This is a genomic window from Limibacter armeniacum, from assembly GCF_036880985.1.
Classification (GTDB): domain Bacteria; phylum Bacteroidota; class Bacteroidia; order Cytophagales; family Flammeovirgaceae; genus Limibacter; species Limibacter armeniacum.
Map to the genome: position 1 here is coordinate 115,344 of NZ_JBAJNO010000004.1, position 115,343 is coordinate 230,686.

The 115,343-nt window shown below is 40.7% G+C and carries 60 protein-coding genes, 2 tRNA genes and 1 pseudogene (2 of these 63 cut by a window edge); 24 read left to right on the forward strand and 39 right to left on the reverse strand.

Annotation, left to right across the window (positions count from 1 at the left end):
• Positions 1-2,731, reverse strand: partial view of a helix-turn-helix and ligand-binding sensor domain-containing protein gene (locus tag V6R21_RS04220; protein WP_334241183.1) — the 5' portion only. It extends 95 nt beyond the left edge of the window; only the first 2,731 of its 2,826 coding nucleotides appear in the window; its start codon is at positions 2,729-2,731; its stop codon lies beyond the left edge, outside the window.
• Between the two features lie 355 nt (positions 2,732-3,086).
• On the opposite strand from V6R21_RS04220, the gene V6R21_RS04225 reads away from it, so the two are divergent.
• The 6 genes from V6R21_RS04225 (at position 3,087) to V6R21_RS04250 (ending at position 13,152) form a co-directional block, all read left to right on the forward strand.
• The gene (locus tag V6R21_RS04225; protein WP_334241185.1) at positions 3,087-6,038 is read left to right on the forward strand and encodes a SusC/RagA family TonB-linked outer membrane protein; all 2,952 of its coding nucleotides are present in this window, start codon (positions 3,087-3,089) and stop codon (positions 6,036-6,038) included.
• Positions 6,039-6,053: 15 nt separating this feature from the next.
• On the forward strand, positions 6,054-7,532 hold the full coding sequence (locus tag V6R21_RS04230) for a RagB/SusD family nutrient uptake outer membrane protein (RefSeq protein ID WP_334241186.1): 1,479 nt from the start codon (positions 6,054-6,056) through the stop codon (positions 7,530-7,532).
• 12 nt (positions 7,533-7,544) lie between these two features.
• Positions 7,545-9,002: a glycoside hydrolase family 30 protein gene (locus tag V6R21_RS04235; RefSeq protein WP_334241188.1), complete on the forward strand. Its 1,458-nt coding sequence runs from the start codon at positions 7,545-7,547 to the stop codon at positions 9,000-9,002.
• A gap of 27 nt (positions 9,003-9,029) precedes the next feature.
• Positions 9,030-10,106, forward strand: a complete 1,077-nt coding sequence (locus V6R21_RS04240) for a SusE domain-containing protein (RefSeq protein ID WP_334241190.1) — start codon at positions 9,030-9,032, stop codon at positions 10,104-10,106.
• Positions 10,107-10,183: 77 nt separating this feature from the next.
• Positions 10,184-11,674 carry a glycoside hydrolase family 30 protein gene (locus tag V6R21_RS04245; RefSeq protein ID WP_334241192.1) on the forward strand — a complete coding sequence of 497 codons (1,491 nt, stop codon included), beginning with the start codon at positions 10,184-10,186 and terminating at the stop codon, positions 11,672-11,674.
• A 53-nt stretch (positions 11,675-11,727) separates the two neighbouring features.
• Positions 11,728-13,152 (forward strand): glycoside hydrolase family 30 protein, encoded by a 1,425-nt coding sequence (locus tag V6R21_RS04250; protein ID WP_334241194.1) that lies wholly within the window; start codon positions 11,728-11,730, stop codon positions 13,150-13,152.
• Between the two features lie 142 nt (positions 13,153-13,294).
• Here the strand turns inward: V6R21_RS04250 and V6R21_RS04255 are convergent, their stop codons facing one another.
• A complete protein-coding gene (locus V6R21_RS04255; protein WP_334241196.1) occupies positions 13,295-14,182 on the reverse strand; it encodes an SDR family oxidoreductase in 888 nt (295 codons plus the stop codon).
• A 93-nt stretch (positions 14,183-14,275) separates the two neighbouring features.
• Here V6R21_RS04255 and V6R21_RS04260 point away from each other — a divergent pair, with 93 nt between their 5' ends.
• The 10 genes from V6R21_RS04260 (at position 14,276) to V6R21_RS04305 (ending at position 29,981) form a co-directional block, all read left to right on the forward strand.
• Positions 14,276-14,716 carry a winged helix-turn-helix transcriptional regulator gene (locus tag V6R21_RS04260; protein ID WP_334241198.1) on the forward strand — a complete coding sequence of 147 codons (441 nt, stop codon included), beginning with the start codon at positions 14,276-14,278 and terminating at the stop codon, positions 14,714-14,716.
• Positions 14,717-15,014: 298 nt separating this feature from the next.
• Positions 15,015-15,611: an RNA polymerase sigma-70 factor gene (locus tag V6R21_RS04265; protein ID WP_334241200.1), complete on the forward strand. Its 597-nt coding sequence runs from the start codon at positions 15,015-15,017 to the stop codon at positions 15,609-15,611.
• Between the two features lie 75 nt (positions 15,612-15,686).
• Positions 15,687-16,709, forward strand: coding sequence for a FecR family protein (locus tag V6R21_RS04270; protein ID WP_334241202.1), 1,023 nt, complete (start codon positions 15,687-15,689; stop codon positions 16,707-16,709).
• A gap of 264 nt (positions 16,710-16,973) precedes the next feature.
• Positions 16,974-20,513, forward strand: coding sequence for a SusC/RagA family TonB-linked outer membrane protein (locus V6R21_RS04275; RefSeq protein ID WP_334241204.1), 3,540 nt, complete (start codon positions 16,974-16,976; stop codon positions 20,511-20,513).
• 14 nt (positions 20,514-20,527) lie between these two features.
• Positions 20,528-21,898, forward strand: coding sequence for a RagB/SusD family nutrient uptake outer membrane protein (locus V6R21_RS04280; protein ID WP_334241207.1), 1,371 nt, complete (start codon positions 20,528-20,530; stop codon positions 21,896-21,898).
• A gap of 107 nt (positions 21,899-22,005) precedes the next feature.
• Entirely contained in the window at positions 22,006-23,370 is a 1,365-nt protein-coding gene (locus V6R21_RS04285) for a TlpA disulfide reductase family protein (RefSeq protein WP_334241209.1), read from the forward strand.
• A 24-nt stretch (positions 23,371-23,394) separates the two neighbouring features.
• Entirely contained in the window at positions 23,395-24,810 is a 1,416-nt protein-coding gene (locus V6R21_RS04290) for a TlpA family protein disulfide reductase (protein WP_334241211.1), read from the forward strand.
• A 307-nt stretch (positions 24,811-25,117) separates the two neighbouring features.
• Complete coding sequence (locus V6R21_RS04295) at positions 25,118-27,460, forward strand: TonB-dependent receptor (protein ID WP_334241213.1); 2,343 nt, start codon at positions 25,118-25,120, stop codon at positions 27,458-27,460.
• A gap of 37 nt (positions 27,461-27,497) precedes the next feature.
• Positions 27,498-28,718 (forward strand): DUF4374 domain-containing protein, encoded by a 1,221-nt coding sequence (locus V6R21_RS04300; RefSeq protein ID WP_334241214.1) that lies wholly within the window; start codon positions 27,498-27,500, stop codon positions 28,716-28,718.
• Between the two features lie 72 nt (positions 28,719-28,790).
• Entirely contained in the window at positions 28,791-29,981 is a 1,191-nt protein-coding gene (locus V6R21_RS04305; protein ID WP_334241216.1) for a PepSY-associated TM helix domain-containing protein, read from the forward strand.
• A 486-nt stretch (positions 29,982-30,467) separates the two neighbouring features.
• On the opposite strand, the gene V6R21_RS04310 is transcribed toward V6R21_RS04305, so the two are convergent.
• From V6R21_RS04310 to V6R21_RS04320, 3 genes are all read right to left on the reverse strand, one after another.
• A complete protein-coding gene (locus tag V6R21_RS04310) occupies positions 30,468-31,151 on the reverse strand; it encodes a 2'-5' RNA ligase family protein (RefSeq protein WP_334241218.1) in 684 nt (227 codons plus the stop codon).
• A 47-nt stretch (positions 31,152-31,198) separates the two neighbouring features.
• On the reverse strand, positions 31,199-32,389 hold the full coding sequence (locus V6R21_RS04315) for an MFS transporter (protein WP_408612971.1): 1,191 nt from the start codon (positions 32,387-32,389) through the stop codon (positions 31,199-31,201).
• A gap of 456 nt (positions 32,390-32,845) precedes the next feature.
• Complete coding sequence (locus V6R21_RS04320) at positions 32,846-34,636, reverse strand: cytochrome P450 (protein WP_334241220.1); 1,791 nt, start codon at positions 34,634-34,636, stop codon at positions 32,846-32,848.
• 338 nt (positions 34,637-34,974) lie between these two features.
• Between V6R21_RS04320 and V6R21_RS04325 the strand changes: the two genes are divergently transcribed.
• Positions 34,975-35,316, forward strand: a complete 342-nt coding sequence (locus tag V6R21_RS04325; protein ID WP_334241222.1) for a hypothetical protein — start codon at positions 34,975-34,977, stop codon at positions 35,314-35,316.
• 150 nt (positions 35,317-35,466) lie between these two features.
• Here the strand turns inward: V6R21_RS04325 and bglX are convergent, their stop codons facing one another.
• The 25 genes and pseudogenes from bglX to V6R21_RS04450 form a co-directional block, all read right to left on the reverse strand.
• Positions 35,467-37,770 carry a beta-glucosidase BglX gene (gene bglX / locus V6R21_RS04330; RefSeq protein ID WP_334241224.1) on the reverse strand — a complete coding sequence of 768 codons (2,304 nt, stop codon included), beginning with the start codon at positions 37,768-37,770 and terminating at the stop codon, positions 35,467-35,469.
• Positions 37,771-38,072: 302 nt separating this feature from the next.
• Positions 38,073-40,094, reverse strand: coding sequence for a glycosyl hydrolase 53 family protein (locus V6R21_RS04335; RefSeq protein WP_334241225.1), 2,022 nt, complete (start codon positions 40,092-40,094; stop codon positions 38,073-38,075).
• Between the two features lie 241 nt (positions 40,095-40,335).
• A complete protein-coding gene (locus V6R21_RS04340) occupies positions 40,336-41,517 on the reverse strand; it encodes a cytochrome-c peroxidase (RefSeq protein ID WP_334241228.1) in 1,182 nt (393 codons plus the stop codon).
• Between the two features lie 75 nt (positions 41,518-41,592).
• Positions 41,593-43,128, reverse strand: a complete 1,536-nt coding sequence (locus tag V6R21_RS04345) for a DUF6850 family outer membrane beta-barrel protein (protein ID WP_334241230.1) — start codon at positions 43,126-43,128, stop codon at positions 41,593-41,595.
• Positions 43,129-43,214: 86 nt separating this feature from the next.
• Positions 43,215-44,525 carry a DUF4876 domain-containing protein gene (locus V6R21_RS04350; protein WP_334241233.1) on the reverse strand — a complete coding sequence of 437 codons (1,311 nt, stop codon included), beginning with the start codon at positions 44,523-44,525 and terminating at the stop codon, positions 43,215-43,217.
• Positions 44,526-44,559: 34 nt separating this feature from the next.
• Positions 44,560-47,319 carry a TonB-dependent receptor gene (locus tag V6R21_RS04355; protein ID WP_334241235.1) on the reverse strand — a complete coding sequence of 920 codons (2,760 nt, stop codon included), beginning with the start codon at positions 47,317-47,319 and terminating at the stop codon, positions 44,560-44,562.
• A 278-nt stretch (positions 47,320-47,597) separates the two neighbouring features.
• Positions 47,598-48,188, reverse strand: a complete 591-nt coding sequence (locus tag V6R21_RS04360; protein ID WP_334241237.1) for a hypothetical protein — start codon at positions 48,186-48,188, stop codon at positions 47,598-47,600.
• Positions 48,189-49,308: 1,120 nt separating this feature from the next.
• Positions 49,309-49,485: pseudogene (locus V6R21_RS04365) on the reverse strand (hypothetical protein); the annotation flags it as partial.
• Positions 49,486-49,830: 345 nt separating this feature from the next.
• Complete coding sequence (locus V6R21_RS04370; protein ID WP_334241239.1) at positions 49,831-50,532, reverse strand: hypothetical protein; 702 nt, start codon at positions 50,530-50,532, stop codon at positions 49,831-49,833.
• Between the two features lies 1 nt (position 50,533).
• Positions 50,534-55,516 (reverse strand): hypothetical protein, encoded by a 4,983-nt coding sequence (locus tag V6R21_RS04375; protein WP_334241241.1) that lies wholly within the window; start codon positions 55,514-55,516, stop codon positions 50,534-50,536.
• On the reverse strand, positions 55,471-56,796 hold the full coding sequence (locus V6R21_RS04380) for a fibronectin type III domain-containing protein (RefSeq protein WP_334241243.1): 1,326 nt from the start codon (positions 56,794-56,796) through the stop codon (positions 55,471-55,473). The genes V6R21_RS04375 and V6R21_RS04380 overlap by 46 nt, the downstream gene beginning before the upstream one ends.
• 54 nt (positions 56,797-56,850) lie before the next feature.
• Positions 56,851-57,309, reverse strand: coding sequence for a hypothetical protein (locus tag V6R21_RS04385; protein WP_334241245.1), 459 nt, complete (start codon positions 57,307-57,309; stop codon positions 56,851-56,853).
• Positions 57,310-58,206: 897 nt separating this feature from the next.
• Positions 58,207-60,327 (reverse strand): fibronectin type III domain-containing protein, encoded by a 2,121-nt coding sequence (locus V6R21_RS04390; protein WP_334241248.1) that lies wholly within the window; start codon positions 60,325-60,327, stop codon positions 58,207-58,209.
• Position 60,328: 1 nt separating this feature from the next.
• Positions 60,329-64,993, reverse strand: coding sequence for a hypothetical protein (locus tag V6R21_RS04395; RefSeq protein WP_334241251.1), 4,665 nt, complete (start codon positions 64,991-64,993; stop codon positions 60,329-60,331).
• 11 nt (positions 64,994-65,004) lie between these two features.
• Positions 65,005-66,771, reverse strand: a complete 1,767-nt coding sequence (locus V6R21_RS04400) for a TonB-dependent receptor (RefSeq protein WP_334241253.1) — start codon at positions 66,769-66,771, stop codon at positions 65,005-65,007.
• Positions 66,772-66,806: 35 nt separating this feature from the next.
• Positions 66,807-68,297: a type IX secretion system membrane protein PorP/SprF gene (locus V6R21_RS04405; protein ID WP_334241255.1), complete on the reverse strand. Its 1,491-nt coding sequence runs from the start codon at positions 68,295-68,297 to the stop codon at positions 66,807-66,809.
• Positions 68,282-69,049: a hypothetical protein gene (locus tag V6R21_RS04410; protein WP_334241257.1), complete on the reverse strand. Its 768-nt coding sequence runs from the start codon at positions 69,047-69,049 to the stop codon at positions 68,282-68,284. Before V6R21_RS04410 ends, V6R21_RS04405 begins: the two co-directional genes overlap by 16 nt.
• A gap of 149 nt (positions 69,050-69,198) precedes the next feature.
• On the reverse strand, positions 69,199-70,038 hold the full coding sequence (locus V6R21_RS04415) for a DUF6705 family protein (protein ID WP_334241259.1): 840 nt from the start codon (positions 70,036-70,038) through the stop codon (positions 69,199-69,201).
• An 11-nt stretch (positions 70,039-70,049) separates the two neighbouring features.
• Positions 70,050-75,788 carry an FG-GAP-like repeat-containing protein gene (locus V6R21_RS04420; RefSeq protein WP_334241260.1) on the reverse strand — a complete coding sequence of 1,913 codons (5,739 nt, stop codon included), beginning with the start codon at positions 75,786-75,788 and terminating at the stop codon, positions 70,050-70,052.
• A 9-nt stretch (positions 75,789-75,797) separates the two neighbouring features.
• Complete coding sequence (locus V6R21_RS04425; RefSeq protein WP_334241262.1) at positions 75,798-81,815, reverse strand: SprB repeat-containing protein; 6,018 nt, start codon at positions 81,813-81,815, stop codon at positions 75,798-75,800.
• Between the two features lie 197 nt (positions 81,816-82,012).
• Entirely contained in the window at positions 82,013-85,477 is a 3,465-nt protein-coding gene (locus V6R21_RS04430) for a hypothetical protein (protein WP_334241264.1), read from the reverse strand.
• Positions 85,478-86,163: 686 nt separating this feature from the next.
• A complete protein-coding gene (locus tag V6R21_RS04435) occupies positions 86,164-86,781 on the reverse strand; it encodes a hypothetical protein (RefSeq protein WP_334241266.1) in 618 nt (205 codons plus the stop codon).
• A gap of 197 nt (positions 86,782-86,978) precedes the next feature.
• Entirely contained in the window at positions 86,979-89,330 is a 2,352-nt protein-coding gene (locus V6R21_RS04440; protein WP_334241268.1) for a glycoside hydrolase family 2 TIM barrel-domain containing protein, read from the reverse strand.
• Positions 89,331-89,448: 118 nt separating this feature from the next.
• Positions 89,449-90,966, reverse strand: a complete 1,518-nt coding sequence (locus tag V6R21_RS04445; protein ID WP_334241270.1) for a RagB/SusD family nutrient uptake outer membrane protein — start codon at positions 90,964-90,966, stop codon at positions 89,449-89,451.
• Positions 90,967-90,972: 6 nt separating this feature from the next.
• Positions 90,973-94,068, reverse strand: coding sequence for a SusC/RagA family TonB-linked outer membrane protein (locus V6R21_RS04450; RefSeq protein ID WP_334241271.1), 3,096 nt, complete (start codon positions 94,066-94,068; stop codon positions 90,973-90,975).
• A gap of 389 nt (positions 94,069-94,457) precedes the next feature.
• On the opposite strand from V6R21_RS04450, the gene V6R21_RS04455 reads away from it, so the two are divergent.
• The 4 genes from V6R21_RS04455 to V6R21_RS32380 are packed head-to-tail and all read left to right on the forward strand — an operon-like array spanning position 94,458 to position 99,883.
• Positions 94,458-98,477: a hybrid sensor histidine kinase/response regulator transcription factor gene (locus V6R21_RS04455; protein ID WP_334241273.1), complete on the forward strand. Its 4,020-nt coding sequence runs from the start codon at positions 94,458-94,460 to the stop codon at positions 98,475-98,477.
• 15 nt (positions 98,478-98,492) lie between these two features.
• Positions 98,493-99,242, forward strand: coding sequence for a metallophosphoesterase (locus V6R21_RS04460; protein ID WP_334241274.1), 750 nt, complete (start codon positions 98,493-98,495; stop codon positions 99,240-99,242).
• Positions 99,243-99,272: 30 nt separating this feature from the next.
• Positions 99,273-99,662, forward strand: coding sequence for an alpha-amylase family glycosyl hydrolase (locus V6R21_RS04465; protein WP_334241276.1), 390 nt, complete (start codon positions 99,273-99,275; stop codon positions 99,660-99,662).
• An 8-nt stretch (positions 99,663-99,670) separates the two neighbouring features.
• On the forward strand, positions 99,671-99,883 hold the full coding sequence (locus V6R21_RS32380; RefSeq protein WP_408612972.1) for an integrase core domain-containing protein: 213 nt from the start codon (positions 99,671-99,673) through the stop codon (positions 99,881-99,883).
• 199 nt (positions 99,884-100,082) lie between these two features.
• Here V6R21_RS32380 and V6R21_RS04470 read toward each other — a convergent pair whose 3' ends face one another.
• The 3 genes from V6R21_RS04470 to V6R21_RS04480 form a co-directional block, all read right to left on the reverse strand.
• Positions 100,083-102,326: a hypothetical protein gene (locus tag V6R21_RS04470; protein WP_334241278.1), complete on the reverse strand. Its 2,244-nt coding sequence runs from the start codon at positions 102,324-102,326 to the stop codon at positions 100,083-100,085.
• 195 nt (positions 102,327-102,521) lie between these two features.
• Positions 102,522-102,648, reverse strand: a tRNA-OTHER gene (locus V6R21_RS04475).
• A 127-nt stretch (positions 102,649-102,775) separates the two neighbouring features.
• Positions 102,776-102,889 (reverse strand) — tRNA-OTHER (locus tag V6R21_RS04480).
• Between the two features lie 357 nt (positions 102,890-103,246).
• Between V6R21_RS04480 and V6R21_RS04485 the strand changes: the two genes are divergently transcribed.
• The 3 genes from V6R21_RS04485 to V6R21_RS04495 are packed head-to-tail and all read left to right on the forward strand — an operon-like array spanning position 103,247 to position 106,086.
• Positions 103,247-104,230: a glycoside hydrolase family 43 protein gene (locus V6R21_RS04485; protein WP_334241280.1), complete on the forward strand. Its 984-nt coding sequence runs from the start codon at positions 103,247-103,249 to the stop codon at positions 104,228-104,230.
• A gap of 53 nt (positions 104,231-104,283) precedes the next feature.
• Positions 104,284-105,075, forward strand: a complete 792-nt coding sequence (locus V6R21_RS04490; RefSeq protein WP_334241282.1) for a hypothetical protein — start codon at positions 104,284-104,286, stop codon at positions 105,073-105,075.
• Positions 105,076-106,086 (forward strand): S41 family peptidase, encoded by a 1,011-nt coding sequence (locus tag V6R21_RS04495; RefSeq protein ID WP_334241284.1) that lies wholly within the window; start codon positions 105,076-105,078, stop codon positions 106,084-106,086.
• Positions 106,087-106,103: 17 nt separating this feature from the next.
• Here V6R21_RS04495 and V6R21_RS04500 read toward each other — a convergent pair whose 3' ends face one another.
• The 6 genes in view from V6R21_RS04500 to V6R21_RS04525 are tightly spaced (at most 48 nt apart) and all read right to left on the reverse strand, a layout consistent with a single transcriptional unit that may run on beyond the window.
• On the reverse strand, positions 106,104-107,879 hold the full coding sequence (locus V6R21_RS04500) for a glycoside hydrolase family 9 protein (RefSeq protein ID WP_334241286.1): 1,776 nt from the start codon (positions 107,877-107,879) through the stop codon (positions 106,104-106,106).
• Positions 107,880-107,927: 48 nt separating this feature from the next.
• Entirely contained in the window at positions 107,928-109,148 is a 1,221-nt protein-coding gene (gene uxuA, locus V6R21_RS04505; protein ID WP_334241288.1) for a mannonate dehydratase, read from the reverse strand.
• Between the two features lie 16 nt (positions 109,149-109,164).
• Entirely contained in the window at positions 109,165-110,799 is a 1,635-nt protein-coding gene (locus V6R21_RS04510; RefSeq protein WP_334241289.1) for a GH35 family beta-galactosidase, read from the reverse strand.
• A 19-nt stretch (positions 110,800-110,818) separates the two neighbouring features.
• A complete protein-coding gene (locus V6R21_RS04515; protein ID WP_334241291.1) occupies positions 110,819-112,756 on the reverse strand; it encodes a sialate O-acetylesterase in 1,938 nt (645 codons plus the stop codon).
• Entirely contained in the window at positions 112,753-114,960 is a 2,208-nt protein-coding gene (locus V6R21_RS04520; RefSeq protein ID WP_334241293.1) for a glycoside hydrolase family 3 N-terminal domain-containing protein, read from the reverse strand. The genes V6R21_RS04515 and V6R21_RS04520 overlap by 4 nt, the downstream gene beginning before the upstream one ends.
• 7 nt (positions 114,961-114,967) lie before the next feature.
• Positions 114,968-115,343: the final stretch of a glycoside hydrolase family 43 protein gene (locus tag V6R21_RS04525; protein ID WP_334241294.1), read on the reverse strand. The gene runs 1,361 nt beyond the window's last position; 376 of the gene's 1,737 nt are visible here — the last part of the coding sequence; its start codon lies beyond the right edge, outside the window; the stop codon is at positions 114,968-114,970.

Sequence of the window (115,343 nt, forward strand, 5' to 3'; positions counted from 1 at the left end):
ACCTTGCAGATTCAACACCTCTGGTAGAGATGTTCAGTAGTGGTGCTATTTCTTTGTTGGTGAGGTCCATTTTGATAAATGCACATAACCTAAGCTCACGTTGGTTCAGTTCAGGGAACTGTTCTCTGAGTGTGTGGAAGAAATCATTGTGTATCCGTTCAAATTCAGCATCAAACACCTGAATGTGCTTTTCTTCAGCAAGGTGAATGTTAAGCGTACGGATCATTTGCTTGATTACTTTCCTGTTCCTTTCATTGTTGATCTGCTTTTCAAATTCCTGTAGCTGTTCACGTTGTTCCAGAAAAACCTGATTTTTACGGGCAAGCAAAGTCGTAAAGTTGACAAGCTCCTTACTTTGATCTATAACATCCTGTTCCAACGCTTCCTTGGCTTGGCTGATCTGAAGTTTTTCTTGCGTAAGCTTGAGCTGTTCCAGTTCGAGTTGAAGTAGTTTTTGGGCCTTTGTTGATTCTGCCCTGATTTTCTGTTCCTTGACCCTGTAATTCTTTCGCAGTTGCCTGAAGCCTAGGTAAGCAATCAATAGGGAAAGGCATATAAAGGCAACAATAGCCCAAGTTGTCTCATACCATTTTGGTAAAATCTGGAAACGGATAGAAGTTGCATGCGCAATTTCACCAGTTGGACTTTTTCCCCTTACATTAAATGTATAGGTGCCAGCCCTGAGGTAATTGTATGCGGCAAACGAAGTTTCATCCCACTCTTTCCAGTTTTGGTCAATATCATCGAGTTTATAGCTGTAGCGGATATTTCCTTTGTCCAGCAGTTGAGGACAGCTGAATTCTATCCTAAGTTGACGAGTCTGGTTCGGCAGTTTATATAGCTGTTCCCCTGACGTGGGTAGCACTCGTGTGGTGGTGTCGAATTCATACCGAATATTGGTGATCACAGTAGGGATATTGCCCAAATTCTCTTGTGCTCGAATACTTGCGAGGTATAGTCCGGACCTTGTTCCCACCAGTACTTGATTGTCCGAAAGGGGAACCACTTTTTCCATACTTCTATTGAAGCTACCTTTAAAGGCGGCAAACAAATCCGTATGCAACTCTTTTTCTCCTTCCCTGAAATACCCAAGCTCATCGTCTTTGATAAACCAGTTGAGGCTTTTGTAGGCAATCAGCTGTCTGATGTTTTTATCTGTACCCAGTATTTCATTCAAAGAATTAAAGGGTTCAAAAGTCAGTTTTTGGGTGTTGAAACTATAGGTACCGCTGTTGGTTGTAAACACTTCGTTTCCCTTCCAAATGTGCACATTGATATTATAAATGGAAGGAAGTCCGTCTTTTTCTGTGAAATGCTCCAACGAAGTGACCCTCGAAAGCTCCTCATCCATATGGATACGGTAGACCCCTTTGTAACCGTGACAAACCCAATACGTATTTGGCTCAGAAGCAGGTTGAATATCACGCGTAGATTCCTCAAACCCTTCAATTTTGTGTTCAACCTGTAGCTGTCCTGAATCATTGAGTGTTGCTGTGTAGATACCGCTATAGGTACATATCAAGTATTTTCCACCTTGTTGGGATGGAATTGTTTTCCAGACGCCTTCTACTTGACCAATTCTTTTGGTTTGATTATTCTCAATCAGGAACAGCCCATTGTCGTGGTTGACGTAGAGTTTTCCGCCAATACTGGCCAATGACCAAACCTGCCCACCAATGTTGTGAGCCTTTTCAAAAGCAGGAAGATAGGTATTGCCTTTTTGGGAATGTGAACTGTAATATAAGCCCTTGTTGGTAGCCAGATAGATTTTGCCGTACTGCTCTTTAAGGTCATACACGGAAGCCTTGTCAAATACGGTTTTGATAGGGGCATCCATTTCCACAAAATTGAGCCCATTATTGAGCATGACCCAAAGGTTATCTTGCTGATTGAGGTACAACGAGTGAACCGCTTCTGCCTTCAGTTCCTGAAAAGGATTGACAGAAGATAGGGTATCATTTAGGTCTATATGATAGGAAATTACTTTAGAATTAAGTGTCCCGATCAATATCTGGTTTTCTTTGTATAGCAAGGAGTAGCTTGCACGGTCATCAGTACCCAACAGTTTTTTGATCAGCTCAAATTCTTTTGTTTTGGGATCAAACCGATAGATATATCCTTTTTCTGAAACCAAATAATGGTAGCGACTACCAGCAGGAGCGTGGCATCCAACCATCAACTGGTTTTGAAAAGGCTGATCATCAATCAGCTTCTCAAAGTTTTTGTGTTCCTCATCATACCTGAAGATGCCTTCACCTTCTTCTTGTACATAATAATGCCCATTGAGGAAGTACGAAAACTTGAATTTCTGGATTGCCGGTAAGACCGTTGTGCTCTTGCCATTTATAATGATCAATTGCTTAAAAGTCCTTACAAATACCTTTTCCTTATAAGTGTGTATTTTCCATACATTTTCAAGCTTTTCCTTCCCTAGCTGTAAGCTGTCTACCAAAGATTCATATTGGTAGTTGCCTAAATTATCTTTTACAATAATCCCCAGTTGGTTGTATCCTCCAGTATATACAGTCCCGTTATCTGAAATGCTTAAACATCGGCTTGAAGAGTGATTGGGAAGAGGAACCTTATGCCACCTTTCTCCATCATATACAATTACACCATCATTATTCGAGAAGTACATCACCCCATCTTGCCCTTGGCAGGCATCCCAAAACTGGTGATCGGCTTCGAAGTCCCCCTTTGAAAAGTAACGAACGGATGGAATCCCCTTCACTGTGTATTCATCTGAAAGAGAGGAAGCACACACAAAATTACAAAGGCAAAAAAAGGTACTTAAAAGGAGTAGAGATAATCTCATAATCTATCAATACAAAGTCATTATGACTGTAAAAAACACTTAATCAATATTTAGATGTTCAATGTACATTTTTTCCCAATCACATTAAAGTTTAATTCAAAATAAAATTTATTATATACCTGTTTATCAGAATGATATGATTTTATGATGTAATAGAAGTGTAGTTCTTTTTCATGCAAAAGAAACAGAAGTGTAGTCGAAACTTTGTCGGGTGGTTCGACTAAGTGTAATCTTTACAACGAATTTTTTATGCACTTAAAAATTTGGATGTATGAAGCATATAATTACCAAAAGCACTTTGATGAAATACACTTTCATCATCTGCCTAGCTGGCTTGTTCAGTGTAGTTGCTCCTTCCTTACTGTATGCGCAAGCATCAATAACAGGGACGGTGAATGATACTGATACGGGAGAGCCGTTGATCGGTGTAAATGTCTTGGTGAAAGGCACTTCAACCGGTACCATTACAGATATGGATGGTAGGTACAAGTTATTGGATGTTCCTGAAGGAGGAACATTGGTTTTCTCTTACATAGGCTACAAGAAGAAAGAATTGATGGTTGGTAACCAAAAGGTTATTAACGTAAAACTGGAAGCAGACCTTGAGCAACTGACGGAAGTCGTGGTTGTAGGTTATGGTGTACAGGAAAAGAAAGACATTACTGGGGCTGTGGGCTTAGTCGATGGTGAAGCCATGGACGACCGTGTGAAAGCTAATATGGGTTCCCTGCTTCAAGGGCAGGCAGCTGGTGTTCAGGTGGTGTCTACATCAGGTAAGCCTTCAGCTGGTTTGAGTGTTCGAATCCGTGGTACAAACTCATTATCTGCAAGCAGTGAGCCATTATATGTAGTGGATGGTGTTCCGGTTTCGGATACACGTTCTATTAACCCTTCTGATATTGAAAGCATCTCGATCCTGAAAGATGCATCTTCGGCAGCGATCTATGGTACACAAGGTGCCAACGGTGTCGTGCTGATCACTACTAAAAGAGGACAGACTGGTAAACCACAGTTTAAGTTCAATGCATATACAGGTTTCTCATCTCCTTGGAAAAAACTGAAAGTATTGAATGCTGAACAATACCGTGACCTGATGGAGGAAATGGGCAAGTCTACGGATTGGTCAAAATATCAAGCTAACACAGACTGGCAAGATGAGGTATTCCAAAACGGAACATCGCAGAATTACCAGTTGTCAGTAGCAGGTAAAAGTGAAGGTACTACTTATTATATCTCAGGTGGCTATACACAACAGGTTGGTTCAATCAGAAGCTCAGAGATGGAGCGCCTTAACTTCAAGTTGAACTTGGATCAGGAAATTAATAACTGGATAAAGGTAGGAACAAGCTTGAGCTATACGGATTATTCAGATGTTGATGTAAGCGATAACCAAGCTGTGAATCAAGGTGGTGTAATTCTAGGTATGCTTACTACACCTCCGAATATTGGGATTTACAACGAAAATGGCTCATTTACCAGCAATCCATTCCAGAACTGGGAAAACCCTATCTCAGCGACAGATGGTTCTGACAGAGGCTACAAAAACCGTAACCTGATTGGTAATGTGTATGCTGAGTTATCATTACTTCAAGACCTGAAGTTTAAGTCAAATATGGGCGTTGATTTGAGCTCATCAATGTATGATTACTTCCTTGATCCATATACTACTAGTTATGGACGTGCCATGAAGGGTATTTCACGAAACAATACTAACTTCAACACTTACTCGATTTTTGACAATACACTAACTTACTCAAAGAGTATCGGTGACCATAAGGTAACGGCATTGGTTGGTTCTATTTATCAGAAGTACAGATGGGAAAACAACTCAATTGAGCGTAGAAACTTCTCAAGTGACAATATCACAACTCCTGGTGCTGGTTCTGAAATCATTACTGCAACAGCTGGTAAAAGTGAAAAGTCGAATGCTTCCTTTATTGGTCGTTTGAACTATGATTACAATGATAAGTACCTGATGACTGTCAACTTCAGAGCGGATGGTTCAAGTGCATTTGGTCCTGGTAAAAGATGGGGATACTTCCCTTCGTTATCCGTAGGTTGGAGATTGTCTGAAGAAAACTTTCTGAAAAACAATGACCTTGTTTCTGACTTGAAGCTAAGAGCTGGTTGGGGTATTGTAGGTAAGGACATCGACCCGTATGCATATTTGGGTAAAATCGGTGGAGGAGCTAACTACCCAATCGGAGGACAGGCTATGCCTGGTAACTACCCTTCTTCTATCGAAAACCGCAACCTGAAGTGGGAAGAGACAGAGCAAACCAACATTGGTGTTGACTTGGCAATCTTCGAAGGAAGAGTGAATATCACTGCTGATGCTTATTACAAAAAGACATCTGACCTTCTACTGAATGCGCCAATCCCGACTTCTACAGGTTTCTCATCTGCCATTCAAAATGTTGGTGGCTTGACCAACAAAGGTCTTGAATTCCAAGTATCTTCTATCAATATGGATAATGAAATCCGTTGGGAAACAAGCTTCAATATCTCCTTTAACAGAAACGTAGTGGACTATACACAAGGAGGAGAGTTCTTTAAAGCAGAAGTACCAAGCAGGGGATATGTAACCTTGACTCGTGAAGGGTTACCAATTGATGTATTCTATGGTTATGTAGCAGGTGGTGTGGATCCAGAAACTGGTATGGTCTACTATATCAACAAAGATGGTGAAAGCACATTTACGCCAGATGCTGATGACCGTCAAATTATCGGAAACCCGAACCCTGACTTTATTTACAGCATGACCAACAACCTTTCATACAAAGGAATTAGTCTGTCAATTATGCTGCAAGGCTCGCAAGGTAATGACATCTTCAATGCTACACGTATTGAGACAGAAGGAATGACTGATGCGAAAAACCAGACACATGGTGTTGTTAACCGTTGGAGACAACCGGGAGATGTAACAGATGTACCTAAAGCTGTTTGGGGAAGTACTGACAACTCAAGAATCTCTACTCGCTTTGTGGAAGATGGTTCATACCTGAGAGTTAAGGCTATTACACTTGGCTATGACTTGCCAGCTACAGTGGCTAGCCAGCTTCACCTATCTGGTTTGAGATTCTATGCAACTGGTGAAAACCTATTCACTTGGACGAATTACTCGGGTTATGACCCAGAAGTAAATGGTATTGCTTCAGGTGTAGACTTTGGTACTTATCCTCAGTCTCGTAACCTCATCTTAGGTGTTAATGTGTCATTCTAATAGAAACCACTCATTATGAATATCAAGAATTTTATATACGGTGTCTCAATACTGGCATGTGCAGGATTGAGCTCATGTGAAGAACAATTGGACCTGATGCCAATCTCACAAGAGACACAGGACAATGCTTATACAAGAGGGTCACAAGTGGAAGCTGCCCTTGTAGGGGTATATGAGTCTTTTCAGTCTTCAGACTATTATACATGGGACAATGTATTGCTTCAGGATGTGCGTTCAGATAACTACTATGCAGGAGGTGATAATGCGGAGATTTTTGCCTTTGATTATCTGAATATTACACCAACCAACTCACGTATCCAAAATATGTGGGGTAACATATACAATGCTATAGCGAAAGCAAATGTAGTGTTGGAGAGAGCTCCACAGGTAGAAGACCCGCTTTTCTCAGGTGAACGTAAAGCACAAGTGATAGGCGAGGCTTACTTCTTGAGAGCTTACCATTACTACAATTTGGTGAAGATGTTTGGCGGTGTACCACTGATGCTGGAGACAGTTAAGTCTGTTGAGCCAGAAGATATCCATGTGGCTAGAAGCACAGAAGCAGAGGTATATGCACAAATCATTAAAGATTTGGAAGAAGCACTTACCAGACTGCCTGATACATATGGTGCCGATGCTTCAGTGAATAAGGCAAGAGCAACTAAAGGAGCTGCCAATGCCTTGTTATGCAAAGTTTATGCACAGAAGTCATCTCCAGACTATGACAAAGTAAAGCAGTATGCAGATGCAGTCATCAACAGCAGCGCAGGTTACCAACTGCTTGGCAACTATGCAGACTTGTTTGATGGAAACCATTATAACAATGCAGAGTCTATTATGGAAGTGCAGTTTTTGGGAAGCAATGAGGGTAACTGGGCTCCTCAGATGCACCTGCCACCATCTGTCTCTGGCGATACTTGGCGTAAGTTTACAACGCCTTCTCATGACCTGATCAATGCATATGATGCATTGGGAGACGATGTAAGGAAAGATGCAACAGTACTTTTTGAATCTGCTCCATGGGTGGATGAATTCTGGAACAACGAGATCAATTCAGAGATTCCTTTTGCTTACAAATGGAAAAATGCAAGTGGTTGGGCAAGTGCTGACCGTCAGTATATTTTCAGATTGGGAGATATTATCCTGATGAAGGCGGAAGCACTGAATGAGTTAGGGAATCCTGCTGGGGCTGCTGATTTGGTAGACCAAATTCGTGACCGTGTTGGTTTGGCGCTGGTAGATGCCGCTGATCGTAATGATCAGGCAGCTATGAAAAAAGTTATCCTGAATGAGAGAAGATTGGAGTTAGCACAGGAAGCCCAGCGTTGGGATGACCTTATTCGAAACGGAGTAGTGTTGGATGTGATGAACAATCTGAATGAGGTTGATTTGAGAACAGGAGAGAAGGTGAACTACAATGCAACAGAAGATGATCTATTGTTGCCGATTCCTCAACAGGAACTGGATAGAAACCCAGCTTTAGTGCAAAACTAACAGACAAACATAATGAACAGAATCAAATCATATATAGCAGTAGCAGCATTGGCGAGTATGGTGGCTTGTTCTTCTGAGAAGTCATGGGAAGTTGCGCCACCACCTTCTGAAGATAAAGGTGAGGTGGTAGGAAATGCTTCTGTTTGGGTGACCAGTGGAAGTAAAGGCAGGCTTTTCCAAAAGCTGGATGACGTGGATATATACAGTGCTTCAACCTCTTCAGGAACATCTATAACAGTAGATTTCTCTGAAAAATACCAATCAATTGATGGGTATGGGGCTGCACTGACTGGTTCATCTGCTTATATGATCAAAAATGGACTCAGCACGGCTAAACGTGCTGAGTTACTTACCCAACTATTTGATCCCAATTCAGGTATTGGCATTAGCTATTTGCGATTGACCATAGGTGCCTCAGACTTTTCACTTTCAGACTTCACATACAATGACCTTTCGGCAGGACAGACAGACCCCGAAATGTCTCAGTTTTCAATAGCAAAGGACAAAGAAGAGGTTGTTCCTGTATTGAAAGAAATATTGGAGGTAAACCCTGATATCAAGATCATGGCAAGCCCTTGGAGTGCTCCTGCATGGATGAAGAGCAATAACAGCTTAGGTGGAGGCTCTTTGGAGTCTGAGTGGTATGGTGCCTATGCACTTTACCTTGCTAAATACATTGAGGCATATGCTAGTGAAGGCATTCATATCGATGCTATTACAGTTCAGAATGAGCCACTACATGAGACATCAGGGTATCCAACCATGAAGATGGAAGCTGAAGAGCAACTGGTGTTTATCAGGGATTACCTTGGTCCTCTTTTCGAAGAGCACTCTTTGACGACAAAAGTAATCCTGTATGATCACAATTTTGACAGGGCTGACTACCCAATCACTATTCTGGAAGACGCTGATGTGAGAAAGTACGTGGCAGGGTCTGCTTTCCATGCATATGCAGGAAGCGTTGGCAGCATGTCGCAAGTGCACTTTGCTCAGCCTGACATGGGACTGTACTTCACGGAAGTGTCTGGAGGTGAATGGGCGACTGATTTCGGCAGCAACCTACAATGGATGATGACCAACATCTTTATTGGAACAGGGAAAAACTGGTCCAAGAATGCACTCCTTTGGAACTTGGCTTTGAATGAAAACCACGGACCAACAAACGGAGGTTGTCAGGATTGTAGAGGAGTAGTCACAATCAAGTCAGATCAGTCAGTGGCCTACAATGAGGAGTATTACGCATTGGCACATATGAGCAAGTTTGTCCGTCCGGGAGCAGAGCGGGTGAAATCCACGCTGCAAGGAGGACAAGGCATTGAGCATATCGCTTTTATCAATGAAGATGGCAGTAAGGTACTGGTACTGTTTAACAGCAATGCGACTACTGTCAATGCAGATGTGCTGGTAGGCGAGAATCAGTTCAGTGTTGCTTTGGAAGGTGCATCAGCGGTTACACTGCTTTGGGAATAATTAATCACTGTAAACATAGAATTTCAGATGAAAAAGATAACAACCTTTTTGGCATATGCAGCCCTGTTGATTCTAGGGTTTTCATGCCAGGACAACGATACAATGGACCCTATTGGAGGTTGGACACTTAGTGCACCAACTTTGGATGCAACTTTGGCTGGAAGCACCATTACACTTTCAGAAGAGGCGCTTGATCCTATCACCGTAAAATGGAATGCAGCCCAGTCAACAGCTGGCTATCTGGTGACTTACAAAGTGTTGGTTTCCCCTGAGAATGATACTGAAACAATTTGGTTTGAGAAAGCATCAGATAATGCAGGCAAGGGTACCTCTATCAGTATTTCGCATGCCGAATTGGATGATGCTCTTTCAACAGCAGGACTGGAAGTGGGAACCACTACAAAAGTAGCCCTGACAGTTGTAGCAAACAGCATGGAAACCTTAACGACAGACTCTCAAGCATTCTCTGTAACGAGATTTGAGACAGAAGCAATGCCTTCATCACTGTACTTGTTTGAAGACGGAGAAATGGTCAAAGCATTGACAAAAGATGGTCGCTCATTCATCTCAGAAGGATACCTGTCATTGTCAGCAGGTAAATCATATACCCTGAATACAGCAGAAGACCAAAGTGGTAAGAACTACTCATTGTCTGAAGCAATTGGAACTACTGCATCTCCTGATGGCGACAAGGTAGAAGGGAGTATCAGCTTTGAAGAAGGTGGAACTGATGCATTTACTGTCGCAAAGGATCAGCTATATCAGATTAGCCTTGACTTTGATAATACAATTGTGTCATGGAAGTACTACAACATCAAGTTATTCCATTGGGAAAATTGGGATGGCAGAGATGAGTTACTGATGACCTATGAAACACCAAATACATTCACTCTGACTGCTACACTAAAAGCAGGTTATGAGATGAAGTTTAACTCTCCTTGGGACATACAGCTTGGAACAGAAACACCAGACGCACTTTCAGGAAACCTGATTAACGGTGGTGGCGAAAACTTCACCTGTATCACCGAAGATGGAGAATATACAGTGACCATCACTGTGTCAGAAGACTACAGTGTAGGGACTTACCAGTTTGTGAAGAATTAGTAGTTGGATAAATAAGAGTTGGGTGGCTGCCTTTTTGTGCAGTCGCCCTAACCCCCAAAAAATTGATGTCAGAAGAAATGAAAAGATATATATCAATTGGACTTTTAGCATTGACAACAGCCGCTTGTCAACCTGCTGAAGCCCCTCAAGAAGCAAAGAGCGAGGCAAAAAAGAATGTACCTGTAAACTCAAAAACAGTATCGGTTTATACAACGGCTAAAGATACCGACCTGAAGATTTCAAAAGGGGAGGAGCTTGTCTTCGGAGCTTACAAGCAACCTGTAGAGACGGAGCATTTTATTTACCTGGATACGGCACACCATTTTCAGAAGTTTGTCGGGATTGGTGGGGCAGTAACAGATGCATCAGCAGAGGTTTTTGCCACATTGTCTGAAGAAAAGCAGCAGGATTTCTTAAAGGCTTATTACGATCAGGAAAATGGTATTGGCTACTCCTTGATGCGTACCACGATTCATAGTGCAGACTTTGGACCTGGCAGCTATACTTACGTAGCAGATAATGATGATGAGCTTAAGACATTCAACATCGAGCATGATGAGAAGTACCGTATCCCACTGATCAAAAAGGCGATGGAGACAGCTGGGCAGATGTTGCCTCTTTATGCCAGCCCTTGGAGCCCTCCAGCTTGGATGAAAGACAACAACAATATGCTGAAAGGCGGTAAACTGCTTCCTGAGTTCAGACAGACTTGGGCAGACTACTATGTGAAGTTTATTCAGGCATATGAAGCCAAAGGATTACCAATCTGGGGATTGACAGTGCAGAATGAGCCAATGGCCGTTCAACGTTGGGAGTCATGTGTTTATACTGCTGAAGATGAGAGAGACTTTGTGAAAAATTACTTGGGCCCGACACTGCACAAAAATGGTATGGCGGACAAGAAACTGATTGTTTGGGATCATAACAGGGACCTGATTTACCAAAGAGCCAGTACGATTCTGAATGATAAAGAAGCTGCCAAATATGTATGGGGTGTTGGTTTCCACTGGTACGAGACTTGGACTGGAAGCGGAATGAATTTCGAAAACCTGAAGAATGTACATGAGGCATATCCTGACAAGAACTTGGTATTTACAGAGGGTTGTGTTGAGAAGTTCAAGTGGGATGAAATGGATAATTGGGCATTGGGTGAGCGATACGGTTATAGCATGATCAATGATTTCAATAACGGAACGGTAGCGTGGACAGACTGGAACATTCTGTTAAATGAAAATGGTGGACCAAACCATGTTCAGAACTTCTGCTTTGCTCCAATTCATGCTGATACACGTACTGGAGAGCTGCATTATACTAACTCCTATTACTACATCGGACATTTCTCAAAATTCGTTCGTCCAGGTGCTGAGCGTATTATGTCTTCGTCAAGCCGTGATAACCTGCTGACAACAGCCTTCAAAAATACAGATGGTAGCATTGCGATGGTCGTAATGAACAAGACTGACAAGGAAGTTACTTACAAGCTGGTGTATGGTGAGAAGGTGTTGGAAGCAAAAGCATTGCCTCACTCGATTTCAACACTGATGCTGGATCAGCCTCAGAATCTGTAATCAAAATCTTTTAACGAATAACCTTATTGGTTGTAATGACTAAAAATTTGGCTATGAATTCTATAAATAAAAAAACATTACTGGCGTTAGGCTTGGCTGCATCCATATGGGCAGGTTGTGATAAGCAGACAGTTTCGCATAATGGACCATCTGAAGTAGTGGTAACCACTCCTGACAAGACCAAACTTTTTGAAAAGCAGCAAACCTTGGAAGCAAGCCTTTCAGAGAACGAGGAGCAAGTTCAGCACATTACCATTGATACGTCAAAAGTATATCAGGAGATCGATGGATTTGGTTTTACGTTGACAGGTGGCAGTGCTTACCATATCAACAGGATGTCTCCTGAAGCAAGACAGCAGCTGTTGGAGGAACTGTTTGGAACCAAGGATGGGCAAGTAGGTTTCAGCTATTTGCGTATCAGTGTTGCAGCATCTGATCTTGATTTTGAAACTTATTCATATGATGATCTTCCAGAGGGAGTAGAGACTGACCCTGAGCTGAAGTACTTTACCTTGGCTAAGGCAAGAGAGGACCTGATTCCTGTTCTGAAGGACATTTTGAAAATATTTCCTGAGTTAAAAATCATGGGATCTCCTTGGTCGCCACCAACGTGGATGAAGACCAATGGTGATACTAGGGGTGGTGAGCTGAAGCCAGAGTTTTATGGTGCATATGCAGATTATCTGGTAAAGTACCTTGAGAAGATGGAAGAGGAAGGGATCCATATTGATGCCCTGACTATTCAGAATGAGCCGCTTCACCCAGGGAACAACCCAAGCTTGCTGATGCACCCTGAGGATCAGGCTGAGTTTATCAAGAACCATTTGGGACCAAAAATCAGAGAGGCTGCACTGTCTACCAAGCTGATTGCCTATGACCATAATGCTGATAGACCTGACTATCCGATTACAATCCTGAATGATGAAGAAGCCAACCAATATGTAGACGGTTCTGCATTCCATTTATATGGAGGAACCATTGATGCTTTGTCTGAAGTACACGAAGCACATCCGGATAAGAATATCTACTTCACGGAGCAGTGGATTGGCGCACCAGGTAACTTCAGTAAAGATATCCGTTGGCATACACGTGAGCTGATTATCGGTGGTACACGTAACTGGAGCCGTACAGTGCTTGAGTGGAATCTGGCAGCTGACTCAAAGTTAGAGCCATATACAGACAGGGGAGGATGTAACCAGTGTTTGGGTGCCATCACTATAGATGGTGATACAGTAACAAGAAACCCAGCTTACTATATTATTGCCCATGCTTCGAGATATGTTCGTCCGGGAGCTGTAAGAGTAGAAAGCAATATACCTGATCATTTACCAAATGTAGCCTTCAAAACTACTGACAACAAAGTAGTGCAAATTGTGCTGAATGATAGTGATGTAGATAAACAATTTGATGTGAATTACGGTGAAACCAAAAGACAGTTCAAGCTTGAAGCTGGAAGTGTTATGACAATTGTTTGGTAAAAACTGAACCGTTTTATTTTTTGTTAGCCAACACAAGACCTTCGTTTTTGCGAAGGTCTTTTTTTTGATAAAAAAAGCAGTTACCCATCTAATGCCAAATGAGTAACTGCCGCTTATCTAAAGGTCTGTTCGTATGCTTATATTAAGCGTAAACAGCTGTAAGGAAGTCTTTCATGGATTGAGTTTCTCTGCCCAATATCTTTTCAAAGTCATTAACCTGTTGGTCAAATTCACCGTCTGCAATACCCAGACTAAACATGGTCAACATACCAATAATGCCTTCAGGTAATCCGTATGAAGCCATGGTACTTTCAAAATCCTCTTTGGTTGGTGATACATAGTTAATCTGTTCACCAGTAACCTCTGAAATGATTTGAGCAATCTGTTCAAAAGTAACAGTTTGGCTACCGTTAAACTCATAGATTTTGTTTTCATGAGCTTTGGCATCCGCTAGGATATTGGCAGCAGCTTCAGCAAGGTCTCTTCTGGATACAAATGCAGTGCTTCCTTTACCGGTAGGAAGGTAAATGGTTTTGCTTTCCAGTAGCTTGGCTTTGTCACCAATAAACATTGGGATCACCTCCCCATAAAGGTTGTGTCTCAGAAGCGTGTAGTTAATGCCAGACTCCTTGATCAATTCTTCTGTTTGAGCGTGCAAGCCAACAACCAGATGTAGTGGAGCATCTTCACTTTCATTCTTTCTTACGGAGCTTGTATAGAGGATATGCTTGATGTCAGCTTTTTTGGCAGCATTGACAACATTCTTGTGTTGTTCAAATCTAGCAACCAAGTCATTTCCTGAAACAAAATAAAGTACCTCAATTCCTGTAAAAGCTTCATTGAGGCTCTCAGGTTGGTCATAGTCCCCTTCTCTTACCTCAATTCCTTTTTGACGAAACTGTACAGCTTTTTCACTGTTGCTGTCTCTTACCATTACAGCAATGTCTTCTGTAGGGAGTTTTTCACCCAAAAATGCTGTTACGGTACTTCCTAGTCCTCCTGTCGCTCCTGTAATTAATATTTTAGCCATTTTTGATGGATTTAATAGTTACTGAATTTATCTTTACTTACTTATTGTATGATTACTTACTTTTAGTAAGTCAAAGGTAGATTGATCCTGACTGTGAATCAAGAACTTACGTTGTTGGGAGTTACTTACTTGAAAGTAATTATTATTGACAATCAGCAGTTTATAGCAATGAAAGAAATGAAAAAATATAATGATGCTGATAGGTGTCCTATCCGTAATATCTTAGACAGGTTTGGAGACAAATGGTCAACGCTAATACTTTTGGTTTTAGACGAAGGTCAGACGCTTCGTTTCAATGAGATTTATAAATGCATTGAATCTATCTCCCAAAAAATGTTGACCGTGACGCTTAAAAATTTGGAAGCAGATGGCTTGATCAAAAGAACGGTCTACCCACAAGTGCCACCAAAGGTAGAGTATGAACTTACAGAAAGAGGGCGAAGTCTTCTGCCGATCATCCATGAATTAGTAGAGTGGGCTAAAGGAAATATGGATAATATTATGAAAGATAGAGAGCTGAGTACAAGGGTATAAATAAAGGATCTTTTATGGTAAAATGGACATCTTGAAAGCTTAAGGAAACAGGCTAAATAAGGTGGGCGAGTATCTTTTGATTTATCCATTTAGAAAAGATATGCCTGACCGTTTATTCTCAAAATATATGCTGTTGATTTAGGGTCTTTTTAGGTGATTTATTTTGTATTATACATAGTTATAATTGAACAATGTAATTGCTTATATCTTTCCTTTACAAAATATTCTATTTACCTTGCATTAACATTTTTTCACCTATGCAATGTATCTATTGAAATAATTGTAATCAATCTGGACCATGTTTGCACAGTCGAAAGAACTGTCAGAGCAGCTCTGTCAAGCTTTGGCAAAAGGTGATATCAAGGCTTTTGACTGGATCTATCAGTCTTATGCTCCTAGGTTAGCGGCTTTTCTGAAATCCTTTGCTCCTGATCCTTCTGCAATGGAGGACATTCTTCAGGACACTTTTATGAAGGTTTGGACTAACCGTGAACAGTTGGGGTCTGTCCGCTCTGTAGATGCATACCTTTTCACAATCGCTCGTAATACCGCACTTACCCACCTAGACCGTATAGGTAAACAAGCCCGTTATGCGCAAGAAGCAAGTGTATTCAAAGACTCCGTAACTACCCGAACAGATCGGGAAGTGGAAGACAAAAGTACTTGGGAATTGATACAAGGGATCATTGATTCTATGCCTGACAAAAGAAAGGAAGTGTTTCTGATGAACCGAATCCAAGGAAAATCTTATGCAGAAATAGCAGAAGAGTTAGAAATTTCTGTCAAAACTGTAGAGAAGCATATTTCATTGGCTATGAGTTTTTTAAAGGATAAGACAGGAGGCAAATTGGACATGTTTAGCATCATGCTATTCCTTTTTATTAAATTTTTTTAAAAACGGGGTAGGGTAAAACCGCTTAGGTTGAGTCTACCTAGTAGAATCGCTCGAAAAACAGGCAGAAAATAGAAGATGGATCAACAACTCTTTCAGAAATATTGGCAAGGCGAATGTACTCAGCATGAAAAAGAAGAAGTAGAGCGTTGGATTCAAGAGCACCGAAGTCTGGATGCTTTGAACAGGAATATATATGCAGCTTGGGAAGCAAGTAATAGTTGGGAGATTCCTGATGGTGTTGACCTCTTGAGAGTGCAAAAGAAGTTACATGAAAGCCTAAAAGCTGATGCCATGGTATCTGAAGAAGGACATTTTTCAGCTAAGAAAAAGCCTAGGCGATTTGTGCCGCTTCAACTGCCTGTAGCAGCTTCTTGGCTAATAGGGTTGTTGCTCGGTCTTCTGACTTATTGGGGAGCGGATCATTGGGAAGGTTTTCCTAAAGAGAAATGGATTGCTGAGTACATGCCTTCTGAGATGCAAACGGAACATGTATTACCCGATGGAACCAAGTTTTGGTTGAATGCGAATTCTACTTTGGAGTATCCCGAAAGTTACTCGTCTGAAAAACGGTTGGTACACTTAAATGGAGAAGCTTATTTTCAAGTACAAAAAGATCCGACTCATCCTTTCCGTATTGAGATGGAAGGTATGGAAATCGAAGTGCTGGGCACTGAATTCAATGTGCGTGCATATAACACAGAGAATTTAGCGCAAGTGGACCTTTTGGAAGGTAAAGTCAGGCTAAAGACAAGAGGGAAAATCATCCAGATGAAACCAGGTCAGTCGCTGCTTTACAACAAGACGAATGAGCGTTTTGAGGCGAAAAGGTTGGAGGAGGATATTTTAGGTGTTTGGAGGAATGGCGAGATCGCTTTCCGACGGATGAACCTTGAGGCGATTGCTATGCGACTATCCAAGTACTATGGGTATGAGTTCACTTTCTCAGATTCATTTCTAAAGAAAGGGCTTTACACGGCTCGTTTTCAGGATAAAAAATTAGCTGAAATACTTTTGACCCTTAGCCAGACAGGTGGTTTTGAGTTTAAGATTGATGATGAAAAGCAAAAGGTTTTACTGAAACCTTCAAGTAAGCACTAGTAATTTACCTGTTCGTTAGCTGCTTTTTAGAAATCATTTACGCTCCAAGCTAAGCAAGAATCAACCAGCTATGTCTATTGAATGTAGGCGTATTTAATATGAATTTGTTGGGACAACTGCGTCCTGATGACCAATTCAAATACTATTTCTTATTGTTTGTTTTTGAACAGGTGCAATCATTTTTGAGCCCTGTTGACTGTACCTTATTGCTATGTATAGCAAACCCAAATTGTTACATTATTTATTCTATCTTACTTTTTATTTATGAAACAGTTATGTGATACCTGTAGCTTTCCTATCATAAGCACGATGGGGAGAAAGGTGATTTTTATTCTACTGGGTCTGTTTCTACTGAATGGTATGGGAGGAAACTCTGTCCATGCCGCAACAGACCCCAAGCCCACTTTTTCTTTTGAGCTGAACAATGTTTCAGTAGAGGAAGTACTTCAATATCTCGAAAAGCATTCTTCTTATCGTTTTGTATTCAAGAATGGAAAGGCACTGAATGTGGAAATAGCACATGTTCAGGCTTCTGATTGGACGGTTGAGAATGTACTGAACTTTGTCTTGAAAGGAACAGGACTCTCTTACGAGGTGAAGGATGATAACCTGGTAGTTATTATGCCAGTTTCCCAAAAAACAAAGGAAAAAGTAACTGTACGAGGAGTTGTTTCAGATGATCAGGGACTTCCATTGCCTGGCGTAAATGTTTGGGTAATGGGTACCAATGTGGGCACAATTACCAATTTCAATGGGGAGTTTGCCCTGCAAGTTGAAAACAGTAATGATGTTGTGTTTCAGTTTACTTATATCGGATTTGAAGTAAAGCAACTAAACTGGAAAGGTGAAACTACCCTAAATGTTCAACTGAACAAGGATGCAACGGAGCTGGACGAGATTGTAGTGACAGGTTTTCAGGAGATTTCAGCTGAACGTGTCACTGGCTCATTCGTGAAAGTTGACAATGAGCAACTGGAAAAATTCTATGTGCAGGATATCACCTCTGCCATTGAAGGGCGTGTGGCAGGTTTGTCAACCTACAATGGGGATTTATCGATTCGTGGTGTCGGTACATTTTTGACTGGAAAAGGCACACAGCCTTTAGTTGTAATTGATGGTTTACCTGTTGAGGGAGATATGGATCCAGATAGTGATGACACTACTACCCCTCTTTCATACATTAACCCTAATGATATTGAAAGCATTACTGTATTGAAAGATGCTGCAGCGTTATCAATCTATGGCTCAAGAGCAGCTAACGGGGTAATTGTTGTGACTACTAAAAAAGCAGAAGATGGGCAGACACAGATTGACTTCAGTGCAGACTATACGATTACACCAAGACCTGATCTTGGGTATATGGACTATGCCTCAACCTCTGACATTATTGATTATGAAATTAACTATCTGGAAGGGCTTGAAGCATATCAGGCAGATCCGTTGGCATATTTTGAAGGGCTGAACAACAATGTATCTAGTTACTCTAAGGTCTATGACTACTTCTATCAGGTAGCAAAAGGTGAACTGACTAGGGGCGAGGCTATGTCACAGATTGACAAGCTGCGCAATAACGATTACCGTCAGCAATATATTGACAATGCATTGCAGACTCAATTGACACAACAGTATAACATGTCTTTCAGAAAAGGAGTAGGTAAAAACAACTTGAACTTTAGTGTTAACTGGAGAGACAATAAGCAGCAGGTAATCAATAACAAAAACCAAAGGCTGAACCTTTATTTCAAGAACCAAATGAAGGTGACGGATTGGTTTACATTTAGCTACGGCGCTAATGCGCTTTTCGACAAACAAAAGAATACCACTTCAGAATATGGGTATACCAGTAATATGCCCTACGAGCAAATTGTAGACAATGAAGGTAATAGAGCTTATCAGTACCTGATCAACAAGGAAAAAGCGCTTTGGCTGGATGAGCAGGAAGGTTTGTACAATATGGAGTTCAATATTCTGGATGAGTTGGAGCAAAACTTCAAAACAGATAATAAACAAAATTTGAGAGCCTTTATGGAGGCTAAGGTTCAGCCACTTAACTGGATGACTGTCAATACGAAGTTTCAGTATGAGAAGAATATAAGGGATGTGTCAACTTATACAGAAAAGGACTCTTACCAGATGCGCTATATGTATAATCAATATGCTCATATAGATGATAATGGTAATGTAGAGGCATATATTCCGGATAATGGCATCCTTCAAACTTATAAAAACGACCAGCAGCACTATACCTTCCGTACTCAGCTGGATATGGCTCATACTTTTGCCAACATGCATGCTGTAAGCGGATTATTGGGTTTTGAAGCAAGAGAAACTACAACACTGTATGAGAACCATATTCTCTATGGTTATGATGACCAAATCATGAGTTCATCAACACCGGATTGGGAGTCGCTTGGGGATGGTGTTCCAAGTTCATTATACAATGTGAATTATAGACTGTCAAACATCAATTCTGTTTTTGAATCGACAAACAGATATGTATCCTATTATGCCAATGCTGCTTACACTTATGATGACAGGATTAACTTGTCAGGAAGTTTCCGCGTTGACCAGACTAATTTCTTTGGTACAGATCCGAAGTACCGATATCGTCCATTATGGTCAGTAGGAGCTGCGTGGAATATATCCAATGAAGATTTTATGCAAAATATACCATGGGTAAACTCATTGAAACTGAGAACATCATATGGTATAAATGGTAATTCAGATACCAATACATATCCTATTTTGGTGGCCAGCATGAGGTATTCAAAAGATGATGGCTATGTAGCATCCATCTCCAATCCTCCAAACCCATTACTACGTTGGGAGAAAAACGAAACGACAAACGTTGCAGCAGACTTTGCTCTGTTTGATAGCCGTTTGACCGGTACGTTGGAGTTTTATAACCGATACAGCAGTGACTTGTTGGCAACCAAGATTCTAGATCCTTCAACAGGTTTTGCAAGTCAACGCGTCAATAATGGTGCTATGAGTAACAGAGGGGTTGAAATTACCTTGGGTTATGACTGGGTTCGTAACCGTGACTGGAGAGTAAACACGACTGTTATTGCAGCGCGTAACCGAAACAGGGTCGAGAGAGCAGATCTAGATATATCAAAGGCATCTGACTTGATACTTTATCCAGATAGCTACTATTATGAAGGTGTACCGTACAATGCTATCTATGCTTATCAGTATGCAGGTCTGTCAGAAGATGGTTTTCCTTCTGTGTATGATGAGGAAGGCAATATAGTTTCGAAAACAACAATCTCAGATCCTGAAGCATTGATTTATGCAGGTCAACTGACACCAAAATGGAATGGCTCTTTCCAACTGCAACTGGGTTATAAAGGATTCGATATCAGTACGATGATAGTCGTCTATACAGGCCATGTTATGAGAAATGATGTGCTGAATTTATACTCATATGGTTTGTCATCTGGTAATGTTCACGAAGATATCGTGAACAGTTGGACTCCAGAGAATACAGATACAGATATTCCTGTAATTGGGGATGCAAGTATCAGTGAGGAAGTAAGAAGACAATGGAAATATGCTGATGCGCATATCTTGGATGCTTCTTTTGCAAAAGTGCGTAACATAGCCTTGAGCTATCAGTTGCCGCAACACTTGGCTGAAAAGATCAAAGCACGTGGTGTTCGTCTCAGAGCGCAAGTCAACAACCCTTTGTCTTGGGTAGCAAACGATGAAGGGATTGACCCAGAATCATTTGATGCACAAAGAGGGGTACGTTCACTTCCTCAGATGCCTACTTACTCATTTGGTCTAAACTTGAACTTCTAAAGATGTACACTACTATGATACGCAATAAATGGATCACAGGCTTGCTCGGGTTAAGCTTATGGTTAAGCGCCTGTGATGATTATCTGGATATAGAGCCAAAAGGTAAAACTACATTAGAGACGGCGGACGATTATGGATATCTGTTAGCAAACTCAAGCAGTACTGACCTCGCTTATAACATCGGAAATCTAGGGTACCTGACAAGTGAGCAATGGCCTCGTACAGTCTCAATGGTAACGGATTTGACTTATCCATTAATACAAGCCAATTTCCTTTGTGATGAAACTATAGATCGCGCTTACTTTCAGGAATCAGATGCCTTGTATACAAGTTGCTATAAAAGAATAGCCCTCTATAATGTCATTTTAGATAATGTGAGTGAATCTGATGGGACTGATGCTAAAAAGAAAGCTGTAATTGCGGAAGCCAAAATCTTAAGGGCATTTGAGCATTTTGTTTTGGTGAATAATTATGCCAAGCACTATGATGCATCAACAGCCTCATCGGACTTGGGTATTATTATCAGGGATGAATTTAACCTTGAAACTACACCTCCACAGCGAACAGTGCAGGAAGTGTATGATTTTATACTGAAGGATATAGAGGAGGCACTTCCTGAACTGACGGATGAACCCATGACTACCTTTAGAGGAAGTATCGCAATGGGTTATGCCCTGAAAGCAAAGGTTATGCTCTTTATGAAACGCTGGGATGAGGCATTGGCAGCGGCAGAAGAATCATTGGTACATAATGATTACCTGTTTGATATGGTGAATTATTACCTAAACAAGGTTCCTGCAAAGGTGGATGTTGACATGGAAGAAAACCTGCTCTTCAGGTATGGAGGAACTAGTTTTGGACCTTACCTTTCCATTATTTCTCCAGAAGTGATAGAACGTTTTGGAGAGGGAGACACAAGGCTGTTAGCTTTCTTCCGTACCAGTCCGGCTATACCAGAAGGTTTGTATGCTTACTTTACTTTCTATTCCCAGTTTCAGTTCAATGTGGCAGGAATGCGAACACCAGAAGTCTACCTGATGAAAGCAGAGTGTTTGGCAAGGAAAGGGCAAGTTGCAGAAGCGATGGATATTGTCAATGAGATCCGAATGAAACGTATTGTACCGGAAAGCTATGTTGCAAAAACAGCTACATCTGTTCAGGAAGCCATGCAGATCATTATTGACGAGCGTGCAAGTGAATTGCTTTTCACATTCAATCGCTTCTGGGATTTGCGTCGCTTGAATACTGAATCAGAATATGCCCAAACTTTGGTTAGGGAGTATGAAGGAGCGACATACACATTGAAGCCGAACTCTCCTTTATATATTCAGCCATTTGCACAGAGTGCGGTTGATCGTCATCCTGACTTAAAGCAAAACTACTAGTTTACTCATTTTTTGAATAGTTGAATTGCCTTTAGCGATAAGCTAATTAGATGCCACCCACTGTGGTGGCATCTTCTTTTTTGACTTTCAATACCACTCTTTTTAATATGAAAAATATACTCAGTTTGTTCGGATGCCTTTTGGTGATTTCTGTTGCAGGATGTAATGCCGATTTTTCTGACTGGACTGTAAAAGGTCATGTAGCCATTGAAGGAGTAGATAAAGTATATCTACAAAGTGTAGAGAATGGATCTTACAGGAATATTGATAGTACCCGATTAGATAAAGGAAATTTTAAGATAAGTCTTAATCAACAGCAGCAAGGTTTCTATAGCCTGAAAGTAGGTTACAAATCAGTGCCTATTTACTTGGATAAAGGAATACGTTTAGTGCTTAATTTTGAGCCGGATACTAACCAAAAAAAAAAGATTGTTGTTCAGGTAGCTGACAGTAATTCTGAAGAAAACAAGGTGCTCCAAAAATGGGCAGACTATGTGCAAAACCTGCATGTTGGACTACAGAAAGACAAAGCTATTCCGCTATTTTTTCAGGGTTTTGAAACCGCAAACAAACAGTTAAACCAATGGTTGGCACATGCACCAACCCAAAATGCTGTATTCAACCAGCAATTTTTAGATAGAGCAAAGAATGACCTAGTTTATGAACTCATTTCCTTTACCCGCTCCCCTCAAGGTTACCAAGCTGACCTGACTGCTGTTACAGCATTTGTGGAGGAGATTAAAACTGACAATACATTATTCTCAAATGCTGCATTGGCAAATGGAATGCCTTACCTCTACAGGTATATATCCCTTTACATTGATTTTATGGTTAGAGGTGGAGCTAACCAATTTGTTGACTCCACTTTGGAGCAGCAAATCGCCCTAATACCAAATGACACCTTGAAAGGATATTATCTGGTCAATAACATACTGCCTTATTACAAAGGGCATGATAAGATTCAGAATACACTCAGGGATTATGGGAAATACCTTGTGACAGCAAAGCAACAACAATTGGCATCAGAAATGGAGCAAAAGCTTAAGCCTTTTGCCTTGGGTAGGCCTGCCATTAATTTCTCATTTCCTGATATCAATGGAAAAGAAGTATCACTAGCTGACCTGAAGGGGAAATTGGTGTATGTCGATATGTGGGCAACATGGTGTGCCCCTTGCCGATACCAGATTCCGCACTTGGAAGCCCTTGAAAAGGAGATGGAAGGAAAAGATATCGTCTTTGTAAGTATTTCAGTGGATAAGGAAAAAGCGAAATGGGAAAAGTTTCTTCAGCAGAAGAAACTGCATGGCATTCAGTTGCATACGGCAGGTTTTGATAACGAGCTAGCGAAAGGATATAACATCTCAAGCATTCCACGCTTTATGCTGTTTGATCAGGAAGGAAAGGTTGTGACCGTAGATGCACCAAGACCTTCAAGCACTGAGCTTAAGGAAATGATAGAGCGTTTATTATGATTTTTATTTAATAACCAGTGAGATATGAAATTTATTAAAATGATAAAATGGGGAATGGTCCCAACATTGGCAGCAACCATGTTTGCTTGTCAGCAACAAACCTCTGAAGTAGCTTATGCTTCTTTGAAAGGAAATGTGAAAGGGGAGGAGGTATTGTATCTCAAAGGTAGTGGGACTTCCAGAGTGGTAAAGGTGACAGAGCAAGGCACTTTCAACTTTGATTCTCTGACAGTCGATTCACCGACAATGTTGACACTTTCTAATAAAAAAGGTATGCCAGCCATCCAAGTTTACCTGTCACCTGGCAAGGAACTGAACTTACAGCTAGCAGGAGATAAGGATTGGAGAGCAGCAAGCTTTATAGGTGAAGAAGCATATTTGAACACACTGAACCATGAGGTGACAGTTGAATTGCAGAAGGAGTTTCGCAATGCATATTTTGCATTTGGGAAGTATTATAACAACTACGAGGCATTTCTACCTAAAATAGACTCTGTTAAAAAGGAGGTATATAATTGGTTAGCCGCAAAGGAAATAGAAGATCAGCAACTTAGGGAAATGTTTAGGGAACGTGCTGAATACCACTTTGCCGCAATTCATTTAGGCTATCCGAACAATTATTATACATGGTATAAAAAGGAAATTGTTCCTACAGAAGATCTCAATAAATATATAGAAGGATTGAAAAAGGATGATGCTCAGTTGTATGAGTTATTGCCTGAATACAAGTCTTTTATCTCTGAGTACTGGAAGTATTTGAAACAAAAAGAAGAAAACAGAAAAGGTGAAGAACTGATTTTGGGAGAGCTGTACGACTTGGCTGTAGCAAACTTTAAATCGGCTAACATTCTTGAGAGCCTTTTGATTGAGGAAACACGCTTTTCATTGAGGTATCAGGATATTAACCTTTTTATAGAAGACTTACCCCGATTCTTTACACTTATTGATAACGAAAAAGTGGAGGGAGAAATAAAAGCGGATTTCGAAGATTATAAAAGACTCCAAAAAGGAAAGCCAGCACCAATTTGGGAAGCTGTAGATCAGGATGGGAAAAAATATACATTGAGTGATTTCAAAGGAAAGTACCTGTATGTAGACTTTTGGGCAACATGGTGTGCTCCTTGCGTAAAAGAGATTCCTCATATGGCAGCACTAGAAAAGGCATATGAGCACAATGACAAGATTGTTTTTGTCAGCTACTCACAGGATGAAGATGAAAATGCATGGAAGAAAAAACTGGAAAGTAAAAACATGCATGGTATTCAGCTTCGTAATCCAAATGGTGGTATCCGAGATTCCATTATCAGAAATAAATACCGCATTTCAGGAATCCCGAGGTTTATGCTGATAGACCCAGAAGGTAATATAGTCAGTGTGGATGTGCCAAGACCTTCAGAGGTAGAAAAGGTACATGCATTCTTAGATAGTGTCTTAGATTAATTAAACCTCTCGTAACAACAGTAATAGATAGATCCGAATCCCTTATATGTTTCATGTAAGGGATTTTTTTATCCGCTAGATAGAGGGAATAATGCTATATCCGAATTGTATATTCTGAGATAACAAGAGTTTAAGTATTCACATTTATATACAAAATAACCTTAGAATTGGTCTAAATAGCTTTTGCTTTTTCGGTTTATTCTATACATTTGCCACTCTTTAGAATGAGTCTAAAAAAGATTAAGCCTTGAAATCATATATAAAACCAATTATATATCTAATAACACTTCTGACCTTTATTGGCAATTTGAAAGGCCAAGACTTGGTTAAGACACGTGTTCATGGAAGTGTTCAAACTTCAAATGGTGAAAAACTTATTGGTGTTACCGTGGTATTAAAGGGTACAACCAAAGGTACTACCACCAATATGGATGGTGATTTTGATATCAAAAATATCCCATTAGGTGATTATGTATTACAAGCTAGTTTTATTGGCTTCAACACAAAAGAGGTAACCCTGAAGCTTGATACTAAAAAAGCACAGAAGCTAAACATTGTGCTCGATGAGAACATTACAGAGATGGATGTAGTGGAAGTGAAAGGAGAGTCATTAGCACAAGAGGTCAAAAAACAACCATTTGCTGTAACAGCGGTATCCACCAAAGAATTTTACAATAGTGCTGCTGATGCCAAAATGGTACTCAATAGGGTAGCAGGTGTAAGGGTTATGGAAGAAGGAGGGGTTGGTTCTAATCTGAACTTTACCCTTAATGGCTTTTCAGGGGATCAGGTTAAGTTCTTTCTGGATGGTATTCCGATGGACAATTATGGTTCTTCATTAAGCCTTAGCAATATCCCTGTAAACTCTATTGAAAGGATTGATGTGTACAAAGGTGTTGTACCTGTATGGTTAGGAACAGATGCGCTTGGTGGTGCTGTTAACATTGTGACTAATTCTGTCGGTAATTTTTTGGATGCTTCTTATACAGTAGGATCCTTCAATACACATAGGGTATCTGTGAACGGTGCCTATACTAATCCTAAAAGTGGCTTTACTTTCCGTACCAACTTGAACGGAAACTATTCTGATAATAATTACAAGGTATTGGTGCCAATTAAAGAGGGTAACAATATTGTGGATACAGCTGAGGTCAAGAGATTCCATGACCGTTACTATTCAGGAACGCTTAAGCTGGAAACAGGTTTGGTCAACAAACCATATGCAGACCAGCTGCTTTTTGGCGTAATCCTTACAGGGGATGACAATCAGGTACAAACTGGTGCAACCATGAATACAGTGTACGGAGGTATTGTGAGCAATGGCAATTCTATTATCCCTACATTGAAATACAGCAAGGAAGACCTGTTTGTTGAAGGATTGGATGTAACGCTTTACAATGCTTATAATATCAGCACACATAACGTGATTGATACATTGAGTGGCGTCAAGTATAATTGGCTGGGTGAACCTACTTATACCCCTGGGTCAAGTGACGGGGAATTGTCTCGTACTTACAGTATTCTGGATGATAAAGAGTTCAATTCACAACTGAATGCTTCGTATGGTTTGGACAACCATAATTCTTTACAGTTTAATTACTCCTTCTCGTCACTTAACAGAGAGGTCACTGATACAGAAAACCCTGATAAAATCGAGAACAAGTTTCCAAAATCCATCAGCAAGCATGTCTTGGGTTTGGCTTATGTATATGAGCCAAGTGAGAAATGGAACACGACAGTGTTTGGTAAATATTACTTCCTGAAAGCAAAAACGTCCAAGGAATTTGATTTTGGGCTGGAAACAAACAGGATTGAAGGAGTTGAGAATTCAAAGCAAAATTTTGGTTATGGTTTGGCCACAACTTACCTGCCAGTAAATGGACTTCAGCTGAAGGCATCTTATGAACATACCTACAGGTTGCCTTGGGCTTATGAGATGTTTGGTGATGGTCTTTTCACGCAGGCAAACCCTGACCTGGGGCCTGAGCAAAGTGACAACTTTAACTTAGGGGCACAGTACCAGTTCGACATCAACAGCGACCACACATTTGTGGTGGAAAGTAATTTGATATACAGGGAAGCTAAGGACCTGATTTATCAGGTAGTAAAAGTGGCAAGCCCTGTGACACAATATGACAACCTGAGCCAAACACGTGCAAAAGGAGTAGAAGCAAGTATCAACTATACTTGGAAAGACTTTCTCCGAATTGGTGGAAATATCACATATCAGGACATCACTGATCAGGCAGATTCAGTGTATAATGAGTCCTACACCAACTCGGGTTATCAGAAGAATTTCCAGAAAGGCTTTAGGGTGCCTAACATTCCTTACTTGTTTGGCAATGCCAATGTTGGAGTCACATTCAAAGAGGTCTTCCAGAAAGAGTCTGTGTTGAATGTAAATATGTACTACAACTTTGTGGAGCAGTATTTCCTAAGCTGGGCAGAGTTGGGGTCAAAAGACAATAAAAAAGTAATCCCCGGACAATCATCTGTGGACATGGAGGTGTCATACAGCATGAATAAGGGCAAGTATAATATTGCTTTGGAGTGTCGCAACCTGACAGGTGCACTCCTTTATGATAAGTATTATCTACAAAAGCCTGGACGTGCCTTTTATATCAAATTAAGGTATGTACTTGGTCGTTAGCAGAAATTAGTTTAAACAATCAAACTTCGATATAAATATGTTTTCTTTCAGAAGAGTAAGTAAAGTAGCGTTGCCTGTTTTAGGTATTTGGTCTGCACTGATGTTTACAGGATGTGACAATGATGACTCAAAAGATCCGGTTACAACTGAGGACAAACAATTTGTTGTATCATTGGCTATTCAAGGTAGTGACAATAACTTCACCTATTATTCAGTTCCGTTTGCGGATGTGATGAACGGTTCACTGTCTGCAGTAGGAGAAGGTATTGAGCAGCCGGGTTACTATGACTTCACACAAATTGGCAACACAATCTACAGTATTGGTGGCTTGGATGACGTAAACGTAGTCGGTATTACAAAAAATGAAAGTGGAGCACTTACTCAAATTGGAGATGTATCTTTTACAAATAGCCTTTCTGATATAGTAAAAGCAGATGAGAATACATTGGTTGCATTGGAGTTGAATTCTAGTTCGGATCAAGTTACTTTCCACAAGATTGATATTAACACAATTACTGTAAAAGAAACTATACAGCACCCTGTATCTGATATCACTGGCCTTGAGTCACCGTCTTATTCAGGTATGCGTGTAAGTGGTGATTACCTGTATTTGGGCTACTATATCATGGATCCAAATTCTTGGGAAACCAATTTTACAGATAAGGCTTGGGTAGCTGTTTATTCTTACCCTGAGTTGGAGTTCATCAAGGTAATTGAGGATGACCGTACAGGAAATATCGGTGGTTTCAATGTGAAGTCAGGTTTGATCAAGGATGAAAAAGGTGATGTATATGCCCTGTCTCATTCTAATCCAGCGAATGGATTCAGCCAGTCAACAAAAGGTGGTGCAATCCTTCGTATCAAGAGTGGCGAGACGGAGTTCGATCAGGATTACTTCTTGGATGTTGAAGCGCTTACAGAAGGTACAAATACAGCTCACCTTGTATATTTGGGAGACGGTAAAGTTTTCGCTGAAATCAATACAGAGGCTAATGAGAATCAAGCTAGATGGTCAGACAGCCCGTTGCGTTCTGCTGTAATTGACTTGTATAACAATACAATCAACTACATTGACGGCATTCCAACACATAATGGTGATGGTAGAAGATTGGCTGCCTTGCACGATGGGAATAACATTTATATATGTATTCCAGAAGATTCAGGCATCTATGTTTATAAGATTGATTTGGTGAACTATACTGCAACTAAAGGAGCTGAAGTAGAAGCTAACTTTGTAGCAGGGTTCTTCAAGCTATAATACCACTTTTTAATTCAAATAAGACCAGCCCCCACAAAGGCTGGTCTTATTTTTTCTATACCACTCATCTCTATGAAAAACAAATCGAAAAATCAGAAAAGTACCCTAAGAAGACTCAATGATTGGTTACACCTATGGTTAGGACTGATTTCAGGAATTGTAGTATTTATCGTCAGCATAACAGGTTGTTTTTATGCTTTTCAGCAGGAGATTAAAGATGCTTTGGAACCGTGGCGTTTTGTAGCGATACAAGACAAACCATTTGTACCACCAAGTCAACTGTTGGATACTGCAAGCGTCTATATGCCTGACAAGGTGCCTACAGGTCTTACTTACAGCAATGCAGAAGGAGCTGCAGCTATAGGTTACAGTTCATTCAAGGATGGCAAAAGGAGTTTTTCAGTTGTATTTCTGAATCCTTATTCAGGGGAGTTCATTCGGAAAGAACAGACTTTAGGAGATGGCTCTTTCGATTTTTTCCGCTTCATCATCAATGGCCATAGGGCACTTTGGCTTCCATATAAAATAGGCAGGCCAATTGTTGGGGTATGTACCATTATATTTGTAGTACTGCTTGTTACTGGGATTGTGATGTGGTGGCCCAAAAAATGGAACAAAGCCAACTTTAATAAGAGTTTCAGCATCAAGTGGAATGGCAGTTTTAAAAGGGTCAACTATGATTTGCATAACGTCTTGGGTTTCTATAGCCTGATTTTGGCATTTGTAATTGCCGTAACAGGATTGGTGTGGAGCTTTGATTGGTTTAGTAACTCTCTGTACTATGTTACTTCTGGGGGAGAAACAAAACCGGAACACCATCATCCTCATTCTGATCCCTCAAAGGTACAGCTTAATGCAGGTGACAGTATCTCTCTTCTTGATCTGGCATGGTATAAGACACTTGAGCAGGAACCGGACGTACAGGGAATGTATATGAATCCTAAACCAAAGGATGAGGATGATGCGATAGAAATTATTGCCTATCAGGCGCACGGAACTTGGTATAACAGGAATGTCTATTATTATGATCAGTACACGCTGGAACAGTTCAATGTAGAAGGAGCGAAATTTGCAGAAGCAGATTTTGCTGATCAGCTGTCGATGCTCAATTATGATATCCATATTGGTTCCGTCTTAGGTTTGTCAGGAAAAGTGCTGGCCTTCTTTATCAGTTTGATTTGTGCAAGCTTGCCGGTAACAGGTTTTCTGGTTTGGTGGAATAAAAATATTAAAGCAACAAAGCGAAGTGTTGTAAATGTTTAGTGTGAGTTTAGGTCAGTTTAATAATTGACCTAAATATTTTTTTAAACACATCATTTAACAATACAGAAAACAGGACAATCTATATAAAAAGAAACTAATTACTCTGATTCAAAAACACATTGAAATCATCTCGTTTAACACACTTGAAAGAACAGTTTCGATAATTGTTAAACTACTTAGCTATAGACAATATATATAGTAAGCTTTAAGAGAAATAAGTATTAGTTTTCATCAAATTTGTTTCTCATATCGTTAAATGTGTTTTTTAAATCGAACAGAGCGAAAAAAATGGTGAATTAGTTGGAAGTGTAAACTTGTTTTTATAGTGCCAATAGAGAGTGAGTAATGAAAAAATTGTTGATACCGATTTTTTACAACTTGCAGCTAAACTAAGAAATCACCCCCCTATTTAACATAATATATATTGTAAACTAACAAGAAGGTTATAGCTTACAATACCATGATTTTTTGTCGTCAATTAGAATCTTAGTTCAACTTAAACTCATGTAGTTTTGTCACTCTATCATCTCTTTGATACCAGTCATTGTAAACAAACTCAAGTTTATCCACAGTAAAGGTTCCAAAATCAAAGTCTCTGTATTTTTCAATAATTGATAGAAGTTCTTCCTTATTCGCTAATTGATCTCTTAATCTAAATATGGTGGAATGAGCTGTTTGTATAGCATACCTCTTATCAATTGATTGTTCAAGGTCTGCGTTTTGAAATTGCTTCCTTAAATTTTCTCGGATGTTGTTTAGCATTTCATCTTCCAGAAAACCTTGCAACATAATACAGGATGGTGATGCGGTAAGTCCTTTAAATGTTATATCAAAGGGTGAACAGTTTTCTATACTTTTAGAGATGACTTTTATATAATCATCTATTACAATTTGGGATAAGTCAAATCCCTCATAACATGATATAATTGACATAACAGTCACATGAATATCTGTATTTGGATAAAAGTATTGTTTAGGCTCAACTACCCTTAATTCATCCAGAAATTGTTGAATCTTATTTTGTGCATTTTTATCCGGACGAATCAACAGCGTAACTCCATACCTATTATCCTCATTAGAATCTATCAAATCATCAATCTGATATTGGTCATTTTTGATTTTTTGAATTGATTCTTCATACAATTTATTGTAATGTTCTTTTAGTTTCATAAAAAATTTCAATCGTTAAGGTTTCAGTACAAAAAATTTAATTCATGTTACTTCATTCTAATTAAAATAATTAGTGAAGAAATTAGCGTCAGTAATCCAATCAGAAAAATGGAAGCCTCTATGCTAATAAAGTCTGCAATTACGCCAGTCATAATTGCGCCAACTGCATAGCCTAAATCTCTCCATAACCTGAAGATACCAATACTTTTTGCCCTATCTTGAGGATGGGTATTCTCTGCTACAGTTGCCAAAAATGTAGGATAAACCATTGCTGTCCCCCACCCCAATACTACTGAAAGTAAGATAAAATCCATCATGGTCTGACTCCAAACCATTCCAACTAAAGCTATAGCCTGTAAAAACATTCCTATAAAAAGTAAATGCTTTTTACGGTAATTATCCGCCATCTTTCCAGTAAATAACTGTCCTATTCCCCAAACAGCAGGATAAACGGCAGTCACAATACCAACCTGTTCTAGGTTAAAACTTTTGGATGCCAATAAAATTGGAAACACACCCCAAACCATGCCATCATTCAAATTATTGATTAATCCGGCTTGTGATACAGCACCTAGATTATGGTTTTTCCAGGTTGTTTCCCAAAATACATTGTTAAGCTTTGAAACTGTAGAAGATACAGACTCTTGCATGACATGGTGTACGGTGTCTTTTACTAAAAAAACACTACTCAATAACCCCATAACAACCAATACGATACCTAAATAAAATGGGTATGGTCTTATACCGTATTCACTTGCAACCCATCCAGTAATAAATGCCACAATTGCAACCGAAAGGTAACCTGCAAATTCATTTAGCCCCATGGCAAAACCTCTTTGCTTGTCACCAACCAGATCAATTTTCATAACTACAGTGCTGCTCCATGCCAACCCTTGGTTTATTCCCAATAAAATGTTAGCTGCAATTATCCAGTTCCAACTTGGTGCAAACATCAAAATAAATGGAATTGGGATACCAAATACCCATCCTGCAATCAGCAATTTTTTTCTTCCAAAACGGTTTGCCAATACACCTGTGTAATAGTTGGTAATTGCCTTTACAATCCCAAATACAACGATAAAGGAAAGAATTGCCGTTTTGGCCGCGATCAAGAATTCTTGCTCAGCAATCTGTGGCAAAACAGATCGCTCCAATCCCACCATTCCTCCTACAAAACCATTTACAATTACCAGTAATGTAAACTGCTGCCAGTTTTCTTTAAGCCCAAGCTTTGCCATCTGTATTAATATGTCTGTCTGTGTAGTTTCTTAAGTTGTTGATTGAGAGGTATTATTGTGACAACAACGATCAATCTGATACTTCTTGTCCTTGACAAAACCTTCCGCACCTTTTCAAATATAGCTTCCCAAAAATAGGAACTACGTGACTAAACACACACAACCTACAGCTTCATTTTTAATTTGAAATGATAAAACCACTATCCTACTTATATGGAGAATAGTGGTTTCTAACCTAACGTGAATTATGGTTTATACCACCCTTTCAGGGCTGATCTACATGACAATGGACTAAAATCCATCGCTGATATATTTTGTTCCTTCGGGACTTATGCCCTGAAAGGACCTTATACAATAGCGATGGGTCAGAAAGCCATGTAGATCAGCACTGATAGGGCGAAATAGCGTATTTAATCCATAACTAACGTTATGCTATCATTTCAGTTTCGTTTATGCTTATTTCTGCTGTTCACTTGAAGTCATTTCAACCTTATTATCAGTCATTTTTCGGGGATGTAATTTTACCTCAAAATCACTCGGTGACATTGTAAAAGCAACATTTTCCCTAATCGTTTCAGGGTCAGTAATCAATTCAATACGGTAATTTTTGCAAAGCATTGAAAGAACCATCTTGATTTCGACCAATGCCAAACCACGTCCCGGACAGAACCTTGCGCCACCACCGAAAGGTGCTGCTGCTTCAGGCTTGTGATGCGCATGCATTGGACAACCTGAAGGCATCCAACGCTCTGGCTCAAACTGATCGGGGTTACTAAAGTTTTCCTCCTGCCATGCAGCATGTCGATTATTGAGTAAAAACACCGTGTCTTTTGGAATTTCCAGCCCATCAATCTCCACATCTTCTAATGCACTCAGGTATAGAAAAGGTGCTACAGGCTTCATACGCATGGTTTCCATGGCTACTGCCTCAGCAAAGTACAAACGGGCACCATCCTCTTGCTCCCTCAAGTATGCCTCTTCTTTTAGTACCGTCTTTGCTTCTTCATACATTTTCTCCTGAATATCAGGGTGAATACTCAAGAAATAGACTGCCCATGCTATACTGTGAGCGGTTGTATCTTCACCTGCCAGCAGCATGGTAAAAACATTTCCTACCACCTCTTTCTCTGAAAACTTACCTTCCTTCTCCTGCTCCAACAACATGGCTTCCAAAAAGTTGCCTGGTTTCTCTTTCAACTCAGGGTTTGTTTTCAGTTTTTCTTTTGCCTTGGCTATAAATTCTTTGATTGTCTCCGTCACTATCTTCATTGAGGCATCGAAGGACTTGTCAACTGGCAACTTCACATACCTCCAATAAGGAAAAGGAGCATTCAACCTTCTGAAAATCGCAGGGAAAACCTTTTCAATATGCTGCTGAATCACATCACCGGTTTCCTCCACCGTATTCATATCATATCCAAATGCCAGATTGGTCGTTACATCAACAGTATATCGAATCACCTCCTGCTGGATATTAATAGCTTCACCAGCGACAGCCATGCTATCCAGCTTATTTTTTAGACGTTCTGTTACGGTCATCAAAGTAGGATGAAAGGTTTTAAGGTGCTGCATGTTCAGGGCTTGGGCTGTCACTTTCCGTTGGTTAACCCACTGCTCTCCTTCTGCAGAAAACACGCCTTCAATTCCCATCTCCTCAAAGATTTCAGCCAACTTTTTCCCTCTTCTGAAAAGCTTCGGACGCATCTTCATCAGTTGCTGATTCATATGATGGTCATTGGTCACCACAACTGGTCTGCCTGCAAAATTGAGTCTAAACAACGGTCCCAGCTTGTCTGCCACCTGACTCATCTCCTGATGCATATTACTGAAGTCAAACTGGTGAATATTACCAATAACAGGGAGCCCCTTCATCTTAGGTAAATCCTCAATGGTTCGTTTTTTTTGAGCTAAACTACCTGTCTCACTTTTATTTTCCCAGTCTGCTAACTCAGTTTCTAACAGATATATATTATCGTTCTCTACGATTGGGTTAAACTTGTGTAAGCACTCCTTCCCTCCTGATCTCTGACCTGTTTGATGATCAAACTTCCACTGGTGCATCTGACACACCAACATTCCTTTCTCCACCCTGCCTTCTGCCAGATTTGCCTGTTGGTGAGGGCATCTACTGTGAAATACCTGAACCTGCTCTCCTATCTTCAGTATTACAAGTTCAACGCCTTCTATATCTACACCAAAAGGGATTGCTTCACTCAGTTCACTTATCGTAGCAATTTTTTTTCTCATTGTTGCAATTAGGTATATATAAAAAAATGTTGCTGTTTCCAGAACATCCTGTGTTTATCAATGGTACCGTGAAGATAGCAATAATGATCAGAAATGGTTATTGATCATGACATTGTGACTCCATTTATACAATAATTTTGGTTTGAGTGATTATTTCGTCAACTTAAGTTTTTCATTGCTTTAAAAATCAATAGAATAGAGCCTTTCTTATGGATGTATTACTCCCCAGTAATGAGTTTTTGAGGGGTTCCTTCAATTGCATTAACAATATATACACTGTCTATTGGACGGCAGAAACCGTCAATTTGACTGATGTTCTGTATAAAGATTGTGCACGAATGTTGATCAAAAGTGTGAAGCAAATTCAGCCGCCATTGATGTTTATAGATTCGGTTTATTTCAAATTCAACCTTCTGTCCCATATACAGGATTGGGTTGATAATGAAATTATTCCACCGATAGCTGCCTCTAGTACAGAAAAGATGGCATTCTGCAAAAGTTTTGATCTGGTTTCTCAAATTTTGATTGAAGAGACGATGGATCAGCCTATTTCCAATTCCTACTTAAAAGTGAAGTATTTTTATCACAAAGAAGCCGCCATCAAATGGCTGTTAAAAGATGGGATAAGAAGTGTTCCTACCATTAACTTAAAAGGCTTGCCTTACCTTCCAAAAAAATAGGTCACTTTGAATTTTAGATAAATACATTCTGCTTAAAATTTGATGTATTTTTCTTTTGAATAAGGTCCTTTTTCAGAAAGGGTTTTCAATAAAAAAGCAGTGAAAGTAATTACACCTCCACTGCCTTTAATTTATTGAAATATTATAAGTTTACTTAAACTCAAACATCGCCTGATTGACTGTATAATCTGAACTTTCTCCTATCCAAACCTTAAACTGACCTGGTTCAACCGTCAACTCTTTTTCCAAATTCACGAATTGAATCATTTCTTCATCAATTTTAAAAGACACTGTTTTCGACTCTCCTTTTTTCAGCATGATTTTCTCAAACCCTTTCAGTTCCTTTACGGGTCGTGTAATGGAGGCTGTTATATCCTGCACATAAAGTTGTACAATCTCTTCCCCGTCAAACTGTCCTGTATTTTTGACCTCAATACTGACATTGATTTCTCCTCCCTTTGAAAAAGTCTCCTTATCCAACTTCAAGTTACTGTATTCGAAGCTTGTATAACTCAAACCGTGTCCGAAAGAATAAAGTGGGGTATTGGATACATCCAAGTAAGATGATTTATAGTCAGACCATTTCTCCTCATTCAGTGGTCTACCTGTGCTCTTGTGGTTATAGAATATTGGTATCTGACCAACATTTCTTGGAAACGTAATGGTCAGTTTGGCAGATGGATTGTAATCCCCAGATAAAATATCAGCAATGGCATGTCCTCCCATTGTACCCGGATACCAAGCCTCCACGATCGCATCCACATTCTCATCTTCCCATGACAAATCCATAGGACGTCCATTCAGCAATACCAATATGATCGGTTTATTCAACTTTTTCAGTTCCTTCAGCAGGTCTTGTTGTGGTTCCGGAATCTTAATGTCTGTCCGGCTTGCCGCCTCTCCTGACCAGTTAAAGTCCTCACCTCCAGCAAACAAAATCACATCTGCATTTTTGGCTACACTCAAAGCTTCGTCAAATCCGCTTTTATCTTCCTTTTTAAGAAGGTCGCAGCCTTTGGCATATTCAAACTTTACTTGTGAACCTTTGTACTTTTCTGTTAAGCCTTCAAAGATGGTAACGCTTTCGCTACGGTCTCCTCTGATTGCCCATTCACCATTCATACTATTTCGCTCCTTGATCATTGGCCCAATCAAAGCCACTTTTGCAGTCTTAGCTTTATCCAGTGGCAATGCATTGTTCTTGTTTTTCAGGAGTACTATTGAACGTTGTGCCGCTAAGCGAGCAACCTCATAATGTTCCTTGTTACTTACCCACTTTTTCTCACGGGCTTCATCCATATATCGGTAAGGGTCATCAAATAACCCTAGCATAAACTTCATTTCTAGTACACGGGCAGCTGCTCGGTTGATATACCCTTCACTGATCTTCCCTTCATCAAGAAGTGCTTTCAGGTATTGTACATACCCTGCTCCGTTCATATCCATATCAATACCTGCCAGAAGTGCTTTTTCTGAAGCTTCTTTCAAATCTTCTGCAAAGCCATGTTCTACCATCTCATTGATAGCGGTATAATCGGTCACAACCATACCCCTAAAGTCCCATTGGTCACGAAGAATATCCGTAAACAAGTATTTATTCCCTGTAGCCGGTACACCTTCAATCTCATTGAATGCTGTCATAAAAGTTGCCACACCTGCCTCTATACAAGCCTTGAAAGGAGGAAGGTAAACATCTTTTAAAGTTCTATCTGAGATATCCACTGTGTTATAATCCCGTCCCGCTTGAACAGCTCCATATGCTGCAAAATGTTTGGCACAAGCCAACATGGTGAACGGATCTGCAAAATCTTTATAAGTCTTGATGCCTTGAAATCCTTTGACCCTTGCCTTGGCAATCTCATTTCCAAGATAGACATCCTCTCCTGCCCCTTCCATCACACGTCCCCAACGAGGGTCACGCGCTATATCCACCATCGGGGCAAATGTCCAGCTGATTCCTGAGGAAGTAGCTTCAACGGCTGCAATTCGGGCAGACTTCTCCATGAGTTCCAAGTCCCATGAACAGGACTCTGCCAATGGCATTGGAAACGTCGTTTTATAACCATGAATCACATCTGCCGCGAAAAGGATAGGAATTTTCAAACGGGAATGTTGCATGGCTTGTTCCTGTAACTGCCTTAACCCTTTTGCTCCAAACACATTAAACATTGACCCTACCATTCCCTTCTGAAGGTATTCCTTGAACTCATCTCCTATTTCTGGTCCGGTGACCGCACCCCTACCTGCAAACTGTGTCATCTGACCTATTTTTTCTTCTATGGTCATTATCGCAAGCAAGGAATCTACTTTCCTTTCAATCTCCGCATCACCGCTATAACTCTTCCACTTTAAGTCATCATCGGGAGCATCTTTAATAAACGCGGTACCTACCAGTAAGGTAGCCGGCACAATCAACAGCAGTGTTGCCTTGGTTAGTAATCTTCTGATATTCATCTTCTTACTGGTCAATTGTTATAATGTATTTTTTCCTATTATGAGTACAAAAAAGTTAAAACATTGACCAATTAAAATGACTTATACTTCCATCTAAGTCACAGTGTTACAATAATATATTGTGAATTGTCACTTAGCATTCGCTTCTAGTACGTCTTTAAAGTGATGGATTGAAACCCATCGCTGATATATTTAGGGGTAACCCATAACTCCCGTCAATACCATGCTTTTGGGTATAAAAAAAACATGAGCCACCTCCGAAATCGATTCAGGGTGGCTCATGCTCAGAAAAGGCAATAGTGTTACTTTTTTATCACTCGAGTTTTAATACTGCCATCAATCACCAGCATGTATAACCCATTATTCAATTGAGAAATATCCATCTTCTTTGTATCCTTTACCTCCATCACCAATGTCCCTGCAACACTGTATAAAGCCAAGTGCTGAGGAGTTACTGATCCCTTTACTTGAATATATGTACTTGCTGGATTGGGGTACACACTCACGCTGCTGAAGGAATCGGAAAGGTCACTTGCTAACACCAATCTGTAATTGGCAGTATCACAACTATTCCATACAAAAGCGTAAGTTATATCTGAATTACCAATTGTATATTCCCTATCGGAGTTATATATCGTTGCACATGCCGTAGGTACCGTCTCTCTATTGCTCCAATTATTGGCATTCAAAAAGTAATAACCCCCACTACTACCAGGAGCCAAATTCGTAGTGTAAGTATAAATGCTGCCACTCTCCCATGACATCGGTACAATGGACCAATTGCCATCTCCCGTAAAGTCTCCTGTCACATATACGCCGTTACTGGTACTAACACCTTCCATATCTACCTTGAAGGTCACCTGTACCTCTGAGGGAATAACCTCTTCACAGCTTCCCCACTTGTAAGCCAATGTCATGTCTGAGGTCCCTATCGTATACGCTCTGTCTGAATTGTACATTGCAGCACATTCCGTCGGCACTGTTTCCCTGCTGCCCCAATCATTCGCATTTAAGAAATAATAACCGCCAGTACTCCCAACAGCGATCGTGGTAGTATAGGAATAAACTGTTCCGCTTTCCCATGACATCGGTACAATGGACCAACTGCCATCTCCCGTAAAGTCTCCTGTCACATATACGCCGTTACTGGTACTAACACCTTCCATATTTACCTTGAAGGTCACCTGCACCTCCGTAGGACTACTGGAAATATAATCTTCTGAAAGGAAACCAATTCCTCCCGATTCCATCAATTCATTGTCAAAATCAAAGAATGTTACATTTTCCCAATGTGAACCTGTTCCCCAAAGTGTTGAACATGGTGTCGAGACCCAAGCTGGCTCCCAGTAGATCACGCCTATTCCACCACTTTCTGCTACTTCTGTCGTAAGGTCAACCAGAAAATCTTTCTGCACCTCAGGAGTTGGGGCAGCATACCCCGATGCAGATCCTTCCATCACATTGGTAGCTGTTTCATCGACAGCATCATTGGTCCAAGGATGTCCCGTTTCCACAATCATGACATCCTTGTTATAAGTAGTCTTCAGACTGGCAATAATGTCTCCTGTCTGGCTTACATTATTGGAAGTATGCCAAACGGGGTAATAGGACAACCCAATAATATCATATCCAGTTAACCCCGCTGCTGTTGCTTCCGAAAACCACCATGCAGCATTTGCAGGGTCTGCGATATGAATTACTGTTTTTGGGGTAATAGATGATTGCGCTCCTGCATCCTTTACAGCCTGAATACCTGCGTTCAGTAATGTAGCTGAACGAGCAAAATCAACAGGGTATAAGGCTACCCCATCCTTTACCATAACATTGCCATTGGTTTCGTTGCCCACCTGAACCAGCTCCGGCATCAACCCTTCCGAATTTAGGGAGGCAAGCGTATTGTAAGTATAGTTATACACTTCTTGCTTCAGCTGATCGACTGTAGTGGTATATTCCCATGCAGCAGGAATGTATTGCTTCTCTGGGTCGGTCCATTCATCAGAGTAATGAAAGTCCAGTAATACTTCCATGTTTAGAGATTTGGCTCTCTGGATACTCTTTTTTACATCCGCAAAGTTAGAATAGTTCGTCCAGGTTGGATTATGCCAAAGCCTTACCCTCACCAAATTAGCTCCATAATCATAGAAAATCTGATAGGGGTCTTTGGTTTGACCATTCTCCTTAAAAACAGCGCCGCAATCCTCCATTTCATTTACATAGGATAAGTCAACTCCTTTATAGAATGTCTGTGCATTTAGGCTACCAAATGACAGTAACCATATTGGTATCACTAAGGACAGTAGTTTTGGGTAGGTATTCATTTTCATCTAAAGTGTTGTTAATGGTGAATATTCTCAAATTGATTAATTGTATCAATGACATTTAAATATCACCGTTAGCTCCAAATCAAGAAGGAGGTAAATTCATTTTAAAGGGTAGGCATATTCACACACCCCGTTATAAGACCTCTTCAGTGGGTTTTAGCCTAGAAAAAAAGACACTTTTCAAAAATAAAAACCATCTACTAAGACAAGTAGATGGCTTTCTAATGAATTCAATATTTACTTTTTATTGCTGAGCCACATTATTCCCTTCAGCTGAAGGCATTTCAGGACGTGGCATTCTGTAAATATGAGTAGTCATGGATTCCAAAAAGGCTATCAGTTCTTTCTTTTCCTGTGGAGTCAATCCCAATGGCTTTAAGATATCCGATGTTTTTGGAAATAAAGGGTCGTCCTCAAACTCTGGTCTCGGTTTTGGTCTTGCCATCCCGTGATCATACATGTTCATAATCCCATCCATGCTTGGGAATAATCCATTATGCATCCAAGGTCCAGTTCGCATCACTTCACGAAGGGTTGGTGTCTTGAACCTGCCCACATCAGCAGTGTCCTTAGTCACCAAGTAACGTCCCAAGTCCTCGTACTTTCTGCCATAGTAATGCAGTCCAAGGTTATGAAACTTATTGTCTGTCAGGAAAGGACCATTATGGCAATTGATACATCTTGCCTTGGTACGGAACAGGTGCAATCCTTTCAAAGCATCATCACTGAGTGCTTCCTTATCCCCTTTCAGGAATTTATCCAGTTTACTTTCCCTGCCTTCCAATGTTCGCTGGAAATAAGCCAAAGCTGATGCAATCCGGTCAACAGTTACCACCTCATCTCCGAAAGCCTTTTCAAAATAAGGCTGGTAACCTTTAATTTTTTCAATTTTTGCCGGTAACAAGTGTAATCCCTGATGCATCTCTAACGGATTGGCTACAGGTTCTAGTGCTTGCTGCTCCAATGTACCTGCACGTCCGTCCCAAAACAGTGGAGTCGTTGCCCAACTGTAAAACAGGCTTGGTGTATTCCGTTGTCCCAACTGGTGATCGTGCCCTACCCCTACCGTTCTTCCATTACTCCATGAGAGTTGAGGATCATGGCAAGAGGAACAGGAAATCTGTCCGGAAGAAGAGAGTCTGGGGTCAAAAAACAGGACTTTCCCCAACTCAATTAGTGGTTGCAGAGAATCTACACCTTTGTATGGTGAAGGAGGTACTGGAGCAATTTCCTTCCAGTCAATATCAGCATCTACATTTGGTGCAGGCCAGTTACTTGGCTCATCACTGTATATCTCTCTTAACTTTTCTACAGTATATCCCTTTTCGGTGTTTTCCTTATTGCAGCTAAACCATACAAATGCAGAAAATAGCAACACTGTACTGAGCAAGCCGATTTCCCTTATATTTTTGATAGTTGTTTTCATTAGCCCAAGCTATTAAGATTTCTGTGTATCGAATTATTCAAAAAAGTTGTAAGTAAAACTGGTTGAGTATTTTCCTTAATGCAGGAAGGTCAGCTTAAATGAGATAAGATCACGCTTCCCTGTTGGTTCAAAGAGACTGTTTGGAATTGAAATCACATTGAGTGGAACAGTGCTTTGATAAGTAACTCTCCCTTGCAGCCTGAAACGGTCAAAGGCTTTTTCTGCTGAAACAGCTGCCTCAGGTGCTATATAACTGGCAGTATTGTATTGGAACTCAGGATAGACAACCGATTGTGTCACAATATTCTCCTGAGAGGCTAACACTTGAATGGATTGCGTCAGGTTATGTCTGTAATCAGCGCCTACACGTAGTCGATAAGTAATCGACTGAACTTCAAAAGCTTTTTCGCCTTTCACGCCAACAAGCAAATTTGAAAAGCTGTACTGGTGAGAGGCATTGTAGTCTTTCTTCGATTGGTCTCTGAAAGCCAATTGACCTTCCAAGCTTATTCTTTTAATTGGTTGGCTGATCAGGTAAGTGATTTTCTGCTCAAACGCATCATAGAAATAATTGACTCCCCCAAGAATGTAGTTCCAGTCTTTTCCTTTCTCAATTGTCGTTAAGGAGACCCATTGCTGCTGCCAGCTTCCTTCCAGCTTACGCATGTAAAGTCTGTTTTCGGTTGTAGAAAGTGTATAATCTCCTACAGGATCTTTTATCAAAACTTGCTCCTCTGTCTTTAACCTTTTGAAAGTAGAGGATGCTTGTTTCCATGCCAGCTCATTATTGACTTCCCAAACCTTGTTGTTGAAATGCCATTGCAACCCTGCCCCAAGGGTATTGGTCCTAGCCCTGTACCTTTTATAGTCAATCAAATCATAGCTTCCTAAGCCAAATAGCGTATGCACCCTGTATTCAGTAGCGCCGTAGCTGTCATTGTTATCATTGTAAAAACGATAACTTCCATTCTCTGTATTAAACCCCAAACGAGCACTTGCGCTTAACAAATGGTTTGGGTGAATTTGATAACCTACCTGCAACTGGGCTTCTAATTCCGAAAAATCTATCTCAGGTCGTGGATCATTTGATCGAGCCATTTGCTGTAGTTGATATTGCAACCCTAGTCCCAATACCAGCTTCTCATTCATTACCGGACGGACCACATTCACATGGATATCCAGCTGATCATTACTCCAGTTTCCTTTCTTGATATTTCCCCAATTGTAAGGGTTTGAGGAAGCCTCCCTTGTCAGTAACCAACCCAAACTATCGTTTTCAACTTTTTGGTAACTAAAACCTCCTTCTAACCAATAGCCACGTAACGCTCTCAGTCCTTCGGAAAAAAGCTGAAGGTTTTTGCTCCTCTCCTGCTGTTGGTTGTTTCGGAATTCACCTGTTTCATTTGAAAAACCGACATAACTTCTCCCAAACTGCTGTTGAATCAAGTACGGACGAAATGGCTGTGCAGAAATTTCCTTCCAAGCGGTTTGAAAAGGTAGAGACAATATATCCACCTTAAGGCTATCTGAGCCGGTTTGTCCTTTTGAAGGAAAACCAAACAATAACAAAAGACTGCTGAATAGAACGGTATAAGACAGGTACTTCATCATAACAAGATTTGACTCAAGGAAAAAGCAATGCAAAGCAGCCTCAAACTACTTTGCATTGCCCGTATTCATATATTTCTATTTTCAGCTTAGTCCGCAAAACCTTTTGGTGTTGCCATTTCAAGGAATGTAAAGTCTTCCGCTGAGTTATTTGTATCCTGTAGTACTCGTCTACCACCTTCTCCTAAACTAGAAACTGTCTTACGAATAACAGACTGTGATGAAAAACCTCCATTAGGAGCATATGTATAGGTGGCATCCACATCTGTTGTCAGTTTAGGAGGCAATATACTGTCAGGACTTCTTTGAGTCTCTACTCCATCAATGATATAAGACTTAGGGATCTGGATATAAAGTTTAGAACTAGATGTTACCTCACGTGTATTAGGTGCCGGATAGCTGCTTAAACCACTGATCCCATTTTCGGCTCTAAAAATCAGGTAACTGTCTCTTCCCAAATTGTCAAGGATAAAATCTTTACCATAAATATGGTGTACAATCAAATTAGGCACACTTGGGTTATCAAGATCAGATACATAAGGAGTTTCCAAATCATTACCTAGATAAACTTCAAACTCAGCACCACTCAGGTCTACTGTAAGATCAGGGTTTTGTACCGTTACAGTATCGCCATCATTTTCAACAAATGGAGCCTTATGGTTCATCGCATTTTGAGCTATAATAAAGCTTTCTCCTGGCTCCAACGGATAATCCTTACCACTTCCTGGCACTTGGTAAAGCCATTTGGAATAGAAATAATCCGTGTTAGGATCACCCTCTGCATTCATCCCAATTGACTGACTCCAGTCATATTGTCCGTTTGCTTGATCATAGCCTGAATCCTTTGTATTTAGCTTACCATATGCTCCCATGATATAAAGTCCATCAGCATAGATAGTCTTGTTGGAGTTATTGTAAATCTCAATAAACTGATCACGGAAACTCGCTCCTTCTTTGGTGTTTGAGCCAGCATAGTAAATCTGTTTGATCAACAGGTCACCTACTTTACCTGATTCCATTACCAAAGTAGCTGAGTCAATACCGTTGATTACCTGTAAAGCAGACTCTGATGCATTGAAGATCACTTCATCACTTTCTGAAGGGTAACCAAAAAGAGCTTCAAAGGCTACTTTATCCAAAGTCCTTGTTGCAGAAACCTGATATGTTCCAGCAGGCAAAGCTTCAAAAGTGATTGTGCCTTCTGTATCACTTACACCAGAATAAGATTGAGAAGAAGTAGTATTGATAATCTTTACACTTACTTCTCCCATAGGCAAGCTACCATAATTTTCATCTGTTATTACCTTAACTGTAAGGTCAACAGGCAGCACGACCTCATCTTCCTGACAAGCAGTCAAAAAAAGTAGCAACCCAATAAATGGTACAATTAGCTTTTTCATTAGTATAGTATTAAAGTCAATTTGAAAGAATAGTTTAAAATTTAGCACTCAGTTCCAGCCCGAAATAAGGCTTCTGATTGAGCGTAAAGGAGGTTACATTCCCATACAGATCCTCTTGCTCCCCTTCCGGTCTGATATTGAGGAAATTGTTGGCAAAAAATGTAAAGCGAATATGCTTGCCTATATTTTTGCTGAGGTTAAGGTGGCTATTGAAGTACACCACTGGCGGCTTGCGCAGGTAACCTATACCTGACTCACTTTGCTGCAAGATGTCATACTGCTCAGCATCAATCTCTTCCTCAGACAAATAAACCTTGTTGTAATCCTGATCTATAAAGCCATAAGCCCTGACAGAGCTCCTATCTGAATAAGTATATTTATAGATAAAGGACTCTACCCTTACACTAGCGAGCAACCCTAATGGGGCAAGGTGGTAATTGATTCCCAAGCTTGCCTTCAGCTCTCCTGATTCCTTGTACTGGTATGGGTAAATGGCATAAGCATATCCAGCCTCTACAAACGCATTGCTTGTCAGCTTGGTAGCATACTCTTCCCTCCCTCTGTCAACAGTATGGTAATAGGTCGCCCAAAAGTTGAATGAAGTATTGATCGACTCAACCTTAGGTACTGAACCCACTACTTCTACCCCTCTGTTTTTGGTGTATTTACTGTTATCAATGGTATTATTGTTTACTACCCTTTTGATATAATTACCTGTTGGTTGATAGATTGGTGATTGCCCTTCAGGACGGGCAGTGATTTCGTATTCAGGCACTTCTATAATTTCTGCTACAGAATTAATATAGAAGCCATTGTCAGTAATATTATTGAAATAGGTAGCAGTCAGGTTTATTCCCCTAGACTTATAGTTAAACCCAATTTCATGTCGGCGTGAGCTCATTGGTTGTAACCCTTCCGCATCGTTGTCCTCAACATGCGTATATGCCAGATAAATGCTTTCTTTCAAATTGCCTGTGTAGCTGTTCAGCAAAACAATATCCTCATAGCTTGGTCCGGGGTAAAGGTGTATCAGTCCGGGAGCTTTGGTCTGAATACCATATGCCCCTGTTATTGCTACCTTATCAAAAAGCTGATAACGGGCATTAATCCTTGGAGAAATTGACTCGTAACCGAACTGATAATCCGATCTCAGTCCAAGAGACAAGCTCAAGTCTTTTCCGGCTATTTCTCCCTTGATCTTATCTTCCAGATACAGGCCATGCTGATGCAATGAAGGCTGTGAATCCTTAAAGGAATATGGTCTATCAGATGTTGGGCTAGAACTGTTATTCAGAGGTTTGAGCGGATCAAATATTCTACCTTCACCAAAGTTTGCACTGAAGTTGTATTGGTAACCATAGTTGAGGTTGTGTGAGAAGCTTCCTGTCTGAAAGGCTTTTGAGAAATTAAGTCTAGTCCCTGCCGTTACAGGCTTGCCATGAACTTTCATATACCCCATATAGGTACCAGAACTGTAGGTACCTTCATGAATCCCTTCCTCTGTATAGGTAATAATAGGACGTACACCAGTATTGATCCATTCTTCTGTTTCGGAGATACTTTCCCCTGTAGAAAAGTTGGCTGATAACCTAAAGCCATCAAATAACTGCCAAGGTAGGTTGACATTCAGCTGGTTTGAAGCAGAGAATGACTTTCGCTGATAACGCACCTTCAGATTGTCTTTCAGGTCTGGGTCTGACTTAAAATCATCGAGTGTCGTATTGTAATTGAGGTTGAAGTTGTTTCGGATACGTTTATTTTGACCGATAAATGTAGTCCACAACAAGTTTCCGTTGATACGGTTATAGCTCTTCATCCTGTCATTCGGGTCAGGATTGCTGTTGAGATAATCCAACCCAACCGATACGGCATTATTCTGGTTAAGCTGAAACCCTTTGTTTACAAAGTAATTGCTGTTGCCTCCTCCTTGCCTGTAAGTAAAGCTTAGAGGTGACTTGCCTGCTATTGTCTCAATGATAATCGCCCCTTCTGTAATGTCCCCATATTCGGCAGAAGCCACTCCCTGTACAATCTCAACCTTATCAATGTTTCCGACAGGCAATTGTCTCAAGTCAAATCCACCACCCGGAGAATCTCCCGGCGTATAACTTTCGCTGCCTGGTGTACTGGTATTCTTAAATGAATCAAAAAATCCTCTTTGCGTTGGGTTGATACCCTGCATATCCGCATTGTTATTCAAAGGATTTCCATTCAGGAAAATCCCGATACCAAATGCGTTGTTCAGGGCGTCCTGATCATTGCTATTGCTAGATCTGAAAGTGATTGTTTGTGCGCCTTGCAGCAAAGGGTTTTGAACCGTTTGTCCAGGCATCTGCATCAACAGTTCAGAAAGGCTATTCGCCCTAGACTGTTCAACAGCTGTTCGGTCTATCTTGTAAGCAGTGTTAGAAATGTTGGCTTCATCCCTTTCGGCAACAACGGTTACTTCTTCCATATAGAGATCAAGATCCTCCATCAGGATATCATCGAGCTGTAACTCTGACTCGCCTTCCAATAATGTGATTTTTCGCTCAACAGGTCGCTTCCCTACCAAACTGAATTTCACAACCAGCTCACTATTCGTCTGCTGATTGACTATGGCTTGAAAATACCCCTGTTTATCTGTGATGGCATAAGCATACTTGCCCACACTTACGGTCACATACATCAATGGTTCCTTTGTAGCCTTGTCTTTGACAAAACCATTTAAGTTCAATTGCTGTATGTCCTGAGACCTAGCTGGAGATATAAGAACAAAAAGTATAAGTGAGACAATAATAGCCTTCGCTTTCATAGCACAATCTAGTTTCGCTGATAGTTGATGCTGCAAAGCTATAATTTATTTAGATTAATTATAAATAAAGTGTGAATTTTTATTCATCTTATATTTAATTGCACTATTCAAATTAAATCAAGCTGTTGCAAAAGGATATGTTAATAAAGAAGTGAAAGGAGTAGCCAAAAAAATCCCTCTAACACAAGCGTAACATTTCGCTTACATTAGAGGGAATTGGGTGCTAATAACAAGTTAGGCTAATGAAAAGCTTATAACCATGGACTGCTCAGCTCAATTTATTGCGTTACAACAGGTGCCATATTGGATACATAATCCACAAAAAGAAGTACGCTTACCCGTATATCAAAAAGCGTATTATTACCATTCATATAACAGTTGGGAAGCCCTGTTATAAATGTTTTCTCATACTCAAACCACTCTCCTAAAGTTAGGTCATTTGTTTGTTTGTACTTATTTATATTCGTGCTCCCGCAAGTAGTCATACTATCATCTATTTCTTCATTAATTATAATCTCAAAACTGATATTAGTATCACTCCCCGAATAAACCACGGCACCCTGTTTGACCGAAGTTCCCTGCACGGCATACTCACAATAATCCCCTGGAGACATATATACAAAAGGCATACTACAACCATTATTCGTATCATCATTTGCGCTGGCTATTCTTTTAGTATAGCTAGTAACTCCAGTGATATCAGTATTGATATATGCATTGATTGCACCACTTGCCTGTCCGACCAGCATTGTACTGCCTGACTTTTTTTGTGATTCTATTTCAATTTTATACAATAGCCGCATCTCATCTTGTGCATAAAGCAAGACAGGCAAATATAAAAGGCTAAAAAATAAGACAATTGTTTTCAAATTAGTATCTGATTTATAATTGGTTGTGATATTTTTTCAGTTGATGTAATAAAAAAAAACACCAAATCATATCTATTAAACAATTACCGTAAAAGTAGCAAAACAACACTTATTTATTACTATATATTCCTTATGAAATATAAAGTCAAGTAGTGGAAGCAGACCCTTCTTTTTCAAGAGTAATGTGTTAGCATTCTTATATATGCATTAAGCATCACTAATGTATTTAGCCCCTTTAAGGCAAAAGTTCTGAAGGGACAAGATCAGCGATGAACTTTAGTTCTTCGACATGCAAATGATATGTTCAGCCCTAAAAGGGAAGAACTCACGTTAACCAAGCAAAAGTAAAGCCCCTACCATTCTTCGACTTCGCTCAGTCACCGATAGTAACGATCATGTGTTAATTATGATCAAGTTTGTAACAATGATGTAATTGTATCTATCAGGATTGCTGATTTAAATAGTTCTTTTGTGGATAAATAAGCAGATGTATCATTGAAATCGGAACTTTTAAATTCTTCAATGATTTATTGGTTCAACTCCTTTGGAGTTGGATAAATGGATTTACTGATACCGCAGGCTTTTGCCTACGGCTACAATTATTCAATTTCTTTGGGATTTTTTCTCTTACAGCAAACACCCCACTGACGCAAGCATTAGTATTTCAAAGGAGCATAGCGAGTGCAGAAATACGCTACTTGTGCCTAAAATAATTAATCGCTCCTCTTCCCCTAAAAAATCAATCCCTTGCTAATAGTAGTAAAATATTAAGCATAAGTAACACCCTGCTACATTCGCTTCACTCGCTTATTGAGCTAATATCTGCATTAGTGGGAAACAAAGGACTAAAGTCCTTTGCTATTGAATATTGTACTTTCAGCACAATATAGGGTTACCGATTTAAATCATTCCATGGAATGAACGATAAGTAAAGTTCTTTGCTGTTTGACTTGGCTTTAAATCTTCTTTGTTGTGTTTAACTAAATGTACATTATCCCGCTATGTCATCCTGTTCAATTGCAACAGTTATAGGTATCTGCATAAAAAAGGGAACCGAAGCCCCCTTTCTTTTTTTGTCTTTATAAGTTTGATGCTCTAAAAAAGCATTTCGAATCTGAGTTTATGCTGCCATCTTTCTTTTCGGAACCTTTTCCCTCCCTTTAGGTGGCTCTGTTATCACTGTTGGATGATGGGCAAGATGTGGATCATATGTTGAGCGGTCTCCTTCACTGTTGCGTTCAATCTCCCTGCCGGTTGTACTTCGATGCACATCTAACGTACGGGCAATTGCTGCATTGCTTTTGCCTTGCTATATGCCTTGGATGATGGTTTTGCGTTCTATTAGGGTCAGGTGAGACATAAGTGATTGACTTGATTGTTATATATAAGCTAATGGTAATGCGTTTCTTATGCAAATGTTGGTACTGCTTTAAAAAACAACAGGTCTTAGTGTTTGACACTAAGACCTGTTAGGGGTGAAAGCCAATTGCTTATATTTTATGCTTCCCTTAAATATTAAGCACAAGTAACGTACAACTACATTCGTTTAGCTGCGGTGTTAAGTTGATACTTAAACTAATGAGAAATAAACAAGGCAGCTTCCTTTGATGGAAACTGCCTTGTTTATAAATAAGAAAGCCTATTATGAAATAACCTCAAAGTCTATTTCATATGTGGCTAGCCCTACATTACAACCAGCCTGTTCTAAAGCATCTTTTAAACGTTCAGAAATAAAAAAGTTAATGCCAAATACAAAAATATCCCATGGTTCATTAAGCATTACTTTCTCAGGGTATATCATTCTATCTTCATCTAGAAACTTACTTGTATTAACTTTAAGTATTTCTTCCTTGTCTTGGAAACTAAGTTTGGATTGATATACAATATTAGGTCTAAAACTTTTTGATTCTTTGAAAAGTGAATTTCTATAATTAAAGTTTTCCCAAAACCAATATGGTTCAATCATTTTTGGAAAAAAAACCTTATAAGGTTTTTTTTCCCCTTTATAAGCAACCAAAGAATCATATATAAAATTCTCTGGTAAAGTGTGTGTTTTTAATACTTGCCAAAATCTTTTGGAAATAACCAAATAATTTCCACTTGGCTCTGGCCACATATTCCACAACAAGTTATGTTGCCAATTATAGATATCCTGAAATTCAGGCTCTGAAGGAGCTTCCTGGGAACTATCATAAATCAAGGTCAGCGGTATCACAGGTGCCTCCTCCCAACGACTTTGATTACCGTGTATATCTAAGTTTTCTTTTAGTTTATAGTCGTTATCTACCTGCTCTGTATGCATAACGACCCATATATCTTCTTGACTAATTTTATAATACTTCATATCAAATACTGTTTCGATCTATCATTTCTTGAACTGCCTTAATTCTATCTTCTGTTTTCTGAGGCTTGCCAAATAAGTCATTGACATTTTTAGTTCCTTTTACACTTTGCTCCATCAGTTCCTGCTTTAATGCATGGGTTAGTTTCTTAATTTCAGCTTGCATTTTTGCAGTCTTTTGTGCATCAGAAATAGGTGATGCTTTAATTGTCCCCCATATAGAATTTAAATAAGCAGACAAAGCTTTTTCATAATCGTCGTGGCTAGTATGTACTCCCCTGCCGTTGGTAAATTTCTCCAGCATCAGTACATTTTCAAAACCTTCCTTGGCATTAAAGTCCAGCTGGCCACCCAATTTGATATATTCTCTAAGCCCTTCACATTTAACCAACATATTGACCGCCAGTAAATGGTGCGCTTCAAAGGCATTAAAATTCGGGGTATCCTTAAACTTCTCAAAATATTCTCTCCAGCTTTGTCCGGCAGGTTTTTCAGGATATCCTCCCTCTTTCAGGGCATTCATTAGTTTTTCGGCTTCCCGCTGGATCTCAGGAGTAGTTGGATCTGCATCCAAGAGTTTCAAGAGGTTGTTCCTGATATTGCTTCGCTTACGTGCCAGCTCCACACATTCATCACAACCTAACCTCCTAAGCTCTTCTAAGATCTTGTTATATTCGGCAACCTTGGTTAAAACATCTTTAATATCCCCACCTGCCAACTCTTCCAGCCAACTAAAGTTAATCCTATAAAGGGGGTGATTTCCTTTAGCCAATTCTGCCCAAACTTGGATTATCTTTTCATTTACCTTACCCAAATTATCTTTTAATAGGTTATCAATATCTACCCTTGATCTCGCTAAATCTCTAAAGAATGCCTCTTTAAGTGGAACTTCAGCGCTATTGGAAGAAGTCTTCACCTTAATACCATCAGGTAAGGCTTTTATAGCATCAAAGACTTCATCAAACTTATCTGCAGGCAGTGCTTTCATCAGAGCTAGCGCGCCCACCTTATACTCTGACACAGCCAAGTAGGCACCCCACTTAGCCATTGCCTTACTAAGCGCCTCTTCTGACGGGAATTTATTTTTTAACCCTTTCAGGTCATCCAAAGAAACATTATACTTGCTGGCATAAAAATTCAGCAAAGCATCCAATATGTTTTCATTAGCTTTAGGAAATTTATTCCATCTTCCTGACTCCAGCAGCCTACTTAACATTTTTTCATAGCCATTCTTAGCATTTTCTGAAAGGTTATTGACATTTACTTTTTTCAGTGCATCAAAACACTTCAAGGCTGCTGTTTGGGCTTCAGTACTCAGTGCATCTATTGATTTTCTGACATTTTTGATACCTCTTGCTCCTTCAACTGCCATGTCTCCCATATCTCCAATACTCAGGAACAGTTGGAAATATGTCACGGCAGGCCCTATTTCAGGATCATTAGCTAAATCACCCAGATTGACGGCAACACTAAATCCAGAGTTAACGATCTCATAAATCAACCATATTTTTTTGAATTTAGTCAGGTTTTTAGCCAATGTCAGTGTACCTCCCGATACTGCCAGAGAGGCAACATCCAAGGTTATTTCTGCTGCGGTAAAGCAATTCTGGTTAAAGTCTTTCTGGTCACTGTACTCCAAGAAGATAGCCGGTACAATCGCAAATTGTCCCTTTTGTACCTGTGTGGCTTCATCTATTTCTCCTAAAGAGGATGCGTTTACAAATAACACCAGATCAAAGGCATTAAGCGTATCTTTTAGGTAGCTATACGATTTTCTATACTTGGTCTCGATCCCATCACCAGTTCTTGATGTATATAACTCATAGCCTTTAAACACCTTTTGAGTAAAGTTGATACTATAACCTGAAAGGTCTGCATCATCAACAAACATTGTTCCCTCACTCATTCTTGATGGCTCACCAAACTGCAAAAACCTGTCATCAAAATTATCGTTCAGTTCCGTGATCAGTGTGCTGTACTTAGAGGACTTCTCTATAATTATCTTGATCGCTCTCATGAGCTTCATATAATTGTTTCCTCCTAATCCAAATAGGATCCCGTCATCAATTTTACTGTTCAAGCCAGTAAGAATATTCTTCTTATCCTGATCTTTGGACAGCAATTCTAACAGTGCATCAGCTTGGCCTTGATTTCCTGCGAAATAAGTTAAAGTGTTTACTACTACACCTTCTTCTCCACCGATATCACCAAAGAACCAATAAGGTCCACCTGATAAGTCTCCACTAAGAAGCGTAGTAATAATATGTTTTCGTTGTGCGAAAGTCAGCTTTTTATAGTCATTTACGGTCAGGTAAGAACATATATTATGCATTAGTGAGTCAGCATTTTCTTCCTCCATAATGCTATTAAGTCGCGTATCTTTTTCAGCGTAAAAACTTTCTAATGACTTAGCAATCTTAGTAAGTTGTGCACCATCCAAGTCTTTGTCATAGATACTTATATGCGTATCAATATATCTTCCAGCCGCTGTAAATGAATTACTATTGGGTTGGTAATCATCCAGCCAATCTTTCCCTAGCTTATCTAATACATCAGCAACCCGCTTAATCTCTGCTTCTTTGTCTGCTCCTTGTGTCTCAATCATTTTTGAGACAAAGTTTCTTACCCATACATTCTTGTAGTGACAGTATTCAATTTTATATGAGCTTTCTTCTGATAACTTTCTATTTGAAATAGCTATACTACCATTTACAGCATCATATTCCTTATCATCCAAGGCATGTGTATATGCAGAGGTATTCAGTTGGCCTGTGTAAATATTAACTTCACAATCATCTGGATTTTCTTCGCCTATTATAACATTATAGCCTTTCACAGTAACATCCGAAGCTCCCATATATGGTTTATCATCTTTATCGAGATACCCTGTAAACTTCCAAGTTCCTTCTACTTTTTTAAAGGTTGCCCTATAGGCCAGACCATCCTTTGTAAATGCTAATAATGCGCCTTTATATATTAAACTGTTTAATTCACTCGAGCCAGTAGTTCCAGTAAAGGAGAATTGTGAATTGTTATTTAAGAAAATGACTTTTCCATCAGGAGATACAAATCCATATTGATCCAATGAAATATTAAGACTTCTCAGATTTTCATTACTAATCAATAAACCTCTGATTTCACTCTCACTCTCCTCATCTTCCTTCTCAAAACCGACCATTGGTTGTGGGTTATGGATCTGTTCCCATTGCCATTTCCATAGTTCGGTTCCATTTCCATAGTCCATCAGGTTATTGGTCGTGCCTTGTGCCAAGTCTTCAAACTGCTCCCAAATATGTTCCAGATGGAATACCCCATGACCCAGTTCGTGGGCTGCTGCACGCCATGTTGCCTCAGAATTGTCCGGAGCGTATATAAAACCGTGACGGCGAGACATTGGCATATAGCCGCCTACATCTTCCTTACTCGCTGCAGGAGCCCAGAATAGCACTACTTCCTTGCCTCTTGGCTTAAAGTCCTTACGGCTAGCCTTGATCAGTGCCTGCTGCTCTTCCGTGTAGTTGGCCAGTATATCTGAATCGCCTGTTTGCAGCTTTCCATCCTCGTTCAAGTCCCATACTACGCCAGAAAGGTCTTGCATCACTTCCACTTCCCAAGTGATATGCGCCTGTGCGTAAATCTGGTTCAGTACTGTTTCCAGTGCTGTCGCATTTGGAGCGGTACGTCCATCCACCGGAATGATATAGACCTTGTATGTCTCCGCCTTGTAAGCCATGACATTGATCTTGCCAAGGATTTCGTCTTTGCCCTCAACGGTACGGATTACACTCCATTCTGTTGGCTTGTTTTTGACGGTGTACAGGCTTGTTCCTGATGGATCCGGTGATGTGATCACTTCTTCAGGCTTGTCGGTCACCTGAAGGCGTATGCCATCTGTAGCACCTGTAAGCACGACCTTTTCCTTGCCATCTTTGGCTACAGCCAGCCAAGGGATGGTATACACTTCATCACCCGAAAGGTTTACCTGTGTATAGTAGTCTTTGTCGGCTTCCCTGCCTCCTGCATCAAAGCCTGCTTCAGTACCACTATGCTTCTGGAAGGTCACCCTGTCAATCGCAGCCCATCCGCTGCCATCCTGCTGCTCGCCTTCATCATTGGCTGTATTGGCATACACGGCACCGAAGGCATTGTTAAATACCCAGACACTCTTACGTGCCAGTTCTATACCTTCGGGCAAGCTGGTAGGAGCCCCGTTCTCGATCATCTCCTTACCTTCATCTACCAGTTCCAGCACTTTGGCAAGCGTTTCATCCTGCGACATACCCTGATACGCTTCCAAATCTGAAGGAGGTGCCTGTTTACCATCGATCAGGTAAAGGAAATTCAATACCTCATCTCCAGATTCCATTGTTGTTTTTGCGGCACGTTCACGCAATGGACCTGGTGACTCATTGAGGGTCTTCGCTACTCCAGTACTAAATGTTACCAAGTGTTTGATTCCCTCCTTTGTTTGCTGCTGCGCATAACTCAGAATTTGAGATACACCATTTTTCTTGGCTTGTTTGGCTGCACTTTTAGCGTCTTTCGCCTGCTTAACAGACTCCTCTGCGGCTGCAATAGCAGCTTCCCTATTTGGATCATCATCCGAAAGTTTTTTAGCTTCCTTCAATGCATCTTTTGCATTGTCCAAATCATTTTTAGCTTGCTCAAGGTCTTCCTGAGCCTGCTCATATGGTGACTTTACATTATCAGGCAAGCGGTCATAAACTCCATCAATAAACTCTGCAATTTTTGCCGCTTCATCCAATACATCATCCAAAGCATCCAAACCATCCATAATGGCATTGGCTATCTCTGGATCTATAAGATTGGAATCCATCCCTTTAACATCCACTATTCCGGCAATCAGCTGGTTGTCTGTATTGATGGTAATATCATCGTACTCTACGGTAAAGAATACACCATTCAGGGAACGGATCTGAATCATCCCTGTACCAGTATGGTAACCTCCTCTGTAGTCATCCTCCACAATAGTGACTTCAAAGTCACCTGCTGTAAACTTTTCCCTGGCTCCATAGGCACTGTGAGCGGCTCACTATTGCTAAAAGTCACCACAATTTCACCACCTTCACATACATAAGTCTTCTCTGGTACGGAGCCTGTCGTTGCCTCTACTGTCTGAGACCACTTACCTTGCAATGCGCCACACTGACCTCTTACCTGAAACTCATAGGTTACATCAGGGCTTAAGGGCTTTACATTGCCACGCTCCATCAGGAATGTCTTGGTACGCCATTCCTGTGCTTCTTCCCCTGCTTTGGTTTTCCGGCGGTAACGCACTTCCCATTCTTGATGGGAGTAATCACCATACCACGAAAGCTCTACCCTTGATGGGGTTATTGTTTCTACTGCAAGCTGACCACACTCCAAGCAAGCATCACCAAACTGGAAGATGCGCATCTCACTCCATCCTTCATTCTTGATCAGGCCAAGCTCATCCACATCATAAGCCTGTACTCTCCATGCATATTTCTGCCCTGGCACCAATGGCGTATCGGCAGGTCCCACCTGATAGGCGGGTGCCATCAGGTTCTCTTCATCTATAATTGGCGGAGTTGTGGCAAATGCATCACCAGCCGTCTGCCCTTCTCTCAGGATTTCTACCACTTGAAAGCGGTAGGTTACATTTTGAGGTCTGTTGGGTGATGCCAAATGGCGGGGATTCCAGCTAAAGCTAACAAACTGTGGCTCCGTGATTGCCACTTTCTGGTTTTCATAAGGCATCAAAAGCAATGGAGGATCACTTAACAACAAAGGACACTGAAACAGTGCTGTATTGGATATCACCCTACCTGTATAGTATTCAAGTACTACCAATGAAAACTTATAATAGCCATCCGGCAATTTACCTCCATTGGATACTATACTACTGAGACTACCGCTTGTCGCCTGTAAGTTGTTAAGGTCAAAATATGGAGAAAGGTCTGCATTGTTCAGCATTTCCTGCTGCCCTCCTACCAAATGGTAAGGTTCAGGCATATAGCTCTGCTTGGTCTCCAAAACCAACCTGCTTTGAAGGTTCTCAATACGTAACTTGAATTTGACCTCAAGGTCAGGTTGGTTCAAGTCCTTTAGCCAAATATTGGCTTGAAGGTTATTTGCAGTTGGCTGCGCATACTGCGAAAGCCTAACACCGTATGGAGGCGTCAGGGTTAAGGTTGCTTGCACAGGATAACGTTGTCCCCAGCTGATCAAAGGCAAAAAAGTCAGCAGTAAGAGAAAAAGTTTTTTGATTGCCAAGTTATTCATTGTTCAGTTTAAACTATACAGGCTCCTCAGAGAAGAGGGTACTGGTGAAAAAATTCAATTGCTTTGTGAGACTACCACGGGGAGAACACCTTCTGGTATTTTAATACAAATATACTTAATTTTAATTATTGACTCTTCGCTATTTGAGCTATCATATTGCCGTTTTAGTATCACATCCACATAATCATTTCCTGTTTCATTTAAAGTAACACTTCCACCAAAGTCATCTAAAAGGTGATCTTCAACACAATACCCATCCCTATCTGTCTTGTAGATTTGAATATCATATTTATAATTTAATGTTGGAGGTGTACTCGTTACAGTACGATAGCTTGTACTATTATTTTCTACAATATATGCATCCAAGTATGTTCCATACGTACAACTATTGTTACTTATTCCATTTGTTACAAAAAGCTCTGCTTTTACTAAATACTCACCTGCTACTAAAGTTGTTTGCGCCTTACAAAAAATAGCACTAAGTAAAAAGTAGCATGTTAGTAAATACTTCATTAAACCTTCTCTTTTATGATTAATTATTCTTCGCAACTTTTGAAGTATTATCAGATATCTTTTCACAAAAGTATTGAATGTAAAGCTGTGAGTACAGATTTCCTATTGCACTATTGTTATTTTATCAATGTGATTCTAGTTATACTCCCATTGTTTCTGACAATTTGATACTATTAATATAGTCTCTATTCCCATTAGTACTCTGCATATTTACAAAAATGGTATTGATAACATAATTCTGTATCTCCTGACTCTAAGACATATTGTATATTAATAATAAACACAAAATCAAAAGTCCTTTTTTCATGATCTTTATTTTAGCAAATGAAAAACACAATAAAGCTTGTCAATAATTCATATATACATACTCTTGATCTCATTGATAATCTGCATTTATAATATATTTCACAACAAATTATTTTAGGGTCTCTTTACCTTAGGTATCATTTCATTCTTTTTTCCTAAATATATATGTCCGGAATATTTATCTGTATAATCCTCCAAACTAAGCCATTGATTCAAAGGAACATCCCAAAATGAATCATCCATTGATCCAATTTGAGTAGATGTACTACTACTACCTCCTTGGCAAGCAGTTTGATTCGTTGCTTTAAAGTGACACCTAAGTATTGGTTTATTCGTAGAATAATAATCAAATTGTATTTGATTATTATCTTCTGTCAAATCGATTGTGAGCACAGTTTCATCATTTTGGATCAGTTCTATTTTATTAAATACTACCAACCTGATTGTGCCACATGAACCTCCCCCATAGTACCCTCCTTCACTTGCTCTACCTAAATTAAATTAATAAGAGCACACTATCCTGAGCCTTACAAAAGGTTATACTTGATAATAAAATAAATATAACTGAACTTAAAACACTTTTCATTTCGATCAAATTTTAACTCTAAGTGGCTCACTAAACTCAGAACTAGCACCATCCTCATATGACAATCTAATTCTGTAGTGATAGGTATGTGCATCCTGAATATTTTGATCCAAGAAGGACTCTCCCTTTAACTTGTCATAAAACCTAAGTGGACCTGCATCTACAGACCTGTATATTTCTACTCCAAAGTCACCCCCTATTGGGTTCTTCCAATTCAAGACGATGCCTTTTTCCTCTCTTGCTCCAGACAGCTTGGTAACCCCTTTTCTCTTTTTGGTATCAAACTTACTGACAGCTACTGGCTTTGTTGGCACTGACTCCAAACCTGCTTCATCCACAGAGATCATCAGGTAATAGTAATTTTCATAATCAAACACGGATGAGTCTGTAAATACCTGATTGCTTAGTACAGGTCCATATTCCTTTATCAATTCCCATCGCTCCATTTCTTGTTGATTGGACTTTCTGTAAACCAGATAATATGCTACATCCTTACTTCCACTAGGAGCCCATTCAATACTAGGCCCTTGCGCTGTAGATTTGGCATAGACAATAACTGGAGGTGATGGCGGAATGATATCAGGCCTTGTCAGCTCTAATGGTACTGACAAATCAGATGGATTTCCTCTTTTATCAATAGCCATTACCTTATAGTAGACTTTCCTATTCAATACCTTAATACTAATGGAATCCTTAAAAGCTGTAGCTGGAATTTCACGTTTTGTTACTTGTACATAAGTCCCTTTCAATTCATTACTCCTGTAGACTCTGTACCCCAACACATCTTTTTCAGGACTTGGCTGCCATGTAAGCTTTACTGCTCCCAAAGAATCTACTTCCCCTTTCAAGTTTTCTGGGATGGTAGGAGGAATACTGTCCAAAGGTTGTACAAACTTGGGCATTGACCAGTTTTCTTTACCATTTTTGCCAATAGCTGCCAGTTTATAATAGTTGGATGGTTCTGGTGCAATATCCGTAAATCCCCCTTTCTCTACAGGAAGGTTTTCAGCCAGTACCATAAAAGGTCCCTTATCAGATTCACTTCTTGCCAACTTCAAGCTATAAACCCCTATTGCTTCTTTTGGGTCTACATTCCACTCAATCTCAATATTTCCGGTATTCAAGTTCTCTGCAGCTTCCAGTTCAGGTACATATCCCATAACAGGATAAGCCTCGACCTTTAAAGGGTCTGTATAAGGTCCCCACTCTCCGAAAGCATCCTTTCCTTTTACTCGGTAATAATATGTCCCTTCCTGGTTTCCCAATGTATCTGCATAGAGCATCACAGGAGCAGGAGTTTCTTTTGAAGGCTGGATAAACGGCACTTCCGTAAGTGCCTTATAGGTCTTTCCGCCGTCATCGGACCTTTCCACCCAATAACTGTTGTAGATTTGCTGCAATATCATCCAGTCCCAAGTCACTCTCACACTTCCTTCTTCATACACAGCTCTAGGTAACCATGGTTGTGGCAAAGGTCGGTAGTCTTCTGGTTTCAAGTATACAACACCACTTTCTACCACCTGCAAACTATCCGGAACAAGAGACCTTACCCTATACAAGTAGCGTTCATTCTTCTTGATATCTGTATCCTCAAAGTATAAGCCCATCAACTTTGCTACTGTTGTTGACTGGTCTGCGGAAAGCAGTCCGTAGGAGAATCTTGCTTCCTGCTCACGAATCGCATTTACGACTTGAGCCAGTCCATTCCCTGCATTGATATCCACCATAAAGGTCTGTCCGAAAAGCGATTGAGCTGCAACCCCTATATATTGGTCATCCTTATTTTCCTGATGGGCTTTGCTCCATTCGGCTTCAGGCATAGGTTTGATACGCTCAGCCAGAGTTTCCCTTTCAGGAGTAGCTAGTATTTTCCCATCTCGAGATGTTGTCACCTTTTCAAGGCTATAACCATATTCGTTTAGCAGTTGCCAAGCCATAGGGTCTGTTGGTGCCCAACGCAGCTGTACCCTCTCATCTGTAATTTTGCCAATTACCTTGACCTGAGGAGAATCTGTGCTTAACCCTTGTCCAAAAATATTTGAAGAAAATACCAGTAAAACAAAAAGTTTGATCAAGCCAACCTTACAGAGCAAGGTCGGCTTGAATGAAAAAATATTGTTCATCATTTTATTGAATAATGTTTCTCAATTTCAGTCTGTAAGTTGAAGAAGGTTTCTTTTGACCTGGCAAGGTGTAATTCATAATAATATGATAATCACCTATCTTCAAGTCTGGTGCTTGTGGAGCCAATCTAATGTAATCTGTCCTTTCCTTGTCTTCACCTGATACATTTAACTGTCCTTTATCAGCCAAGTCTTCCAAATTAGTCTGGAAATCTCTAAAGTCCTTATAGATTGCCCATGAAGCGTTATAGTAAACCCTAAACCCTTGATGGTTATCAATTCTACCATTCTCGATTTCAGTATCTGATAGGGATACCAGTCCTTCATTGTTCATTCCCACAAATACAGCTCCCTTAGGTTTCAGCCAACCGTAGTTATCACTCTCTGTACGCCAGTCAAGTTGCGCACCAAACAGCGGATAACGATCATAAATAATAGGGTTGATCCATTGTTGGAAGAATGTATCGTTGAAATCGACCTCCAAACTTATCAGAGGGTTATTTCCATAAACCCCTCTCAACTCAGCTTCATCAAATGTCTCACTTTCTTTGGTTGGGATATACACATTAATTTGGGACCTACCCGAACTAGGTAGCAAACCTGTATTACCGGAACCAATCCCCAGACTCTCATACTTACTGACAAAAGTCCTCCAGTTACTTGACCTAAACGTACTATGGTAGACCACCTTCTCTTCATATGATTCCAGCTCCTCTGTTGCATCTCGTTTAGCAACCGTTACACTAGTTCCATCTTCACCTCCAGCAGCATCTCCCAAATCAACATTTGTTTCAGTAGTCGTTACGTTCTGATCCACATTCATTACTGCATTAGGAATGTGTACCAGTTCCAGATCATATATTTTATTTGTCAACAGGTTATTTGGAATACCCAATGAGATCAGTTTGTTATTATCACTATAACTCACATCCCCATAGCTTACCTCACCTGATGTAGTTCTGAATCTAGCCTTAACAGACCACTTTTCTGGGTCGTCTACCGCAAAAAGGTAATCCCATCCTTTGACATTCATCTTCATATAACCATTACCCGTCTCATCCACAAAGAAGTTCATCTGACGTTCTACCGGATAGCTATATGCTACATATTCATGTTCAATAAAGTCTGGCCTGTCTCCTGTCTTGAATGTTACCTTCTTGGAAAGTTTTTCACCATTTCCAGCGTCTACCCATTTGCCATTTTTCTTTTCTTGGAATTCGAGTTCAACTGAGAATACATAATTGGCTTGACCTTGCAACATACTTTCAGGTTGCAAAACAAGTGTTGTGTTGTCCTCATTCCAAATCATCTCATATATTTCCTCTCCCCCTTTATCACTTCTTAAGTGCTGGTTTTTCAAATAAACCCGATAAGTTTTCTTCTCATTGGTATTCGGGTCAAGTAACTTCATTTCTTCATTGATAGGTACGTTGAACACCACTTGTCCTGCAGAGAATACATTGACATCTTCTTTCTTATCAGCTGGAGTCATGGCTGCAATAACCTCAATTCCTCCTAAAGGACTCGCTCCTTGAATCTGACACTCCTCTCCAATTGTAAACTCAAATGAGCAATTACCTTTTACCAGTCCTCCCAATATTCTGAACCTACCTCCAATGATACCATAAGCATACACAGGGTTAGGCCCTTTCAACTGAAGTAGGGCAGCAAAACCTGCATCAATAATTTCATAACGACCTTTGATAAACCTCAAGTCAACTTTTACACCAATGACTGCTTTTACATAGGCATACATTTGTCCTTGCGCATACCATCCATCAATACCAATTTGCTTTCCAGTATTAGCACATACTGCATTTGAACCATAGTCTTTCAGCATTACATCAAAGCCAAGTCCAGCATTGATATCTGCAAAGAAAATAAGGAAAGTCTGCTCACCTGTTGCGATCTTCAATGATGCACCAAAAGCTACTCCTCGACCTCCTGATAGTGCTGCTTCATTTCTTCCGCCCTCTTGTTCAGTCGGTTTTGGGGACTTCCCTAAGATTTCCTGAACTTCTCTTGGCGCGTCAAAACCATCCGGCAAACCGTCACCCAACATAAAGTAGGATGTTGCTTGCACTCCTAGCAGGGACAAGAAAATTGGGTTCTTGTTGGTACCTATATGTATATACCATGTTTCCTGATCAAAGTGAATGACTGCTTTTCCTCCACCTTTGACTACTCCTGCTTGAATACTAACAACCAGTTCTCCATGGAAAACACTTTGCTCAAAATCCATCACCAACGATAGACCTGCAAATATTGGGGCGTTGCTATCAATAATTGCACAGTTTGAAGCCATACTTGCCACATCATCATTCAACTGCTGTTGATAAGCAGCTCCTTCTTCTGATTCCAAACTTCCAGTCATGTTCGCCAGATCAGAATCGCCAAAGCCTGTACTTGGAACAGACATGATATTGGCACAACCATAGAATGCGGCTGTTCTTACACCGCCTCCTCTTAGAAAGTCCATCTCAAAGGTTGCCTCAGCAAATACAGTCTCTTTCTTGACGATAGACATGACAACGATTGCCTTAAACCCAAATCCTGAGTTTTTGTCTGGCAAGTAAACACCTCCAGTCGCTGATTGTACTACATTCGCCAAATCAGGACTGTAACCCGCCTTTCTCATTCCATAATACACTCCACCACCAAACCCGTGGATATTCATTGGGCCAACTGGTATTCCCTGATCTATTACAGCCAAGGCATCCGCATACCAGTAATCCCTACCATCCTTACGCCCAAACATTACAGAAGCTTCAATAGAAATCCCGTTACTGTCCATTGGACCTAACCTTGCCTCTACTACTCCTTTAAAGACGTCTCCATATAATGGATCATCTTTCAATATCTCAATGGTTCCTTTTAGGTCAAATACATTCTCCTTATGTGCTTCCAGCGTAATTCTACTAATCTGGGTTTCCTTATACTTCCACCCTGTACTTTTTCGCTCCCCATAGATTGTAAAACCTCCCTCTGCTCCAAATCCTTCTTTACTGTCAGCATCTCCTTGAAATAAAGAGATCGAAGCCTGAACATACAATCCAACCTGTTCTCCTTCAGCACTCAGGTTAAGCTCATGAATACTCAGTGCTTTACCTGAAAGCTTTTGTTCCAACAACTCTGAACTAGCACTAAAAGCTGTTGCTGTCAGATAAGGTGCTTTGGTTTGTATCTTTAGTCCCTGAAAGTCAATATCAGCCAGCTCTGCATCAACAGACTTCACCTTTACATTCATCGAGCCATCCATATCTGCCATCGCATAGAACTTACCTCCCTTGATTTCAACAAGTAATTCAGTCCTAGTCAACAATAGCTTACTTTCACCAAATGGGGTAAATACCATTTCCTCATTTGTCTTTGCAGTAAAATGAAAATCTCCTCCTGCTAATATCTGCGCCTCATACCCCAACAGTGCTTCTGAATCTGAAGTTGGGATTTGTATATCCCCTTCCAAGTCTGCTTTCACAAACTGCCCCGTCAAGATATCTACTTCAAGCTTGTATAGGGAGAGTGCCCAACCGGCACCAAGTTTTCCTTTTTCCAGTGACAACAGGTTATGACCATAGAAATGCCCTGTGAGGCCCTGTCGATCCAATAACAATCCCTCCACACCTATGACTGTCCGTTGTGAACTCATTTTGGCTGAATCTATTGCTGCTGTTGTATTGTTATCCTTACTCTCATTCATGGCCTTATCAAAGTCATTTGGCATCATGACCTCAGCCTTTCGGATGTAGAGACCTTTCCAAAGATTTCGGTTACCATCTACAAAGTCTGGAGACTCGTAACCTTCTGGAAAAATAACAGAACCATTTGTAATTTCAGATTGGTCATATACGACGTCCTGAGCTGTAAACACAAATCCTCTATCAGACTTTTCTCCCATTCTGAATCGAGGTAGGTTCACTTCAACAATCAGTTCGTCCCATGTTTCTATATTTGCTTTGATATGTGTAGAAATTTGACCTTCCATCACATTTCCCTGCTCATCGGCAGGTCTGATCAACTCACGACTGAAGATCATATCAAAGTCAATGCCCATACCCTGATAACCATCACACCCCCAATTAACGTAAGTAGTACCCCCGTTTTGAGTACCATTAAATTTCAATGCTATATCCTTTGATAAGTTGACTGTATAGTCGCTCAACAACGCCATTTTACTTGTTCCTCCAATACCTCTCTCTTGACTAAAAGCAACATTGAATGCTCCAAACATCAACTCCTGATCTGTATTAGGAAATTTCACACCCATTCCTACATCTATAAGCGTTCCTTGCGGAGTGAGCTGCACCCTATAGATTACGATTTCATAAACTACTCCTCCAATATCCTTACTGATACCTACAGGTAATGAGACCAAATCTGCCTCTGTAAGCAATCCAACGAAGAGTTTATTTTCTCTAACCTTTTGCAGTGCTGACTGTATTTCAGTAATCTTCTCTGAAATTCCAGTACCTACTGGAGCAACTATTGGTGCAGCTTCAGGTTTAGCATGTACGTTAGGAAGCTCTACATCAAAGTTCCTGAACTTACTGAACCTTGCTGTAGCTGCTTTACTTGAAGCAGTTTTCCCTTCCAAAGGGTTCTCTATTTCTGCTGCCCAACTGCCAAACCAAGGCGCTATAAAAAATAGCAGCATTAAAAAGTGTTTCATATCGCTAGAGTTTATTGCTGTTCTTCGGGTTTTTCTTCTTTTTTCAGACCGGAAAATCTATAACTGTAACCTAGTGTAATGGTCAGTTCGGTAAATGCCTGCTTATTTTCTCCATTGGTTTCCCGATTCAGAAGTACTGTATTAAAGTTTAGGTTATGTGCTTTCTTAATTGACGTAGAAGCACCCAACCTCCAACTGATGACTGTACCTTGAGTCTCTCCATCCTGCATAGATTGGTTATATGACAGGCTGGTTCTTGTTTTAAGTTTTTTATCCAAAAACCCTTTATTGGCTGAAAAAGTAGGACCTAATGTCAGGCTAGAAGGAGTCATTGCATTTGCTTCACTGTAACTGACATTGGCACTCAATCCTAGTCGCCAGTCTGAGGGGCGATGCGCCCAACTCCACGAAGTTGCTCCATTCCAAAAACGACTTGATGCCAATTCCTCTGACTGGTCTGATTGCTCAGCTCCTGTTTGCTGATAATTCAGGTTTAATGCCAATGACTGAGATTTCTCCTTGCTGCTACTCAACATCCAATTTACACCAAGGTTTCCTGCATCTGTCAACTGTGTATAATTTAGCGTGTCCAGTTGCAGCAATGGATCAGCTTGATTGATTTGTTCAAACTGAGACCTGATTACCGTATAAGATCTAAAGTTGGAATAGCTACCTGTCAGGTTAAGCTTCTCAGTTGCTGCCCAACTCAAGTTAAGCGCTACATTCATATTGGTCATATCACTGGCCTTATCGCCACTAAGGTTATCACGTTGGCCTCCAATATTGGTTGATAATGACACCTTTCCATTAAATAACTGTCCAGCGATATTGACAGAAGCTGTTTCCAAGTCATTGTTGGCGTAATAGTTTCCCAATGTTCGGTATTCAGGTTCAATACGCTCATAAGTGGCTCCCACATTCCACCCTTTCAACTGATAAGACACTCCTCCATTAAATGCCCAATGTACAGATGAAGAAGTTTTTGGTTCATACAACCAGCCGTAAACTGAGGATGCATCATTTTTGGACGATGCATTCATATCATGGGTAAGCATGGAAGAGGCTACTTCTGCTTGCACGGTAAGGTTTCCCATTTTTTGGCCAGCATAAATACTTACTGCTAGGTTTTCTTCAGGTAATAACCCTTCAGGAATTTCTCCCTTAAGCGAGGATGGGTCATCTTCTCCCTTGAAAAAAGTTATTCCTAAATTTCCATTTGCATGTTTATATTCAGTCTTAAAGCCATATCCCATCCGTTGATATGCAGGTACAGTTGCTGTATTTAGCGTATCCACCTCTACGGCCTTTCTTAACCTCCCGTACATTACAGCAAAATCCCACTTATCTGAAGGACTGCCTTCTACACCACCTCCAAAAAAGGTATGCCCACCCAAAGTATAAGGTGAAAAGGACATACTGCTATACCCTAACTGGAACTTTAGCCACTTGTATGAAGGGGCCAGTGCAAACTGATTGAATGGCTGCTGGTAACTGAAATTCTGATTGGAATAGGAAAATGAAAGTGGTACTTGCATTCCATATATATCAAAATTCAGGTTACCTGACATGACATACCTATAAGGGTCACGACGGCTATCTATTCCCCAAGCTGAATAGGCTGTCTGATTGACAGAGATCCCTCCTGATACCTTTACAGGAGAGTCTTTGCCAATTTTATCCAATTGCTGAGCCTCCACTGAATACGGCTTAAGCAAAAGCACCATCAGCAAGCAAAGTATCAGCTTTAAAAAGTATTTATATCTCTGATAAAAAATCATTTCGTTTGTAGTAGTTTAAAAAACTTAGCCTAACACTAAGGTTCATAGATCAAAAGTTCTACTCTTCTGTTTTTAGCTTTATTTTCTTCAGAATCATTACTGAACAATGGTTCCTTATCAGATTTTGAGGTTGTGGAAACCCTGCTTTTATCTACGCCACTAGCTAAAATATAATCACGAATTTCCTTGGCTCTTTCCCATGCTACTTTTGCCTTTACCTTTTCATCTCCTTGGCTGTCACTATGACCAACTATTCGAATATGAAGATCAGGGTTTGCATTCAATAGCTTGACGGTATAATCTAATTGTTGCTGTGAAACCTGTATCAACCTAGTCTCATTTAATTGATAGTTCAACACATAACGAATAGGTTTTTGTTTACTTCCAGATTTAGGTTCTTGCTGAGCAATTATTGGTTGCTCATTATTAGTATCTGAAACTATATCGTTTTCATCTTGATTAAACACTCTATAAGTTGCATTACTTCTTGATGGTTTCTCAGTCCACACCTGCTTTACCTTACGTCGTTTTGCAATTGGTTTTTTCAGTCTGAAAGCAACCTCGAAAGTAGATTGGTTTGATAAAGCACTTGTTTCACCTGTAACTGGATAATAAGCAAACAACCCTATCTCATATACTTTCTGGTCAAACTTAAAACCCAACCCCATAGTACCTCTGTCGACATAGTTTAACCCTAATTGTAAAGATCCTGTTGTAATAGGATCTGTCGGGTTTTCATTTCTGAAATGTGCACCTCCCCAAAGTGTGGACTGGACTGTATGCTTTCCATCCATATAATCATACAAAATTTCAGGAGTAAGTGTCAGGTTATGTCTTAGCCAAAACACTACTGATGCTGTAACACTACCTCCCATTTGCAACATATCAGTTGCTGTCACATCTCCCGCTCCCTTTGGCTGATTCAAACGGTAAATATTTACACCCAAACGGTGTTTTTCTTTATAATTTTCATCTAAAGAACTCCACAATAACCCTCCATACAAACTTAGATAATTTCGTTTTACACTGGTCCACACTTCTCCATTATCCAGTTCTGAGTTAAAACCATAAATGGGGTCCCACTGGCTTCCTGTAGTAAAATTACTTCCACCTAATTTCAAATTGCTCCAAGCTACACCCATGCCTAAAGAAAGGTCATGATACTGATTAAGCTGTACCATATAAGCAAATGATCCACCCAGTTCCTGAATATTGAAACCGGCAACATCCTGAGGTGCATCATTCATAAAATAAAGTCCGCCACCTCCTTTTAGAAGCCCACTTCCTTTTTCAGTTAATGGCATAGAAGCTGATACAATAGTCCTATTACGTTGCAAGTCAGCTCCATAGGATTGGCTTCTATGTAAAATAGATAATGAAGCGTCTGTAGATACGCCACCCCAAGCAGGAGAAAGTCGCAAAGGTGCAAAGCCATTCATCGCTCCATATCCTGATATTTGGGCTTGAAGCTGCAAAGAATTTAATGCAAAAAGTAATGCTGAAAGTAATATCAGTCGTTTGAGCATATTATTTCGGGTATACATGAATTATGGTTAAACATTATTTTGGTTGGTTGAGAGATGAAGCCAAATCTGCTGCATGTTACTTCCCATACTCCAACTACTAAGGGTTCCCCTTCAAGTTCTAGTAACCCTGTTTGGGTTTGAATATGTAATAACTCCCCTGTTTCTGTATGTGTCAGTTCCCATTGAAATACTTCAGAACCTTCTAAAACCGATAATATTTTTGGAGCTTCAATCCTCATTACTTCTCTAACAGCATTATAGTAACCTATAGCTTTTGGTATGGCATCTGATACAATTGAATGACATGTATAACCAAATATAAACCAAAGAGCCCCTTCATTCTGTTCAGAAAATTCATAATCTGTTAACCCATAACTTGAACTGCAATCTGCATTTTCAACATAAGTAGAAGCTGTACTAACTTTTTTATCATAGCCAAAGCTGTTTATTGGCTCCTCATATACTAGGTAGATTGTTGGGCCAGTATAATATGTACTTTGCCCTTCAACATAAAGAATTGGAAATCCATTTTTATCATAGCTTTCTGCTTCCCCTCCATCATTAGTCCCCCCAGAAATACTTAAATTAACTGATAAATAACTATATGTCCCCTTTGTTAAGGGTACTAGGTTACTTTCAGAGGGGCTTATATAATTTCCACTCGTATTTCCCCATAAAACAATCTGTGCATTTATTGATATACAACTGAAAAAGCACATGCTAAAAAAAATAAGAACTTTTAAACACTTCATCTTTTCTAATACCCTCTCTATTATTTCATTAAAAAAGTATTTCTAATAAGCCTCTTTACATAAAAAAATTAAGTATATACATCTACAGTAAAAAACATGAATATCAGTAGTAAATTTGGTATTAGCTTTTTATTGATAATCATAGCTATTTATTCAGTTGATAATGGTTTTTTTAAGAGGTCACTTCTTTCACTTGATTTTAAAACTATCAAGTTACTTTCTCCCAATTTCACCTCAAGAGGTTGAGTAATAAAACCTCCTCTTTCACAGGTGATTTGCCATACTCCTGACGCATATTCCTCTCTATTTACATCCAAAAAATTAGCTTCTGTTGATACTATAAAATCTACACTTTCTTGCTCGTTTTTGATATGCCATACATATCCTTCATCTGATGACTGTGAAACCTTTTCTAGAATTTCAACACCCTTAATATGTATTATATTTTTCTGCTTGGGGTAGTACCCTGTATCTACTTGAGGAGTATCTTCCTCTATTTTTGATGTCAAAAAATATTTCAAAGTTAACTTCCCATGTACTCTACAACCTTCTATATCCATTGATGGGTATTCTAACGCCGTAACTTCTCCTACACCTGAGTACCAAATATTTGTATCAGGAATACTGTACTCATGCCTAAGAATACTATTTGTAGGATTACTTACATTATAGCTATCTCTATCACAAGGAGTATCACAGCCATAATATGCTATTTCTGGAGCTAATAATACAGTTGGTTCCAAAGCGAAAGTAGTTACTTGACTTGTTAAGTAACAATATGTATTCATCATAGCTCCATTAGAAGTAAATGTAGTAGTATTAGCCTTGTACCTCCATGTTCCATAAATAGTAGAACAATAATCTATTGTTACTTCTACAAGTTCTTCGTCTACAACCAAAATATGATTATCCTTTTTTAAAGGTATATTTTGTGCGCTGCATATAACTGAAACAAACACAAACGATAGAATAAAAAATAGCTTCTTCATCCTTTAAAAAATTAGCGTTGCAGGTTAATAATTCCAGTATCAGTTCCTTTGAATTTTATATTGGAACCATCCTTGTAGACACCTATCATTTTCCAATAATATGTGCCATTTGGTAAAGCCTTTCCTCCAAAGTTACCATCCCAGCCTGTCTCCATAATCTGGGATATATTATCACTGGTAAAGACTATATTTCCTTGCTGGTCTACTATCTGTAAAGTCAAGCGAGCTACACCTTTTCCATATATTTTAAAGATATCATTGGTACCGTCCCCATTTGGTGTAAATAGGTTTGGCACAAAGATCTCATTCCCCACAAACACCGTTACACTTCCTGTTGAGACACACCCAAAAGCACTCATAACCCTTACAGTATAAGTAGTTGTTACTTCTGGTGAAACAGTTGGGGTTGCAATATTTGGTCGATCCATATTATAGTCAGGAGACCAAAGGTAGAATGTACCTCCTGATGCTTCCAGTGTCACTTCTGTTCCTGCTCCTATTGCAATATCTTCACTCACTGTTACTACTGGCAGATCATTTACTACTACTGTAATGGTATCTGTTCGGGTTAAACAGTCTCCTAAGGAAGCTTTAACAATATAAGTGGTTGTTTCTTCTGGGAATGCCATCGGACTTGATGAAGCAGGATCGTCCAAACCTGCTTGAGGCGACCACTCAAACTTATAGTCACTTGCACCACCATCTATTGTAGTTTCCAGTACAGTTCCTTCTCCATAACAGATTGCCTTGTCCGGTCCAGCATCAATGCTGTAAAATTCATCTACAAATACCGTTACAGAATCTGTTAGACTGATACATCCTTTGTCATTAGTTGCTGTAAGGAAATAGGTTGTTGTGACAGCAGGAGAAGCTTCCGGTTGAGCAACCGTACCTGAAGAAAGCCCTATTGTTGGGAACCACTGATATTGTATCCCATCAATAGCTGATGAACCAATTGTGGTTACACCTTCCGTACAGATTGAGCGATCAATTCCTGCATCTGCAACTGGCAAGTCCAGTTTTATGATACTTACAGATTTTGCGTCATTACAGCCATCCCAGGAAGTTACATTGGCTGTCACTACCATTGATTGCTCTACAGTTGTATCGAATGACACCCCTGTATGAAGCAGGTTGCCACTATTGTCAAACCATTCTACGGATTGCCAGTCTCCCTCTACAGTAAGGCTTGCTTGCTCCCCATCACAAACTTCCAATGTTTCTGGCAATACAAAATCTGGCAAAGGCAATACATTTACGACCAAAGTATCGGTCCAAATACATCCGTTGCTGTTTGTTCTTTCCGCCCACAAGGTATCTGTCTGTGTTATTTCGAATGTCAGGTCGTTTCCTTCTTCAATCATTCCAAGCTGAGATGAGAACCATTTTACCTGATCGTCTGCATTTCCTACTGACAACGCGATGGTTTCCATATAACAGATTGAAGTATCTTGTCCCAGACTAAATGTTGGCAACGCTAATTTTGTGACTTCAACTGTATCTGAATAGATACAGCCATTACTGTTTGTAACCGTTGCCCAAATTGTTTCATCATTATAAACCGTTTGCGTATAGCTTGATGCCGTTCCTTTCTGCAACAATCCTCTAAAGTCTGAGTACCAAGAGACATCAGCGATATTTTCTACTTCAACCTCCAAGTTCAACGCCTCACCTTCGCATATTTGTTGATTAGCACCTAACGAGAATACTGGTAATGCTAGCCTGTTGATGGTGATTGTATCATAATTCACACAGCCTTCCGGATTAAATACTTCCGCTACGTAACTCTTAGTGTCATCAGCATCAACATTGATATACCAAGTATCTTCTGCAATAGGTGTTGATACTCCTTGCTCAAACCAGTTAACTGTTGGCCAGCCTCCTTCAACTTTCAAGGTCACTTGTTCTCCTTGACAAACCGACTGGTCACTGCCCAAAGTAAATGCAGGAAGGTCAAATACATCAATCACAATGGTGTCATAAGCAATACACCCATTGGCATTCTCTACTCGTGACCAAAGTGTATCCTTCACTGTCGCCGTATGCTCATACACATACACGCCATCAGCCAGTTCACCCTCTCTATTAGAATACCATGTTACATTTGTCCAGTCCTCACTTACAGAAAGTGTCTTGCTGGTCATGTAACAGATGGTATCATCTGCTCCAAGTGTATAGTCTGGCAGTGCATATGGATGAATCGGAATCGTGTCATTGCCGATACATCCATTGGCATTTTCAACTGAAACCCATAACGTATCAGGCTCTGAGATTTCATAAGAAAGCGCAGCATCGGTTCCTAATGCCCCTTTCAACTTGGAATGCCATTCAACTCGTTCCCAAGTACCAGCATTCAACGCTATTGTTTCTCCAATACACTCATAAATGTCCGCACCTAAATCTGGCTCCGGCAAAGGGTTCACCTTCACAGCAATGCTGTCTGTATTTAAACATCCTTCGATGTTAGTCACCTCAGCCCAAACGGTATCAGATGCAGTCGCCAACCATTGGAGTGATCTTGAGCTTGAGAGGTAACCTTGCTTCTGTGAATACCATTTCACCTCTGCCCATCCGCCACCTACGTCAAGCAGCAATGTTTCATCAAAACAGATGGCTGTATCTGCTCCCAAGTCAAAACGAGGGATTGGATAAAAATCAACTACGATTGTATCAGCACCTGAACATCCGTTGGCATCTGAAACCGTAACTTCCACAGTATCTTTTTCCAATACCTGATAAGAAAAGCTTTCATCATTAGATGTAAGACCATCTGAAAAACGTCTCCAGGTAACGGTCTCCCATATGCCTAATTCCACATTCAGGTTTACCTCACTTTCTTCACAAATAATGACAGTTGCCTCCAATCCTGGATCTGGCAAGTCATATACTTCAACCGCAATCGTATCAGTGTTGATACAACCATTGCTGTCCGTTACTTCTACCCAAACACTATCATTTTGTACAAAAGCATGGCTCCATGTAGATGATGTATCATCCTGTTGCACTCCTGAGAGGATTGTTCCCCATCTGACTCTTTGCCATACACTTCCTGCCTCAAAATTCAATTCACCACCTTTACAGACAGTTCTGTCTCCACCTAAATCAGGAGTTGGCAATTCCCACATTTCCACAATTACGGAATCAATGGTAAAGCAACCTTTATCGTTCCACACCGTCAGTTCAAGTGTGTCTGTTTCTGTTGTTAACCATGGCAATACCTGCTCGTTTCCAACAATTTCATCTTTTCTTAAGGATTTCCATTGGTATGTAGTATGTCCTGCTCCTGCATCCAGATCAATCACACTTCCAGAACATTCAGATAGGTTCAGGTCGGTTGCCAATACTGGTAACTCCAACAATGAAACTTTTACCGTATCATAAGCCCAGCAACCATTGCTGTTTTTCAATCCCAACTCCAATGAGTCCGTCATATTGACTTCCCAATCAAGTTTCTGGTTCGTGGATATTACTGCCCCATCACTGAGTTTTCGCCAAACAGTTTCACTCCATCCTTCTCCTGCATCAAAGGAAATCGTATTGTCTGCACAAACTTCCAAATCAGATCCTAGGTCAGGTGTCGGCAACTCATAACTTTCAAGCAGGATTGTGTCTTTCCCTACACAGCCATTAATGTCAATCACCGTTACTTCCACTGAATCTTTCTCTCCAGCTACGTATGGGTAAATAACCCCATTCACTGTATTTCCTGAAATTAGCCCTTTCCAGGACACATCTGTCCAGCTATCTGCCAACCTGAGTGTATCAAAAGCATTCCAGCAAACATTTTTGACCTCAGCAAGCCCTGGTTGCGGTACAGGATAGCTTGTAATGGTAAGCGTATCCAAACTTGAACAGCCATTAAAATCTGTTACTGTTACCTCCAGTATTTCTTCTGTCGATACATTTACAGAAACATTCTGTGTTGTACCCAAAAACTTATCCTGAGAAAGTGAATACCAAGATACCTGTGCAAATGTCCCTGTCAGGTTTGTAAGGTAAGTCCCACCTTTACAAATAAATTCCTGCTCAGGTAGGTTTGCTTCCGGCAATTCCCATACACTTACCTTGACCGTATCTTTCATCTGACAACCCAAGGCAGGTTTGTCTACCGTTACCTCAATTTCTTCCTCTGCAATCAAGCTGACCTCCAATGTCAGTCCGGCTCCCAAATCTTTTCCAGACAATGTTCTCCATGTGACCGTTTCACCTGATTTTCCAGCGGATAAGGTAAATGGCGCTTTTGCACAAGTATAAAAGTCATCTCCTAGGTTAGGCTTATCACAAACTGTAAATGACGCTTCAGAAGCAAAAGCACCTCCCTGGTGGCTACTTCCAATAGCATGAACTGACCAATAGTAGGTACCTTCTTCCAAACTGTCTATTAACACTTTCAAACCTGATGAGGTTTGTTGCAAGACAGCTCTTTCTCCGCTGCTCTGTGTCAGCGTTGTTATATAATCACCTTTCCCTGGCTCACTACCTAACCTTACTTCATATGCTGTTGCTCCAGAGACAGCATTCCACTCCAACAATACCTGATTGATCTCTACTGTTGTGGAAAGCCCTGCCGGAGCAGTAGGCACTGATACAGTTCCTGTATCATTATTCTGATATAAAATTGTCTGTACGCCTGTATAGGTATTTCCAGTTGTCAATAAGTCCAGTTTATTGTCTCCATTCCAGTCTGCTACTGCAATTCCACCATCTGAAATTAAGGTAAAAGCAATACCTGAATCCGTAAACCCTGTTCCACTACTGTTCGTCAATGCCCAAATTTCTTTTACACCACCTGACGTAACCCCAGAAAGAAAGACATCGATATACCCATCCAAATCAAAGTCTCCAGCTTTTACATCACCACCTGCCAATTGTGGTAAACTCCAAGTGTTCTCCTGCCAACCTGCTGACTTATTAAGGTATACTTTTGCTACAGATGTACCTCCACTACCAAAGCCTGACATAATCAAGTCCATACGACCATCCTGATCGAAGTCTGCCTTGTCCAGTTTAGGTTCAGTCAGTCTTTGAAAAGAGGCAGAAACGGCCTCCCATGTACCGACACCTGTCTGGACATACAGTTTACTAAGGTAATTACCATAGATATCCTGTCCTGACACAAATAAGTCTGTACGTCCATCCAAATCCGCATCAAAGGATAGCAGCTGTGCATTGGTAAAGGATGGCAGGTTAGTTGACTTTTCTATCCATATATTCTCATCCAACACAAAAAATCGGGTTTGTGCCACACCATCTGTATCACTTCCTGTCAGTAGTATGCCTTGCTTTCCTTCAGACCTGAAATCTCCCCATAGGACAGCAGCATTTGAATAATCGGGTAACCCATTTTCAAGTGAAGTCCAAGTTCCGCTACCATTGTGGGTGTATACATGCACTTTTCCTTCTCCCGTTCCAGTATCCTTACCTGTAACAATTAGGTCTGAAATTCCATCACTGTTCACATCTGCCGCAAGCAGGGAAGGGTCTGACAATTCTGTCAAACCATTACTCCAGCTATCCCAACCTGAGCCATTATAATGCATGGCTTGCAGGTACCAACTTCCTCCCGCATCCTTACCAGAGATCACAAGGTCTTTCATACCATCCAGATCCAAATCCAATGACAGTACTTCTCCTTCATACAATGCAGGCAAGTCTGTTGAGCTTACCTTTTCAAACCCCTGGGCCATTGCTCCCAGCATGTTAAAGGATACCACACATGCCGTTAAAAAAATATAGCCTATCCTATTCATGATAAAAAATTAGTTCTGAATCAATACTTTAGTAGCCTTCACTTCCTGAACTGTTACTAATTGTAATATGTAAACTCCTGAAGGAAGTCTCTCATTTTCATACCTCACTGTATAGTGGTTTGCACCCGACAGTTCTTTTTCCCATAATTTTTTGGCATCACCTGCACTTCTTAGTGAAAGTACCCCGTCCATCTCCTCATTCAGTCTTACATTAATGGTAAAACGACCATCATTTGGCACCGGCACAACCTCCAACAGTTGAATATCGCTGTCTTCATCTATATCCTCATTGGAAGAGCCTGCAATTCCAAACCTTCCATTTGACAAGGATACTACATCAAGTTGTCTGGATACAGTAGCTATACAGTTTGCCAAGTTAGCTTGCATGGTAACGGTGTAGGTTCCTGCCTGATTGAATCGAATTTCACGTTGATGATCTGTTTCAGAAACGATTTCTACTTCAGGTTCAATTGACCAGTTAATTCCATCTGGCAATGGCCATGAAACGTCTATCAGCATAAAGGTTTCTACAACTTCTGTTGGAGATGTTTCCACAAGGAAATTCGCTTCTAGTAGGTCATCCCTTTCCACTACTTCAAAAGTAGTACTTGTTGTACACCCTGCTAACGTTTCAACTTCTAGCTCATAATTACCTGCCCCTATCACCAGTAATACCTGCTCATTAGAGGTAAGTCCTCTGTCTGATGTCCAAGTTACTTTATGCCATTGGCTGCCAGCATCCAAGCTAAAGACTGAGCCAGCACAGATTTCAATAATATCCGTCAGGTTAGCAACCTCAAGCACCAATGCTTGTGGGTCTTCCAATATTTTGGTGATCATCGCCTGACAACCATTCGCATCCGTTACTGTTACTGTGTAAGTACCTGCATTCAATGCTGAAGCTATGGCTGTCTCCTGACCATTATTCCAACTGAAAGTATAAGGTGCTGTACCACCACTTACCTCTACCTGAATTTCACCGTCAGCAGCACCCACACAAACCGGGTTTGAGAAACTTGCTACTGATAACCTCAGTTCGGCAGGTTCGCCTACCGTATAAGTTCTAGTGATACTACATCCTTTTGCTGCATCTACAATGGTCAGCTGGTAAGTCCCTTTTCTTAATCCTCCAAGAGTATTTCCTTCAGCTCCATTCTCCCATATATATTCGTAGCTTCCTGAACCTCCTTGTGCTGTAATGGTAATACTGCCATCACTGCCTCCAAAACAAGAAACATTCTGGATTTCAAAGTTTGCCACCTCCAATACTGGTGGGTTATCTAGTCTGAATCCGTATGCACTTTGTGTACAACTGTTCTCATCCGATACAGTGAAATCATATCTGCCTGATGTCAACCCTGAAACTGTAAACGTACTATCTGCGTCATTCCATTCCACCAAACTACCTTCCGGAGCTGTCAGTACATAAGTACCTGTTCCGCCTTCAGGCCTAAAGATCAGTTGTCCGTCAGCAGCACCAACACATGAAGGGTTGATAGCATCTACCAATGACAGTGTAAGTGAAGCTGGCGCCCCAATGGTTACTTCTGTTGAAATTGAGCAACCGTTGGCATCTCTTATTTCTGCGATGTAAGTACCTGCACCAACACCTGTCAATTCTGTGCCCCTTTGTCTGTTACTCCAAGACACAAAATATGGTGCGGTTCCACCTGATACCGATAGGGATGCCATTCCGTCATTGGTCAAGGAACATGTCGCATCAACAATATCAGAAACTGATACTTCAAGTGGTGTTGGCTGGCTATCCAATGTAAGTTCTGCCTCTAACAAACATTGATTCTGGTCGGTTATTCTGACATGGTACGTTCCTACTCCAATTCCCGAAAGTGTTCTTCCAGTCACACCTAAGTCTGTCCACTCAATCAGGTAAGGTAATCTTCCACCAGTAACATCTATCGTGATCGAACCATCTACAGCTCCGTAACAGCTTGGGCTGACCATCTGTGTTGAGATAATCTTCAAGATATCTGGAGAAGGTACTGCAAGCTCCGCGGTAGCTATACAAGCCAATGAAGACTCCATATCAGATACGGTCACTTCATATGTACCTACCCCTACCTGTTGCAGGTGCTTTGTTGTAGCTATTACATTGGTCTCGTCTTTAAGCCTCCACTCGTATGCAAATGATTGGTTACCTCCATTTACTTCGATAAAGATATTACCTTCATTTCCATCCGGACACTTTGGCTTTTGAATACTGATTGGTGTAACCTCAATCGGCTCTGGATCATTCAGGCTAAATGCACTTGTGAAGGTACAACCATAGTTATCCGCTATTACCAATGTAAATGTTCCCTCAGGCAACCCTGTAACAGAAGCTCCTTCCCCAACAATAGCATTGTTGCTATCCAACCAAGTGATTGTCGAAATTTCTGTTAAGTCTCGCTCCAATACCTGCACCGATGCATTACCATCAGCACCTTCAAAACATGTAGGGTTTGAACTGCTTATGATTGCATCAATCTCGTTTCTTTTAGTAAGTAAAAGAGATGGCGCTATCACTTCACAACCTCTTGCATCTCTTACAGTCAAGGTTACTTCTCCATATGGCAAGCCACTCTTTTCTGTCAGTCCTGACACAAAACCTTCCCCATTCCAACTATATTCATAAGGTGGAAGACCTCCAGAGACCCAGCTTCCCATAGCCCCGTCTGCAATACCTGAACATGATGTCGCATTTATTTCATACAAACCTGCAAAAAGGCTCGTTCTGTCCTTGATTGAAACATTCAATGGGTCGCTGACACAACCATACTGATCTATAGCCCAAACTGTGTAGTCTCCGGCAAAAAGCTGGTCTAGTGTTGCTGTCCTATTCCCCGTAAATTCATAATTTCCTTTCTTCCATCTGTAAGTGAATGATTCTCCACCTCCTGCTCCTATTACTGAAATGGAACCTGTCGCATTGCCACAGTCTGAAGAGTCAAGACTAACCAACGAGATACTTACAGCAGCTCTATCTTCAATGGTTACAGCTACGGTCGTATCACAATGTGTTGACAGGTGCTCGATTGTCGCTAGGTATTGTCCTGCTGTTACATTGTTCAACGATGTTCCTGTAGTAACAGCGATGTCATTCCAAGTAATGGCAAATTCTGATGTTGGGAAATTCTGTAACTGAACTGCTCCAATCGCTTTTCCACAAGATGATGGTGTTATATCAAAAACTGGTTCTCCAAATACATGTCCTATCTTTTCCTCCTCTATATTGATGGTTAGGTATGCCGGACAAGTTCCTTGGTCATTAAATGATAGAATTACCGATTCATAAGCCTTGAATCCTTTCAGTTCAAATACCCCGTTTGTGTTATCCTCACTTACTATCGTAATTCCATCTGCTCCGTTAAAGTAATAAGGTCCATTACCTCCAGTTACCTCTACCTTTACCTGTCCTGTTGGCTGACTACAATATGGTAATTCCCTTTCTACCTCCACAGCCTTAGGCGCTCCCTCAGCTGTAAGTGAGAATGTAAAATCAGCAAATGTACAAGAAGCATTATCTGTTACATTCACCTGATAAGCTCCAGCAGTCAATCCTGTAACATTGGCAGTGTTATATGGAAGATCATTCCACTCAAATGTAAAGTCATTGTTATCCAAAACTACATCACTAAGGTCAGTCACCACCAATGACACCTCACCGTCATTACCACCACAAGAAGGGTTACTGTCAACCACAACCGAGACTTTAAATTGTCTATCCAGCTTTGTGACCTGCACAGTTGGCACCTCAATTTCACAACCTGTTTCCTGATCCTTTACTACAAAGTCATATGTTCTTGAAGCAGAAAGGTTTTCAATCAATGTATTAGTTCCCGTAAATTCCTTCACCAACTCAGAAGCCTGATAGAGTGCATAGCTGCCTGAACCTTGCATCACATCCAGATTTACGGCTCCATTACCAAGCCCACAATAATCGACAGCGGTTTCTGTTACATTCACCTCCATCTCTGTATAATTGAAAGTTGTCACTACACTTCCAGAGGCAGGAGTGCAACCATTCGCATCTATCAAACTGAAGGTATAAGTGTAACCTCTTTTGAGAGAATCAATTAAATAGCTACTAACGGGGCTATCTATACTTTGTGAGAAATTGCCAAGACTGCTTGACCATCTCAGCGTATAAGGTGCTACCCCTCCATCAATATCAATCGTGACCTCGCCAGAAGGATTTCCTAGACATGCATTAATCGTCGGATTAACATTGTTTACAACAAAACCCAAAACAGCAGGAGCAGATACTTCAAATGGTAATTCCTCTGAATTAATTGGACACAAAGTCAACGTATTGTCAACTGCCTGAATATAGTATTGACCTACAGCAAGGTTATTGAACATACCACTGCTATTGGAAGTCAATAACGTCCCATCTTTTTGGTAAAGGTTGAAAGTATAATTGCCTTGTCTTGGGTTCTGCTCATTAACACCTGCATTGACAGCAACCCAACCAAAGTCATCAGCACAGTCTAATGAAGTAACTGCGTTTGAGATATACAATGGATATAGAAGTTCGCTTTCCAGATCAAGTGTCTTTTCATCATATCCGCAAGCATCTGAATAACCATAACGGAACCTATAAACACCAGCCGGAACAGCTTCAAATATTATGGAAGCCCCATTTGCTTCTACAGTAGCATAATTAGTCCAACTTGCTGCATCTTGTCTTTCCACAATTAGCGTAGCTCCTGTAATATTTACTTCAGCCACCAAGTTAAACCCATCACAGCTATTGCCTCCAGTTTTGGAGACACTTACCAGTTCTGGTTCTTCACTGATTCCTATCTGTATCAACTTACCTGTTTGCGCCTGCCATTCTGCACAACCACTCTCGTAATAATATAATTGGTATTCACCAGCGGGGATGTTAGTCCATTCCAAGATTGCAGGCGATGCTGTTGCCGTATAAGTAGGTAATGCTGTTTCATCATCCGTTTTCACCCACTTAAACTGAATGCCGCTTGCATCAATAACTTCTAAAGAAATTGTTCCATCATTTGAATCGGAACAAGTCAAGTCCTGATGAACCATGCTAATCACCTCAAGAGGTTTCTTTTCTGGAACAGAATATTCTTTTGCTCCTTCTGCAGATGAACTACCATCAAAGGATGTTGTGACACAGCCATTAGCATCTACAATTTCTACCAAATACATTTGGTTACCTGCTAGGTCCTCTAGCCTTATGCTATCAACCGAAACTTTATAATCCTCATACAAAGTAACAGTAAATGCCTGATTTGGTAGATCCTGCGTCTTGACATTAATAGAATATGGCAGGTGTCCTCCCTGAATTTTAATATCAAGAGCACCTGTAGGTTGACCGTAACAGGTAGTCGCTATAGGGTTAACTTCAACTTCAACTGCTGCTGTTTGTGGAATAGTAACTGCTCCTGATCCATCGTTTACATGATCATTGTTTTCTTGCCACTCAACTCGAAGTGAATCTTTTGTCAATCCATCCAATTCATAGATGGTTAACTGATCTACTAAACGCCAATCACTACAGGAGTCATCCCGAATTTTAAGGAAGTAAGTTTCATCACCATCCAAATCAATTGGCATAAAGGTATTAGTTCCTGTAAATACTACAGAATCCAAATTTGTTATTGCGTTTGCCACTGCCAATTCATAGCCTGTTCCAGCACCTCCTGCCACACTTATAATTTCGACCTTACCATCCTGTGCATCAAAACAGGTTGTACTAAATAGGTTGATTGAAACTTCAAAGGGAGGATAGTTTGATAGATAATAATGCAATGTTACAGGATTATCACCTCCCCCTTCAAGTGCATCTGTGTTCATTTGCGCAAGGTTATCTCTTACAGATGTATCATAGAATGAGTCAAGATAATCTGCACTGTAATTGATATTCTTATAAGGAGCATTATAAGCATCGATTACTTCTATCTGGTAGGTGTTTTCATTGGTGAGGAATAATTCCCCATCACTTTCTCTACGCAAAACACTATCACCAACTATCAAGCGATAATTTAATCCATTTACGATCACCTTATAGTAAGCTGAACCTTTAACTGTATCATATAAAGGAATACCGCCCTCAATATTAAGCTTGACCTGACCATCTGCACCATCTATACAATTTGGTTTTTCAGGTGCGAGGAATGTTATCGCTAAAGAATCTGGAGCAAATAATGTTGTGCTTGCCGAATCGCTACTGTAAGCAAGTGAATCAAAAACTGCAATATTTAAAGCGCCTGCAGGAAGTAAGTCAAGGTATCTCGAAACAGTATATGGAGCACCTGTGGCAAATGGAACAGTAATCGTATTCCAAGTAGTACTTCCCCTGGCTGATACTTTAGTGTATATTTATAATTACCACCAATCTGTGCTGGAATACCTCCAGATATTGTATAGTAAGCTCTACCAGTTTCAGCCTTAGTACCAATTGCAGACTGTACATGTAATGTATCGCCTGGTATACGTGCCCAGTTCTTTAAAGAATCAATTTTAAGAACAAGTGGGGCTGGTTCTTCCAAAACAATAATATCAGAAATAACAATATCTCCAGTTGTAGATGCACCATCTGAAATACTAGTCAAATCATCTTCTATAGGACTTTCATAATACTTATCTTTTACGACTACTCTATAAGTACCAGCATTAAGATTAAGAAGTGAATGTGATGTACCTGTTACATCTGTAAAATCTCTATGCAGACTATAACCTGTATCTTCCAATTTGTAAAGAGCTGCTTTATAATCAGGGATACCACCAGTTATTTCTATTGTAATACTTCCATTATTGCCTCCATTGGTTGAAATTTCATACCCTAGACCATAATCAAATGGAGTTGCCGTAACAGCTAGTGGACTTGGGGCATTAAGGCTAACCGAAGCGTTTCCATAGATTGTCGTACAACCAAGATTATCAGTTAAGGCACTGACTTGGTAAGTATTTGCATTTAGCTCCCCAAAGATATGGTCGGTTGAAAAAGTAGTTGTATCTGTGTTACTGAGTGTAATTTTATAATCCGGCAATCCTCCAGTCACCGTTACCTTGATGCGACCATCTTGACCGTTGTGTCTTGAAACATTGAATGAGGTACCATAGCTAGATACTATTTCATTTGTTACAGTTATTTTGCTAGGCTCTTTAACTTCCACTTCCTTTATCACATAGCCGGTATATCCATCATCATACTTTGTTATATCCTCTGTTAGATATAAAGAGTAGGTTTCTGCTGTAATGCCTGAAATAGGCTCTAAGATTAGTTTTGTGTTATCAGTATTGAGGGTAACATTCCCAGTATATGCCGCTTCAGAAAGTGCCGTTCCACTCGATAGGAGACACCACCTGAAATTTGATACCACACTACTAGATAGTATTCTCCCATCAGGTATGGAAAGCATTGAAGATACAGAAACGGATCCTCCATTACAGATAATTGGAAGTGCCTGATTAGTTCCAGCAACTCCACTGCCATTATCAAAACTTTCTCCATCCCCTGAATCTGATGAAATAGCTGGAGGGTTCGTAAATTTAAATGATGAAGAATAGGCTTTGGCGTATCCAACTGCTAAAGAACCGTCTACCAAACTATCCAATTGTCCATCGGACAAATTTATATTGTAGGTGCCATCAGCTTCTTTTTGTCCCCACAAATTAAGACCACCTATATCAAATGCAGATACATAAATATCTTGCCCTGTTGGAAAACCTGTAAAGGAAATTTCCTTTAAATTCTCTGATGCATTTACTAAACTGTAATGATTATTTACAGGTAGTTTATTCCATGATCCATCAGCAGATTTACTTAAGCAAACAAGATATAATAATGAATCACTTCCACCTTCTACACTTAATTCTACTGAACCAAGAGGATGGATATCTTCAGGACTATGAAGAGTCAACTCAGGAGCATTAAATGCGGAAAAAGATATTTCAGAAACACTATTTATAGTAATATCATTTGCTGAAAAAGTTCTTGTTACAATACTGTTACAGTATCCTGCATATTCCTTAATTATTACACTTGTATAAGTCTGTGGTTCAAGGTTACTTATCGATTTCCCAGTAAAATCTATAGCAATTCCTCCATCTGCTACAAATTCATACCTTACATTTTCAAGCAAATTATTAAAGGTAAACCCTCCTTTAGATCCATAGTATACTTCATTCTGACTGACAATATCAGCTGAACCTATGGTGATATTTGAAGTAGGTGCTACCACTGTAAAAGCATCATCAAATATGTTGGTATAACTTGAATCGGCCCCATAATTTACAGTTAAGGAAATATTATAAGTACCAGGAACTAAGTCTTCAAATAAGAATGGTGGTGAGCTAGTCAATGAATTCGATGGAACTGTACAACCGGAAGTTTCACCAACCCTTGTCAAACTCATCTCATAGCTATAAGTATCAGTACTCATACTATCAGGGATAGTGATACCAATAGAAGCTGTACCTGTAGCATCTGTACTACTCAAAACAATATTTTCTAATGTTTCAGGTACAATACAGGTCGGGTTTTGAGCAGTTAGCGTTATATTAATACTGTCGCCTTCACATCCATGTAAAGTTACTGTTTTTGAAATACTTGTAGCACAATTACCTGTTGATTCAGGATTAGGAGCATTAAATGAGACAGTAAAACTACCTTCTTCTTCTATTATATCAACACTATCTGCAGTTGTAGTTAAATCATAACTAGGGTTTGCAAAATACCCACCTTCTGGAGTAATTGAAAAACTTACCTGACCTCCATAAGTATTGGCTGTTAGCGTAGTTACATCAGCATTATAACTTAAAGGATCTTTTGAAAGAGCTGGAAAAGTCAGAGGTACAGGGTCTGAACAGCGGTTATTTTTTACTGCAGCCTCTAGCATTGCAGAGTTCTGAAATACCTCTTTATAACTTTCCCCTGTTTCAGAAAAAGGAAAAATCTGGATATACAATTGCCCTGAATCATATCCTGCATATATCTCCTGTCCATTTATACTTTTTTCATAAATGAATATCCTATTTTTATTTGAACTGTCAATTTGAAGGTTACCTACTCTTTCATTCGAAATAGTATCTTCTGATATTAAAGAAAAACCATCAGAATTATATTGCACTACTGCATTATAAACACTAAATACCATTTCATTTGTTACTACACCAGTTCCTGCATCAACAGTTGCTTCATACCAATTTTCATTTTTTCTACCGTAACCGATTATATTATATTTTTTACCTATATCTAAACCATTACTTGATGCAGCAGTAATACTAATATAATTTCCTCTACAAGCATCAGTACCTGAGGCAAAGCCCAATCCAACTGAAGATGATATTGTATTATCACAATATGATACTAGCTTAGGAAAAATATAAAAATTCTGATACCACTGGCTCTCAAAACCACCTCTTGAAACTTTTATTCTTAACTGTTTTCCAGCATAATCTTCTCCATTTATAGTTACTGCACTTTCATTACCAAGACTATGGCTTACATTTGAAAAGGTTGTACTTACTGTATCTGCTAAATCACGCTGTTCTAGCGTCCATGTATAAGTATTAGCCCCTAAAAAGGTAGACTTGAGAAAAGCAGGGGCTTCAAAAGTAACACTGCCACAAAACGGTGGTTCATATCTTGTTGTACAATCCTGTGCTATAACATTACTGGAAAATATTCCGAGAAAAGCCAGCAGTAAAAAAAATCTCATGAGGTTATTCATATAGTACAAAAAGTGTAATACAGAGTTTAGCATTATACAGAATGAGAAATTCTCTCATCCGCTTATATTATTTAAACCCTCTAAAAGAGGCAGTTACATCACATTTTTTAGACAAAAGTATCCCAATGATCATTAATGTGAACTACCATTATATACCGTAGTATGATCAAGATTGGAAAAGTGAGAATAGGTAATTGATTGATAGTTGTATACAGTCCATTCAAAAAAATTTGACTGCTGTTGTTGTCATTTTCACCATCCAAAAAGTCACTTCACATTAGTAAAAAATAGTTTTGACATTATTAAAAATGATCAAATCAAAAAGTTAAACGTAAAGTAAATATGAAATACCTGAAATATCAAATTTTGTTAAAATCAAAATTACAATTTAACCCTTCATACAAACCATTTCAGAACCAAACAACTAATAATCAATACTTTAACAAGATTGTAATTTTAAAGATAGGCAGACCTGATATCAAACAGTTAATATCAATACTACTGATGATGTTAAACACTTCACCTAAAAAATTAAGCTTAGGTCCCCTGTTTTTGCTTCTTCTCTTTTTAAACTAAAACACTTGTACTAAGAAGGAGTTACATACCTGCTTAATAAAAACAGTATTTGAAACTCCCTATACCAATACTTGTCTGCCATTTCCTTTACTAACAGATCAAGGTTGCAGTTCATAGATCCCATTCTTGTTCTGGTCAACAAACTTCAAAGTATCATTGCTTTCTAACACCATAATACTCTCGTCAAAGGCACCATCTTTATCAATATCTATGCTTTTGCCAATTTTACGTCCATCAAGGCTATAGTAGTACTCTTCCTCGTAGTACCCATCCTCATCCCTATCAAAGGAAACAATAGCTTTTTTCCCTTTTACATACCCAACTACTTTTTCATAGTTATCATCATAGTTCTTATCTGTAAAAACATTGACTGTCTCATGCGTTTTATTATGCTCAATAATCAAAGCAGTGTTATCATAACTCCATATATAATTAAGGTGCTTTGACTCTGAGGTTTTAATGTGGATACTGTAGTACTTGATAAAAAGGAATGTCATCACCACAGCATAAACGCTTAACATTACAAACCGCATTTGTGATGACTTTTTTTCTTTTTGTGGAGGTCGTTCAAAACTAGAATATACCGCAGCTTCTTCCATTAACTCCAAAAACACCTCACTATGCTGTTCTGAAAGAAGTAAATCAATTGAAAAATCATCCCCATAATGCAAATCTGAAAACTTATTCTTTTTGACCTGAAATGGGATTTTATGCATTTCCAAAATCAATTTAGCTCATAGCCACTCCTGTTTACCTTTGATAGGTATTATTCTCTCGTTCATATGCTAAAAAAATTTTTCTTCAATCTAACCCATTCTCCATTTTGTACAAAAAATAAAACCCTATCCGTACCATTACAGGTACAGATAAGGTTTTGTAGTAGATAAACAATTGAAGTGATCAGTACACTTTCTTATTTTGAAGTAGCCTCCAATTCATAGCTGGTTGCCTTGATTTGGAATGTTGTATCATTTGGTACAGAACGATAAAGAATACTCGCAATTCCTGCTTCAGCTTTGACGGGATTTTGACCAATCAACATTCCTTTTCCTTCCAACTCAAACTTGACTTCTCCCTCAAATTCGGCATTGTAATTCCCATTGCTGTCAACAGCTTTGGCATAAACAAAGACAAGGTCCTGTTTTTCATTTGACAGTGGAATTCCGGAATAGTCTATACTTACTGCTAGGTTTGCTACCTCACCTGCTGTCGTCACCACATCTGTTGCTACAACCTCCCCATTGATATATCCTTTTGCCTCCAATTCTCCAGCTTTGAATTCCTGTAGGTCAAATTCGAAAGGTGGCGCCTGCAGTTGGTCGCTCATCGCATTTACAGTAGGTTTTTTCTTTTCAACTAGTGCTCCATTCAGGTACAGTGCCACTTCCTCACAATTGCTAAATACCCTTACGGTTGTTTCACTTTCCTGATTCCAATGGCTTGCAATGCTGACCATTGGGCCTTGCTCCACCATTCCGTGATGCACTTTCTGGTCAGCAGGTCGTTGGCTCTTATAAAAATCGTGGGCAAACTTCGGAATACGGAAAATATCACTTATCCCTGATGACTCAATGTCATTGGCATAGCCACGGTTGTAATCAAACATCAGCCAGTTAGACATGCCAATGGTACCCAATACCTTCCCCCTCAAGTTAGAGTTTGAAGCTTCCTGATAGTTCAGCGCCTGTTGCAAAAGCCTTTTTTCTCCTGCTCCTCGCAACTGTCGGCTCGTTCTTTCCTCTTCTTTCAACCCTTCAAAGGCAGTTTGGTTAAAACCTGCATTTTGTGCATAATACTCCCAATCTCCATATTCGGAAATAAACACATTTCGTTGCCCATCCTTATAGTTATTCCAATAGTGAGGTGGTTTGCTGTGTTGTCTCGCCGGAATAAACAGGTCATATGAAGGGTGATCCATCCAACCAGCACTGTAGGTATCCTCAAAAGGCAATTCTTCCTTCAGTACGTTGTTAGCTTTTTCCATAAACTCTGGCGTCATCGGAGATTCGTTTAGTGATACTTCCCAAAAAAATACAGAAGGATGGTTGCGATCCCTGCGTACCATATCACGTATATCTCGAATAGCATTTTCAGAAAACTGCCCTTCTGCAAAAAACTGCCAACCCGGTATAGCATCCATCAGGATTAGGCCCAACTCATCACAAGCTTCCATAAAAGACTCATCCTGCGGATAATGGGATAAGCGCACAAAGTCAAAACCTGCATTTTTGATTTTGACAGCATCACGCCAATTCGAGTTTTCAGATATCGCATAACCAACATAAGGATACTCCTGATGACGATTTGTTCCCGTTACAAAGATTCTTTCATCATTCAGGAAAAGCCCTTCACTTGTCAACCTGATTTTTCGGATACCAATTCGCTCTTTTTCAATATCCACTTGCTGACCATTGCTTACCAATTCCACTTGCAACTCATACAGTTGAGGGTCTTGCAGGTTCCACAACTTCGGGTTCTGAACCTCCAATTGAAGCAAAAACTCCTGATCACTTCCTGCTGCCATAGCCTTTTCTTCCGTTTGGAATATAGTCTCCTTTCCTTCCTTATCTGTCAGTCTGGCAATGGCTTGAACAGTTTGCTCCTCATCAAACTCATTTTTCACATGGACCTTTAATATTCCTTCTGCTACTGTCTTGCTGACTTTATCAAAATGTACCAGCAATCCCCCACCTGCCGGTTTATCCGCAGCTACAGGGTGCGTAATATAGAGTTTCTGTTTTCTGATTAGGTTTACATCTCGATAAATGCCGCCAAAGGTATTGAAATCCAATACGTCCAAGGCTTTTCCTGGAGGAATGGTCGGATCGTCTACATTGAGTACATTGACCTTCAATTCATTCTCCCCATCTGTCAGTTGATCTGAAATATCAACAACAAAGGGAAGGTAACCTCCTTTATGGTTTGTCAGTTTCTGTCCATTCAAAAAAACGGTCGCATTACTCATCACCCCCTCAAACTCAATCCACACCTTTTCATTTTCAGCTTTTTTAAGCGTGAAGACTTTCCTGTAAGTACACGCACCCTGCCATTGGTCATTTACCACCAACGGCTCGACCTTAGGTGTATGGGGAACTGTCACTTTTACCCAGTCCTTTGCGCCATCCTTCACAAACTCCCAGCCCTCATTAAAGCTAGAAGTTACAGATGGCTGTAGCTCCTGAGGCTTTTCGCAGGAGGAAAAAATACCCCATCCCATAAGCAGTATAAGCGCAGGTAACTGGCTAAACCCTTTTGATAATCTCATTCCTATTTTCTTTTTGATATACAATCAATTTTTCATTTCGTATCTAAATGGAAAATCCAACACCTGTGTCAAAGAGCGCTTTGTACATGATGCTGGATATCCTTATGGCTATTTTATACTAGTAACCATCATTCTGCTGAATGCCCATATCCAATCCGAATAATGGAATTGGCAGTAACTGATGTGCATTCTGTTTGCCATTTGCCTGAAGGGAAGATTCCCACTTGCCATGTCGGATCAGGTCCATTTTTCTAACACCCTCAAAAAACAGTTCCCAGCTTCTTTCTCTCAAAATGGCATCATTGAATGTTGCCTTGTCAGTCGTTTCCGCTGCTGTAAGGTCTTCAAGCCCTGCCCTGTTTCTTACCTGATTTACCAAAGCAATTGCTTCAGCTGTAGGTCCACTGTTTTCGTTGATTGCTTCTGCCAACATCAGGAGTACATCTGAATATCGTGCGATCACAATGTCATTGCCCTGAAATCCTCCTGGGTTATTTACATCCTCTGGGTATTTTACAATTACAGCCCCATTCATATTGGTTCTGTCTCTAGTTTCTCCCCAAGTACCATCATAACTACCTACCAGCATTTCCTTTCTTTTATCTGCCGAATCAAATGAGTCATAGAAGTCCCAGTCAGCCATAAACACACCATGAGGACTACTCCAGCCTCCTCCTTGATACTCTCCAGGGAAGTCACCCGGATAGCAGTAATAAGTCCATGCGTTGATATTGCCAGTAGCTTCATCTCCTGTAGACTCAGCATCAACTGTAATGGAGAAGATCAGCTCGGAATTACGCTGTGTTTTAAGTTCAAACAAGCTTTTATATGGATTCTCTCCTTCAGTAACCAAGCCATATCCCAAAGACGTGATAGCACTGCCTACTTGCTCTGCCTTCACAAAATCTCTTTCGTTCATATAAAGCCTCATCAGCAGGGTCATGGCAAAACCTCTCGTAAACCTGCCATAATTATCTCCTGTCCAAGCTGTATCTGGCAAACCATTAGCTGCATCCGAAGCAAACTGTAAATCAGACTCAATAGCGGCTACGAATGTCTCTCTACTTGGTCGTGTAACATCCCATTCTGCTTCAGTTCCCACAAGTGACGCATCCAATATAACTGGTACCGGACCATAGAGGTGCAACAAATAATACATTACCCAAGCTCTTGCCAATTTGGCTTCTGCCAGAAGTTGTAACTTTGTTGCCTCATCAATATCTGCTTTTTCCAAGCTGTCAATAATCATCGTGATCCGTGTTACGAAACGCATCTTGGGTAAATGACTCGTATCTTTTCCTTGTGACAAGAAGTATTCGAAATCACCTCTTGTTACTGCTTCAAAGAACGCTCCCCATCCGTTTTCATAAACCGATATCAAGTCCGACGGACCGTCAAACATAAAGATGTGTCCGTATTCATAAGAGTGGAAATTTCCTTGCCATCCACCCGGCACACTGTATCCCCACTTAGAGCCAAATGGCTTGTAAACTTCAAGTGTATATAGTGTAAAATCCTCTTCGGTACTTGGGAAGTTCTCCGGATTCAGGTTGCCATGCAGTACAGGGTCAAAATCATTGGTACAGCCTGCCAATAGCAACTGTATCGATAGAAATAATATGATAATCTTTTTCATGGTTGTCTAGAAGTTAGCGTTCAGTCCGATTGAATAGGTTCTTACCATTGGATAGCTACCTGGGCTACCTTTAATGCCTGCTCCACCATCATTGGTTTCAGGGTCAATACCCCTGTAACTGCTGAATAGGAAAGGGTTTTGCACATCTGCATATACTCTCAGTGAGTTAACTCCCTTAATGGCATCTGGCTTAAAGTTGTAACCCAACGTGATGTTTCTAACTCTAATGAATGATGCATCCACCAAGTTGACATCCGTTTCTACAGGCAATCCCATACTTGCTTCGTCATAGGCGACACCTGGCAGTGTTCCTCCCTGATTGGATGTCGTCCAAACTTCACCCATCAGATCAGTGCTGTTCTGAACATTACCCAAGAATGAAATCGGATTGATCCATGAATAACTATAGTTTCGGCGCATATTACCTGCTTTACCATAGGCAAATACAGATAGGTCAAAGCTTTTGTATCTGAAAGTGTTGCCCAAACCGATATACATATCAGGATATGGAGAAACGACCTGAACATCATTGACATCTATCACTCCATCTCCATTCTGGTCTACAAACAATGGTGATCCCGGCTGGCTCGCTCTCTCAGGCTGGTGTGCCGGCACATCGTCCCCCACCTGAATCAGACCATCTGTCTCGTAGTAATAGATTGCATTCACATAGTCATTTTCCTGTACATATGAAGCCAATACTTCTCCCTCTGCAAATGACTTCCATTTAATGTTATAGCTTGAGAGGTTTACTTGTGTATTCCATTCAAAATTCTCATTCCTGACATTGACTGTATTGAGCATAACCTCAAACCCCCTGTTTACCTGATGTCCACCATTCACAGGAACCTCAGACATAAAAGAAAGTGGTGGTGCTGGAATTGTTCTCAACAGGTCTGTGATATCCTTTTGGTAAATATCCACAGAACCGCTCACCTTTCCTTTTGCCAACTCGAAGTCAATACCGAAGTTCTTTACCTTTGTCTTTTCCCAAGTCAGGTTAGGCCAGTTGATGCCTTCCAATACGTAAGGGAATACCGTGTTGGTCCCATTGAATGCTACAGAAGACACATCAGGTGCATAAGCACCGTAAGCTGCAGTTCCAAGAGCATCCTTATTACCCAATACACCATAACTGGCACGAACTTTCAGAAGGTTGATAAACTCCACATCTCTCAGGAATGACTCATTGGAAACCTTCCAAGCCAATGATGCTGAAGGGAAACCAGCATATTTCTTGTCCGGGAAGAACTTGTCTACCCCATCATATCGGTAAGAAAGAGAGACCAGATACCTGTCGTAGAAGCTCAGGTTACTTCTCACAAAGAATGATCTTCTTTGCTCTTCCCACTTATTTGAAGAAATCAGCTTCTGTCCTGATGCAGCACCAGCATTTGAATTGCCGATTGCATCATGCGTATCAGCGTACTGCAGTCCAAATCCGCTAGAATATGTAAAATACTGACCTGCTCCTGCCACTACATTCAGGCTAATGTCTTCCGTTAACTGATCATCATAAGTCAGAATACCTTCTATCGTATGGTTTTCTCTTTTCTGCTGAGAGAGTGCACCTCTTGCAGTATTCAGCTGAGCATAGAATGTTGTTGAAGGAATAAAAAACTCACGCTCTGAGATCTCATAGTTGTTACCGTACAAGACCTTACCTGTCAGTTTATCCTTAATGATATCATACTCCAATGAAATATTGCTTAATAATGAAGTAGCCTTCGTCTCATCAGTGATATCCAGCAAACTTACTGGGTTACCAATCACTCCAAACTTGGAATAGTTTCCAGCCTCATCCCTTACTGAAACCGTTGCCGGATAAGCAAGTGCTGCCTGCACTGCACCATAATCCTGAGAACCGGCTCCACTTTGTTGTACCCCTGTCATCGAGTTGCTATAAAGGTTTCGGCTGGCATTCAGACTTGTATTCAACCTCAAGCGTTCCGTCAAGTTAAAAAGCATGTTCATCTTGCCATTATAACGGGTCATACCTGAGTTTTTCACCGTTCCCTCCTGATTGAAGTAATTTCCTGAGAAATAGTAAACAGCATTCTCTGAACCACCATTCACATTCAAGGAGTGGTTATCAATATGCCCTGTCTGAAGTACTTCTCCCAACCAGTCTGTTCCTGCTCCTGTCGCTGCAATATCGCTTTCTGAATAAGGCATCTCAAAGTTTCCTGCGGTTCCAGCACCAAACGGCCCCATACCATTCTGAATTAGGTATTGGTCATAAGAAAGCTGGTTGTAATACTGCTTGTATTCCTTTGCCGAAAGTGGGTTCAGGTAATTGGCATTTTCCACAACCGAACGGCTACCACTGTAACTCACCTTCAACTTCCCAGCCTTACCACTTTTGGTTGTAATCAGGATCACACCATTTGCTGCATTGACACCGTAAATTGAAGCACTGGCATCTTTCAACACCTCAATTGACTCAATATCATTCGGGTTGATACCTCCAAGACCTCCACGGTTTACACCATTGAATCCATAATTACCATTGGCTGGCTCCAATCCATCTAAAGGCATGATAACGCCATCCACTACAATTAGCGGAGCACCACCACCACGAATCGATAAGTTAATTTGTCCACCTGGCTCTGAGCTTGCCAAAGTTGTCTGCAAACCTGCTGCACGCCCCATCAGTAAAGAGGATGCTGAGGCATTGGCAGCTGCCGGAATATCATCCGTTTTTACAGAGGATACAGATGTAGTCAGGTCTTCCTTTTTGGTTGTACCATATCCAACTACAATGATCTCATCCAGCTGTTGCATATCAGGTTCTAGAGCCAGATCAATGACACTTCTGCCATTAATAGACACTTCTTTCTTGATATAACCGATATAAGAAACCACCAGTATTCCCTTATCAGATTTTATCATCAGCTCATATTGACCATCCAAGTTTGTGATGGTTCCAGCATTCTCACCTTTTATCATCACAGCAGCCCCGATCAAAGGCTCACCTGTTGACTGGTCCTTAATGGAACCAGAGAGTTTTATCTCTTGGGCACTTAATTCCGTTATGCCCAAAAAAGTCAGCAAAACAATAAATCCAGTTATTGTTTTAAGTTTGTGTGTAATGTGTTTCATAAGCGCGTTTATTGGGTTTGAAATAACCTCAACAAACTTCTGAATCCCCTGTAAAAAATGGGTCAAGCATTCTCATTTAAGAAGGGTGGTATTTTCGTTTATGTACATTTTACACTATTTAAAGGCGCATAAAAGGTGGACTAAATGATTTTCTCCTACTTTACAAATCAGTTTATTACACCTCTTTTTCATAACTGTACAACATTCGAAACCGATTGCATAGTAATTTTGCAAAAGAAATGCAGTTTGAAATATGGTTCACTATATTTGAAGATTGACTAATGACAAACAACACACGTCATTATTACTATTTTAAGAAGCAACGTATTCAACTTATATAGCTTTGGGTGGAAGTCAGCATTGCCCTCCAACTGAAGACAAGGGTAACTATGAGATTCTATTTTTATCTACTTTTTCTATTATTCGCTTTTTGCCGTAACGGATATGCCTACTACCTGACTGAAAATATCAACAAGAAAGCAGGACTATCCAATGGCAGTATTCATGAGATTATTCAGGATGCACAAGGCTTTATATGGATAGGTACCAAAAACGGCTTAAACCGTTATGATGGTCTGAACTTTAAGATATACAACAAACAGAACAGCCTGCTCAATGGAAGTGATATCTCTAGTTTATTAATAGACCATAAAGGTACTATTTGGGTCGGCACCATTGATGGAGGACTTCATCTGTACAATCAGGAAAAAGACCAATTCAGTACGATCTATAACAAAGAGCTTCCCCAATTCTCTTCCAATATTGAAATTCATGACCTCCATGAAGACCAAAAGGGAACGCTTTGGATTGGAACCAATGTGGGACTGTTTGCCTATGATACATCAGCAGACAGCTTAATACAGGTACAATGCAGCTTACAGGCTGACACAAAACAGGATAGCAATATTCAGACTATCACAAGTGACGCCAACCATAACGTCTGGATTGGCACAAATGCTGGCAACCTATTCAAATACGATATGGTAAAAGGTAACTGCCAGCAGGTGGATATTCCTGCGGTGCCAGAACATGCTCTAAACCGTATTCTTCACCTCACCTTTTATGATGAGCACCATTTACTAATTGCCACAAGAGGTGCCGGTTTGTTGGTGATGGATATTGCTAATCAGCAACTGACACCATTACTGCCCGAATTACTAAGCAATTCGGCTATTGTCGTTCAAAGTCTAATGGTTGACAGCCAAAAAAACATATGGATTGGAACTGATGGAAAAGGCGTCATACAAGCAGCTTTTGACTCACAAAATAATACATTAACAGTATTACTGAGTAGCGATAAGGAAAGCCATGACATAGCCGGAGATGCTATCTACAGCATATTTGAAGATAGGGATCACAATATTTGGGTGGGTACAGCATGGAATGGGATCAGTGTATTGGAAGCCAACAAGGAAGAAATTTCCTTACTGGATGGAAACCGTTTCAATATGGAAAGTCTGCCAACACTTTCCATTAATCAATTTGGCAAATCCATGTGGATTGGTACTGACGGAAAGGGTTTGCTCCATTACAACACCCAGACAAACCAATACAAACTCTTCAACCATGATAACCAGAAATTGGATGCCAAATATGTGCAATGCATCTCCGAAATGGGAAATGGTAACTTACTGATTGGTTCCTTCTCCAATGGGCTGATTGTTATACACCCTGTAAAAGGGCAAGTCAAAAAATATACACATCTACCTAATACTGAAAATACCCTCTCCCATAATGATGTGCGAAACATTGTAGCAGACAGTTTGGGTAATTATTGGATTACCACTTGGGGTGGAGGTTTAAATTACTTTAACCCTAAAAAAGGCTCTTTTATAACATATAAGCACAACCCTCAGGATAGCCTAAGCCTTAGTAACGACAATACTATCTCTATCTCTCGATCCAAAAATGGAAAGCTTTGGATCTCTACTTTTGGTGGTGGTATCAACCTATTTGATCCGATACAACAAACATTCAAACACTTCCAAAACAAGGAAGACGACCCAAACTCTATCAGCTCCAACAATGTCGTTTCTATACTTGAAGACAAAAGGGGGCAGGTTTGGATCGGTACATGGGGACATGGCGTCAACCGCCTGAACCCAGCTACCCAAGCAATAGAAAGGTTTGAAAATGTAAAGTTACTCCAAGGTAAATCCATTATGTCCATCACTGAAGATAAGCATGGAAATATATGGTTTGGCACCAAGGAAGGTATCCTAAAATATGATAGAAAGTCTGACTCATTCTTGAGCCATCCCAAACTTGATGGAGAGTACCATATCAATTCGGTTTTTAAATCGCCAAATGGAACGCTGCTTTTTGGTGGACTGAATGGCATTATCAGTTTTAATCCAGACAATATATCATTTGACTTTACACCTCCTGCGGTAAGGTTGACAGACTTTAAGCTTTTCAATAAGTCTGTACCTGTTGGGGAAGATTCACCGCTAAAGAAATCGATTCTGTATGCAAAGAATATCGTACTGGAATATAACCAAAGCGTAGTCACTTTTGAGTTTACTTCATTAGGGTTTCCTGCTACGAGTGATTGCGAATATGCCATCAAACTCAAGAATTTTGATAAGGACTGGCGATATATCGGTAAGGACAGAACAGCGACTTACACCAACCTCTCACCTGGAGACTATGAGTTTCAGGTAAAGGCTCAAACAAAAGAAGGAAAGTTTGGAAATAAATATACCGCTGTGGGCTTGACTGTACTTAAGCCCTATTGGGCTACATGGTATGCATACCTTTTTTATGCAGCTGTAATCGTTATGTTATTGGCTCTTTTCAGACGCTACACCCTTAGAATTGAAAAAATCAAAAGCCAGTTACAAATAGAACGGGTTACAAGAGAGAAGGAGCAGGAACTCCATGACATCAAGCAACGGTTCTTCACCAATATCTCACATGAGATCAGAACGCCAATTACCCTGATTCTAGGTTCAATCAACCGACTGAATGAAGGGGACTTAACAAGAAAAGAACAGTCATTGAATATTTTGCAAAAGAATAGTCAATACCTGCTTAACCTTGTCAATGCATTGCTTGATTTCAGAAAACTGGAATCTCAGGAAGTAATCCTTAAATACAGCAATGCGGATATGGTGCATTTTACGAAAGACATTTTTGATTCGTTTTTAGGACTTGCTGAAGAGAAAAATATCCATTTTCACTTTGTTACTGATCAAGCAGAATTACCTGTATGGTTTGACAACAAGGAGATGGAGAAAGTAATCTATAACCTATTGGACAATGCCTTTAAGTACACCGACGATGGAGGTGATATCACAGTAGAAATTTCCCATGATCAAACATATGCGACAATAAAGGTGATTGACTCCGGAAAGGGCATTCCCACCAAAAAGCTACAGCATATCTTCAAGCGGTTCTATCAATTGCCGGACACAGAGTCAGGAAAAGGCTTTGGAATAGGGCTTTCAATCGTTCAGGATGTTGTTGCACTTCACCACGGAAAAGTAAAGGTTGAAAACCGTGAGGGACAAGGAAGTATCTTTTCAATCAAGTTGCTGTTGGGTAATTCTCATATTCCAATGGAGCAACGTTCGGATCTTCCTGATTCAAAGCCAATCACCACACCAACCAATGTTAGCCTCTCAGAAATGGAAGACAGGACAGTTATGTTGGTCGAAGACAATGCTGAAATCAGGGCTTATGTTGAAGAGATTCTGGCTCCTTATTTTAAGCTTATAACCGCTGCCGATGGTCAGGAAGCCCTTGACAGCATGAAAGAGAACCTCCCTGACCTCATTATCAGCGACGTGATGATGCCTGTGATGGATGGTATGGAACTGACTAAAAACATCAAAAGCAATATAAAGACCAGTCATATTCCAGTCATTTTGCTTACTGCCAAAGATGCTGATATTTACAAACAGGAAGGTTTTGAAGAAGGTGCTGATGCGTATGTAACCAAACCATTTGACGAGTCACTGCTCAAAGCCCGTATAAAAAGCCTGCTGCATAACCGTGAGCTCATTGCAGAAAAATATAGAAATGAATTGCTGATCAAACCGGCTGAGTTGCCAATCAACTCACCTGACCAGCAGTTTCTCAAAGACATTACCCAAATTCTGGAAACCAATATTGCTGAAGGCAACCTGACCATTGATTTCTTTATCAAGGAGATGGGGATGAGCCATTCGGTTATTTACAAAAAACTGAAAGCCCTGACAGGAATGTCATTTGTGGAGTTTGCAAGAGATTTCAGACTGAAACGCGCAGCTCAACTTATTACACAACATAAGATGAATATTACTGAAGCCTGCTATCAGGTAGGTTTCTCGGACAGGCGATACTTCAGTCAGGTATTCAAGCAGAAGTTTGGCATGACTCCTTCCGAGTACAAAAAAACAAACAGTGTAACCGAAGAAGGTCATTGATCTAAACCTTACAATATGAAGCTAAAAATCATCAGTGATTTACATCAGGAATTTGGATTCAATGACCTTTCCTTTGACAATGCGGATATTGCGATTCTGGCAGGAGATATTCACGTTGGCATAAAGGGCATTGAATGGATCATCAATAAGATTACAGATATTCCTGTTATCTACGTTTTAGGAAATCACGAATACTATAAAGGTGCTTATCCCAAAACATTGAATAAGATCAAAGCCCTTTCGGAAGGAACCAATGTACATGTACTTGAAAATGAATCGGTAGAGATTGGCAATACAACCTTTCATGGCGCTACTCTATGGACTGATTTTTCATTGTATGGTAACCCAAGACAGTATGGCATTATTTGCCAAAGCAAGATGAACGACTACCACAAGATTCGTCGAGACCCTTCCTATTCAAAACTAAGAACCATTGATACATTCAGAATTCACAACCAATCCGTTTTATGGTTGGAAAATAGCCTGTCTAACACTACTACAAAATCAAACATTGTCGTAACACATCATGCACCAAGCATAAAATCATTACCCGATATATTTAAGGACAATCCTTTATCAGCTGCTTATGCCTCAAACCTGGAAGGGCTTATCAATACCTATCAGCCAGATTACTGGATTCATGGGCATATCCATACCCCAACAAGATACCACATTGGACATACAGAGGTGATCTGTAATCCACATGGTTATATTGACGAAAAGTATAATGGTTATGATAGTAATTTGATTTTGGAAATCGACTAACTTAATACCAATGTACTTTAAGTCAACACCATGAAACTCACTTGCTCCTTCCTCACTATTATGATCCTCTCTTTGCTTATGATCGGGTGTGGAACAGAGTCCGGAAAGAAAACAGAAGCTGAACCTCACCAAATACAGCAGTTAGAGGAAGAGGTTTTCTACCTAATATTCCCAAGGAGTTTTCATGACAGCAATGGTGACCGGATCGGAGACCTGAATGGGGTTACCCAAAAACTCGATTACCTTCAGGAACTTGGGGTTACGTCCATTATAATGACGCCCTTGTATCCTTCCATTTATTACCACAATTACTTCACGCATGACTTTGAAGGGATTGATGAGGAATTTGGAACCATGGCAGACTACTTGAATATGGTCAGGGAAATACATCGGCGGGGAATGAAATCAAAACGCACGTGAAGTATAGCATGACAGAAAAGTATGACCCTTATCAAAACGCAGTAGCTGAGCGGGTAAACGGCATACTTAAGCAGGAATTTATCAGGGGGTTTCAAATCAATGACATCCAGCTTATGAGAAAAATAATCAAACAGAGCATAGACATCTACAACACGGAAAAAACCCATTTATCCTGCAGGATGAAAACGCCAAAATATATGCCTCAACAGAGGAGAGGGTGATAAAGATAAAGACCTATAAAAAAGAAAACCCACCAGCGTTAGAGCTAGTGGGATCCATATAAAGTTGTATCATTGTAAATCTGTAACGCTATTTCAGGACGTCACATTCGACGGATTGAAATCCGCCACTATAGTATTTTGCCCTTTCAGGGCTGGATATTACACATATCATGTCGATGGGTAAAACCCATAGTTCATATTAATCTAAAAGCTCCTTACTGACTGCTGCTGTATCCCTTGACCACTCAACAGAATAGACTTTATCCGCCAAATTTTGATCTTCAATCAGTTCCATTCCTTGAGCCATACATTTCATCGCCAATACCTCACCCACTTTCAGCTTGGCTTCCAGTTTTTGAAGCATTGTTTCTGTTCCTGCCAAGTTTAGGTTTTGGGTCAACTGACCTGCAAAGCCCATCTCCAACCAAACAACCTCCCTTTTTTGTACATCAAGTACCCCAAATACCAATCCTTTTGACAAGGTGTTGGTTATCCTCACCTGATGTTGAACATCAGAAGGATTATAAGCAACCCCTTTTCTCGATATCTTCATCGGATAGGCGCTGTTCATCCAACCCACTACCAAATTAGGAGACAAGCTTCCATTGGTATAGGCGTTACAGGTAAACGTTACATACTTCGCGCCATTTTTTAATAATGTATCCAAGTCCAACTCAATATACTCGGCGGTTCCGACCATATGCGGGATATGCTGAATATCACCACTATGCTTACACCCTGGTATCACCAATCGAGAATATGAACAATACTCTGTACTGTTGCTGTAAGCCACAGTACAGCTCAAGTCCATATCCAGATGCTGCGCAGACAACCCTTCTCCCCATTGCAAGAACAATCGTACAGCGCTTCCTTGAACAGGGAATTTTGTTCCCATCAAGGCTGATGACATATCCTGTACAGACTCAGATCGGTCACCAATCGCCAAAGGAATATTATATAGTCCCTGATCAATATAAACGGTTTGGTTTTCTTTATTTTCTACTGTATACCTTTTACGCATTTCCTCCAAAGTCATCTTTCTGATCATGGATTGCATCGCTTTCAGCTCATCATCTGAATACAGTTGCAACAGCTTATTGTTGGGTATGTTCTTGTTGATTCCCCCCAATGGTTTCACTATTCTCGCTGCTTTACGGTCAAAATAATGCTCAGCATACATATTCAAGGTAAACAACAGCCTTGATGGTATCTGGTCTACCACAACACCAAAGTGCAACAGTGTCTGCTCAGCACCAAACCACAACATATTGGAGAACAACGACCTTGCAAAAAGACCCGGTCTCTGCTTCAGCAAGGCAAATGTACCTTCAGCATTACTTTTCAACCTAGAGGTTTCATACTGTCCTTGCCATACTTCATACACTTCGTTATAGAATACATCCAACAGTTCAGCCAACCTCTCAAACCCTTTCTTCTTGCTGTATTCCGCTAATCTCAAGGCACGGATTACCCTTACCCACATGCCACGCTTCGGGTGCATCACTTCACATTGCTTCTCAATATCCATCTTGATGGCATTCATCCATCCGGCATACATTCTGCACTCTGACCTTGAAAATTTCAGTTTCAGGTTTTTGACAGACTGCTGTCTAGCCTCTGCTTCCCTTCCCATTCCAAACTGTCTGTTTCGGGAATTGGCAGCCATTCTTTTGGCTATCGTTTTTGGCTCCACCAACTGCAAAAATCCGGTATGCTTATACCAAAGGTAACGCAACACATCATTGGGACTTGTAAATAACAAGGATGCCATCACTCCTTTATCAGCGGCAACCAAAGCGTCCACTGCCATCACCATTGTCTCCTTTATCCCAATGATTACTGTGTTAGGAAGACCGAAATACTCCAATAACACTTTTAAGCTATCTGCTTGTGTAGCATCCAAAGCAACAGGAGATTCCAGTAGCGATTTCAAGTAATTTTGCAACCTCTCTTCTGTCCACAGTTCTAATACCTTCAGCTCATTTCCATTGAAGTCGTAATCCAATTCTTCCGTTTCAAAAGGTGTCCCACAGAAAGGACAACCATTGAAACGATATAATGGAAATACATTGTGGGGAATGATATGCCCACAAGCCAACTCAGAATTTTTCTTTGTATTGAACACATTTGCAAAAGCTGTAACGAAATAGTCTGCAAACGATCTTTCCGTCTGTAAGTCCCATTCCTTGATCAAAGGTGTCCAGTTCTTGTTTACGCCTGTTACTTCCTTCAGGGCTTCCAAAAGCTCGACCTTGTGTTTAGGGCTAATCTTATTGACTTCCCAAAGTAATTCCTCAGAAAAAGTAAAGCCTAACTTGATGCAATTAGCCACTAAAACACTGGTCGTTGAACTGATTTCAAATGGGTCGTTTTTTGTTTTCCAGTCATTTGGGATTAATAAACCAGTCTGCCTGATAGCGATTTTCAAAAGTTCATTTCTCATCTTCTTATCGTTTTAAGAAACAGGTAATCTTGCCTCTAGATCACTTGGGAAAAATGGTGGGGGAAATCCCCCAGAAGTAAGAGGCAATTGACCTGTTATAGTTTTGGGTAATGTGAGCTCTTTTCCGACCTGTAACTTCTTTCGAAATCCAGCATTCGGATCCTACATATGAAGTAAGACCTCATTGACCTAAATTGGCGGGGCAGGTGGGACTCGAACCCACGACACAAGTATTAACAAAGTCGGTGTAAGCCCCTATTGACCTTTTTGTGATAATGTAGCAGCTCAACGTACTCTGCTCTACCATCTGAGCTACTGCCCCAAAAGCAGCAGGTGTTTCAAGACCTGCCAATTATGTTTATTATGAAAAATCAGGTAATCCTATCTCTAAATCATTTCCTACAAACGGCGGGGAATTCCCCAGAAGTAAGAGATAATTGACCTGATTGAGAGACAGGTGGGACTCGAACCCACGACACAAGTACCCATTGAAGTAAGCCTTTATTGACCATGTGCTGATAATTTGTTAGCTAACTTTGCTCTACCATCTGAGCTACTGTCTCTTTTATAGCAGGTAATGGAACAAGTTGATCAGTAGAGTGAGTTGAAGTAACCCGTTCTTGACCTGCTGATGATACAAATGTGAAGGGCTACTACGCAGCCTATTTGCGTAGTGAAATTATTTTTCAATTTTTTTAAAAAAAAGAGAGGAAATAAGCTGTCCTGTTTAGCCAAAATCCAACAGCACGTTTATTCTACAATTATTAAAAACATGAATAACCCCTCTAAAGAGGCTCAAAACAGCCATTATGGTTTATATGCGTAAATAATCCACTTTTTTATCTCCAAAAATCCACCCCTATCTATCTCATTTCAAATACTTTGGCTGCATAACTAATATTCAACATAACCCAACTTAAATGAAGACGATCAACAAAGTGATGGTAATCTTAGGGTTACTCATCCTGGGCATTTCATGCTCAGACCAAACTGATGAAATCACACCTGTAAACAATGAGCAACCAGCTGCCTTCTGGGAACTCACCGGCAACACTGTCTCACACGATCCTACCCTTATCAAAGAAGCCAACGGCCTGTGGTGGGCCTTTATGACAGGACAGGGCATTGGGGTTAAATACTCCTCTGACGGCATCAACTGGACACAAGGGACACAGGTCTTTCCATCCGAACTGTCATGGTGGAGAAACTACGCGCCCAACATGGGTTCCAATGACGTCTGGGCTCCTGATATCTACTACTACCGCAGTAGGTACTGGCTGTATTACTCTGTCTCTGAGTTTGGTACCAACAACTCTGCTATCGGGCTTGTCTCCTGCTCCAGCATTGTCGGTGGAGACTGGAGAGATGACGGCGTAGTGGTCAGCACTTCTTCAGGTGTAAACGCTGCCAATGCCATTGACCCAAACATTTTTCAGGATGCAAATGGCAAAGCCTGGATGGTCTATGGATCTTGGTTTGACGGTATCAAGGTCGTCAGACTCAAAGACGCTGACATGAAACCCACAGGTACTCACTATTCCATTGCTAAAAAGAGTGGCGGTATCGAAAACCCTTGTATTGTGTACTACAATGGCTACTATTACCTGTTTGTGTCGACTGGTGTTTGCTGCAATGGCACAAGTAGCACTTACAAGATTGCCTACGGTCGTGCCTCAAGCCTGTCAGGACCGTACTATGACAAGAGTGGTGTCAACATGCTGAGTGGTGGCGGTACTGTTCTGGACGCTGGTAACTCCAGATGGGTTGGCCCTGGTGCACAGGATGTGTACAGACGTAGTGGCAATTATGTAATAATTCGCCATGCCTATGATGCACTGGACAGTGGCACCCCAAAAATGCTGATCAGCGACCTGTATTTCGTTGATGGCTGGCCTACTTACTAATTAAGTATCAGGTAGCCTCAGGTTAAACCTGGGGTTACCTTATTCTATATAATATGATTCGTTACGTTCTGCTATTGCTTTTGATAATTCCGTTTCAAAGTATCCACGGTCAAGTGACAAGCAAGTCATTGGGTATAAGCGGTGGCAAATCCTACCTCAATACTTATGACCAACTTTTAAACCGTTTCAGCTACTCAGGAAATTCATCTTGGACTTTTGGGTTGAAAGGAGAATGGCAAAACAGGCAAAGCATCATGGCTATCGATCTAGAGGCTACATCAGGAAAAATCGCTGCAGCAATAACAGATAGCCCTCTCTATGAATACAATTTTATACGACTTCAGCAATGGGTATTAGCTTTTACATACCTAAGAGAGATTCCGCTACCGTTTCAGCATTTCCAAACCTATATCGGGTTGGGTTATCAGACAGGTTACCTTTCTCAAGAACAACATTACAAAAACCTATTATATACCTATGGAGAAGGGTACAGAAAATCCTACTGCGTTTCCTTGGGAAGCTTGTCACTGAACCTTGTCAGCAAGTATCATTTTAAACAGAAAAACACTTTAACATTAGGCGCTTCTTATTCCTTGATCAGTTTGGTTGCCAGACCTGACGACAATTATGTCAAACAACTCAATCAGGAAGATGAGCCTGAATGGCATTGGTTTTCAGTCAAGGATGGTCAAACCTATCAACTGGATATCACCTATTCCCGATTACTGACACAGCACTTAGGGATTACGTTAGGTTTTCACTCCTCTCAGGAGCAATACCACTACCGAGACAAACTTGTTATTCGAAGCACCAGCTTATTGGTTGGTGTTCAAAAGTTCTTCTAAATGAAAAAGCTAATCTTCCTTTGTTTACTGATGCTTCTTGGTTGTGAGGATCCTTTTTATACAAAGCAACAGGACAATCCTGAATATATATTTGAAACATTTTGGGAGGAACTGGACAGGCATTATGCATTTTTCGCCTACACTGATTTGGATTGGAGCGCTTTATATAAGGAATACAGGGAAAAGGTGACGCCTGCAACTTCAGAGGATGAACTGTTTCATATATTCGATACCATACTTGATTCCCTGAACGACCCGCACACCATTCTGTTTGCTCCAAGGGGAACTGCCGGACCTGTTGATTATTTTAACCAATTCAACACCAACCAAATAGACTCCATTCAGCATTATTTCTCCACTTATGAGGTTATCAATCAAACTTTTGAGGTAGGAAGAATAAAGGATACGAATTTTGGTTATGTCCTGATCAGAACTTTTGACGGTGATATGGAAGACTTCCAGACCATTCAAAATATCTTCAATTCCTTCTCAGATATAGACGGTTTGATAATGGATGTTCGTTCCAATCGGGGCGGCATGATTTCCAATACAGAAGTCATTTTAGATCAACTAACAGATGCCTCCTATCAGGTTTGTCAATTTCGGTATCGAAATGGCCCTTTCCATTCGGATTTTTCACCTTGGATCAATTATAGGATTGAACCGGAAAATAACACAACTGCTTTTCAACAACCAGTCATGGTGTTGACCAACCGTCATTGCTTTAGTGCCTGCGAATGGTTTGTTATGTCTGCCAGTGCATTACCACAGGTCACAGTTATTGGAGATACTACAGGTGGCGGAAGTGGTCGTCCTATCTTACGGGAGCTCCCAAACGGTTGGCTTCTCAGGGTTTCCAATACACAGACAATATTGCCTTCAGGAAAAGACTTCCAGTTTACAGGGCTTTCGCCTGATATTCCTGTCTCGATCACTGCTCAGGATGCACTGAAAAACAAAGACACCATACTGGAAACCACAATCAGCACACTAAAAGAAAAGGTAGATTGAAGTATTTTTACTTCAATCTATTTGCTGTGGATAAAGCCTGCTTCTTGTTTAAGGGCTTCCAAGCCGAAGACCAGATAAACAAAAGGTGCGTTCCAATTGATTGCAATTTCATTGGAGGCATAAGAAGCAACAACATCTACATAAGCTTCATCAGGATAGTCAGATGGGTATTGGCAATTATCCTGTTTTCCTGGGTTTGGTCCACCGACCAGCAGTCCGGGAACAGGAGCATCTACCTGATCCGAAACTGATAATCTATGATGAGGATTCATTGGGGATTGACTTCCAAATCCGGTCAGGAACGAATACCCTGTTGCATTTCTTCCCAACAGGTAATCCAGATTTGCCAAGGCCAGCTCCAGATACTTTAGTTCATTTGTCAGATGGTAAGCCTGAATCAAAGCGATACCTTGGTTGGCCGCTACAGCATTGCTTCCCCACTCAAAATCTTTTACTGAACCTCCCATTACAACCTGATAAGGATTCGAGTTTCCCTGTTGTACCAACTCATCAGCAAAATCAACAACCAACTTCCTTACCTTTTTCAGCATGGTAGGATTATCCAGTGCATGCTCATTCCGAAGCATGGAATAGTAACCCAACATGGCTACCTGTCCCCAAGAAGGCAATACAGACTTTTCCTCTATTTTACCTATAAGGTATTCACCATATGTTGCTTTTGAGGTCGTAACCCACAACTCTGAAGCCGCCCAGATAAACTCATCCTCCAATTGTCGGTCACCATAAGCGCCTGTTGTGATATCAGGGTCAAACCGTCGGTTTAGCTCATCTTGCTCATAATATTCAGAAGGATGTGCCAAAGCCCATTTCCATGCTTTTTCTGCGGCTATCAGACAAGTCTCCGACAACTCTGGCAATTGCATGTTATAAGCCTTGAATATCCTTGAAGCCTGAGCCATTACCGCGACAAAATCCAAGGCAGCTGCAGTTGTTTTCTGGACTACGTATCGAGATTGTACAGCAAGATCAGGACGTGTATCCATTCCTTCAAAAGAAGGTGTCGTGAGCTTATGGTAAACGCCTCCATCCAAATCTTGCATGGTTAGCATCCAACGTAAATTCCAAAGCACTTCATCCAACAGGTCTGGAATCTCATTTCCACTCTCAGGAATCTGGCTGTTCAGCTGTTTAAAATATTCAGGATAGTCCTCATATATAGATAACAATGTCCCCATTGTAATGCCACTATTGACGATATACTTGTTATAATCACCTGCATCATACCATCCACCAGTGGCAACAATTTGTGTTCCTTCAGGCCTAGACTGGCTGGCTGCCGAAGCATGTACCAACACCTTATCATCCGGATGCCCTGCCTTCCTATACCATTTGCCTGCATATTGCTGGTCAAGTGCTACAGATGCACGCTGATAATAAAATGCTCTCAAGGAAGCAATTCCTGCATCCTCAAAAACAGTCTCATCGATATGAAATGGATAAGAAACACCTGCTTCAGGTACAGACAATACAAACTCTCCCACCTGACTGAATGCTGAAAAGTCCACCAACTGAATTGGGGCCTTTGAATACGTTGTATGTTCTGCCTTTCCTAACTTGCCAGTGTATAAGGTATCAGCCAGATCAGGAGTCAAAATATAAAAGCTTTTGCTTTCAGCGCCATTAACTACCGCCTTCTTGGGAGCAGTTGGATAGTAGCCCAACTGATTTAACCTTATCTTGGAAGTTGGTTGTTGTCCTATCGCAACACTCACTGAACAGGTTAGCCAAAAGGTCAGTAACAGGTATTTGAAATTTATATCTAATCTATGCATAAGGATTTTTCTTTTCATCTCGCCAAACTGCGGCAAGATAATTACTTTTCAAGTTATACTGTCAACAGCAAGCCTGTGCCTGATCCCCATTTCCAATCCTGATAGCTCTGCCAGACCTCTCATTCTACCGATCAGGGGATATCCGGGATTAGCCTCCCTGTTGAAATCACCCAACAGCTTATGCCCATGGTCAGGTCTCATCGGGATATTGATGTCTGTGCGCCCTGCCTCAGATCGGTTCATTTGTTCCTGTACAATTGCTTCCATTACCTGTGCCATGTCCGTACCTCCTTCCAGATGTGCTGCCTCATAAAAATCCCCATTTTCAAGCACCATGGTATTTCTCAGGTGAAGAAAATGTACCCGCTCGCCAAATTCCCTGAACAGGGATACGATGTCATTATCTTTCCTTGCACCCAATGAACCCGTACAAAATGTAATACCATTGTTCAGTGAAGGACACGTTTCGGCTAGCCATCTGAAGTCTTCTCCTATACTGACAATCCGTGGCAAACCCAATAATGGAAACGGTGGATCGTCAGGATGTACCGCCAGCCTTACCCCACTTTCTTCTGCAACTGGAATCACGGCTTTGAGGAAATAAGCAAAGTTTTTCCTCAACTGTTCCCTGTCTATATTTTCATATTCGCTCAACAATCTCAGGAAGATACCTTTCGGATCTTTCTCCCCTTCTCCTACTGCCCCATCAATAAATGACTGTGTCTTGACAATGATATTGTAAGTCAATTCATCAGCCTGTTCAGGTGTAAAGTTCAGGAATACTTTTGTTGCAGTTTCCTGCTCTTCCATCGAATAATCCAGTTCAGCGTCAGGTCTTTTCAGAATATAAAGGTCAAATGCTGCAAACAGGGTTCTATCAAAATACATTGCCTCGGCTCCATCAGATAGTCTGTAATGCAAATTGGTTCTAGCCCAATCCAATACAGGCATAAAATTGTAACAAATCGTCTGAATGCCACATTTACCCAGATTCCGAATACTCTGCTGATAGTTTTCAATCAATCTGTCACGGTCAGCTCCCCCTTTTTTGATCTCTTCATGAACGGGTAAGCTTTCCACCACTTCCCATGACAAACCCTGCTCCTCTATCACATATTTTGTTTTCAGAATTTCCTCTACATGCCAGACTTCCCCATTAGGTATATGGTGCAATGCTGTCACGATACCAGTTGCCCCTGTCTGCCTGATTTCCTGTAAGGTGATCGGGTCTTTCTGCCCGAACCACCTTAGTGTCTTGACTAGCTTCATTGATCTGGTCTCTATTTTACTGGTACGAATACAGTTCAATTCTTTGGATGCCATATTCACCCATCGGGATTCTCAGATGCCTTCCCTGATGGGTCTGGTCTCCATTCAACCTTCTGGATGGTTGCCATTCCCCATCAACAAATTCCCCTTCATCCACACTTAGAATTCCTGTATTGACCGATTTGTCTCTGGCTGACTGGAATGTGATCACTACCCCTGTCCCTGCCACAAAATATTCTCCTTCACCTGTACTGACAATGATGGCACTACCCATTTCCCATTCCTTATCTTGGGCATTGGGCGACCAACCCAAAGTATAATCATGCTTACAAGTCAGAATATGTCCTCCCATTTCAATTACTGTATCCTGATCAATCTTATCAAAAAGTACAGCCTCTACCTGTACATTTCCCTGCTGCTTTGTAAGCAAAGGCTGTAACTGTGTAACCAGCTCATAGGCTTTACCCAGTTTTTCATTAGCAGGATCATCCGTCGACTCAATAGAAAACGGGGAAAAACCTAATGCCCTGTAATGTCCCATTGCATATAGTGCTTTTGGTCCTACGGTCTCATCAAAACGGTGTTCAGGAATAAACAATGGATCATGCTGACGGGTATAGAGGTCATTCCAGTGCTTGAATCGTGGATTGTAAAAGTCTGGAGCAAGGAAATCAATTTTCGAACCTCCTACTTTCCATACATCCATCAGGTGCGGCAATGGCCCTGCACTCGGATACCCTTTACCTGGTTCCCTTCCCGGACGGTTCAGGGCTGCATTGACAAACATGGGCAGTGGGTAGATTGTCTTACCAGCTTCAACTAGCTTGTCCGTGAATGCTGCATAATAGTAAGCCATAAAGATTTCATCTGTATGGGTTCCCTTACCAAAAACCTGTTCCCAGCTTCCTGACGTCTTCAGCCCATTCTCTTTCCAAACCTGATAAAACTCCGGCACCAAACTGTCCTTGTTCTTTTGCATATAACGGATCAGTTCCTTAGGCACTTCCTTATTGAAATGCTCATTAGCCAGATGATGGTAATCCCTAGCTGTCGGCAGCATTCCGATCTCATTTTCCACCTGCACCATAATCACGGTATGTTCATTCCCATCAAAGGCTTTCAGGTGTTCCATCAGGGCGGTAAACGCTTTCAGGTCTGCCTTCAGGTTTTCCTCACTGAAAGAACTTAGGATCTCATGGCTTTTTCCCTGATCATCCTTTACCCTTGGAAACCTTTTCTGGTTCGTCTTTACCCACGCAGGCGCATGGCTTGACATGCTGTTTTTCCATGAGGCAAACCACAGCAATACCAATTTCATATCATTGTCTCTCGCATTGAGGATCAGGTCATCCAACAATTTGAAATCAAACTTGCCCTCCTCCTTTTCAATCAATTCCCAAAATACCGGAGCCAATACCGTGTTCAGGTTCATGGTTTTCAGCTTGGGCCAGATGGTCTCCATATATTTCATATTGGTGGCTGAAGAGTTACCCAATTCACCACCCCTGATCAGGAATGGCTGATCGTGGACTATCAGCTGCACCATCTCCCCATTTTTTTGCAGATGGGGAATTGTTCCCTGTGAAAATGCAGTAAGCCCATACAAAAACAGGCATGCTGCAACTGTCAGTATCCTTTGCAGTATATTCATCTATTTCCAGGTTTTAATATCAGTTCTCTTTTCCGTCCCAATTATCCGTTCTAAAAGGTGAAGCTGGCAGTCCTGCCTTGTTATAGAAGTTCACTGCTCCAGGGTTGTCTGCCCATGCATACCGCACAGCAACAGGATGGGGTAAATCCTTGTGCCAGACGATAACCTTTCCATCTTCGATTCGGGCTTCAGCCTTGACAAATTGCCTGTCTGATCCAGCAATCGTGAACCCTCTTAGCGGCTGTCCATCCTTTGCCACTAACCCATCACCGATGGATAAGAAAGAAAGGATTACCGTTTCATCCTGAATCTCCATCTCCTTGTAAAGTGGACCAGATGCTGTCACTGCCTTATCCTTATAAGCCAATTGCTGTGCCCATAGACTCAAGCGATGCCCCACCTCTTTCTTATTCAATGGATGAATATCGTTCCATTCCCCAATATCAATAATGACTGCCATACCCGTATTGTCAACAGCCATGGTCTTCCGTTGCTCATCGCGGAGCCTTGCCCAGTTGCTTTCCGATGGCATTTCCTTTTCAGGTAAAAAATTAGCCAGCTGTACATACAGGAATGGGAAATCGTCTTGCTGCCAATGCTTCCTCCAATCTCCAATCATGGCTGCGAAACGCTCTTGATAAACATTCGGCTTTCCGGTATTTGACTCACCCTGATACCAAAGTACACCACTGATGGTATAATTGTGCAATGGTGCAATCATCCCGTTGTACAAACCTCCCGGCTGCCATTGGATAAAGGTCGGATTCCCCAATGCTGGAACTACAACCCCCACCTTGTACTTCCAAATTCCCTCAAGACTGACTGTTTCATTGTCCAGTTGAATACTGTATTCCTTATCCGGTACAAACCCACCTTCAAACTGTCGGTTGATCACATGTACAGTGATATTGTTATTGCCTGATTTCAATACGCCCTCAGGAATCGTATAACGGCGTGGTGGATACTGGTAACTAGTCGTACCGACAAAAGTGCCATTAATAAAAACAGAGTCTGCATCCACGATGCTGCCCAAAATCAGTTTGGCTTCCCCCTTTGCGTTGTTGAGGTGAAAATCCTTTTTGAACCAGACAGCACCATTTACTTCTTTCAAGTCCGTGGTTGACCAGTAATGTGGCACTTCCATTTCCTTCCAGTCTGCAGTGGAAACAAATGGCTGAGACCAGATGCTGTCAGGATGCTGATAGGCCTGATCCTTGGCATACAGCGCAGCAAACCAGTTGGCATACATTTCCTTGTCTGACTGTTGAATCTCTTTAATCAGCTCATCACTCTTGAATTTTTGCATTTCCTGATAGGCAACAGGGAATGGTTTCAATGCTTCTTCACTTAGCCATGACTCTACAGGTGATCCTCCAAGACTGGCATTGATGATGCCTACAGGCACACCATATTTCCCATTGATTTCCTTGGCAAAGAAGTAGGCAACAGCAGAAAACTCAGCGATATTTTCCTGATTGGATTTCTTCCAGCTACCCGCGCTCAAGTCGGTTTTCGGAACATGAAAATCATACTCCTTCGGCACCTGAAACTCACGAATCATATCATTTTCACACTCAGCGATTTCCTTTTCATAAATCCAGGCCACCCTTCTCATTGGAAGCTCCATATTCGATTGTCCTGAACAAACCCATACATCGCCAATCAGGATATCCTTGATCACAAGGTCATTGACCTTCATCGTGTAAGGTCCTCCATGTTCCATTTTTGGTAATGTGATAGTCCAATTTCCTTGCTGATCGGCTTTGGTCCGGTAAACCTTTCCCTTAAACTGAACGGTAACCTTTTCCTTTGGACTTGCCCAACCCCATACCTTTACCTTGGTATCCCGCTGCAAGACCATTCCATCTGAAATAAGTTTGGGTAACCTCACCTGTCCAACTGCCGACAGACTTATCAGCAGCAGTGTGATCAATATTCTGATACTTTTCTTTATCATCTGATTGTAATTGATTTTTGCTGAACTGAAATCTCATTCATTCTGCCAGCCTCCAACAATGGTGCGGCATCGGATACTGTAACCGTCATCTTTCCTTTCGGCTGGGTTGCCACCCCTTCCGTATCAAATATTTCCCTTGCTTCAGGTGTTACAATGAAAGTCACTTCCTTGCTTTCTCCTGCCTTCAAGGTTACCCGTTGGAAGCCTTTCAGTGAATAATGGGGTGCCTCAAACTGGACATTGTAGCCAGACAAATACAACTGTAGCACATTTTCAGCATCCTTTCCTCCAGTGTTGGTGACCATTGCCGTAACCTTCAGTGTTTCCTCTTTCTTGATTTTGTCCTTGCTAAAATTAAGCTTACCTATCTCAAATTTTGAGTAGGTCAATCCATAACCGAACGGAAACTGTGGCGTCTCTTCCATATAGCGATAAGTACGTCCTTTCATATTGTAATCCTCATAAGCAGGCAGCTGATCCATTGATTTCGGAAAAGTAATTGGCAACTTTCCTGAAGGGCTTGCCTTTCCGAAGATCAGGTCTCCCACCGCTTTGCCTCCTGCCTGTCCGGGATACCAAGCAAACAATACAGCGTCAGCCAACTCAAACACTTCTGGCGCTATGATTGGGCTTCCTCCTGTCAGGATTACAATTAGGGGTTTGGTCTCATCGTTCTGTCTCAGTTTTTTCAGGAATTCAATCTGATTCTCTGGCAATGACAAGTCAGGCCTGTCTCCCTTCGCAGCTGAAGCAATGGCAGCACCTTCCTCTCCTTCCATTAGTGGAGAGATTCCCAATACCGCAATACAAGCATCACTTGCTTTCACTCCTCCTGTAGTCCAGTCAATCGGGTTGACATTTGGGCGATCAAGCAAAATACCTTGTCGATAATTGATGGTGGTACCTGCACTGGTATTGGCTACGATACCATCCAGAATAGTCACCGTATTGGAAGAAAGCCCATAATAATTTCCCATCAGTACTTCTGAGTTGGAGGCATTCGGTCCCACCACATACAGGTTTCTGATATTTGGACTCAATGGAAGGACATTGTTCTTGTTCTTCAAAAGCACCATTGATTTCAAAGCTGACTGATAGGCCAGTTCCTGATGGGCTTCGCTTTCCACTACAGATACATCAATACTGTTATATGGATTCTGGTGCTGCTCATCGAACATGCCTAACTTGAAGCGGGTTGCATAAAGCTTGCTTAGCCGCTCATCGATCATTTCTTCCGTGACCAGTCCCTGCTTTACGGCATCTACCAGATGCAGGTAAACATTGCCGCAGTTAAGGTTCAATCCCGCTTTAAGCGCCATTGCTGCTGCCTTGGCAGGTGAATCAGTCACCTTATGGTACTTGTAAAAATCTTCCAAGGCACCACAGTCCGACACGATATGTCCATCAAATTGCCAGCTGTCACGCAGGATTTCCTTCAACAGGAATTCACTGCCACAAGCCGGATCATCTAACACCCGATTGTAAGCGCCCATCACAGACTCCACATGGGCTTCCGTTACCAAAGCCTTAAAAGCTGGCAGGTATGTTTCATACAAATCCTGTTTGCTAACCACCGCATTGAACTCATGGCGCAAGGCTTCCGGTCCTGAATGTACTGCAAAATGTTTGGCACAAGCTGCAGCCTGCAAGTAATTGGGGTTGTTTCCCTGTAAGCCTTTTACAAAATTGACCCCGATTCTTCCAGTCAGAAACGGATCCTCCCCATAGGTTTCCTGTCCTCTGCCCCATCTCGGGTCACGGAAAATATTGACATTGGGTGTCCAGAAAGTCAGTCCGGAATACTTGGACCTGTTCCCGATGACTTGTGCCATGTTATACTTGGCACGGGCTTCCTTCCCAATTGCATCCGCAACCTGATGAATCAAGTTTTCGTCAAAGGTTGCCGCCAACCCAATTGCCTGAGGAAAAACCGTTGCTTTTCCATTACGGGCTACGCCATGGAGGCACTCATTCCACCAGTCATATTCAGGCACTCCTAACCTTTCTATTCCTGTTGCACTGTTGACCATCTGGGAGACCTTCTCTTCCAAGGTCATTTCTGCCACCAGCAAACTTGCCCTTTCCTTTACAGAAAGAGAAGTATCCAGCCAAGGCCTGTCTTTAGGGTCGCTTTTCGGGTCTCCAATGGCAAAAGCCGTCCATCCTATGCTAAGCAACCAGATGCTGAGTACGATTTTTTTCATATTGGTATCAGTTATTATGTGTTGTGTAAAGTGCCATGACAGTTCCAATAAAACCACCTGCTTCAGCCGTGCTGAGGTAAGCGGCATCTATACCGGTTTTAAGGGTTTTCCAGTCTTCATTCTCCAGCTGATAAAGGAATGAAAAAATGCCATTCTCACATTGTACTTTCAGTTTCACTTCCTCATCATAAATTGGCAATGCTACAGAAGCCAGCTTCTCTTCCATAAGCCCATCCTCTCCTTGTTGCGATTTGCAAAGTGCCAATATGGTTTTCGTTCCATCCTTGGTTAACCCTAAATTCAGGTAGTGTGACTCACGCTGAAACAGCGAGATGCCTGCAAAATCTTGCTCACTCATCGGGACAAATCGGATGGCAGTTTCC

Bases quoted from the DNA above. Each gene is read 5' to 3' on its own strand.
- bglX (WP_334241224.1), bottom strand. From the start codon at position 37,770: ATGAATATCAGAAGATTACTAACCAAGGCAACACTGCTGTTGATTGTG.
- V6R21_RS04440 (WP_334241268.1), bottom strand. From the start codon at position 89,330: ATGAGATTATCAAAAGGGTTTAGCCAGTTACCTGCGCTTATACTGCTT.
- V6R21_RS04395 (WP_334241251.1), bottom strand. From the start codon at position 64,993: ATGAAACACTTTTTAATGCTGCTATTTTTTATAGCGCCTTGGTTTGGC.
- V6R21_RS04385 (WP_334241245.1), bottom strand. From the start codon at position 57,309: ATGAAGTATTTACTAACATGCTACTTTTTACTTAGTGCTATTTTTTGT.
- V6R21_RS04315 (WP_408612971.1), bottom strand. From the start codon at position 32,389: ATGGCAAAGCTTGGGCTTAAAGAAAACTGGCAGCAGTTTACATTACTG.
- V6R21_RS04280 (WP_334241207.1), top strand. From the start codon at position 20,528: ATGATACGCAATAAATGGATCACAGGCTTGCTCGGGTTAAGCTTATGG.
- V6R21_RS04350 (WP_334241233.1), bottom strand. From the start codon at position 44,525: ATGAAAAAGCTAATTGTACCATTTATTGGGTTGCTACTTTTTTTGACT.
- V6R21_RS04415 (WP_334241259.1), bottom strand. From the start codon at position 70,038: ATGAAGAAGCTATTTTTTATTCTATCGTTTGTGTTTGTTTCAGTTATA.
- V6R21_RS04445 (WP_334241270.1), bottom strand. From the start codon at position 90,966: ATGAAAAAGATTATCATATTATTTCTATCGATACAGTTGCTATTGGCA.
- V6R21_RS04250 (WP_334241194.1), top strand. From the start codon at position 11,728: ATGAATTCTATAAATAAAAAAACATTACTGGCGTTAGGCTTGGCTGCA.
- V6R21_RS04450 (WP_334241271.1), bottom strand. From the start codon at position 94,068: ATGAAACACATTACACACAAACTTAAAACAATAACTGGATTTATTGTT.
- V6R21_RS04465 (WP_334241276.1), top strand. From the start codon at position 99,273: ATGAAACTCACTTGCTCCTTCCTCACTATTATGATCCTCTCTTTGCTT.
- V6R21_RS04510 (WP_334241289.1), bottom strand. From the start codon at position 110,799: ATGAATATACTGCAAAGGATACTGACAGTTGCAGCATGCCTGTTTTTG.
- V6R21_RS04235 (WP_334241188.1), top strand. From the start codon at position 7,545: ATGAACAGAATCAAATCATATATAGCAGTAGCAGCATTGGCGAGTATG.
- V6R21_RS04345 (WP_334241230.1), bottom strand. From the start codon at position 43,128: ATGATGAAGTACCTGTCTTATACCGTTCTATTCAGCAGTCTTTTGTTA.
- V6R21_RS04265 (WP_334241200.1), top strand. From the start codon at position 15,015: ATGTTTGCACAGTCGAAAGAACTGTCAGAGCAGCTCTGTCAAGCTTTG.
- V6R21_RS04380 (WP_334241243.1), bottom strand. From the start codon at position 56,796: ATGAATAACTTGGCAATCAAAAAACTTTTTCTCTTACTGCTGACTTTT.
- V6R21_RS04390 (WP_334241248.1), bottom strand. From the start codon at position 60,327: ATGATGAACAATATTTTTTCATTCAAGCCGACCTTGCTCTGTAAGGTT.
- V6R21_RS04490 (WP_334241282.1), top strand. From the start codon at position 104,284: ATGATTCGTTACGTTCTGCTATTGCTTTTGATAATTCCGTTTCAAAGT.
- V6R21_RS04275 (WP_334241204.1), top strand. From the start codon at position 16,974: ATGAAACAGTTATGTGATACCTGTAGCTTTCCTATCATAAGCACGATG.
- V6R21_RS04225 (WP_334241185.1), top strand. From the start codon at position 3,087: ATGAAGCATATAATTACCAAAAGCACTTTGATGAAATACACTTTCATC.
- V6R21_RS04405 (WP_334241255.1), bottom strand. From the start codon at position 68,297: ATGCTCAAACGACTGATATTACTTTCAGCATTACTTTTTGCATTAAAT.
- V6R21_RS04430 (WP_334241264.1), bottom strand. From the start codon at position 85,477: ATGAGATTTTTTTTACTGCTGGCTTTTCTCGGAATATTTTCCAGTAAT.
- V6R21_RS04290 (WP_334241211.1), top strand. From the start codon at position 23,395: ATGAAATTTATTAAAATGATAAAATGGGGAATGGTCCCAACATTGGCA.
- V6R21_RS04340 (WP_334241228.1), bottom strand. From the start codon at position 41,517: ATGAAAACAACTATCAAAAATATAAGGGAAATCGGCTTGCTCAGTACA.
- V6R21_RS04500 (WP_334241286.1), bottom strand. From the start codon at position 107,879: ATGCATAGATTAGATATAAATTTCAAATACCTGTTACTGACCTTTTGG.
- V6R21_RS04230 (WP_334241186.1), top strand. From the start codon at position 6,054: ATGAATATCAAGAATTTTATATACGGTGTCTCAATACTGGCATGTGCA.
- V6R21_RS04300 (WP_334241214.1), top strand. From the start codon at position 27,498: ATGTTTTCTTTCAGAAGAGTAAGTAAAGTAGCGTTGCCTGTTTTAGGT.
- V6R21_RS04400 (WP_334241253.1), bottom strand. From the start codon at position 66,771: ATGATTTTTTATCAGAGATATAAATACTTTTTAAAGCTGATACTTTGC.
- V6R21_RS04370 (WP_334241239.1), bottom strand. From the start codon at position 50,532: ATGAAGTATTATAAAATTAGTCAAGAAGATATATGGGTCGTTATGCAT.
- V6R21_RS04420 (WP_334241260.1), bottom strand. From the start codon at position 75,788: ATGAATAGGATAGGCTATATTTTTTTAACGGCATGTGTGGTATCCTTT.
- V6R21_RS04470 (WP_334241278.1), bottom strand. From the start codon at position 102,326: ATGAGAAATGAACTTTTGAAAATCGCTATCAGGCAGACTGGTTTATTA.
- V6R21_RS04270 (WP_334241202.1), top strand. From the start codon at position 15,687: ATGGATCAACAACTCTTTCAGAAATATTGGCAAGGCGAATGTACTCAG.
- V6R21_RS04485 (WP_334241280.1), top strand. From the start codon at position 103,247: ATGAAGACGATCAACAAAGTGATGGTAATCTTAGGGTTACTCATCCTG.
- V6R21_RS04435 (WP_334241266.1), bottom strand. From the start codon at position 86,781: ATGCATAAAATCCCATTTCAGGTCAAAAAGAATAAGTTTTCAGATTTG.
- V6R21_RS04520 (WP_334241293.1), bottom strand. From the start codon at position 114,960: ATGAAAAAAATCGTACTCAGCATCTGGTTGCTTAGCATAGGATGGACG.
- V6R21_RS04355 (WP_334241235.1), bottom strand. From the start codon at position 47,319: ATGAAAGCGAAGGCTATTATTGTCTCACTTATACTTTTTGTTCTTATA.
- V6R21_RS04240 (WP_334241190.1), top strand. From the start codon at position 9,030: ATGAAAAAGATAACAACCTTTTTGGCATATGCAGCCCTGTTGATTCTA.
- V6R21_RS04460 (WP_334241274.1), top strand. From the start codon at position 98,493: ATGAAGCTAAAAATCATCAGTGATTTACATCAGGAATTTGGATTCAAT.
- V6R21_RS04305 (WP_334241216.1), top strand. From the start codon at position 28,791: ATGAAAAACAAATCGAAAAATCAGAAAAGTACCCTAAGAAGACTCAAT.
- V6R21_RS04515 (WP_334241291.1), bottom strand. From the start codon at position 112,756: ATGATAAAGAAAAGTATCAGAATATTGATCACACTGCTGCTGATAAGT.
- V6R21_RS04495 (WP_334241284.1), top strand. From the start codon at position 105,076: ATGAAAAAGCTAATCTTCCTTTGTTTACTGATGCTTCTTGGTTGTGAG.
- V6R21_RS04245 (WP_334241192.1), top strand. From the start codon at position 10,184: ATGAAAAGATATATATCAATTGGACTTTTAGCATTGACAACAGCCGCT.
- V6R21_RS04325 (WP_334241222.1), top strand. From the start codon at position 34,975: ATGTTGATCAAAAGTGTGAAGCAAATTCAGCCGCCATTGATGTTTATA.
- V6R21_RS04410 (WP_334241257.1), bottom strand. From the start codon at position 69,049: ATGAAGTGTTTAAAAGTTCTTATTTTTTTTAGCATGTGCTTTTTCAGT.
- V6R21_RS04455 (WP_334241273.1), top strand. From the start codon at position 94,458: ATGAGATTCTATTTTTATCTACTTTTTCTATTATTCGCTTTTTGCCGT.
- V6R21_RS04335 (WP_334241225.1), bottom strand. From the start codon at position 40,094: ATGAAAATGAATACCTACCCAAAACTACTGTCCTTAGTGATACCAATA.
- V6R21_RS04255 (WP_334241196.1), bottom strand. From the start codon at position 14,182: ATGGCTAAAATATTAATTACAGGAGCGACAGGAGGACTAGGAAGTACC.
- V6R21_RS32380 (WP_408612972.1), top strand. From the start codon at position 99,671: ATGACAGAAAAGTATGACCCTTATCAAAACGCAGTAGCTGAGCGGGTA.
- V6R21_RS04320 (WP_334241220.1), bottom strand. From the start codon at position 34,636: ATGAGAAAAAAAATTGCTACGATAAGTGAACTGAGTGAAGCAATCCCT.
- V6R21_RS04310 (WP_334241218.1), bottom strand. From the start codon at position 31,151: ATGAAACTAAAAGAACATTACAATAAATTGTATGAAGAATCAATTCAA.
- uxuA (WP_334241288.1), bottom strand. From the start codon at position 109,148: ATGAAGCTAGTCAAGACACTAAGGTGGTTCGGGCAGAAAGACCCGATC.
- V6R21_RS04285 (WP_334241209.1), top strand. From the start codon at position 22,006: ATGAAAAATATACTCAGTTTGTTCGGATGCCTTTTGGTGATTTCTGTT.